Genomic DNA, 87,104 nt, shown 5'->3' on the forward strand with positions numbered 1-87,104 from the left:
TAGATGGCCAAATACATAATGTATTACATGTAGCAACTTTAATAGAGAAAATTAAAACTCAACTTGAAGAGAAACACGGCCCTCTTCATAAAGTAAGTGTTGCTGCTGCCGGTCGAGCTTTAAAAACTGAACAAGCTGCTGTCACGATAAATATAAAAAATCGGATTGCTTTCACTGAAGATGACATCAGCCGTTTAGAATTAGCTGCTGTTCAACAAGCCCAGCAACAATTATTACAAAATAAAGAAGAAAAAAATAATACTAGTCATTATTATTGTGTTGGCTATTCAGTTTTATACTACCGTTTAGACCAAGAAGAAATTGGCAGTTTAATTGACCAACAAGGCGAGGAAGCTTCAGTTGAAGTAATTGCTACCTTCTTACCAAGAGTCGTCGTAGAATCGCTGTTAGCGGCTCTTAAACGTGCAAATTTAGAGATGGAAGCATTAACCCTTGAACCAATCGCAGCCATCAATGCGTTAATTCCTCCTACAATGCGCCGTTTAAATGTCGCTCTAGTGGATATAGGTGCAGGTACGTCGGATATAGCCATTACAGATAAAAGTACAGTTGTAGCTTATGGAATGGTACCTACAGCTGGTGATGAAATTACAGAGGCGTTAAGTGACCATTACTTACTGGACTTCCCTGTTGCTGAAAAAGCAAAAAAAGAAATGGCTACGCAAGATGAGATTAATATTCAAGATATATTAGGCTTCGACCAGTTTTACCCTCGTTCTGAAATTATGGAAAAATTACGTCCAGCAGTCGTACAACTTGCTACAGCAATTGGCACTGAAATTTTACGATTAAATAATCAAATTGCGCCAAAAGCTGTTTTACTAGTAGGTGGTGGCAGTTTAACACCGGATTTACCACTGGAACTTTGCAGAGTTTTAGAGTTACCAGAAAATCGGGTAGCAGTTCGAGGAATTGATGCCATTCAACAACTCACAAGGGAGGACCATGTGCCTGCCTCTCCTGAGCTTGTAACACCAATTGGTATTGCCATTGCCGCAAAACGAGCACCAATAAAATATATGACCGTTGAAGTTAATAAACAAATTATCCGTCTATTTGAATTAAAAGAGATGACGGTGTCAGACGCATTACTTGCAGCCAATGTTTTAGCTACAAAATTATACGGTAAACCAGGTTTAGCTCTATCAATTAAAGTAAACGATCAGGACATCTTTATACCTGGCAGTCATGGCAGTCCAACTGAAATTTTCGTCAACGGTAATGAAGCAAACACCAAACACCTCATCCAAAATGGTGATATCATCGAGTTAAAAGAAGGCGAAAATGGAGCGCCTGCTCAAGCTTCGGTGAAAGATATATTAGATGATACCGGTATTAAAAAAGTATACATCCAAGATTTAACATACGAAATACAACCGAAAGTCACGGTAAACGGCCAAACGGTCTCCTCGGATACACAATTGAAAGATCGTGACATTGTTTCTATTAAAACTGCCGATACCGTAGAAGAAATTTTACATTGGACTAACAATCAAGCCCTTATAAAACGATTAACACCATTTACAATCTATATTGATAACAAGCCTGTAAGTTTATTAGAATTCACAAGTAGTTTAACACTTAACAGTATTCCGACAAAACTTCATTATGCTATGAAAAACAATGATCGCTTAACTATCAAATTGACCGAATTGCCGACAGTTGAACTAATCTCTAAGCGCCTTAACATGCAATTAGAGGACCACATAATCGTTACATTCCAAGATGAAACGTTAGAAATGATTAAAACTTGCATGGCTGTTTATATAAATGGAGAAATTGCTAATAAATCCGATGTCATACCAAATGGCGCAAAAATTCAATTTGTCACAAAAGATACTAGTAACTGGATTTACCAAGATGTATTCCGTTTTTCCAATTGGCAATTACCTACAGATTTCAAAGGCTCATTTTCAATATTACGTAATGAAAAACCTTCAAAATTCGATGCAGAAATCTTCGGTGGCGATCGACTTTCTATTACATTAAATAAAATAGAGCAAGAAATCTTATAAAAAACGAAAAAAAGCTATCTCAAATGTTCTAATAACGAACTTTGAGATAGCTTTTTACTTATTACTACATTATCAGTTTTTTGACGCTTCAGCTTTTGCTTCTTTCGTTACAGACTCGACTACTTCTACTGCTTCTTCAAGAGCCAAACTTACAGCCGTCGGCTCATTAGTTTCTGCTTCATATTCTGCAATCGTTTTTTCCATTGTTTCCATGATATCTATCGGCTCTTCACCTTCAGAAGAAGCCGTTCCATCGTCCAATGGCTGAGTTGTTTTAGATTTGATTGATTTTACTTTATCAACTAGTTGACCTGATTGTTCTTGTAGCGTTTTTGAAATTTGAGCAGATTTTTCCTTTGCAGTGGAAGAAAGCTCAATACTTTTCACTTTGATTTGGCTCGCTTGTGTTGCAACATCTTCACGCAATTCTTTACCTGTTTTAGGAGCTAAAAATAACGCTGCAGCAGCCCCAACAATACCACCTACAAATGCACCGATCACAAAATCTTTTACATTTACATTGGATTCGTCATAGAGAGATTCAGTTTTATGTTCATAAGGTTGTGGTAAGTAAGCATTCACTTCCGAACCCTCAATTCCTTGGTTCCCATAAACATCATAATTATTTCTCACATCATTGTAATTCGGTTTTTGTTCTGACATACCTAGCGCCTCCCAAAGTCTTATTTTCTTCTTTTTCGCTTACCAGTTTCATCTAGTGTATTCACCGAAACTGTTTCACTGTTTGCTTTACGCTCTTTCATCTTACCACGTATTCCCATAAAAGCGTTACTCCATTGAATAACTTGAGCGATTTGATCACTATTTTTCGAAACGTTTGAATAAATAGAAGATGTCACTTGTTGCACTGAATTATTCAATCCATTTACTGAATCGCCAAAACCTTTAACAGCTTGAACTACGGTATTCAGTTGTTGAGATTTATCCTGAATATCCTCTGCCAAACTATTTGTTTTTTCTAACAAGCTTGTTGTCTCACGTGTAATCCCTTGCATTTGACCTTCAATTCCAGCCATCGTATTCGCTACATTATTTAACGTCGTTTTCAACGAATTTAATGTCATTGTTAAACCAATACATAAAACAAGGAACCCAACAGCCGCAACTAGTGCTGCTATATACAAAATAACTATCATCTTACACCCTCCTAACTATATACATTTAAGTTCCCACAAAATGAATGTATTTAAACATTACATATTACAATACATTCAACAAAACATTGCTAAATCCTGCTAATCATCATCACTATACTACAAAAATAAAGAATTTTCCATTAAAAAAACAGCTCAGCCTCTAGAAGAGGTTAAACTGTTTTTTTATATATTTTTGCTTGTATTATGCTTTTTCTGCTAATAAAAGTGTTTCAAATGCTTCTTGGAATTTATGCACATCGCCTGCACCCATAAACAAGAATACAGAATCTTTATGCTCTATTAAAGAAGGAATATTTTCTAACTTCAATAATTCACTGCCTTCAATTAGATCTACTAAATCTTGTATAGACAGAGCACCTGATTTTTCACGCGCAGAGCTGAAAATATCACAAAGATAAACACTATCTGCTTCACTTAAACTATCCGCAAAATCTTGTAAAAAAGCTTGCGTACGTGTAAATGTATGTGGTTGGAAAATAGCTACAACTTCGCGCTTCGGGTATTTTTGTCGTGCAGATTGAATCGTCGCTCTAATCTCTGTTGGATGGTGAGCATAATCATCAATTAATGTACGTGCGCCAATTGCTGTCTCAGTAAAACGACGTTTAACACCATCATAAGTACTTAGACGAGCTTGAATCGTTTCAGCTGGAACTCCTTCATAATGACATAAAGAAATCACTGCAAGTGTATTTAAGACATTATGATCTCCAAACATTGGAATATGGAATTTACTATAGAATTCGTTGCGTACGAAAACATCGAAGGTAGAACCTTCAGTTGTTTTTTCTACATTACGCGCTTCAAAATCATTTTCAGAACCCAAACCGTAAAATACGACTGGTACATTAGCTTGAATTTTTTGTAAGTGTTCATCATCACCGCAAGCAATAATAGCTTTTTTCACTTGTAATGCCATCGATTGAAACGCATCAAACACATCTTCTATATCTTTATAATAGTCAGGGTGATCAAAATCAATATTCGTCATCACTGCATAATCTGGGTGATACGCTAAGAAATGACGGCGATATTCGCATGCTTCCATTACGAAGTTTTGAGCATCTACTGCCCCGCCACCAGTACCATCACCAATTAAAAACGAAGTCGGCTTGTCTCCTTCTAACACATGAGACATTAAACCTGTTGTTGAAGTTTTACCATGGGCTCCTGTAATAGCGACTGATGTATATTGTTCTAAATATTCCCCTAGGAATGTATGATAACGAATTACTTCTACACCGATTTCACGGGCTTTTACTAACTCTGGGTGCTCGTCCGTAAAAGCATTACCCGCAATTACAATCATTCCTGGTTGAATGTTGTTCTCATCGAAAGGCAAGATAGTAATATTGCGCTCTCTTAAAGGATCTTCTGTAAAAAAGTATGTTTCGATATCGGAACCTTGAACCGTCTCACCTGAATCAAATAGAATTTGTGCAAGTGAACTCATTCCTGATCCTTTAATTCCTGTAAAATGATAAACTGTCATGTTGAAACCTCCCGGGAAAGTTTCCTTACCCTTGATTAATCAAATCTTTAAAACATATTACATTATAGCATGGATTACTACACTTCTAAAATAAACGATAATTCCCACTCTTTCACTTTTATTATTTAGAATAATAAGACATTAGTCATAAATAATTTACATTTCATCATATCCGTTATTAAAGAGATTCTCTAAATCTTGTGTTTTCAAAAAGACATCACGTGGTTTTGTACCCTTTGACTCGGATATAAATCCTTGAGCCTCCATCATGTCTACTAATCTGGCTGCGCGATTATAACCGATATGGAATTTTCTTTGTAAAGAAGATGTCGAAACTGTACCTTGCTCACAAATATGACGGCATGCCTCTTCAAATAACTCATCTTGTTCCTCAACGGCCTCAGCTTTTCTCAACAATTCTTCTTGTTCAAAAATATATTCCGGTTCACCTAGTGATCGCATATAGTCTGTCACAGCTTCTATTTCTTCATCCGTTACGAATGTACCTTGCACACGAATAGGCCCAGACATTCCATTACCTAAGTACAGCATATCACCACGACCTAATAATCGTTCCGCACCTTGGCTATCTAATATTGTACGTGAATCAATTTGAGATGATACAGAGAAAGCAATACGCGTCGGAATATTAGACTTAATTAGCCCTGTAATAACATCGACTGATGGACGTTGAGTTGCAAGTACTAAATGAATTCCACAAGCTCTTGCTTTTTGAGCAATTCTACAAATAGCCTCTTCCACATCAGTAGGAGCCATCATCATTAAATCTGCTAATTCATCAATGACAATCACTAAATATGGCATTTTCAATGAAAATTTACGTTCTTCTTCAACCATGGCATTGTATCGAGTAATATCTCGCGCGCCAACATGTGCGAATAACTGATAACGTCTTTCCATTTCCTCTACAGCCCATTTTAAAGCTGCAGTAGCTGCCTTGACATCGGTAATCACCGGGCTCACTAAATGAGGAATATGATTAAATGCAGCCAATTCCACCATTTTAGGGTCAATTAATAGCAGTTTCACATCTTGTGGGCTAGCTTTCAATAATAGACTAACCAAAATTGAGTTAATGCAAACAGATTTACCAGATCCAGTTGCCCCTGCAATTAATCCATGAGGCATTTTACGAAGATCAAGCGTTACCGGTTTTCCTGTTAAATCTAAACCCAAAGCAGCTTCAAGAGGCGAATCTGAATCAATAAATAACTGGTCACCAACAATCTCAGAAATACGCACTGGTCGTGATTTTTGGTTTGGAATTTCAATTCCGATTGAGCTCTTACCTGGAATCGGCGCTTGAATACGTATATCCCTAGCAGCAAGAGCCAGTTTCAGATCATCTGCTAAATTACGTATTTTACTCACCTTGGTACCATGACCAACCGTAATTTCAAATTGCGTTACTGCAGGTCCTTGCACGATTTGAACAATCTCTCCTTTTACTTGAAAATAAGAGAGTGCTTCAATTAGTTTCTCACCTTGCATATCCATCCATTCAAAATCCTCTGTCTTTTCCTCTGGTGACTCTAAATATTTTAGAGATTCATCAAGGTTTTCGTTAATACGTGATGGCATAGGCTCTTCAATTTCTGGTTCGATAACTGGCTCAACTGTTGTCGCCGCAACTTCTTGATTATCAGACACCGTAAAAGATTCTAACATGGGTTGTTGTACAGGGTTCTCAGTAAAAATCGTCCCAATAGGTTGCTCTATTGCGACCAAAGGAAGTACAGTTTCTTCTACATTCATATTAAATAATTGCTTAGTCTTTGCTTCTCTCAGTACCCATTTTTCTTTATCTGTTTTTAACATGAGAACATTAAAAGGAAGTTTACTTTCTTCTTTTTTTATTGGCTCTTGGTACCCTTCCTCTTTTGAAGATGGTTCCTCTATCTGTTCTACATTATCAGATGGCTTTATAGTTGCTCCTATGATTACATCTTCTGATTTTAAAAGCTCATCTTCAGGCTCTTCTGCTCGGCGAATAAGTCCTTCGATAATGGCAGGTTTTTCTTCTATAGTAATCTCCTCTATGGAAGTTTGTGCCTGCCCAACTAATTTTACTTCTAGATTTTGTTCTACAATTTCATCCTGCTCTTTAATTGCAACAGATATTAGCTGTTGCTGGATTGGCTCTTCCACATAATGAGAAGTGGTTGGAGAGGCAATTTCTTCACAATCACTATATTGATCATTTACCTTTTCCATTCTTATAGTGGATTCAGTTATATCCTCTTCAATAGCAACTTCGAGAGGCTGTTCTTCAAATGTTTCAGTAATAACTTGAGCTTCCTCTGCTTTTGTTTCAACAACAGCTTGGACCTCTTCGGCTTCTATTTTTACAGTTGCTTGGCCTTCTTCTACTTCTCTTTCTACAGTTGCTTGAACTTCTTCTATTTCTGTTTCTACAGTTGCTTGGCCTTCTTCTACTTCTGCGTCTACAGTTGCTTGGCCTTCTTCTACTTCTGCGTCTACAGTTGCTTGGCCTTCTTCTACTTCTCTTTTTACAGTTGCTTGAACTTCCTCTACTTCTGTTTCTACAGTTGCTTGAACTTCCTCTACTTCTGTTTCTACAGTTGCTTGAACTTCTTCTACTTCTGTTTCTACAGTTGCTTGAACTTCTTCTACTTCTGTTTCTACAGTTGCTTGGCCTTCTTCTACTTCTGTTTCTACAGTTGCTTGAACTTCCTCTACTTCTGTTTCTACAGTTGCTTGAACTTCTTCTACTTCTGTTTCTACAGTTGCTTGAACTTCCTCTACTTCTGTTTCTACAGTTGCTTGAACTTCCTCTACTTCTGTTTCTACAGTTGCTTGGCCTTCTTCTACTTCTGTTTCTACAATAGCTTGGGCTGCATTCATTTCTGTTTCAGTAATAACTTGAGTTTCCTCTAGCTTTGTTTCTACAATGGCATGTTCTTCTATAGCAGCAGTGTGTAGTGACTCCATTACTTCTACAGTAGCCTGTTGCGTTACTTCTAAATGATTTTCAATCTGTTTTAGTTCATTGGATTCATGGCCCTCTAGCTGGTCATGAATAGAACGCATAGGTGGCTTTTGAAAACCATAAACGGGTGAAGGTACATTTGTAGGTTTGAACTTTTGTTTTTTTACTTGCTCTGGCTCTGTGCTAGTATCAGTTTCACTCTCAACTGATCTACGCCCAAGTGAAGAACTTGGTCGTTCCCTATAAGGAGCAGTTGTATCAAAATTTGGCTTTGGATTAAATGGATTAATACGCTCTTGTTTTGATGGTGCATCGTTATAACGATTCTTCGTTGTTGGTCTAAGCTGCTTTCGTGGTTCGAAACGAGCTGACTCCTGATATTGCTGTACCTGATTTTCAAATGGTGACCTTCTATTTTGCAATGTTGTTTGACTTTGAGAAGTTGGTTGGAAACGATCTTGTTTTTGACTTTGGCGCTGTTCTTGCCATTGCTCTGGTTGCACAGATTGTGGCTTTGGTCTAACTTTTTTATTCGATTGTAGAGGCGCTTGCTTGCTTGGAGTTTCCTTCTGTATCATTTGTGAGCGCTCCGAATCAGAAATAACCGGGAAACGGAAAGCATCTCTCTTACGTAAAAATGCGGGAATAGAATCTTCTTGTTGTACTGTTTCAAATTCTTGTTCTATATATTCTTCATATGTATCTTGTATTTCAATTCTGTCATTATGAATCTTTTTTTCATTATCATATTCTTCGATTTCGTCACCCATAATACGAGCAACTACATTTTTAAACCATTTCATTAGAATCACTCTTTTCCAAATCGTTGCATTCATTTTATCAGTAATAACGCCAAGTATGCAATGAGAAGCGATAGAATGCACTAGAAAATTACCATTTCCCTCAAATTCATTTCGTATATTAATATAATTATTTCTTTTTTGTTACAAAATTAAAAATCGACATACCTATAATACGGTATGTCGATTTAACAATATTTTATTTAAGCTTGAAAAGGTGTACCTGCAACTGCATCATCCTCAAGTACTAAAATACCTTTTACTTGAGGAGCATTTGGTATTGCTAATTCACGAGCTGAACAAATCATTCCAGAAGAAGGAACGCCACGTAGCTCAGCATCTTTGATTAACATACCTGAAGGCATCACTGCTCCCACTTTAGCTACAACCACTTTTTGACCTGCTTCAACGTTTGGAGCACCACATACGATTTGTAATGTTACATCTCCAACATTTACTTTACAAATATTTAATTTATCTGCATTTGGGTGTTTTTCTTTTTCCTCAACAAGACCCACGACAAATTTAGGTGTTAGGTCAACATCTAAATTTAATGTTGCTCCATTTTTTGCGATAGCTGCATCAATTGCTGCTACAAGCTCTTCCGTAATTTCAACGTTGCCTTGTTGTTCAATTTGCATATACTCACTTGCTTTAAAAAGGTTAAACCCTTTTACTTCGCCAGTAGATTCTTCTTTTAAAAGAACTAAATCTCCGTGCTTTTCTAAAATAGTTTTTACGATTGCTTCTGTCGATAATTGAACTAGTAAAACGTCCCCAACATGAGCTTTGTTGTATGATATGATCATTTTTTCTCTTGCTCCTTTTTCACTCTGTTTTTAGCTAATATAAAGATTGGTTCTAAATCGCCATCTTCATATATAAATGATAGTGATGTAATTGGTACAGTACCCACAGTAAAGAAATGCATAGTCATTTGTGCTAGTACATCATATCCTGCTTCATTACGAATATCACCTATGATTAGCACATCTTGATGTGGTACTGACACAGTCATATCCCCTTCAATTTTACCACGCATTTCCTTTAAAAAGGCATCATTTAAAATACGGCTTGCATCATAACCATCATTTTCATTTAAAAAATAGAAAACATTGTCCGCTACAACGTCTTTTTTAACTTTCGTATTCAGCTTTCTTATTTGAAAGCGTGCAGCTTCTGTTATTTGCTCTGCTGATACATTTAGCTTGTCCAACATATCAACATCGATTAGACGATACGTATTGCCAAGATCCAGAGCATAGTAAATACGTGTTTCTGCTGTGTGATCAGTTGTTACGAATGCATGGCCATCTTTTGATTTTTTCGGAAAGGATGTAGAGCGAATGATTGGGAAAATATTATCAAGTTTTTTAAATCCTTCTGCATGCTCTTTTTCCATTGCTGAAAATGTCTCTTGAATTGTGTAAATCACTTCATCAATTGCAAGTTCCTTTTTCGTTTCATATTTAGAAAGGATGCCTGGTAAAGATATGTCCATCCCTTTACCTAGCCCTTTATGATCTAATCTTACTTTGTTGTGTTTTTCATCAAATTGCCATTCAAAGTGAGTATCACTCAATCGTTCTTGTAGCTTTTTGACTAGCTCTTTAGATTTCAACTGCTTCAACTCCCTTTATTTTCACATAAACAAACGGTTCACTTTTTTGTGAACCGTATCAGACAGCTTTTCTTTCACTATCTCCAAAGACTTATAATGATTCTAAAAACTCTTCAATTTCAATTTGTGTTTTACGATCTTTACTTACAAAACGACTACTTTCTCCACCATTTTCGAATGCGACGAAGCTAGGTATACCAAATATATTTAAGTCTCCACATAAATCAATAAAATCATCACGATTAACTGATACAAATTGAATATCTTCGAATTTTTCTTCTATTTCCGGCATAAAAGGATCGATAAAATGACAATCTGGACACCAACCTGCTGTAAATAGAAAGACTGTTTTCCCTTGTGATTTTAAGTCTGAAAATTGTTCAATAGTTTGTAAACTTTGCATGTTCTTAACCTCACTTATTAGTAATCTTCACTGATCGTACAATTTGCATCATTTGTTCTATTAGTTCATCGATATTTTCACCATTTGTAATGGTCGTCAATTTAACACCACCACTACTTACAATGATTTCATATTGTGTGTCTTCTTTCTTTAAAACACTTACAAAGCCAAATCGGTTCTTCTTTTTAAATGTTTGTTCTTTTACTATATTAGCTTTTTTATCAGCTTTCAAAGCTTTATAAAATCTTTCACTATCATTACTTTCATTAGGATTAATAAATAGAACAAATGCATTCTCATCTTTAGATAATATAATATTTGTATCATCTGATGAAGTTTCTATAGTAAATTCTGAAGGTAGATAGAAATTGATTTTATTGGCTTGCTCTGTACTTTTCTCAGGTTTGGCGTTAAATACACTTTTGGCATTTTCCATTCCCTGATCCATCTGTTCTTCAATAGTTTGTCCGCAACCTGCCAGACTTGCTAGTACAGAAATGATTAGTAACATTACAATAGTATATCGTGACATGCCATCCTCCATCCTTGCTTGAACTCCATTCTATTTTAAAGATGTTATAGAGTCCATGCAACTTTAGTGCTCTTCCCACTAAACTGCTAATATAGAGGGAAAAGTCATGCTTTTTGGAAGAAGTATTGCCCAATTAACAATTTTATAACATGTTCAAACATTTCTTTTCGATCAATTAAATCCTGAGTGAAAATACCAATTGCTCCAGAATGTTGTCGTATATCGTTTTGTTGAGTATATTCATCCATCACAGGACCCAGCTCTCTACCACTTTTCACAGCTTTTGCAATTGTTTCTGGCAATGGAATCTGAGCCCCTGCAGCCGTAATGACATGTCCGTGTTTTAAGACAAGAGCTCCCCAATTGCAAACATACATAAGCCCATCAATTTCTTTTACTCCACCCTCTAATCCAAATGAAAAATCTGCATTGGATACATTACGCGTATTTTTTGCACGATTAATTGCGCCTTCTCTTGTTTCATCATCTGTCATCGGTTGTGCGGATACGCCTGATGCAACTTCAAAATGTTGAAATGCTAATTCTTCATTTATAAATTGTTTTACAACTGCTTCTACAGCACCTGTCTTAGCTTTATTTTTTGTTCCAATTGCTATTAGCATTTTCATACTCCTTCAGTTATTTATTTATGTACAGAAAAAGAGGGCCCATGTCGGAACCCCCTTAATAGTATAACAAATTAGCCGTTTGCACGGATTGTTTCTAACGTTGTACGGTCTGCATTTTTGACCAGCTTCACAATCAATTCCTTCGCTGCATCTAAATCATCCGTATGAATAATTGAAGCATGTGTATGAATATAACGTGAACAAATACCGATAACAGAACTTGGTACACCATCATTAGAAATATGTACATTTCCTGCATCTGTGCCACCTGGTGACACGAAATATTGATATGGAATATTATTAGATTCAGCTGTATCTAGAATGTATTCACGCATTCCTCTATGAGTAATCATTGTGCGGTCTAAAATACGAAGTAAAGGACCTTTACCTAGTTGACCGAATTGTGTTTTATCACCTGAAGTATCATTAGCTGGGCTGGCATCTAATGCAAAGAAAAGATCAGGTTTAATCAAATTAGCTGACACTTTAGCCCCGCGTAATCCAACCTCTTCCATTACATTTGCACCTGAATATAATGTATTCGGTAGTTTTTCTTCTTTTAGTTCTTTTAATAATTCAATCGCTAGCCCACAGCCATAACGATTATCCCATGCTTTTGCCATAATTTTTTTCGGGTTTGCCATCGGTGTAAATGGACAAACCGGAATAATTGATTGTCCTGGAATGATGCCCATCTTTTCTGCATCTGCTTTATCGTCAGCACCTACATCAATTAACATATTACTAATTTCCATTGGTTTTGACTGCATTTCTGGTGTTAATAAATGTTTTGGAACAGAAGCAATAACCCCTGGGATTGCACCATTTGCCGCATATACTTCAACACGTTGTGCAAGCATTACTTGATTCCACCATCCACCTAGAGGTTGGAAACGAAGCATACCATTTTCAGTAATTGAAGTTACCATAAAAGCAACTTCATCCATATGACCTGCAACTAGAATGCGTGGACCATTTTCGTCACCCTTTTTTAATCCGAAAATGCCACCTAAATTGTCTTGCACAATCTCATCAGCATACTTAGATAACTCTTGTCGCATAAAAGCGCGTACGGCACGTTCATCACCCGGCGCCCCTGGTAATTCAGTTAATGTTTTAAACATATCTAAAGTTTCTTGATTCAATTGAAAAGCCTCCTTTTATAAGCCACTATATCTTTTATTTTATCCAAAAACTGCTTTTAATACTAGCACTTTATTTCGGCAACCGAAATGTGGAAGGCGCTCGTTTAGCTACACTTCGCGTTGGAGGGCGGAAGCCAAAGTCGCTTTTTGACTTTGAGCGACCGACCGAAATGCCGAAAGTAGCTAGCGCCTGCAACTAGCCATACCGAAATTTGAAGGGCGCTCGTTTAGCTAACAGTGTGACCTCCATGTATAAAACATTCCGCAATTTGAAATAGTATTCCCAAAAGTGCTACCCTCACATTTTCACTCCATATAATGGATGTGGTACACTAGCTTCATATGAAATTTAGGGAGGCAATGATCTATGAAATTACGTGATTTCCTACTTGGTGTTGCAACAGGACTTGCTGCTGCTTATGTAATTAAAGAAGCTAGCGAAAAAATTTATCCAAACAAACCAGCTAATTCAGTATTGTCTGACATTAAAAACTTATTTAAACAAGAAGGTCCTATCGATGGGTCATGGATTTTCATGGAACCAGAAGTTTTCAAAAAAGAAAACATCGAAATCCCTGTGTATAAAGGCGGTATTTCTCGCGTTCATAATGGAGAAACGCAAAGTTTCGAATTCGCTGCTGATGCGAAAACAGGCTCGATTATTGACTTAGTACGCGTTTAATCCTTACATTCTTCTAAAACTCCTCGTATAGAGGAGTTTTTTTTATCCTTAAACCTATAAAATACAAACGTAATTTTCTCTTCCGTAGTTGACCACTCTCCTATTTCATATAAAAAAGGTATCTCATGAGCCAACCTTTCAACTCAGAGATACCTACTATAATGAGAAGGAAAAGAATTATCCTTTAGAGACAGTCTCTTCTTTCCTCTCTTCTCTTGTACGCTTCAATTCTCCAATGACTTCTTTACCTGTCTCATTCCATTTAATGAGGCGATAGTGTGCATCATGATAGAAGCTAAACCAATAGCCTTTTTCTAATGCTTCCTTCATTAACTTTTCTTTCGCGAAAACTGATGTCATTGGATAGTCATCGTACGCAAGTACCCATAGAGGATTTTGGTGAGCATGTGTTGGCATAATGTCCGCCATATGTAGAATAGTCTCACCATTTTGCGTTAGCTTGATAATACTGTGCCCATTACTATGGCCACCTGTATGAATCATTTCAACCCCAGGTAATACCTCTAACTTATCTGTAAAAGGTGCTACTAAATGTTGCACTGGCTCCCAATTTTCTTTCCAATACGTATTTGCTGAACGAATATTTGGTTCGCGCATTTCATCCCATTCAACTTGTGATACAAAGATTTTAGCATTCGGGAAAGTTGGTACTAGCTTGTCCTGTTCCCATTTTGTTAAGCCACAAGCATGGTCAAAATGTAAATGTGTCATAAGTATATAATCGATGTCTTCAGATAGTAATCCCATTTCAACTAAGCTATCATCGATAAATGATTCCTCTGTCACACCGAAATTTCGTAACTGCTTTTCAGTAAACTTGTTATTTCCAACACCCGTATCGACTAACATATTCTTGCCTTGATATTGAATAAGAATTGGATCTGTCGGTAGTTCAATTTGGTTATTTTCATTAACTGGATACTTGCGTGACCAAAGTGGCTTTGGCACTACCCCAAACATTGCTCCGCCATCTAAAAAAGTGGTTCCCCCTTTGAGCCATGTAAATGTCATATCATGAAATATAAATTGATCCATTTCCTTGTCCCCCTTGTTAATAATTAAGGTTCTAGCATTTCTATTTTTATATAAAAATGAATATTCCCTCATATAAATTGTAACATGCCCCAAAAAGTTGTTCTATTTTTTTCTATCCTTTTCCATTTTTACAAACAAAAAATGCAGAAGCTTTATATATGCTCCTGCATTTTCAAAATCCATTATTTCTCTTCTGGTAATTGGAATTGTGCCTCCACGCGATAAATCGGTTGACCTTTAGCAGAGAATTTCTCTTCGTATTCAGTCATAATATTATCTTCAGGCATTTCTTTGTGTAAGTCTAAAGAGACATAAACAAGTTTCATGCCATATTGTGACATGCTCACTAAAGAGTTTTCAAATAGACCACGGTTATCTGTTTTGAAGTGTACTTCACCGAAATCAGGTAAGATATTCTCATAAATACTTAAGAAGCCAGAGTGTGTTAATCTTCTTTTTGCATGACGTGTTTTTGGCCATGGATCAGAGAAGTTTAAGTATAAACGGTCAACATCGTTTTTCTCAAAAAACTTTTCTAAATCCGAACCGTTTACTTTTAATAATCGTAAATTAGATGGCTGACCAGCAGCTTGTACTTTTTCAACCGCCTTTACGATTACACTGTCAAAAAGCTCAATACCGATATAGTTAATCTCTGGATTAGCAATCGCCATACCAGTGATAAATTGTCCTTTACCTGTTCCTACTTCAATATGCAATGGATTGTCGTTTTGGAATACTTCATTCCATTTACCTTTTTGTTCTTCAGGATTTGGAACGACGATGTCTGGGTGACTAGCGATAAATTCTTCAGCCCATGGTTTATGTCGAAGTCTCAATTGTTTTCCTCATTTCTGTTATTTCTACTGTTCAACTTCTCATTATTAAAGAAAGCTTTCCATTCGTCAAGAAGACTTTCTTGCCAATCGCCAAGCTTGATGGTTTACGCCAAAGTGAATCGACTCATATTCCTTAGTCTTACCAGCAAATTCTCCATCTGTATGAGCCATAACCTCGTTTTGAATTTCTACTTCGAATTCTTTAGCAGAATATTGCTGAACTGCTTTTAATCCTGTATGTTTACCCAAAAAGACCGTACTAAACAGAAACAATAATTTTAAAGGAGAGATTTCATAAACAATTGTCAATTCGATATGGTGATCATCTGGGATAGAATATGGCGAGACTTTCATTCCACCACCAAAGTATGGCTGATTACTAGCTACAACTAGCCATACATTGTCAAAAATTTTTTCTTTTCCATTATGTACAACTTTAGCCGAAAATGTTTTAAAATTTAGTAATGCCTTAAGTAAAAAATAAATATATGTCAGTTTCCCTAAACGAAGTATATTAAAGTATTGTTTAAGCTTCGATTCATTCGCCTCTTTAGCTATATATGCATCGATGCCAATTCCTGCGTTATTAACAAAATAATATGTATCGCCATTTCTTTCCATAGTACCGATATCCATTAACTGACCATCACTATGTTGCTCAACATACATTTTTATTTCTGCAGCTGTTTTAAATGTTTCATATCCTCTTCCAAAGTCATTTCCAGAACCTGCTCCAATTGCTCCAATACGTACTTCTTCATTTTCTAAAATGCCTTGTACAACTTCATGAACTGTTCCATCTCCACCAATCGCTATCAATAAATACTTTTCTGATTGCACTATCGCTGAATTAGCGTATCGTTTTGCAATCTCGGTTGCATGACCCGGGTAAGCTGTAAACTCTATTTGATACGGGATTTGCAATGACTTTTCTAGTTGTCTCCATTTCCTCTTAGCAGTACCATTTCCCGCTTTTTCATTCATAATAAAAACAACTTTCACTGATTCATATCCTTTTCCTCAATCTTTCTATCCCAATTCGTACGATGGAATGATGTTGTTTGTACTGTATTTAATATCGACTGTGCAGCTTTAAACTGCATATGCTTCATGGGAGATGGGTTCTTTTTTAAATGGGAAAACCATTCTGGAAATTTGCGTTTATCGATAAACTGAATACCATATGCCGAACCTGGATAGTCGATATAGCCATTACGTGACAAGACAATTTTATGGATTGGTATATCAATTTCATCATTTGTAAACAATTGTTTCAATATAGATTCCATACGATTTAAACTAATCAATGGACTTAACACTTTTTTGTCTGTTGTACCTACTTTTTTCAACCAAAAGCGATCCCCGCTTCCGATAAATGAAGCTCGTTCTTCCTCTTCAAGAACTTGAATACAAAGACAATTTGTTGGTGTTAATAATATAATCCCCATCTCAATAGGTGCTTTCTTCAATTGTAGAATCGGATTGTAGAATAACAAATAACTATCTGGAAGGTTTTGAGTCATTGATCGTAATAACGAATCACGTTGATATCTTGGCTCAACATATGATTTTTCTCTTAAAGTTGAACTAGCCCACTTTAATTGAAATTGAAATAGCTGATCAATATACATTCGCTTTAATTCTTCAGCAGTTTGTGGTCGATAAAGAATATTTGGTTCAAAATCCAAAGTCATAATTTCCTCTGGTATGTCTTCCTCATCTGTTACGCCATGACTTAGACTAGCTTCATCTTGTAATTCGTCATTTTGTACAAACTCCTCTTGCATAAAAGCTTCATCTTTCTTTTTAAGAGAGAAAGGGAATAGCTTCTTAAAAAACAGATTACGTTGTTTTTTTTCTAATTCTTCAGACTCATGCTCCCATTGCTCTATTTCAGCACCAGTTTCCCATTCCTTTTTCATACGTTCCCATTGAATCTGTTTTAATCGTACAAATTGAGACGGATAGCGTTTTAAATCAATTTGATAGCGTGAAATGTAATCTTGTAGCTTAACTAATTGCGCCATTATAAGCTTCCCTTCTAAGATAAATTCGTTCAAAAGCAGGATTATTTTTACTGTTTTATCTATCCATTCTACATGACGTAAAGAAAAAAAAATAGAGAAGGCGTTGATTTCGCCCACTCTATCTCTATATTTTGTAAAATTATAAGGACCCTAACCGCTGTACACGTGCATCAAAAGCAGCTTGTAATTTTCTAGTCCATTCACCTGGTTTCCCATTGGCAATTATATTGTCATCAATTTGAATAATAGGCGTAATTTCAGAACTTGTTGATGACATAAAGAATTCATCCATGTCTAATGCTTGCTCTGTTGTGAATGCTTCTTCTGTAACAGATAAACCTATTTCTTCACAAAGGGACATTATCACTCTTCTTGTAATCCCATTTAAGATTAAATTGTTAGTTGGATGTGTATAGAGTACACCATCTTTTATACCATACATATTTGAAGAAGAACCTTCAGTTACAATTTCGCCACGATGTTGGATTGCTTCATAGCAACCTGCTTGTTGTGCAGCTTCTTTTGCTAACACATTACCAAGTAAGTTTAAACTTTTAATATCGCAACGTAACCAGCGAATATCTTCTACAAATTTAGCTTTTACACCTTTTTCATACTTTTCAATTGAACGCTCACCTTTCATTGTATAAGCGATGAAGACTGGTTCAGGCGTAGGTGTCGGGAATGCATGAGCACGAGGTGAAGAACCACGAGTAATTTGAAAATAGACATAGCCATTAACAATTTCGTTAGCTTCAATCAAATCATATACCATTTTATGGAGAACATCTTTTGTATACGGAATCACTATATTAATTTTTTCAGCACTTTCATAAAAACGGTCAATATGCTCAATTACTGTGAACATTGAGCCGTTATAAATTTTAATAACTTCATAGACGCCATCACCAAATTGATAGCCCCGGTCTTCTATAGAAAGTTTGATTTCTTCCTCTTTTACCAAACGGTCATTCCAAAGCATTGTTGTCATTCAAGCATCTCCTCAAGTCGTTTCTACACATATTTTACTCTTAGTTATCTGCCTCATTTTTATCACAATCATCAAAAAAGCGCAATGAATAAATATACTTCATTGCACTTTTAGGGGTTAAAATTAAATTAGAGGTATTATTTTTTTAAATATACTTTTTCTGGTTTTGAGTAATTTTTAAACTCTTCATTAGATATTCGTATAAAATCTTCTTTCATGTTATGTCCATTGTTCATAGCTAATGCTTTTTTATTCGCTTCACTTAAATCATTGAAAATAGTCTCATATTCTTCCCCTGGTCCATTATTCTGCCAAACAATAAATTGCATTGCACGGCTTACGTTAGTAAACACATTATTTTGGAAAGTAGGATTTACCGCACCACTTGCTAAAATACCACGTAAATTACCTTCATTTACATTTGTGATGGTATTATTTTCAATAACTGAGTTTGACCAGTTCATCACACGGATTGCATCTGAACGTGTATTGGAAATTTCATTATTTCGAATAATAATGCGGTCATGATATTTCCCACCAGAATACTTATGTGTTCCCACTGCTCGGTCAAGTAGATTAAATTTATTGTTTTCTATAACTACATTGAAATTTGGCTGAGCGTCAAATTTACTCCAAATTTGGCTCCAACCACTTGTTTTTGCATCTGGTGTATCAATATTGATGGCTTCTTTATTATAGCCTAGATAGTTTCTAGAGCCATCAAATGTACAGTTTTTCACAACTACGTTTTTTGAAGCATCCATTTCAATAAAATGTCCTGAGTACATATTTAAAAACGTAATATTATCTACAACTATGTTTTGGTTATGCCCCATAATAATGGAGATAGCAGCAAGATCATAATCCATATCGATAGTTACTTCACCATGACCGATTAAGGAAATATTCTTTTCCCCTTTAAATTTGCCAAACGCATCATCTTCTTTTGCTTTAGAAGGTCTCACAAATTGGAATATGGATTTAGCTGGTTTCATGCTAGAACCCGTATCTGTTCCTTTAATTATTCTAACACCATCTTCAAATTCAATCGTTACATTAGATGGTACAAAAAGTGCGTTTGTAACTGTATATGTTCCTTCATTCAAAATCAGTGTTCCGCCACCCGTACTTTCTAGTTTTTCTAGATATGAACGTAACATATAATATTGCATCGTTTCACTAGTATAAGTGGAATAGTTCATATAATTTTCATTGATTGGATCTGATAAAGGAGTAACTGTGTATACAGGCCTATCCTCCTGATCCGCTGCATTTACTGCATCTTTAGATATGTATAATAGTAAACTAAAAAACAGAACTGTTGCTCCAAATAAAATACTTATTCTCTTAACATTAAGCATTGATCTAAAATCTCCTTTATGTTGAGTATAATATATAACAAACCCCCATCCAAATATTAGAAGGGGGGTTAATAATTAGTGTACTATACTTTTACATTTCAAAAAAGGTAAATCTTATTTCGTTGCGAGTTCGACAATGGCATCTGCATAAATAGCAGCAGCCTTCACTAAGTTTTCAACTACAACAAACTCATCTGCCTGGTGCGCGATATCAGGCTCACCTGGGAATAGCATACCAAAAGCTACACCTGTTTTTAATTCACGTGCGTAAGTACCACCACCAATTGATAATAGCTCGGCTTTTTCCCCAGTATTACGCTCATAAACTTTAATGAGTTTTTGGATTAACTCTTCTTTCTCATCTACATAATGAGGAGCTGAGTTTTCTGCTATATCTAACGTAAATCCATTTTTAGCAAGCTGTTGTTGAGCCGCAGTTATTTTTTCATCATATGGATATGTGACAGAATAGCGCATACTTACTTGCACTTCTCCACCTTTCCCCGCTTCGAATGAAATTACCCCTGCATTAAGAGTAGTATCGCCAGACATATCATCATTGAAATCTAGTCCTAAAGCATGCCCACGCGTTTCTTCACCAAAAGCAGTTACTAAGAACTGTACAAATTCTTTTGAACCTAAAGTTGTTAATTGTGTATTCAAGAATGCTGCTAGTTTTACTGCTGCATTCACACCCGCATTTGGCTCCATTGCGTGAGCAGATTTCCCCTTAATAGAAACAATAATTACATCAGATACCTTTTCAATCGCACCTTGTAAGCTCTCTTGTTGCAAATATGCTTGAAATGCTTCTTCAAAATCAGCAGATACATTTTGAATTTCGGCTTTTGCATTATCAGGCACCATATTCGTACGATGACCTGCTTTGAAAGAAATTAATTGTTCGTTTTCAGCTGTTTTTTGCTGTTGGCTAAATACTAATACAGCTATTCCTTTTTCAGCATTAATAATTGGAAAATCAGCATCTGGGGCAAATCCTAAAGTTGGCATTTCTTCTTTCTCAAAATAGCGAGTTACACAACGGAATCCAGTTTCTTCATCAGAACCGATAATTAAACGTACTCGACGATCTAGTTGAACCCCTGAATCCTTCACCATTTTCATAGCGAGCCAAGCAGCCATTGTTGGACCTTTGTCATCAATTGCCCCTCGTCCAAATAATTTGCCATCCTCGACAACACCACCAAACGGAGGATGTTGCCAATCACTCCCTGCAGGTACTACATCAACATGACAAAGGATTCCAACTAGCTCTTCACCTTGCCCCATTTCAATATGCCCTGCCATATTATCGATATTCTTTGTCGATAACCCCTGCTCTTCACCTTTTTGTAATAACCAATTCATCGCTTTTAATGGTCCTTCACCAAAAGGTGCTTCTGCCGTAATTGTTGTTTCATCTAAAACACTTTCAATTTGCACTAATTCTTGCAATTCTTTAATCAATTCGTCTTGTCTTTCTTGAGCTTGTATTAACCAATTCAAATTCGTTCCTCCTTACACTTTTCATAAATCTATTTTACACTGTTCCTTACTTCGAAGATAGAAATAACATAGAGTTAGGAAATACACGAACATTCTTCCAGTTAACCCATTAAATAATTCGTGAATGACTATGAACATACTGTTACAACTTTGTAAATACAAACAAAACGTTGGAAAAGTATAAGATTTTTCGTTATAATCGAATTGTCAGACAATCATATTCTGACGATCAACTAAAAGAAGGGGATGTCTAAGGCAAAAGAAAAAAAGCCTGAAATACATCGCATATATTATCGTCCGCTAGTCTTTGCCATGAGAATTAAGATGAAGGAGTGGTTCAACTTTGAAACCAACTACTGATCGGATGCTCAATCGTATTAAAGATGTGTATATGTACATTCTTAGCAATGGGACTGTAACTACACAAGATTTAGTCGATGAATTCGGTATTACTCCTCGCACCATTCAAAGAGATTTGAATGTGTTAGCCTTTAATGACTTGGTAGAAAGCCCAAGTCGAGGTAACTGGACAACGACGCGTAAAAAAGTGAAAATGACATCATAGAACCATTCGATGAGTTAGATCTCACGCTTTTCGTTGAATAAGACGTTAACATTTGCCTTTATTTAGATTTATCATGCTGATTGCAAAAACGTCTTTTCAAAATCACTATTAAATTTATTACATGTAAAAAAGAATGACCATGCTGCGTCGCTTGGTCATTCTTTTTGTTTTAAGATTTTAAGCTATTTAATTCTTCTTCAGTTAACTCGCGGTATTCACCAAGTTCTAATTGTTCATCTAATTTTAATGACCCCATTGAAAGACGTTTTAAATACGTCACCTTTTTCCCAACCGACTCAAACATACGCTTCACCTGATGGAATTTTCCTTCTGAAATCGTCAATTCAATTTCAGAAGTAGGACCAGCATTTAAAATAACTAGCTCACCAGGTTTTGTCATATAGCCATCTTCTAGCATGACACCTCTAGAAAATGCTTCAATATCCGCATCTGTTACTTCACCATCAATTTGCGCATAATACACTTTCGGAACATGCTTTTTCGGTGACAATAAGTTATGTGTCAATCCACCGTCATTTGTGATCAACAGTAAACCTTCTGTATCTTTATCTAAACGTCCTACAGGGAACGGTTCAAAATGTGCATGAAAAGGGTCTAGTAGATCGATAACTGTCTGATCATGCAAATCTTCTGTTGCTGAAATTACACCCGGTGGCTTGTGCATCATTAAATAAATAAATTCTTGATAATGCACACGCTCTCCTAATACTGACACATTTTGTTTTACAGGATCTACATGTTTTGATACATCTTTTGCTACTTCGCCGTCAACAGTTACTGCTTTCATCTTCAGTAACTGTTTGATTTCTTTACGCGAACCGTAGCCCATATTGGATAATAATTTATCTAAGCGCATTTTTTCCTCCTACATGCCAAGCTTGCGTGAAATTCTTGTAATTCGTTCTCCTAATAATTTTTGGGCTAAGCCAACTCGTAGAGAACAATATCCGTATACAACGACTCCTACAGTTGCACAAATCGTTAAGTATAGTAGTGCTTGCCATTTTGTTTCTGCCACACCCATTAACAATAATAATTTATGGACGATGATAACAATAGCTGCCATTATGGCAGTTAAAATAGTTATCAAAATTGAACGTCTAATAACAACAAATGATCTGTAATTTAACGCTTTTTTCAGTACGACCATATTAATGACGATCGATACAGTATAGCCCATCGCTGTCGCTATGATTGCACCTTTTGTTTGAAAAGCTTCAATCAGTGGTATGTTGACGGTAAGTTTTACTAAAATCCCTGTTAATAAACTAAAAACAATCCACTTTTGATAATCGATTCCTTGTAATAAGGCTGCTGTCACTTGGAAAAAAGCAAATAAAATCGCTACTGGTGCGTATGCTGCTAAAATACTCGCACCCATTGCATCATTTGAATATAACAAATGATAAATATCTTTAGACAGTATTGAGATTCCAACTACAGCTGGTAAAGTGACAAATAATAAAATTTGATACGTTTTATCCATCGCATGAATAAGTTGTGTATGCTCTCCGCTTGTAAAATACTTTGTAATTGTTGGTACTAAAGCCATCGAAAAACCTGTTGCAAGCATGACTGGAATAATAACAATTTTATGAGTTGTAAAATTCAGCATACTTAAATATAAATCCGTTACACTCGATAAACCAATGTTCGCCATAGCTGTATTAAATGTTAGCATATCAACTAACTGGAATAGTGGGTTTGCCACCCCAACAAATACAAATGGAATGGAATAACGAATGACTTCGGAATAAATTTCTTTATACGATAACTTACCAGAAGAAACACTTTGAGAAAGCTTCAAATCAAACTCCGGTTTTAATCGTTTCCAATAATAATAGAGAACCAATAGTCCCCCAAGTGCTCCGATAAATGCAGAAAACACCGCAAATGAAATAGCTGTCTCTGCTAATCCTCCAAATACTTTCACTATTAAAAATGAACCTATTAGTAGCGCAATAATACGCACAATTTGCTCAATCAATTGTGAAATAGCAGTTGGTTTCATATGGTCATAACCTTGGAAAAAACCACGAACTAAACTCATAAAAGGTACGACAATAAGCGCGAAACTAACCCAGCGAATAACTGATGCTATTTGAGCAACAGAAAAAATTTGCTCTTCATCTTTAATAACTAAATGTGCAATCGGCGTTGCTAATAAAAAAAGAATTAAAAATGATAAAAAACCAGTGATTGTCATGATAAGTAAACCAGACTTCACAAGTTTTCGCCCTGACTCATAATCACCTATACTATTGTATTTCGATACAAATTTTGAAACTGCAATTGGCGCGCCTGAAATCGCCACCGACAGCATTATTGTATATGGAATGTAGGCATACGAATATAACGCAACATTTTCTTGCCCTATGATGGCGTAAAACGGGAATACGTAAACGAGGCCAAGTACTTTCGATAAAAACATGCCAATGGTCAAAATGGCAGTGCTTTTCATTAATGATGACATACAACCCTTCCATTCTTCGTAAATCTAATGAACCTAAATGATAGTTTACAACTCAAAGAACAATTACTCAAATAGTTTATGTAAATCATGTATAATAAATAAAAAAAGAAAGTGAGTTCACATATATGTATGACGTCATAATAATCGGTGGGGGTCCCTCTGGCCTAATGGCCGCAATCGCTGCTGGCACTGAAAGAAAGAAAGTATTACTGCTTGAAAAAGGAACAAAATTAGGTAAGAAATTAGCTATCTCAGGAGGCGGTCGCTGTAATGTCACAAATCGCCTACCTGTTGAAGAAATCGTCAAACATATTCCAGGAAATGGTCGATTCTTATACAGCCCGTTTACTGTTTATAACAACGAAGATATCATTGCCTTTTTTGAAGGCTTAGGCGTCGCTCTAAAAGAAGAAGATCATGGGCGTATGTTCCCTGTCTCCAATCGTGCGCAAGACGTTGTAGATGCTATGATTAACGAATTACATCGCTTAAAAGTAGATGTTCGAATAAGTACAACCGTTAGTAAATTATTAATGGATGAGAACAAAATTCTAGGCGTACGCTTAGCAAATGGTGAAGAAATACTTTCAAATGCAGTCGTAGTAGCAGTTGGTGGTAAAGCTGTACCACAAACAGGTTCGACAGGAGATGGCTATCCTTGGGCTGAGAAGGCCGGTCATACTGTAACAGATCTCTATCCAACAGAAGTTCCTCTACTTTCAAACGAAAACTTCATCCGCCTTCGCGAACTACAAGGATTAGCATTACGTGATGTAGCTGTTTCCGTGCTAAACAAAAAAAGCAAACCTTTAGTAACACATCAAATGGACATGCTTTTTACTCACTTCGGTTTAAGTGGACCTGCCATTTTACGCTGTAGCCAATTCGTCGTAAAAGAAATGAAGAAAAACGGTGGTAACCCAGTTACTATTCGCATTCAATCATTAATGGATTACAACGAAGAATCTGCATTCCAAATGCTCTTTAAACTGGCAAAAGATGAGCCGAAAAAAGCATTAAAAAACGTGTGGAAAGGTATTGTACTTGAGCGCTGGCTATTATTCCTACTAGAGCGTGCTGGCCTTGACGCACAATCTATCGGTGCTGACCTTGCTGCAGAGAAAACACGTTTATTTGCAAAAGAATTGGTCGCATTTGAAATGACTGTGAATGGTACACAACCATTAGAAAAAGCTTTCGTAACTGGCGGCGGCGTTTCAGTAAAAGAGATTGAGCCTAAAACAATGGCTTCTAAAAAGAAACTCGGCCTTTATTTCTGTGGTGAAATTTTAGATGTTCATGGTTATACAGGCGGATACAATATTACTTCTGCACTTGTAACTGGGCGAATTGCTGGTATGAGTGCTGCTCAATTTACAAACTAGCTCCAATTTTTAATTCTTTTATTTCATTATTAAAGCCATTATTTCGATTTCACTCGAAATAATGGCTTTTTATGTTATTTATACAAATTTTTTATAGTTCACTTTTATTATGGATAGAAATAAGTATCGACTTTATAAACCTAAATTTTTGGCAATGATTACTTTCATGATTTCATTTGTTCCTGCGTATATAGACGCGACAGGTATATCTCGGTATCTTCTAGCAATCTTATATTCTTCCATATAGCCATATCCGCCATGTAATTGCATACAATCACTGGAGATTTGCCTTGCAGATTCTGTCATCCAATACTTCGCCATTGACACTTTTGTAACAATATCTTTTCCAGCTATATGCTCTTCAATTAGAGACTCAAGGAATGTTTTTCCAAGTTCAATTTTTGTCGCAATCTCTGCGATTTTAAATTGTGTATTTTGGAAAGATGATATTGATTTTCCAAAAGCTTTGCGTGATTTTATATACTCTAACGTTGTCTCCAACATATCCTCTGCAGCTATTTGAGTTGAAATAGCAACTACTAACCTTTCTTGCTGCAGTTTTTGCATTAGATAGCTAAAGCCACGACCTTCCTCACCTAATAAGTTACTCACAGGTACTTTACAGTCTTCAAAATATAATTCAGCTGTGTCTTGTGCGTGGAGACCGACTTTATCTAATTTGCGCCCTTTAGTGAAACCAGGCATTCCATCTTCAACAACAATTAAGCTAACACCTCTATGCTTTGGTTCTGCTTGTGGATTTGTTTTAACAGCTACGACAAATAGATTGCCATTAATGCCATTTGTTATAAACGTCTTTTGACCGTTCAACACATAGTAATCACCTTCTCGAGTAGCTGTCGTTTGAATATTTGCTAAGTCTGATCCAGTTCCTGGCTCTGTCATTGCAATCGCTGTAATAGTATCGCCCGTCACACAATTCGGCAACCACCGCTTCTTCTGTTCCTTTGAAGCAAATGACTCAATATACGGAACAACAATGTCATTATGTAGGCCTACCCCTACTAGACTACTTCCTACTCGTTCTAACTCTTCTGAAATAATAACATTAAAACTAAAATCTAAACCAAGACCACCATATTCCTCTTCTACTTGGGGACATAGAAAGCCCATCTCAGCAAGACTCTTCCAAAATGCAATTGGAATTATTCGATTTTTCTCCCACGTTTCATAAAAAGGTGCAGCTTCTTTTTGTAGAAACTTTCGAAGTGATTCCCTGAACATCTCATGCTCTTCTGTTTCAAATCTATATCTCGTCATAAATATCCCTCCTTACTCTATACGTTCAATAATAGTCGCATTTGCCATGCCCATTCCTTCACAAATGGAAAGTAACCCGTAGCGACCACCTGTGCGTTCTAAACGATTCATCAAAGTTACTAAAAGCTTCGTTCCAGTAGCTCCTAATGGATGACCTAGTGCAATTGCTCCACCATCTGGATTTAGCTTTGCAGGGTTGGCACCTATCTCTTTTAGCCAAACTAATGGAACTTGCGCAAATGCTTCATTGACTTCATATGTGTCTATTTCATCTATAGTAAGACCTGCTTTTAAAAGCACTTTCTTAGTCGCCTCAATTGGTCCTGTTAACATTAGTGTTGGATCTGAACCTGTAACACTTCTAGCAACGATACGGACTTTCGGTTTCAAACCAAGCGTATCTGCTTTTTCTCGAGACATTAGAAGAACAGCTGAAGCTCCATCACTCATCTGACTTGCATTACCTGCAGTGATAGTTCCATTGTCATCAAAAACAGTCTTCAACTCACCTAAAACCTCCACAGTAGACCCTTCACGAGGTCCTTCATCAATCCCGAAGCTCATTGTATCCCCATTTTCTAATCGAACATCTACTGGGACAATTTCTTTTGTAAAATGCCCATTTTCGATTGCCTCAAATGCTTTTTTATGACTTTCTGATGAATATTGATCAAGCTCCTCACGTGTTAAATTCCACTTTTCAACCATTCGTTCCGAGGACAATCCTTGATTAATAATCTCGTATTTTGCAGTTAATTTCTCGCTTGGTTTTGCTTCTCTTATATTCGAAAACATGGGTTCTCTTGTCATACTTTCTACTCCTCCAGCAATGACGATATCCATGTCACCTGAAGCAATAGCTTGTGAAGCAAAATGGACTGCCTGCTGACTAGATCCACATTGTCTATCAATCGTGACACCAGGCACATGAATTGGGAACCCCGCAATTAGTGCTGCTGTTCGCGCAATATTACCAGCTTGTTCTCCTGATTGTGTTACACACCCTAAAATAACATCATCGACTTCAGCCTTATCTACACCTGTACGTTTCACAAGTTCATCAAGTACAACTGCTGCTAGCTCGTCTGATCTATAGCCAGAAAGCATTCCTTTTCTTCTACCTATCGCTGTCCGTACGCCATCTACAATTACAACTTCTGTCATTTTAAATCCCACCCATTCAATAAATTAATAACCAAGAAACTCAGCTTTTCGTTTCTCTACAAAAGCTGCTCTTCCTTCTCTGAAATCTCTTGTTTGAAATACAATAGATTGCCCATATGCTTCCATTTCTAAAACACTTTCCAAGGATGCGTGTGTTGCTTGGTGCATAATTCTTTTAGCAATACCTAATGACTTTGTAGGACCTTTTGCCAATGAAACTGCAAGTGCTCTACCTTTTTTCACCGCTGTTCCATCAGCAACAACTTCGTTGACCAAACCATATTCCAGCGCTTCATGGGCAGTTAATTTTTTGCCAGTGAACACCAACTCCGCAGCCTTATGCATGCCAATCTTTTGTGGAAGAAAATATAATCCCCCCATATCAGGGATTGCTCCTACTTTTGCGAAAATCTCTGAAAATATGGCACTTTCATCCGCAACAATCAAATCACAGCAAAAAGCAATATTGCACCCTGCTCCAACTGCCGGGCCATGAATTGCTGCAACAACAGGCTTTTCCATATTATAAATACCTGTAATTGCCTCATTCCCTTTTTGCAAAAACTCTTTAACTGCAACTGTATCAGTGGTGTCGATTCCAAAGTCTTTCAAATCACCACCCGCACAGAAACCCCTTCCGTTTCCAAATAGTAAGACTGCTCGTATATTCTGATCATTTTTAGCCTCCGCTACCGCCGCAGCTAAATCTGACACTAATTCATAATTTACAGCGTTTAACTGATCTGGCCGATTTAACTCAATTTCATAAACCCCATCATTAAATCTAGTAATAACTGTAGACATCAAATTGTTCCTCCTTTAACGAGGTCTAATGCTAAGAAAAATTTTCCATACTGATTCATGTTGTAGTTTGTCGATTTAAATATTCATCACGTATCACGCGCTTCAATATTTTACCTGCTCCGCTTTTTGGCAATTCCGATAGAAATTTAATCGATTTTGGTACTTTATAATTTGAAACTTTTGGACGAATGGCAATAAGAATTTCCTCTTCTGTCGCAGCAGTATCCTGTTTTAATACAACAGCAGCTTTGACAGCTTCTCCCCACTGCTCGTGAGGTACACCAAATACCGCGCATTCTAACACAGCTGGATGGGTTGAAATTGCATGCTCGACTTCCACTGAATACACATTCTCTCCACCCGTAATAATCATATCTTTTGCTCGGTCAACTACATAGAAAAATCCCTTTTCTTCTTTATATCCCATGTCTCCAGTAAAATACCATCCATCACGAAGAGCTTGCGACGTTTCCTCAGGCAAATTCCAGTAGCCCTTCATGATATTAGGACCTCTTGCGATAAATTCACCTACTTGACCGGCTGGCACATCATTGCCTTCCTCATCGACTACCTTCAATTCGATTAATTGAACCGGCTTCCCACATGAAGCAAGACGCTTCTCCTCTTCCTTCGTCCCATTAATAATATGATCTTCCGGCTTCAAAAAAGTTAGAACAGGAGATGCCTCGGTCATGCCATATGCCTGAAACAACTGAGTGTCCGGTAACATTGTCATGGTTTTCTTTAGTAGTTCCGTAGCCATAGGTGAAGCACCATATAACATTATTCGAAGTGAAGTCGTATCATATTTCTCGAAATCTGAAGAGTGAAGTAGCATATTAACCATCGTGGGCACTAACATGACAGCTGTCACCTGTTCTTTTTCGATGGCATGCAATACATCTTTCGGCTTAAACTGGCGCACCACTGTGTGTGTTCCTCCGGCTAACGTTACCGCAAAAGTAGATGCTTGATCTGCAAGATGAAACATTGGTGCAGTATGCAGATAAATATCACTTTCCTTGTATTCAAGATTCAAAGCAACATTCAGTGCATTTGTCAGCAAATTTTTATGTGTTAACATGACGCCTTTGGATCGTCCAGTTGTCCCTCCTGTATAGAACAAACCTGCTATATCCTCTTCCTTCACGTCTTCGCAGATAAGTTCTTCTACGAATTCTTCATCAAGCAGGGCCTCATACGAATGGATATCTGAGTACTCATTTAGCTCCGGAGCATCTCGATTCTCAGACAAAATTACATGTTTGATACCAGATACTCGCTTTTTCAGCTCGTCAACAATAGGTAAAAATTCTTTGTTGACGTATAAAACTTCTACACCTGCATCATTTAGCACATAGGCGTTTTCTTCTAAACTAAAACGCGTATTCAGCGGCACAACGATACCACCCATTGCTGTTATACCGTATATCAATTCGAGATAGCGAAAATCGTTCAGCAGGAGTAAGCCAATACGCTCTCCTTTTTTCACGCCCAATTTTTTTAGCGATTCTTTCAGTTTCGCAGTCCGACCCTCTAATTCCTTATAACTATATCGATGATGCCCATCGACAACAGCCAGTTTCTCCGGACAATTTCTAACCGTACTAAGCAAACTTTTTGTTAGAATCATTATCTTTCACCCCTGTATAAGATTTTTTAACGTCTAATTGTTGAAATAAAGAATCACTTCAAATTCACTCCGGCTGACCCTTGATAAGCCCCTATGCTTAATTCATATAGTTAGTTAGTAATTAATTTTTACTGTCTCTCGCAGTTGAAACTTCATCAATTTCCCAGAAGCATTGCGAGGCAATTCGTTTTCAAATAGCACTTTTCTTGGAATTTTATAGCCCGATAAATTCTTTCTGCAATAAGCTTCTAGCTCAACAAGATCTATCGTCTCTCCAGTTTTTTGTACAATAACTGCCGTCACTACTTCTCCCCACTGCGAATCAGGTGTTCCAATGATTGCGATATCTGCAATCTGTGGGTGTGCGCTTAACACGTTCTCAACCTCAACAGAGTAGACATTTTCTCCACCTGAAATAATCATGTCTTTACTTCTATCAATGATAGAAATGTATCCTTCGTCATCTTTTACGCCTAAATCCCCGGTGTATAACCAACCATCTCTTAACGTGCTTGCCGTTTCCTTAGGCTTTTTATAATATTCTTTCATAATCGTACTACCTTTAAGAATAAGTTCTCCAACTTCACCTGCCTTTGTATCAAGCCCATTAGCTGCAACGACTCTCACTTCCGTTAACAATAAGCCATCCTTACCAGCTGACCCAATTTTTGTCTTATGTTCTTCTGGAGATAAGAAAACACCTGTAGGACCTCCTTCTGTTAATCCACATAAGCTGTAAAAATTACGCGTTTTGAAAAATTTGATACATTGGTTAACTAGATCAGCAGACATTGGTGCTGCACCATAAGAAAAACGATTAATAGAAGAAACATCATATTGATCTTTATCCGTATATTCAAGCATTAGTTTATACATTGTTGGAACAGCGAAAAAGTTCGTGATTTTATATTTCTCAATGTCTCTAAATATAGCTGCAGGGTTAAATTCGCGGTGTATCACATTAAATCCACCTACGAAAAAACTACTTGTTAAACATATTACTAGCTGCGCTGCATGAAATAACGGCGCGATATGGATAAATTTATCCTGTGCGTTGTAACCAAATGTTCCAATCATACCCACATTTACACTTGTCACACGTTGATGGTCAAATAGTGCTCCCTTTGGATTCCCCGTAGTTCCAGATGTATACAAAATATGAAGGGCATCCGTACCGTTAATTTCAATAGGTGGCTCAGAAGTATCCTCAGAAAAGATAGCTTCAATTGACAAGTTTCCCTCGATGATTGGCTTTTCAACTGTAATCACTTGACGGATAGCAGGAATGCCATTTTTGGACGCTTGAATTAACTCTTCATAGTCTTGATCGCAAATGACAAGGACACTATCAGATTGATTTAAGATGTAATTCGCTTCTCTTTCTACTAACCGAAAATTCATCGGTACAATGACTGCACCTATTTTGGCGCATGCATAATAAGAAATAGCGAAAAAATCGGAGTTTTTCATCATAAGAGCAACTTTTTCTCCCTTGTTCACTCCTAAGTCAAGTAAACCGTTGGCAAAACGGTTTACAGTTTCATTAAACTCGCCATACGTATATGAACGGTCTTCATAAACAACTGCCATTTTTTCCGGGTGTCTTACTGCATTTTGCGCTAAAATATTTACAATGTTCATCCATTCATTCCTCCAATTTAATTTGATATAATTGAACATTCAGAAATTTTTAGCCATTCTGATATAAGGTAACGACTTACGCTTCGTTCCTACTGAATCATTGCTTAACGTGGAGACATCCGAATTCCACCATCAAGACGAATCACTTCACCGTTTATATACTCATTTTCTATCATGAAAAGTACCAATGATGCGTATTCAGTCGGTTTTCCAAGACGTTTTGGAAACTCGACCATGCTTTCCAATTTCTCAACCACTTTTTCTGACAAAGTTTCTGCCATTGGCGTACGGAACAAACCAGGCGCAATTGTATTAATTCGAATGCCAAAAGAAGATAAGTCGCGTGCAACTGGCAAAGTCATTCCTGCAACTCCAGCTTTACTTGCACCATAAGCTGCTTGCCCCATTTGCCCGTCAAAAGCTGCTACTGACGCCGTGTTAATGATAATTCCACGCTCGCCGGCATCTGTAAGAGGAGCATTTTTCGCCATTTCTGTCGCTGCTAATCTCAGTACATTGAACGTCCCATTCAAGTTGATATCTATCACTTGTTTAAAGTTTTCTAAAGGCATTGCTCCTGAACGGCCCAATGTCTTTTGAGGCGTTCCGACACCAGCGCAGTTAACACAAATATGCACCGCTCCAAATGACTCCATCACTTTCTCGATTCCAGCCTGTACAGATGCATCATCTGTAACATTCACAAGCGCGTAAACAACGTTTTCACCCAATTGCTCACATGCCAGTTGTGCTTTTTCTTCATTCAAATCAAAAATGACTACTTTTGCTCCTCTTTCTACTAAACTCGTAACCGTACTAAGTCCTAAACCTGAAGCTCCGCCTGTAACAATTGCTACTTTACCTTGTACATTCATGTTCTTCACTCCAATTCTTTTATTGATCAAAATTTGCGGCATTCACCGTTAGAATTCTTTTCATAGAGCAATAGTTTGAAAAACTATTGCTTGAGGTTAATATCCTTCAAAAACTGGTTTTCGTTTTTCTGTGAAAGCAGCTAATCCTTCTGCCATATCGTATGATTTTGTATGCGCCTTCAACGATAACAATTCTTGTTTCAATGCTATTTCTACAGGTTGCTCCAATCCATCCGTTACAAGTTGTTTCATCTTGCGAAGGACCAAAGGACTTTTCTCCGAAATTTTGTCGGCGATCGCTTGTACAGTCATTTCCAATTCCTCTGAACTAACTACTTCTTGGACAAATCCATATTCCTTCATTTCAGCGGCACTAATAAATTCTCCAGTGAACAGTAAGTACTTCGCACGGTTAACACCAATTTTCCGTGGCAACTTCACAGCGCCACCTGCTCCAGGTAAAACACCGAAATTAGCATGAGCATCCCCGATTTTCGCTTTTTCAGACGCAATAACAAAATCGGCCGTCATCGCAAGCTCTAAACCGCCCGCCAATGTAATACCGTTTAATGCAGCAATTAAAGGTTTACTCAACTTTTCTAACTTTCCAAAAAGCTCTTCACTTAAATCTAATAAGCCAGGTTCCTTTTGGTACTTCACCTCAAGGTCTTCCAAAAGTTCCTTTAAATTTGCTCCTGCACAAAATGCTTTCCCCTTGCCTGAAAGTACAACAACACGGACATCATTATCGTTTTCCGCTTGGACAATTGCCTCTTTCAAAGCAAGCAATAAGGCTTTTCCTATTGCGTTCATTTCGTCTGGACGGTTTAAATAAATCCATGCTGTTTGATTACGTTTTTCATAAATAATTGGTTGATTGCTCATTGTAAGTTGCCCCCTTTATTTAAATACGCCTTGTTCTTCCCATTCTCTAATTTGATGTACACTAAATCCTTGTCCTACTAAAATTTCTGCTGTATTTTCACCGACAGCTGTACCCACATGCTGATAAATTGGTTTAGCTGATGAAAATTTGATTGGAGTAGCCATTTGTTTTTGACTAGACCCTTCCGCTTTAGGAACATCTACTATCATTCCCCTTGCTTGAAGTTGCGGATGTTCGCATGCTTCGGCAAACGTTAATACCGGTTCCACGCATCCCTCTAAATCTCCATCAAACACGGCAAGCCATTCTTCATAATTCTTTGTTAAAAAAACTGCTTTAATTTCTTTCTTAAACATTTCTTGATCCGTTGCATGTTCACTCATCCCCACTTCAAATAATTCCGATTTCCCAAGAGCCTCACAAAGTATTTTTTTAAAAGGCGGCTCAATGCTACCAACGGAAAAATACCGTCCATCTTTCGTTTCATAAAAATCATAAAATGTGCCACCATTTAACTGCATTTCTTCTGGTTGTGGTTCGATTCCTCCGACGAGATATCCCGATCCATATAAAGCATTCATCGAGAAGGCAGCATCTGTCATACTTACGTCGATGTATTGCCCTTCCCCAGTCTTCTCACGATGAACAACAGCTGCCAATATGCCAATAACCGAATGCAATGACCCACCCGCAATATCCGCAATTTGGATACCCATCGCTGTCGGAGCTTCTCCTTTACGACGCGAGTAGTCCATTACACCAGCGACTGACAAATAGTTATTATCATGCCCCGGTCGATTGCGGTATGGCCCTGTTTGACCGTATCCTGTCAGCGAGCAGTAAATGAGTTTAGAATTCACCTGCTTTAGTGATTCATAATCGAGACCCAAACGCTCCATGACACCCGGCCTAAATTGTTCAATAACGATATCGTATTCGGCCACTAACGTTTTAATGATTTCCACTGATGCCGCATGCTTCAAATTCAATGTCAACGATTGTTTTGAGCGATTCAAATAACCGTGTGCAGCAGAGAAACCATCTTCGTCAAAAGGCGGTATCACTCTAACCAGATCGACTCTCGTCTGAGACTCCACCCGGATTACTTCCGCTCCCATATCAGCGAACATCATTGTGGCATACGGACCCGGTAACAAGGTTGAAAAATCTAGTATTTTCAATCCTTTTAAAATGCCCATCATCCATTCCCCCTGCTACTCTTACTTTCCAAAAATACCTCTACTAATAATCTCTTTCATAATTTCAGTGGTTCCTCCAAAAATTCTTTGAATTCTAGCATCCACGTAAGCTCTAGAAATTGGATATTCCTGCATATACCCATACCCTCCGAATAATTGTAGGCAACCATCCACGATTTTCCCTTGTGCTTCTGTGCATGTAAGCTTGGCCATACTTGCTGTTTCAGTATCAAGTTCTCCTCTTTCTATTAAATACAGACATTCATTAACAAAAGAGCGATTCACTCTTGCTTCCGTCTTCATTTCTGCAATGCGAAATTTAGTATTTTGAAATTGACTGATTGGTTTTCCAAATGCATTACGTTCATTTACATAAGCAATGGTTAAATCTAATACTCCTTCCAATGCTCCTTGGGCTCCAATTGCGATTGTTAACCTCTCCCTTGGAAGTTCTTTCATTAAAGTAATAAACCCTCTATTTAATTCTCCTAAAATTGCTTTCTCAGGAACTAATACATCTTCTAGAAACATTTCAGAAGTGTCACATGCATGTAACCCTATTTTTTGAAGATTCTTCCCTCGGCTTATACCTGATGTTGATAAATCTACAATAAATAATGTTGTCCCTTTTGATGCAGGTACTTGCAAGTCCGTTTTAGCAACAACAATCACGAAATCACAAAGTTGACCATTACTAACAAATGTTTTTGAACCATTGATAACATAAGTTGATTGATTTTCATCAAACCTGGCTGTTGTTTGAATTCCTTGAAGATCACTTCCTGCTCCGGGCTCAGTCATTGCAATTGCACCGACTAGTTCACCGGTAGCCATTTTTGGTAGATAGTAATTTTTTTGTTCTTCATTTCCTGAGCTCAATATGTAATGAGCAATAATATTAGAATGGACAGATACATTAACCGCAATTGCTGCATAACCTAGACGATTCAACTCATCGATAACTGTTACAGAATAAGAGAAAGGCGCTCCTGACCCACCGTATCTTTCTGGAATATCTATACATAGCAACCCTTCATCCCCTAGCTTTCTCCATAATTCACGAGGAATGGTCCCATTCTCTTCCCACTTACTATATTCCGGTTCAATTAATTTCTTTGCTATAGATTGAATGGATTTACGAAATAACAACAACTCATCTGCTTGATGCAACTCACTGATTGCCATATATATCTCTCCTTTACACTTTGGCGATGCCACCCTATGCTATTTCCATCTTTTCTTTCATCAATATGCATATACAGAGGATCAAATTAATATGCAAAATCCCTAATTTCTTCTTTTATTAGCTCTGATTGAAATTTTTAACTGACGACGAATTCATTTAATTTCAACAAAATCAATATCTTCCGAAAAAACTTTAGCTTCACTCTATATAAGCAAGACCCATGCCAACTTTATTTTTCATTGATTTCCCTTAACTATTAGGTGATCTTAAAATATATGTGTTCATAATCGTGAACACATTTCCGCTATTAAGTGACGACTGTTAACAAAAAAGTGTAAACTGTCCACTTGTTTGTTATAATATTTTTAATTATCAGTAATTTTAATGAGTGGAGGCATTTTATTATGCGTGTCGAGGATATCATGATGAAAGATTCACCTACTTGTACAGTACATTACACAATTCAAGATACATTAGAAATTTTCGCCAAGATAAAGTCGCAAATTATCCCAGTAGTAAATGAAGATAATAGGTTAATAGGTTTATTAACAAAAAATAAAATAATTCAAATTCTAGCAGAAGGTTATTCATTTCAATCCCCAATCAAATCCTTTATTAATATTAATCCTATTTTTTTATATCCAGATCAAGATATTAATGAGACTCGAAAATTGCTGCTTAAGCATCAAATCGGACATGCTCCTGTCGTCAATCAACAAATGCAACCTTTAGGTATTCTTTCTACATCGCAAATATTACTTGCATATGACCTCGTATATGATCGATTGCAAACCCAACAATCATTACTATTCGAAAACTTAAATTTCGGATTATTTTCTGTTGATACTCATTTGAAGGTTAACGCCATAAATCCTGTGGCAGAAAAAATCCTTCAATTATCACCCAATAAACAACATGTTTTCAATGATTTAAACGGACTCGAGGAGATTACTAATCTATTAACAGGGATATTGCATCATAAAGAACAAATAGTGAACAAGAAGATGCATTTAAATGGGCATAGCCTTGTCGTGCAGAGTTATCCATTGATAGAAAAAAATAAACTAGTTGGTTCAATGGTCATTATGGATGATTGGACTAATATCGAAAGAATGGCCAGTGAACTGCGTTTTTCTAAGGAATGGGAGGAAAAGTTAAGAAGCGTCATTGAACTAGCTTATGATGGCATTATTTTAGTTAATCAAAAGGCAAAAATAACGATGGTCAATAATGGATTTTGTGAGTTATATAATGTTCAAAGTAAGGAACTTTTAGGGCAATCCATTTTGAACAAGTACCCTGATTTAGGGTTAGATGAAGCTTTACAAACAGGTATCAGAATAACGAATGTTGCAAAATTAATTGGAAAGACACAATGTCTTATGACAATCTTACCTATAAAAACCAATGGAGAAATTATCGGTGCAATTTGTAAAATTACATACCGTGGTTTAAAGCAATTGCAAGAAGCAATTAAAAAGGTAAATAACTTGGAACAACAAGTCACTTACTATCAAAAAGAATTGAATGAACTTAAAGGAACAAAATACTCTTTTGCTAATATTATTGGGGAATCTTCCAAAATAATACGGATAAAAAAAGAGGCCCTAGCTGCTTCTCATAGTTTATCAACAGTTTTACTTTTAGGGGAAAGTGGTACCGGAAAAGAATTATTTGCACATGGTATTCATGCCTCTTCTTCTCAGACCGGTATGTTTATTCAAGTAAACTGTGCAGCAATTCCTCCAGAGTTAATGGAATCAGAGTTCTTCGGTTATGCTGAGGGCTCATTTACTGGTGCAAAAAAGGGTGGGAAAAAGGGAAAGTTTGAAATGGCTCAGAATGGAACATTATTTTTAGATGAAATCGGTGATATGCCTCTTTCCCTTCAATCAAAACTATTACGAGTTTTACAAGAAAAGGAGTTTGAACCAATTGGGAGCAATCGTATTATTAAACTCCAAACTAAAATTATTGCTGCAACAAATCAAAACCTTGAAATACTTATTAATGAGGGGAAATTTAGAGAAGATTTATACTATCGTTTAAATATAATGAGGATTAACATTCCACCTTTACGAGAACGAATTGAAGATATACCTGACATTGCAGAATCCATTATTTCTCAACTAAAACTTTCAGGATTTCATTTAGAAGGAATCACGCATTCTGCATTAACAAAGTTATTAAACTATAACTGGCCAGGTAATATTCGTGAGCTATACAATATTTTAGAAAGGGCAGCAAATCTAACAAGTGATGGATATATAGATGCTCAACACCTTCCTGAATCGTTTAATGCTAACACTAATATTCTCGCATCAACTGCAAGTATAAGAATAGATCAAACAAATAAACTTCCTGCATATTCGGAGGAACCTAATAATAAGCCATATTGGAATGCTATTGATCATAAAGAAAAGGAACTCATAATTGCTGCACTTAAAGAAACAAATGGAAACAAAGCAAAAGCAAGTAGATTATTGGGTATCAGTCGCACATGGCTTTACGAAAAGATAAAAAAGTACAATATAAGTATTTGAAAATCATTACAAAACTCCATTTCAAGCATACTACCAAAATAATAGATCCACAAAAGAGAAAGCCAGTCGTACTTTATTGGCATTAATAAAAGAGACAATAAAATATTGTTTTTATACTATTCTGAAGTCCCAAAAATAAAAAGCAAGGAGAAAACATAATGTTTTTCTCCTCGCTTTTTTATAAAAACACTTATAATTTAATAACTTACTGCTATAAACAGTTAATTCGTATTATTTTCTATAACAAAAAAGATAGAGCAAGCATTTCATCCATGCTTTCCCTATCTTTTTATCAGTTAATCTCTATCTAATATGTTTTTCAAATGGTAAATGAGTTTTAATAGTTCTGTGAATAGGTTGATAAAGTCTAAGTATAGATTTAATGCTACGAGTGGCACCTCTTCATCACTAATATGACTTCGAGCGATTTGATTCATATCGTACAACGTATAACCTACAAAAAGCAAAACACCAATTGCACTTGCAAAGACCATAACAATATCGCTAAAACCGACGAAAATCGTAATTATAGAAAAAACGATGACACCGATTAACACAATGAACAAAAATTTGCCCCAGTTACCTAAATTGCGTTTAGTATTATAGCCAATAATACCTGTTACGATAAAGATCGCTGCAGTTGTACCGAAGATAACCAGTACTATGCTTCCACCTAATGCACCGATGTAAAATTGGAGCAAGCTATATAATGTCACACCTGTTAAGAAAGCAAAAAGGATGGATATCGATTTGCTCGCTTTTCTTGCAGCACGACTAAACATAACGATTAATAGTAAGACAACTGTTGCGATACTAATAGGCATTACTAGTGATACGGGAACGAATACCCCAGCAAATAGCCCGATTGCTGTGACTATCCACAGCAATGTAAAAAACCGAAGAACTTTCGAAAATTGTGATTCCATTAAATTTATCTCTCCTATATTGTTAAGCTACTCTTAGTATAAATCTTTTTTGAAGAAAAGTTTAATAGTATGGATGTATCAAACTTTTCTCCTCTTTCAAACAATAATGAATTTCTTCCTTAGCAAAAAAATCTAAAACTATAATGAGTCCACTTATTTTGCATTCCATACTTCGATAACATTTGAAATATTCAGCATTTATACTAGCTATAGATTAGTCATTATAATATGTAAGGAGATTGAATATGAATAATTTCAAATTTATACCTTTAATACTTTTAACGACATTTTTAATGGGTTCTTCTTTTGCAGTAGTTAAAATTGGATTGCCTTATTCATCACCATTGTTATTAGCAGCATTACGTTTTACACTTGCGGGAATCATCATGGCTATTATTGTGATTGTTTTAAAAAGACCTCACCCAACCTCAAAGGAGAATTGGATAAAGTTATTGATAATTGGTAGTTTGCAAACAGCAGGTGTTATGGGTTGTATCTTTTTAAGTTTACGGACGATTACGGCTAGTGAGTCCTCAATTCTCACTTTCACTAACCCATTACTAGTCGTGGTATTTGGCACAATTTTTTCTCAAATACGCTATAAATATTATCAATGGATGGGCGTTCTTTTGGGTTTAGTTGGAGTAGGTATTACAATGGGGGCACAAATTGAATTTAAGATCGGCATTCTTTTCGGCATTCTATCTGCTGTTTTTTGGGCGATGGCCACATTATTAGCTAAAAAGTGGGGAGCATTTTTTGATAATTGGGTTTTATCCGCCTATCAGATGCTTTTTGGTGGATTACTATTATTACTTGGTAGTTTTACTCTTGAAAAATCATTTTTCATTTTGAATGGTAATTCCATACTCATTTTATTATGGCTAAGCATTATGTCATCCATTGTTCAATTTGCTGTCTGGTACTATCTTTTACAAAAAGGTGATCCAGGGAAAACGAGTGCCTTTTTATTTTTAGCACCTTTTTTTGGTGTACTGACTGGCTGGTTATTATTAGATGAACCGTTATACCCTTCTCTTTTAGTTGGTGGCTTATTTATAATTATTGGTATTTATTTGGTCAATAGTAATTTCAAGAAAAAAAACAATCTAGTTCAAAGTGCTGTAAAGGTAAATGAATAGCTTTCGTCAAATCTTAAAACCCTCGCCTTATCTATATAATTAGGCGAGGGTTTTTTCATTTCAACATTACATATTTATATTAAAATTTTGTTTGAAACCTACTTTTCCTTTGTCGGTAATTTTTACAGCACGTATAGATGGTACTCGAACTATCCATCCTAAATTAAAAAAGTGTGTCATAAGCCCATGTCCTAAAGCACCTGCAAGATGATGTTGACGCTCACTCCAGTCTAAGCATGCATGGGAAAATGAGCGGCGTTTTCTTTTAAGTATATTTAAATCAATACCGAATTCAGTAAAGAAGTGTTCTCCTTTAGGAGTAACTATAAATTCTCTCTCTTCTTTTTTTAGATAACCTGAATTCAACATCGATTCGGTTAAGTTTATGCCTAATTTACCAGCTAAATGGTCATAGCAAGTTCTAGCTTCCTGAAGTAATTTTACTTGGCTAGATTGTTTTAATGAACAAACTTCAGGAAGTGGCGAAATGGCAAGTAACGATTCCAAAATACGTGCGACTTCTCCACCCGCCAGTTGATAATAGCGATGGCGTCCCTGTTTCTCTACTTTCACCAAATTACCTTCTACTAATTTTGCAAGGTGAAAGCTAGCTGTTTGTGGTGTTACTGCAGCCATATACGCTAATTCACTGGCTGTATGAAAACGCCCATCCATTAAACTTGTAAGAATTGTTGCTCTTGAAGTTTCTCCAAGGAGAGACGCAACTTCAGCCACATTGGGGTTTATACTCATTTCTAACAACCTTTCTGCATTCCATACTTAGATTATAATCGAAGTACGAAACACTTACAATATCTACCAAATACGTTGTGACCTATTTAATCATCAACACCAATTTAGCCATTTTAATTTTCCAAATAACTTTGCTCAGTTCTAACGTTTCTTATTTAAAATCCTTAGCAGTGACAATGGAATAATCTTCAAAATTTATACTACTTATCTTTACACACTAATTTTCCCTGTCTTTAATTTTAAAATTAATTATCTTTGTAACTATTGTTGTTTTCAAACGTATATAGGGTATCATATCTAATCAGGAGGTCTTTTATATGTTTATAATCCCAACTATTATTGCTTTTTTATATGAACTATTATTAGCTATACCTATTTTAGGTGGCGCTATTATGATTGGTTCTGGATATTCAGCTTTAATGACTGCGCTTGTTATTCACTTAATCGTTCTTGTGCTGCGCTTTGTTACTGGTCACTCAAAAGTTGTACCAATTTTAGCGATTATCTTAACTTTACTGACGTGGATTCCTATTCTTGGATGGACCATTCATATTTTAATCGCAGGTGCTTATCTCATTGATTTTTTTATGGGTTTAGGCAAAAGTTCAATTCAGAAAGATTTTTAATTTAATCAATTAAAAAAACACAGTTTCAATTGTGCAAAATTGAAACTGTGTTTTTTTGTGCGAACTAAATATGAAGCCCCTGTATTGCTTGCGCTATTAAAAAAAGAAAAAACCATATCTTCTCTCCATGTTAAAGAGAAGATATGGTTAATCTGCTTAACAGCAGAAATATTAAATGATGAAGCTTAAATCGCTACAATATTCACAAGTTTCCCAGGAACAGCGATAATTTTTTTAATTTCTTTACCAGCAATTAGTTCTGCAATTTTTTCATCTGCTAATGCAATTTCTTGTAAGTCCTCGCGAGATGCGTCTTTTGCTACTAAAATTTTGGTTTTTACTTTACCATTTACTTGCACTACTACTTCGATTTCATTGTCAGTTAATTTCGACTCATCAAATGTTGGCCATACAGCGTATGTTAAAGTTTCTGCTTTTCCAAATTTCGCCCATAACTCTTCTGCAATGTGAGGAGCAATTGGCGCTAACATTTTTACGAATCCTTCAGCATAAGCTGTTGGCACAACATCTGCTTTGTAGCAATCATTGATGAATACCATCATTTGTGAAATAGCCGTGTTAAAACGGATATGCTCGTAGTTTTCAGTTACCTTTTTCACTGTTTGGTTATACACTTTTTCTAATGTAGTATCATCTGAAGCTTGGATTTTATCTGATAATGATCCGTCTTCATTGATAAATAGTCGCCATATACGATCTAAGAAGCGTCGTGCACCATCAAGGCCGTTTTCAGACCATGGAATAGATGCTTCAAGTGGTCCCATGAACATTTCGTAAAGTCGAAGTGTATCTGCACCGTGGCTCGCAATGATATCGTCAGGATTTACTACATTCCCTTTTGATTTAGACATTTTTTCATTACCTTCTCCTAAAATCATCCCTTGGTTGAATAATTTTTGGAAAGGCTCTTTAGTTGGTACAACACCTAGATCGTACAATACTTTATGCCAGAAACGAGCATATAGTAAATGCAGAACAGCGTGCTCTTGACCGCCAATGTAAATATCAACTGGTAACCAGCGTTTTAGTAATTCTGGATCCGCTAGCATTTCATCATTTGTTGGATCAATATAACGCAGGAAGTACCAACTTGAACCAGCCCATTGTGGCATAGTATTTGTTTCTCGACGACCTTTTCTACCTGTTACAGGGTCAACTACATTTACCCACTCTTCAATATTCGCAAGTGGTGATTCTCCAGTTCCACTTGGTCGGATATCATCTGTTTTAGGTAAAATAAGTGGTAGCTCTGATTCATCAAGCGTTGTTACTTCGCCATCTTCCCAATGGATAACTGGGATCGGCTCTCCCCAATAACGTTGACGGCTAAATAACCAGTCACGTAAACGATAAGAAATTTTCTTTTCTCCTACGCCTTTTTCTTCTAACCATTCAATCGCTTTAGCAATCGCTTCTTCTTTGCCTAAACCATCAAGGAATCCAGAGTTAACATGTTTACCTTCTCCAGCATATGCTTCTTTTTCGATATCTCCACCAGCTACAACTTCGACGATTGATAAATCGAATTGTTTTGCAAATTCGTAGTCACGTTCATCGTGAGCAGGAACAGCCATGATTGCACCTGTACCATATGTTGAAAGTACATAGTCAGCTATCCAAATCGGCATTTTTTCACCATTAATCGGATTGACTGCATAAGCGCCTGTGAAAACACCCGTTTTTTCTTTTGCAAGATCAGTACGTTCAAGATCAGATTTCATTTTCACTTCATCTAGGTATGCTTCAACTGATGCTTTTTGTGCATCTGCTGTAATTTCAGCTACTAGTTTATGTTCAGGAGCAAGTACTGCATAAGTAGCACCAAATAATGTGTCCGGACGTGTTGTGAATACACGGAACGATTGATTTGTTCCATCTACTGTGAATGCCACTTCTGCACCTTCCGAGCGACCAATCCAGTGACGTTGCATATCTTTAATATTTTCTGGCCAATCTACTTCTTCTAAATCGTCGACTAAACGGTCAGCATAAGCAGTAATTTTCAGCATCCATTGTTTCATAGGACGGCGTTCAACAGGGTGTCCACCACGTTCTGATTTACCGTCAATTACTTCTTCGTTAGCAAGTACTGTACCAAGTGCTGGGCACCAGTTAACAGCTACTTCATCAATATAAGCTAAGCCTTTTTTGTATAGTTGAACGAAAATCCATTGAGTCCATTTATAGTAACTAGGATCTGTTGTATTAATTTCGCGATCCCAGTCATACGAAAAGCCAAGTTCTTGAATTTGGCGTTTAAATGTCGCAATATTTTTTGCCGTAAATTCAGCAGGATCATTACCCGTATCTAAAGCGTATTGTTCAGCAGGTAGTCCGAATGCATCCCAACCGATAGGGTGAAGGACATTATAGCCTTGCATACGTTTGAATCGACTTAAAATATCTGTTGCTGTATATCCTTCAGGGTGTCCAACATGTAGACCCGATCCTGATGGATAAGGGAACATATCTAGTGCATAAAATTTTGGCTTTGATTCGTCATTGACAGTTTTAAATGTATTATGTTCTGCCCAATACGATTGCCATTTCTTTTCGATCTCTTGATGATTGAAATTCAATGATTTCTCCTCCTTAAAATAATAAAACAAGTTTCGCCATTCATATTGTCATAATATTCCTATATTTTAGACAAAATAAAAACTCCCGTCCCTAGAAAAAGGGACGAGAGCTTAAAAAGGTTCCCGCGGTACCACCCAAATTAGTGTATTACACTCAACTTGACTCCTTAACGCGGAAAACGGCTTTGGTTACACTTGTATTCACCATTGCAGACTCCAAGGCGAGTTCAATTTATCCATTTACTAGCTCACACCACCCGCTAGCTCTCTTGAAAATCAAATAAATTTACTATTCCTTATCATAGTCTTATTATATTGAATCTAATTCTAATCGAATTGAGCAAAAATAACAAGCTATTTAAAAAATATTGGAAATAAAAGGGTTAAGATACTTGAAATGAAGTGTTCTTTATAATATGTAAAGGGATCGATTTCTACCCTATTTAATGTGAGGAAAAGGTTATCAATAATACACGTTCTATTTTTTATATAGAATATACCTTATCTAACAACTATATTTTCCTGCACATTTTCTATATTTAAATCGGCCCCAGTAGCTGCAACAACTTCTTCTACTGTATACCCTTCAAATACTTCTCTTAATACCAGTCCTGCAGGTGTTACATCAATGACAGCGCGATCAGTAATGATTTTGTCGACCACAGATTTCCCTGTTAACGGTAGCTCACAAGTCTTTTTAATTTTAGCAGAGCCGTCCTTGGCTACATGCTCCATTATTACGATAATTTTCTTTGCACCATGTACTAAGTCCATTGCTCCGCCCATACCTTTAATCATTTTCCCAGGAATCATCCAATTGGCTAAGTCACCTGTTTCAGATACTTCCATTCCACCTAAAATGGCTACATCGATATGGCCTCCGCGGATCATCGCAAATGATTCAGCATTGCTAAAAAAAGCAGAGCCAGGAATAGTTGTTACTGTTTCTTTCCCTGCATTAATCAAATCAGGATCTACCTCATCCTCGGTCGGATATGGTCCTATTCCTAATAATCCATTTTCTGATTGTAAAATTACTTCTTTATTTGAAGCTATATAATTAGCCACTAATGTTGGCATACCAATTCCTAAATTGACATAATTCCCGTCAGCAATTTCCTTTTCCGCACGACGAGCTATTATTTCCCTTACATTCATATCCCAAAGTCCCCTTTCTTTAAGAACGAATCATTAAGCGTTCAATTCTTTTTTCTTGTTTCGCCTGAACTAAGCCTTGTACGTAAATACTCGGTGTCTGAACTTGGTTAGGGTCAATGTCCCCTGGCTCCACTAGTTCCTCTATTTCAGCAATCGTAAATCGTCCAGCTGCAGCCATGATTGGATTAAAGTTTTGTGCTGTTTTGTTATAAATTAAATTACCAAAACGATCTGCCTTAGCTGCTCTTATTAATGAAAAATCTGCACGTAAGGCTTCCTCTAAGACATATTCCTTACCATCGAATATGCGTGTTTCCTTCCCTACTGCAATAGGAGTCCCCACTCCCGCAGGTGTATAAAATGCTGGAATCCCTGCTCCACCTGCACGAATTTTCTCGGCTAGTGTACCTTGTGGTGTCAGTTCTACCTCAATTTCACCAGATAGTACTTGACGCTCGAATTCCTTATTTTCTCCTACATAAGAGCCGATCATTTTCTTTATTTGTTTTTTATGTAGCAGTAATCCAAGTCCCCAATCATCAATGCCACAATTGTTAGAAATGATGGTTAAGTCTTTCACTTCTTTTTCGACTAAAGCTAGAATGAGTTGCTCTGGAATACCAACTAAGCCAAATCCACCCACCATTAATGTCATACCATCTTGAATATCAGCAATCGCTTCGCTTGCAGTAGTATAAATAGGCTTCATCTTCACTACCCCTTTCTTTACTTGAAATTTCTCCCTCTTTCATTTTCTCAAACAAGTAACAAATATTCAAATTCTAGCAAAAATATAAATTTATGTAGTATTTTATGCAAATAAAAAACTGAGAATCTCAAAGACTCTCAGTTTTTTTCTCTTTTAGTGGTCGATCATACATGACGTAAGGTACTATAGCAATCGCAAGGAAAATTGTTAAAACAATAAACATAATATGCATCCCTAATTGATCGGCCAACACACCACCTATAAAGGGTCCAACCATTCTTCCTATCATCGCAGCACTATTTACAACCCCTTGATAAAATCCATCTCGTCCTTTGGGCGCTAAAGTGCTAGCAATTGTAGGAATTGCTGGCCATACGAACATTTCACCAAAAGTCAAAATGATAATTGCGACCATGAACATTTGAAATGATTCTGCAAAGCTCACTACAATAAAGGATACGATATAGATGGAAATCCCTAAAACTAGTTGCGCTTTCATAAGATGTTCCAATTTTTTTACAATCGGATTAATCAGTGGTTGCCCGATTACAATCAATAAGCCATTTACAGTCCAAAGCAAACTATATTGCTTCAATGAAATACCTAAATCTTGTGTATAAGATGAAATTGTAGTCGTCCATTGTGAATAGGCAATCCAACTGAATAGGAAACCTGATGATATTATTAAAAGTGCGATAAAAGAAGATTTATCTTTCACACGCTTACTTTCACTCACAACAGATGTAGGCCCCACTGATTGTTCACCCATGGACCTGAAACCAAAAAAGGCAATGAAAAAGAACACTATATACATTAGCAAATTCGCACTAAATAAATAGTCAAAGCTATACGACGCTACAACTCCTGCAAGAGCTGGACCAATCGCTACACCTAAGTTTTGAGCTAGGTAAATGGCATTAAATCCACGTCGCCCTCCTTCAGGCCAAGCAGTACCTACCATTGCGAACATACTTGGGAATACTACCCCACCACTAAAACCGATTAGCGTTAAAAACCACACGTAATGAGGCCATCCATGCCAAACTGTTAAACCGATTAGACCTAAAATCGTCACGACAATTCCGAACATGATTGCCTTATAGCCGCCATAACGGTCAAATAAATAACCACCTAGTAAGTTACCAACAACACCTGCTGCAGCATTTGCCATTAACACAAGCCCCGCAACAGAAAGAGATTGCCCTAGATGATCATGCATATAAATTGTATTTAAAGGCCATAAAAATGAACTGCCTGTAACATTTACAAGCATACCAATTATTAAAAGCCAAACACTTTTTGGCATCCCCTTACCCCCATTGTTTCGTATAACTAAATAATCTTATTTCATTTCCACTATTTCAACAACCCCATTAAGCTTTTTTCTATTAATTTTTTTCACTTGAAACAAAATGATTCGATGAATTGGCCATTCCCATGTTAAAATAGTTCGTTAGAGGAGTGAAAACGCATGACTGAAAATTTATTTCCGTTCCCTTCTGATGGGAAACGTTATTATACATGGAATCGATATTTACGTGATGAGTTTGGTCACAAAGTATACAAGGTAGCTTTGGATGCAGGTTTTGACTGTCCAAACCGTGACGGCACTGTAGCATTTGGTGGTTGTACATTTTGTAGTGCAGCCGGCTCAGGTGACTTTGCTGGTGATCGCGTAGATCCAATTCCAGTTCAATTCAAAAAAATTAAAAATAAAATGGAGCAAAAATGGAAAAACGGCAAAACGATGGCCTATTTCCAAGCGTATACAAATACACATGCCCCATTACCAATCTTAAAAGAGAAATTCGAGGCAGCTTTAGCTCAAGAAGGTGTTATGGGGATTAGTATTGCTACCCGACCTGATTGCTTGCCTGACGACGTTGTTGAATATTTAGCTGAACTTAACGAAAGAACTTATTTATGGGTAGAACTAGGTTTACAAACAGTCCATGAGAAAACAGCCACAATGATTAATCGTGCACATGATTTCGCGACTTATGTTGAAGGCGTCGAAAAATTACGCAAACACAATATACGAGTATGTAGTCATATCATTAACGGGTTACCTCTTGAAACAAATGAAATGATGATGGAGACTGCACGAGCTGTCGCTAAACTTGACGTACAAGGGATCAAGATTCATCTACTTCATTTATTAAAAGGTACACCGATGGTTAAACAATATGAAAAAGGCATGCTTGAATTTCTGGATAAGGATGCATATATTAAGCTAGTAGCTGACCAACTGGAAATCATTCCTCCTGACATGATTGTACATCGAATTACAGGTGATGGACCTATCGACTTAATGATTGGACCAATGTGGAGTGTTAATAAGTGGGAAGTGTTAAATGGTATTGATACTGAACTTGAAAGACGAGGTAGCTGGCAAGGAAAGCTTTATAATGCGGAAGTGACATCTAAATGAAGCTTCAGCGCGTATTACAATACACAAAGGCTTTACTAGCAGATATAGTAGTAGCTGGTGATTCTGTGGTTGATGCGACAGCTGGAAATGGACATGATACCGCTTTTCTAGCAGAGCTTGTAGGCGCTACAGGGCGTGTCTATGCTTTTGATGTTCAGCAGCAAGCAGTTGACGCGACAAAGTTACGCCTTAAGGAAAAACAATTAGACAAACAAGCTACTGTTATTTTAGATGGTCATCAAAACGTTAAACACTATGTATCAGAGCCTATTAAAGCAGCTATTTTCAATCTCGGTTATTTACCTGGCAGCGAACACTCTATTGTTACAAAGCCTGGCACAACAATCGAAGCAACCTCTGACTTATTAGACCTATTACATGTGGGCGGTATGATGATTCTCGTTGTTTACTATGGTCATGAAGGCGGCAAAGATGAACGCGATAAATTATTAGCTTATGTTAGTGACTTACCACAAAAATACGTTCATGTTTTACGTTATGAATTTATCAACCAAAAAAATGACCCTCCATTTATCATTGCTCTAGAGAAAATGAAGGACTTACCATAAACGAATTACTACCATACAAGACTTCTATTACCGTTCATACAGGTGATGGAAGTCTTTTTTTATACCTTCCACCTTATTCATCTACAAAAAATACTTGAATAAAAGCCATTGCACATAGTGATACTGATAATATTCTATTTTCATAAGGAGAATCAGTATGCCAAAAATCCATGCAGTTAGTACATATAATCCACCTTTTACATTAGTACAATCTCAGGCTGAGCATTTTGTTCGCACTCTTTTTTCGAAAAAAATAACTCAACTAGAGCGTTACTTGCGTGTTTTTGAAAATGGTGAGATTCTTAATCGCCATCTTACTATGCCAATTGATTGGTATAAACAAGATCACGATTTCGCCGAACGTAACCGACTTTATATTGAACACGCTGTCTCTTTTGGCGTTACCGCTATTGAGAGCTGTTTAGAAAAAGCTGGCGGTGTCAGTACGAAGGATATTGATGCCATTGTATTCATCTCAAGTACTGGCATTTCAACACCAAGTATTGATGCTCGAATTATGAACAAACTTCCTTTTTCTGAACATGTTGTACGGATTCCTATTTGGGGACTAGGTTGTGGCGGTGGTGCCGCAGGAATTAGTCGGGCTAATGACTACTGTATTGCCCACCCTGCTTCAAAAGTTTTAGTACTATGTGTTGAGCTTTGTAGCCTCACTTTCCAAGCGAATGATATAACTAAAAGTAACCTTATAGGCACATCGCTTTTTGGAGATGGTGTTGCTTGTGCGCTCATTTGTGGGGATGCTGTCATGGCATCTTCTCGCCAGCCATTACCTGCAATTAAAGCTACTGCTTCCAAATGGCTTCCAAACTCAGAGGATGTCATGGGATGGGCTGTTGAAAATACAGGCTTTCATGTCATATTCGCCAAAAGTATCCCTAGTGTTATCGAAAATTGGCTAGCCCCTTTTGTAGAAGAATTTTTACAAGCTAACAAAACAGGGCTTTCAAACCTCAATCATTTTGTAGCACATCCGGGTGGAAAAAAAGTATTAGCTGCTTATGAAACGGCTCTTCGAATAGATTCAAAATTACTTACACCAAGTAAAACCATACTACAAGATCATGGCAATATGTCTTCTCCTACTGTTTTATATGTATTAGCAAAGACGATGACAGAGTATGCTAATAAAGGAGATATTGGCTTAATGGCCGCTTTAGGACCTGGTTTTAGTGGAGAACTATTACTCTTAGAATGGAAGTGATGACTTGCTATTTTCTATCGTCTTCATACTAATTTGTTTACAACGCTTAGGAGAATTAATGGTTGCAAGGTCAAATGAGCGCTACCAAAAAAAACAGGGGGCTATTGAAGCTGGACAGGGGCACTATCCACTCGTCGTGATATTGCATACTCTCTTTTTATTTAGCTTACTTGTTGAATATTTATGGTTCAAACCTCCACTGAGCCCACTATGGCCTTATCTGTTAATTGCCTTCATCACGCTACAATTTGCACGTGTTTGGGCGATTCAATCACTTGGTCGTTTTTGGAATACGAAAATCATTATTTTGCCCGGAGCCAAACTAGTAAAGCGAGGGCCATATAAATGGATGCCACATCCAAATTACGCCATTGTCGCTCTCGAAATTGCTATTATACCTCTTATTTTCCAAGCATATTTCACTGCTATTATTTTTACGTTGCTTAATTTTGGGATGATGCTTATACGTATTCCGATAGAAGAAGAAGCACTTTCACAATATAGCAATCATCCTTCTAATGAACCTGATAAAATTTCCAGTTAAAATAAATAACCTCTACTTAGCTAAATTTGCTAAGTAGAGGTTATTTTTAAATTATTTCCTTTGCAATTAGTTCAAAGGATTTTAATTTGTCTTCAAAATTATAAGCAATCGTTACAAGCATCACTTCTTCTGCTTGGTATACTTCAGCTAAGTTTTCAATTTGCTCTTTTACTTGTTGAGGGTTTCCTACAACTAATCTTTTACGGAATTCCTCAATACTTTGCAAATCATAGATTGTATATGGATAATTCATAGCTGTTTCAATAGATGGTGTTCCATCTGATGGCTTACCTTGTACTAAACGGAGCATAGCCAGTTCCTTTGAAGATGCAATTTTCTTAGCATCTTCTTCAGTCTCTGCACATACAACAAAGACGGCAACTGCTTGCTTTGGCTGTTGCAAATATTGAGATGGTTTAAAGCGGTCTCTATATGCCTTGGCATAAGAAGGGCCCCCATCACCATTAATAAATTGAGCGAACATATAAGGCAAGCCTTTTTCCGCTGCTAAATATGCTGAATTAGCACTTGAACCAAGCATCCAAACAGGTGGAGCGCTATTGGTCACTGGCGTTGCTTTTAAGCCTTGGAATTGATGACCTTCTGGTACTGCATCATGCAAATACATAAGTAAATCATCAATCTGGTTAGTGAACTGATTGACATCACGAAAGTTTCCATCATGTAAAGCATGGGTTGCACGTGGCATTCCACCTGGTGCTCTTCCCATCCCTGCATCTATACGCCCTGGGTATAGGGCTTCCAATAACTTAAAATTCTCTGCAACTTTATATGCTGAGTAATGTGGTAGCATTACACCACCTGATCCAATGCGAATACTCCTAGTTGCTGATGCTAAATGAGATATTAGTATTTCAGGCGATGAACCCGCTAAAGTTGTTGTATCATGATGTTCTGAAACCCAGAATCTTGAATATCCCCATTCTTCTGCCCTCTGTGCTAAAATAGTTGTTTGTCGCAATGCCTCGACAGCATTGGAACCTTCAGAGATGGATGACTGGTCTAATATACTTAATCGAATGTCCAAAAAATCGCCTCCTAGCTAAAGAGTACCGAAACTTATAAATTTACACCAATAAAAAGTATTAAGGGTATTTGAGTTACACTTAGTACTTAAACTTTTTTGTTTTAATTGTATGTAAACTAAAAAAGCGCCCCTTATGTCATTGTCAGACTAAGAGACGCTCTATTTTATTGTAAAACTTTACTATTTTAATATGAATACAAAATTTCATTATCGTACAAATCGATTCAAATATCAGTTAAATACTTATTTTCTTTCTTTATTTCTTTGTTCCCAGAATTCAGCATTTTTGATTCCTAATTTGACTGGATCAAATTGTGGATCAATACCTTGCTTTTTCTGCATTTCATAATCTTTTAATGCAATAAGCGTTGGTTTCACCAAGAATAATAGCGCTATGATGTTTACCCAAACCATTAGTCCCAGACCAATGTCACCTAAAATCCAAGCTAAATCCGATGTTCGAACGGCACCATAGAAAGTCGTAGCAATAATAATAATTTGCACGACACGTATGCCGACTTTCTGCCGCTTCCCTTCAAACATATAAGCAATATTCGTTTCAGCAATGTAATAATAAGCCATTGTCGTTGTAAAAGCAAAAAAGAATAATGCAATAGCAACAAAACCCGATCCTATCCCAGCACTCGGGAATGCACTATCGACAGCAGCTTGAGTATAGGCTGTCCCTGCGATAATACCTGGTGCGTTTTCAACTAAATATTCACCTTTACCATCATCTAATTGGACATTATACATACCTGAGAATAGAATCATAAATGCTGTTGCCGTACAAACTAAAAATACAGCTAAGTATACAGAAGCCGTTTGTACTAGACCTTGTTTTACCGGGTGAGATACCTCAGCAGCAGCAGCTGGGTGTGGCCCCGTACCTTGTCCAGCTTCACTTGCATAAACACCACGTTTTACTCCCCACGCTATTGCTGCACCGATCATCCCACCAAAAGTAGAATCTAGACCGAACGCACTTCGAATAATTAAAGAAAATACTTCAGGTACCTTTTCAATATTAATTACAATAATAATAGCTGCGACAAGAAGATATCCTAACGCCATAAACGGTACGATAAAAGAAGCTACTGAAGCTATACGTTTTACGCCACCTAAAATAATTGCACCTAAAATAACACAAACTACTAAACCTGAAATCCAATGCTCTATGCCAAATGCAGTATACATCGAGTCAGCAATAGCATTTGATTGTACGGTTGGTTGTAAAAATGCCATTGCCACAACTGCTGCTACAGCAAAAATCATCCCTAACCAACGTTTCCCTGTACTTTTCTCGATATAAAATGCAGGACCACCTCGATAAACACCGTTTCTTTTCTCTTTATATATTTGTGCTAACGTTGATTCTACATAAGCGGTTGCAGATCCTATGAAGGCAATTACCCACATCCAGAAAATTGCACCCGGCCCTCCAAATGCAATTGCAGTAGCAGTACCTGCAATATTACCCGTCCCAACACGACCAGATAACGCCATAGATAATGCTTGGAAAGAGGATACACCTGCTTCAGATTCTTTACCACTGAAGATTTGTTTAAACATGTCTTTCAATAAACGGACTTGCACACCTTTTGTTAATATAGTAAATAATAATCCGACTAGTAAAATACCGTAGATCATCCACGGTCCCCATAAAATTTCATATACACTGGTAATAATGGCTTCCATCTATTGTCCCCCATTGATCATAATAAATTATTCCAATAATAATATATTTTGCCAGTTTCAAATAAAGGAAAAATTCATTCTATTGAAATAGCAATTGTTATGTATTATATATCAAAACCATAAAATTTGAAATATCCCTCATGTGTTATATGACAATTGAAATCGGTTACAAATAAAAAAGACGGAATTTTGTAAAATTCCGTCAAATCTTAAATAATATATCCAACTGATTTTAATGTATTAAAGATAAAACTTTCCATATATGCATAAATATCTTCGCGTTCAGGTTCTTGGAACAAATCATGATAACAGGATTTCCATTCCTTATATTGATACTCTGATAAACTTTGTTGTCCTAGCCACTTTTTACTATACGCTACATCCGCTATTTTATCGTTGCCACCAGTCATTAATAAAATCGGGATATTTGGAAATACCGTTTGTTGTGATATACCTTTCATAAAACTATGAAGTTCACGATACCAATTGACAGTAATGACATCATTATAGTAAATATCATCTTTTTCCTCTTTATAAAATTCATAGCTTCTCGTTAAGTGTTTTATGTTGATTTCATGATTGATTTTCAGATTTCCAGTCAGTTTACTTAGACCTGTTAAAGCATTTGATAATTTTGATGGTTGGTGTTTTAAATGCATCCAAGGTGACGTTAATATCACACCTGTACATTCGTACTTGAATTTTTCAACAACATGGATTCCTAAAATAGCTCCTAAACCATGTCCCACTACAAATACAGGCAAGTTATATGTTAAAGCTGCTTGCATTAGTTGTTTAACGAATGTTTCGTAACTTTTAAATGCTTCACTATGCACACGTTTATGTCTACTTTCCTCGCCATGTCCAGGTAAATCTCCTGAAATAACATGAATACCAGACGTTCTTAAATTTTCGATTAGCCATGCATAGCGACGATGATGTTCGTATGCACTATGTATAATTACAGCGACAGCTCTTGCTTGGCCATCCGTTTCCCATTTCCACATTACTCTCTCACCTCATAAATTCCTCTTTATATATTTTAACGTATTATGACTATTTCAGTTCCATTCATTGCTTCCTTTTGTTACGATAATAATACATAATAACTTGAAATGAGGCGTTTTTCGATGATTTATCCATTTAGAGACAAAAAACCATCTATTGACCCATCCGTTTTTATCGGTGATAACGTAATTATCACTGGCGATGTTACTATCGGACCTGATTCTTCTATTTTTTACAATACAGTTATTCGAGGAGATGTTTCGCCTACGATCATTGGACGTAAAGTGAATATCCAAGATTTATGTTGTTTACATCAAAGTCCTGCTTATCCACTTATTTTAGAAGACGATGTGACAATTGGACATCAAGTAACATTACATAGCTGTACTGTAAAAAAGGGCGCTCTAGTCGGGATGGCTTCAATTATTCTAGATGGTGCTGAAATTGGTGAAGGTGCATTTATAGGTGCCGGCAGTCTCGTTTCACAAGGCAAGAAAATTCCTCCAAACACATTAGCATTTGGACGCCCTGCAAAAGTTATTAGAGAGTTAACAGAGGAAGATAAAAAAGATATGGATCGTATTGTCAACGAGTATTACGAAAAAGGACAATATTATAAATCACTTCAAAAATAATTCGATCAAGATGCCTGAGTATCGTTTTTCAAACGATTACTCAGGTTTTTTTAATCTCTAACTATGAGTTTCTTCTATAATAAAACAAAAAATATCCCGAACTACAATGATTACTTAAATAATCAACATGTAACTCGGGATATTTTATGTTATTGCGATTTTCTAGGTTGAATTAAAGTCCCGCTTTTTCTTTTAAAACGGCAGCTTTATCAGTAGCTTCCCAAGGAACATTCAAATCTGTACGGCCGAAGTGACCATAAGCAGCTGTTTGTTTATAGATTGGACGACGTAGATCAAGCATTTTAATAATACCAGCTGGGCGTAAATCAAATAATTCACGAACCCATTCAACTAAATCTGCTTCGTTTACTTTACCAGTACCGAAAGTATCAATTGCAATTGAAACTGGTTGTGCAACACCAATTGCATAAGCCAGTTGTACTTCACAACGCTCAGCAAGTTCAGCTGCTACGATATTTTTTGCAACATATCGCGCTGCATAAGCTGCAGAACGGTCAACCTTAGTCGCATCCTTACCAGAGAAAGCACCGCCACCATGACGAGCATATCCACCATAAGTATCTACGATAATTTTGCGTCCCGTTAAGCCTGCATCACCTTTTGGTCCACCAATTACAAAACGACCAGTTGGGTTGATGAAGTATTTTGTTTTTTCATCTAGTAATTCAGTAGGTACAACTGGAGCAATTACACGTGCTTGTAAATCCTCTTTAATTTGCTCTAATGTTACTTCTGGATCATGTTGAGTTGAAATAACAATTGTATCCACACGAACTGGACGATTATTTTCATCATATTCGATTGTTACTTGTGTTTTACCATCTGGACGTAAATAATCTAACTCTTTTGTTTTACGAACTTCAGTTAAACGTCGTGCTAATTTATGTGCCAAGCTAATAGGTAAAGGCATTAACTCAGGTGTCTCGTTACATGCGTATCCGAACATTAAACCTTGGTCACCTGCACCAATTGCTTCAATATCTTCATCTGTCATTGAACCTTCACGTGCTTCAAGTGCTTGGTCAACGCCCAATGCGATATCAGCTGATTGCTCACCGATTGCCGTTAAAACAGCTACGTTTTCGCCATCAAAGCCATATTTACCACGTGTATAGCCGATTTCCTTTACCGTTTCACGAACGATTTTAGGAATATCAACATAAGTTGATGTTGTAATTTCTCCAGCTACTAATACAAGACCAGTTGTTACTGTAGTTTCACATGCTACACGTGCATTCGGGTCTTTTGAAACGATTTCATCTAAAATGGCATCCGAAATTTGATCACAAATTTTATCTGGATGTCCTTCTGTTACACTCTCTGATGTAAACAGTCGACGGTTTGTCATTTGGTTTCCTCCTATTATCTGCGAGATTGCCTCGGAAATGATACGGTACTCATTACCCATGTTAGTTCTTTCCAGTAGGATTGAACGCCAAGCCGTTGCTGCTTTTAACACGAGGATTCTAGAAAGTGCCACTATATATAAATAGAACCGCATAAATTACATATACTAATCAAAAATTTAGGAATTGGTCTATTTTAAATAAAAAAACCCTTCCCCCATTATTACTAATGAGTGGAAGGGAATAATTCATAAGCACCTTTCACTCTTATCGTTCAAGGATTAAATCCTTGCATCAGATTAAGCACCAGCGCATCACATAAAATCACAATGCAGGTTGCCGGGTTTCATAGGGCCTGACCCTCCACCAGCTCGGGATAAGAGTATCCGTTCAATTTCCCATATTAGAACATTATAACTTAGTTGTCAACCTCTTTTTCATTTCTAAAAAAAAGTACAACTTTCATAAAAATTATATGGTAATTAGTATAGATTAATTAACTAAATGTGTTATACTAATTTCCGAAATGAATTATAAATCCCCTCTAATAGAGGAATAATATAAAAAGGATGGTACGTAAAACGATGAATTCAGTAGAAATTACGAATGAACTGAAGGAATTATTGAAAGGTGAAAATATTCTTGAACAACTTTCAGTACCACAATTAACAGAAAAAGCTACTTCACGCGGTGAGGCAATCCTAACTGTTGATGGTGCAGTAAGAGCAGTCACAGGAAAATATACAGGTCGTTCTCCTAAAGATAAATATATGGTTGAAGAAGACAGTTCGAAAGACAAAATTGATTGGGGTAAAGTAAACAAACCAATTTCTTCGGATATCTTCGACTCATTATACACTAAAGTAGTAAACTACTTAAAAGAAAAAGAAGAATTATTTGTATTTAAAGGTTTTGCAGGTGCAGACCCATCATCTCGTTTAGCTATTCGTGTAGTAAATGAATACGCTTGGCATAACCTATTTGCACATCAATTATTCATTCGTCCTACTGAAGAGGAATTAGAAACTCATGAAGCTGACTTCACAATCGTTTCTGCTCCAACTTTCAAAGCGGACCCAGCAGTAGACGGTACTGATTCAGAAACTTTCATTATCGTTTCCCTTGAAAAACGTATCATCCTTATTGGCGGAACTGAATACGCTGGAGAAATGAAAAAATCGATTTTCAGTATCATGAATTACTTATTACCACAACAAGGTATTCTTCCAATGCACTGTTCAGCAAACGTTGGTGAAGCAGGCGATGTAGCATTATTCTTCGGTTTATCTGGAACTGGTAAAACAACTTTATCTGCAGATGCAGATCGTAAACTAATTGGTGATGATGAACATGGTTGGTCTGACAACGGTGTCTTCAATATCGAAGGTGGTTGCTACGCTAAGACTATCAACCTGTCTAAAGAGAAGGAACCGGAAATCTACAATGCTATCAGTTTTGGTACGGTATTAGAAAACGTAGTAGTAGATGAAGAAACACGCATTCCTAACTACGATGATGTTTCGCTAACAGAAAATACTCGTGTTGCTTACCCAATCCAAAATATCGAAAACATTGTTGATCCATCTGTTGCAGGCCATCCTAAAACAATCATCTTCTTAACTGCAGATGCATTTGGCGTATTGCCTCCAATCAGTAAATTATCAAAAGAGCAAGCAATGTATCACTTCTTAAGTGGTTTCACATCTAAACTAGCAGGTACTGAACGTGGTGTTACTTCACCTGAACCAGTATTCTCAACATGCTTCGGTTCTCCATTCCTACCACTTCCAGCAACAGTTTACGCTGAGATGTTAGGTAACCAAATCGACGAACACGAAGTAAACGTTTTCTTAGTAAACACTGGTTGGACTGGCGGCGAGTACGGTGTTGGTAACCGTATGAAACTTTCTTACACTCGTACAATGATTCGCGCTGCAATCGACGGTAAACTAAATAACGTCTTTACTGAAAAAGATGCAATCTTCGGTTTAGAAATGCCTGTAGCTATTGAAGGTGTTCCAACTGAAGTATTAAATCCACGTAACGCTTGGGAAGATAAAGAAGCTTATGATCAAAAAGCTTACGCACTTGCTGGCATGTTCCGCGAAAACTTTAAAAAATTCGGTGTTGTTTCAGAAGATATCGTGAACAACGGCGGTCCTATCGCTTAATTCAATCGAGCAAATTAGAAAAGACCACTCTCTGAGTGGTCTTTTTATTTTAAATATATATAAATTGATAAAACCGTTGATTGTTTTCCTTTACACTTTTTGCGGGAGGGCGTTTCGCCACCTCCGCTCCAATCAACTTATTCAACGTCATCATCATAAAATACCGCTTCTGTATGAGGGTTAGAAAATTGTTTTATCAATTCTTCAGAATGTGCTCCTGTGACTTTATTAAACCGTAGCTCAAGGCCGTAATCCCTAACCTCTATTCTGCCATTCCCATTTTCGTCATAATAGCGCATAGAGAACCATTTTAACTTTCCCTCTTTAGTAGCTGCATGATTTTTGAAAAATGCACGATTATCATCTATTAGAGGGATTTTTTGAATTTTTATAAGACCTTCATCTTTGGAGATATCGGATATTTTTTCTAATTCTTCAATAACGTCATGTTCTTCTTGCCAACTTTGAATCTCTACCTCTACACACTCTTTTGTGAATTCATCGCAAAGAGTTGACCAAAATGCATATGTCTCCTCAAAACTTGCGCTTACTTTCACTTTTTCCGGGTCGACTGTTATTTTCACATAACCTAACATAAGTTCACCCCTTTTGGAGTTTCATCCAATTACATGCGCTCTTAACTATTTTGTGATTGACTGCACTAGGGAAAAAATGCGTATAGTCATTAAAATACCATGTTTCTACATGCTTATTAAATACCTTTAAGCTTTCTTCAAGTAATAATGCATGATGCAATCCAACGTTCTCATCCTTTTTACCATGAATAATTAATACAGGCACATTTAATTTATTTATCTCCGCAATTGGTGAACGCTCTTCATAAGCCTCAGGCACCTTAGTAGGTGATCCACCTATTACCCTTTTCATCATTCTGCGCATATCTATACGTTCTTCATACGTAAATTTAGGATTAGAAACGCCTGCCCAAGTCACAATCGAGGTAATATCATCTCGCAAAACCCCAGTCCAAAGGGCCATCAAACCACCTCTAGAAAATGCGAATATATGAATACGATGTGTACGACAAAATTGTTTTAATACATCGACACCACTTACTGCATCATAACGGTCATTTCCACCAAATTCATCTCGACCTTCTCCCCCACGATTTCCGCGGTAATACGGCGCAAAAACAACTAATCCTTGCGATGCAAATTGTGCAATACGAGCAGGTCGTACCATACCAATGCCTTGCATACCACCACGTAAATAAAGTAGACCTTCATAAATACCCTTTGCGACTGGCTCTGCAAGTAATCCCTTCACTCGTAATCCTTTTGACCAATATGTAATTTCAGTTAGACGAACTTTTGGATTTGGAGACGGATAATCACGACGACTTTCAACGAAGCCACTTATCTTCACGTTCACTCACCTTCTCCAGCATTTTTTTCATCCCTGCATCTTTCATGTAGAAGCTTAGTCGATCACTATTATGTAACTCTTCATCCGATAGCAACACAACTCCATTCGTTTCAAATTGTTGCTGAATGTCATCGATTTTCAATACATTTGCCACATATACGGCTTTACTAAAAGGACACTCATCATGAACATAGTATGTTGCTAACCATTCTATCTCATGAATGATAGCACCTGTTTCTTCATATACTTCCCTTTCAGCAGCTTGTTCTAACGTCTCTTCTCCTTCTACTTTACCACCCGGAAATTCAAGGCCCCGTTTTGGATGATCTGTTAATAACCACTGTTTATGATATTTAGCCAAGACTAATACATGCTTTGGCTCCATTTTAAAAGCATTTTTTTTAAAAGATAATTCAACACCATTACCTTTTAAATCCGTAAATGTAAACATACCTTCGATCACTCCCTATTGCTCTAAGTGTAACGAAGGTATGTTTTTCAATCAACTATAATATGGCATTTGTTCGATTAGTTGCTTCGTTTCTGTATCGCCAAATTCATGAACAAGTGCATACAATTTCTTTAAACGTAAATCAACTTCATCGTTTTCCTGATCTAAATGGTATGGAATGTAAGGTAATTGAGCTCTCCATATACTCTTCCCATCAAAATACTCTGCTTGATTAAATAGTTGGTCAAAAACTTTTATATACTGAGGTTCGATCTGAAGTTTAAATTCCCATGGTGATTCGTCAGGAGAAGTATAGTAACGCTGATTTGCAATCGAAACGTAAAGAGTAATGGGTTTATTCATCATATCATCCTTTTTTAAAATATAGGATAACCCAATCTATATCAATTATACTTTGAAGTTCAGCATACTTAGCAATATCCACTTGTTGATCAATAATAACTGGTTGTTTATATTAGGTATCTAAAACTAATATGTTCAATATTTCATAAACATAAAAGCATATTCACTTGAATTTTTTTCCAAAATTTTCAAATGACTATAGTAATTTCCATCCTAATTTTACGACTGCCTTTACCAATAGCGCTTCGGATAATGGTGTTTCTTAAAAATGTTCTTCACTTATAAACGTAGCATGAATAAAATGTAAAAACCCGCCTCTACGAATCTTTAAGTAAAGGCGGATTCAAAATTTTTATTTTTGATATTATTTAGATAAACCATATTAATATGCCACATTTTATTCATCTTATTAAAGCTTGGACAATACTACGAAAATTTTATATCCAACACCAAGTATATTAAGCTTCTTCACCCTCATGGCTAAATTGCCATTCGATACCAAACTTGTCCTTTAAACTTCCATAGCATTTGCTCCAAAATGTTTCTTGTAGCTCCATAGTAACTTTTCCTCCAACTTTTAGTGCTCCAAAAGCAGATTTAAGTTGTTCCTCATTGTCACTAACAACGGCTAAGCTAACATTATTCCCTACTATAAAAGGAGAACCAGGGAAAACATCAGAAAACATAACATTACTTCCAAGAATGTTTAGTCGAGTATGCATGACTAAATCTTTTGCTTCCTCTGGTAAAGTATATTCAGGATTTTGTGGCGAATCACCAAAAGTCATAATTTCTGGTTTCTCTGTGTTAAAAACCTCTGCATAAAACTCCGCTGCTTCGCGACAATTTCCATTAAAATTAAGATACACATTAATAGCCATTTTGCACACTCCTCTTTCACTTCATATTGGTTCAAACATAATTACATTCTAATTTTATATTTCCAACATATAGTAGTCAAATTTTTCAGTTATATGACTCGTAATTAGAATTTTTTCACCCCAATAAAAAAACCACGTACTACAAAGTTGAAGTACGCGGCATAAGCAAATCAGGCTTGGACGTCAATAGTTGCCCCTTTATAAGGGTGAGCCGCTTGAGCAGGCTCTGGCATTGCTTCTAATAGCTGTACAGCTGCTGTCGCTTGCATATTCATCGAATTTTGCAAAACGCTCATTTGTACTGTCTGTTGAAGCTGTGCAAGATCCATTGACATCATAGAGTTAATATCCATTAGTATCACTCCCTTATCTTTAATAGTATCGGAAATCCCAAGATATTATTAAATGCTTGCAAAAAATCCCTTGTAATATTTACATATCCAAGGGAACTATCTTTTATCTTAATTCATAGAAAGCTCTGAACTTACAATTGTAACCGTGCAGTCCGTTTCACCATATTTGCCATAAGCCGCATGATAAGTAGGACCTACACCTTGTTTAAAACCAAATGAATGGCGGATGCCTGCTGAGATGAACTTTTTCGCCTCAATAACAGCTTCTGGTACAGCTTGACCTTTTGCTAAACCCGCTGTGATTGCTGCTGAGTATGTACAGCCCGCACCATTTGTATGGATTGTATCGAATCGTGGCGCCTCCAACAAATAGAATTGTTCACCGTCATATAATACATCAATTGCAGGGCCTTCTAATCGCCCGCCTTTTACAAGTACATATCGTGGTCCTAATTCGTGTAATTTCTTTGCCGCTACTTTTAAATCTTCTACAGAGTTTAACTCCATGCCGCCTAGTAAATAAGAAGCTTCTGGCATATTCGGTGTGATAATCGTTGCTAGAGGGATTAGTTGCGTACGCATCGCTTCCATCGCATCTTCTTTTAATAATGCGGAACCAATTTTCCCAATCATTACAGGGTCTACAACAATTTTTTTCACACCGGATCGTTGAATCCACTTCACCACATTTATTATTATTTCGTGTGTGAAAAGCATACCTGTTTTAATTGCATCTGCACCGATATCTTCTAAAATCGTGTGAATTTGTGCCTCAATCGCTTCAACTGATTGCGGGAAAATCCCTTGTCCTGTGTGAGGATTTTTTGCCACAATAGCCGTAATAGCTGATGTACCAAACACATCTAGCTCCTGAAAAGTTTTGATATCTGCTTGAATCCCTGCTCCACCGCGCGCTGCTGATCCTGCGATTGTTAATGCTCTGGAAACTGTCATATTGATTCTATCCCTTCATTTATCTTTCAATTAATTGTGCTTTACTAGTACCTTTAACTCTCTCTGTAATTGTCATCATGATTATTCTTATGACAAAGATTCCAACTAATACCCAAAGTGTGTGTCCTAGAGGAATTGGATACTTTAATGTAGCATGGTAAACTACTACACCTGCTAACCAAAGAAGTGAACTTTGCCAAGACCATTTCTTTTGTGGATCTATATGTCGACGCTTTAATAAATAATAATCAGCAAACAAAATACCATATAGCGGTGCAAAGACAGAACCTATGAAATACAAAAAGTCCTCATATGCAGATACACTTGCGGCAATTGCAATTACCACTGCTAGAACCGTGAATAGAACCGAAACATAACGCTCATTGGCTCTTGGAACAAAATTTTTAAAATTAACACCTGCAGAATACGAATCTAAAAATGTTGTTAAGACAGTAGATAATAACACAATCAATAATGCGACTACACCTAGACCGCTCGCCATCAAAATCTCACTAATATCAGATGAACCAACGTAAAGACTACCACCAAGTCCGATGATAAACATAAATGTACTTCCTAGACTGTAACCTAGTACGCTCATTATTGTACCCATTTTCGGATGTTTCACATGGCGTGTATAGTCTCCAATCAAAGGTAACCATGAGAGAGACATAACTGCACTCAACTCTACAGCTGTACTGAATTTCATCGTTGCATCGGGTACTGTCCCAACTCCTCCTCCACCAAAAATAACGGAAGTTAAAATAATCGTAAAACCAAATAATATCGTCACTGCAACAATATTCAGCCTTGAAATTTTCTTCAAACCAAATAATACCCACATCACAAGAATAGTACCGATTAAAATACTCCACAGTGCTTGAAAATCAAATGCAAATAACTCTTTAGAAATACCATTTAATGCAATTGAACCCGTTGCAATCATTACCGAAGCCCAGCCAACAAGTTGTAGCATATTCAAAATCGTTAAACCATAAGAGCCATATGTACCAAAGGAAATACGCGTTGCTTGTAAAGCTGTTACACGACTATTCGCACTAATCCACGCGGATAAAAATAATATAGTTGCCCCGATTACATGACCCAGAATAATTGCCTGAATCCCTCTCGTTAATCCTAGTGGGGCTAATAGTGAGCCTGTAACAATTTCTGCAATCGATACAGAAGCTCCAACCCAAAGAAAGAATTGGCTAATGGTCGTTGTATTATATGTATTATTCATGTTAGCCTCTATTCTTTTCACAAATATTTTCAGAATTATTCGCTATTGTACCTTAATATATGATTATATTAAAAGGACCAATATTGGATAAAATGATAAGGTCAGTTTACTTCTTTGTGAAAAGAAAAATGATTTCTCCTAACATTAATAAAAGTACGAATTAGCTCCCACCATTTCGGAGGGCACTGAAAAAGTCCATAAAATGAATTTTAGCCATGGCGGAGACGATTAATCGTTTCTGCCATGGCTTTTTCTTCGATGCCGTTAATTTCCGTTCCGGCGAAGTGGTCGCCGCCTGCACTCCAATCAACTAGTTTGATCGCTTTTCTGTGTTTTCCATTCTTTCCGATTCACACCTAACTCTTTAAATGAAAAGTATACCTGGGCTGGTCTTTTATCGTACCTCTTTGACGAGGTCATGTTTAGTTGAATGAACAGCTGAAGAATCCTATACTTGGCGCGATTTTTTAGAGTCCACGTTACAATTCGTCCTTGTCTAGTTCTGCCTGCGTATTGAATCATTATTCTGTGCACACTACTTTATCCACGTCCAGCTTGGAAAGATGGGTATAAAGTCATACCACCATCAGCAAATAATGTAATACCTGTTACATAGCTCGCTTGGGAAGAGGCAAGCCATGCTGCTGCCGCTGCAATTTCTTCCGGTTTTCCAATATACCCCATCGGAATCATACTTTCAACATCAGCACGTTTTTCTGGGTCCGCAAATTTTTCAGCATTAATTGGCGTATTGATAGCTCCTGGACCAATATTATTTACACGAATTCCCTTTGGGGCATATTCTAAAGCTAATGTTTCTGTCATTAATTTAATACCACCTTTACTAGCAGCATAGTGCACAAACAATGGCCAAGGAATTTTCTCATGAACACTAGACATATTGATAACGGTACCTTTAATATCATGCTCGACAAAATATTTGATTGCTTCTCGGCTTCCTAAAAATGCACCTGTTAAATTCGTATTGATTACTTTATTCCAATCATTTAAGGGCATCTCATGTGAAGCTACTGGATTTTCTATACCTGCATTATTAATCATCACATCGAGCGTACCAAACTCTTTCACAGCTGACTGAATTAAATTTATAACATCCGATTCAACTGTAACATCACCTTTTATCGCAATGGCTTCTCCATCTGCTTTTTTTATCTCTTCCACTACAGAATTTACATCTGCTTCATTGGAGTGATAATTAATCACAACTTTCGCTTTTTCTTCTCCAAAGCGAATTGCCATCGCTTTTCCCAGTCCCGTTGAGGCACCTGTAATGACAACAACTTTTCCTTTTAAATCTGGATACATAACTTAGCTCTCCTGTCCTTTTGAAATTCCTAAAATAATTCCAGCCGCGATAATTAAAATAATCCCAATGATAATCGCAATGAATTGACGTTTTGTTTTCTTCTCACCTAATATAAATATTCCACCTAACGTCGAAATTACAATTCCCATTTGAGAAAGGGAAAAACTTGTTGCTACACCTACGCGGGGTTGAGAAATAAATAAAAACATATTTCCAGCTGCCCAGATTAAACCTGGGATAATATTGCGAATTGCATATTTGTTAAATGGTTTATGCTTAAATGTCAATAAAATACCACCTAGAACCATTCCAATTGCTTGAGGAAATAAAGCAGACCATCCATTTATATCAAATAAGCGTATCACTACTACATAAACTAAATAACCAAAGGTTGAAACAAGTAAAATCAATATTCCCTTTTTAAAATTCCCAGCTTCTGCTTTTTGTTTCTCTTCCTCGCTTTGAAGTGATGTGAGAACGACTCCAGCAATGATACAAATAAGTGCAAGAACACCTAATACAATCGACATCGTAGTGGACCATTCATGAAACACAATTACTCCAAACAAAGTAGTGGAAACTAATTGCAACCCTGTAGAAATGGGCATTGTTTTAGAAACGCCCATTATATCAATACTTTTTAATTGATTTACTTGTCCTAATGCCCAAAATAAACCTGATACAATTCCTACACCGATAACTACCGGCGTTAACACCGGTTTCACAAAAATATAAATACCTATGGAGAAAAGAAGTGCACCTAAGGTTGTCCCTAGTACTTGACTATAAGGTCCTCCGCCGAGTTTAACATTAAATAACACAATGCTTCCCCAAAATAGAGCAGGTAAAATTGCTAGAAAGATATCCATTTTTTAAGCCTTTCTATATTAAATTTCATATTGATGGGAGCAAAATTTTAGTACAAAAATCTAAATCCTTCTCCAACAAAATGTTGAATTTTTGGTTCAACGCCCTTTTTGATTTTCTTTCTTTACCCATTCTGCAACTGTTACTGTATGCTTTGCTTGAATACACTGCTGTTTGCACCTTCTTCAGCTCATCGCTAGTTAGTGCCATCCATACTGTAATAAATTACTGCTAATTTTATATCTTGCATTTTTTTGTCTCCTTTATTGATGAATTTCATTCCACCTTCCTATTCTTTCACTTTTTTCGATTTCTAATCCTTTTATCTTATTGAACCTATTTTTTATAAACTCATAATGGATTAACTGCATCAAAAAAAATTCATAGCGTTTTTATAGAACAGTAAAATGGAAGTCGGTAATATATGCAAATAAAGGACATACACGTAGAAACTTTGCCTTTGCTAATTTAGATGGAAATAAATTTGATGTGTGGAATGAATTGAATCCGAAATTTATAATAAACAAAAACTTGAAAAGCAATTAGATAATAACCATATGCATAAGTTTATAGTTAATCACTGGAGAAACCCCTAAACGAACTAAAAAAGAGCATGTTATGAACGTCGATTGTTCAAAACATGCTCTTATTAGTCTTCAAAAAGGTATTTAAAATAGTTACTTCAGGATTAAACTCGAGAAAGGTTGCTTTTGATTTTTAGCAATAGTAAGTTCAGTTTCTAATTATCTTTTACGAAAAAGAACTTATCCAAAATTAATTATTAACAAGACGTCATTTAAATACTGTAACTAACTTTCATGACAAGTTAAGAACGAATATGCTTGAAGCTCCAAAGCAACCACAAATACCGTTCACTTTGTTGATCACATATTCAGCATCTGCTGGTTCAGCGATTGGTCCACCATGGTAAATAACTAAAATATCTGAATTTGATAATACGACCAGCTTCAATTATTTTTTGAATTCGTTCCTCACAATCATCCAATGTTAATGAGGTATGTGCACCAATTGTTCTTTTTGTCTTCAACCCCATGTGGGCAACTAAGATTTATTGTTTAGTTGTTAGCATAGCTTCCCAATCAATCGTACCATCTTTCACTTTTTGACGATTTTCTTTATCCATAATATCTTTTGGTCGATTACCTTTTGGCCAGTCTTTATCATGATTAGCCCAAACTGGACGGTCTTGAGATAAGATGAATGCTGCTAAGTCTGATGCATCTTGATCAGTTAGAGTTCCTTCTCCACCAGCTGGCATATTATTTTTTACATATCCTGCAAGTTTTGAAAGACGTGCTAAACCCGCTCCATCATTAAAAGAATCTTCTCCCCATAATGCAGGGCCAGTATTTGGACCAGTGCCAGCTCCATCTGCAGCATGACATGTAATACATGATTTTTGATAGATTTCTTCACCATTATCAATATTTGGAACAGGTACATTTTCCATTGAATTGTTCATACGCCAAGGCATATCTGCACCTACTGGAATATCTTTAGAAATATATTTAAAATAAGATACAATCGCTTCAAGTTCATCACTATTTGCTTCAAACTTCTTCCCATTCATACTTCTGACCATGCAACCATTAATACGTTCTTCTATCGTTACAATACCTCCAGAACGTTCGATATACTGCGGATAAACAGCAGTCATTCCAACTAATGAAGAAGAGTTCTCATCTAATCCCGCTCCACCATGACAACTTGAACAAGTTAAATTGTTTCCTACATATTGCTCTGCTTTGTTGTTAGTATCATTTACTAATTCATATCCAAAGAGAATGGACTCACCCATCTCTCCCTCTGGTACATCGTCTAAACTTGGAGGATTATAAGAAAGTTCGTTATCATTTGAACTTTTCGCACTCGCTGTTACCATTTCTGTTGCATCTAAACCTTCAACAAAGAATGTTTTTGTAAGCCATACTCCCCCAAGTATTGCTCCAATAAACAAAAGGCCAACTGCTATTCCTGTGCCGGATTTCATAAAATCATCTCCATTCCGTTTGTTACCCCTATATTAACTTAAATAGAAAATGTAATCAGTAATTACCAGTAAATAAAATGGGTATTTTTAGTAAATGTCAGTTATTCGACACAATATATGTTATTTCGTTTTTTTGGCAATAGAAAAAGCCAATAGTAAAAACTACTGACTACACTTTAATATTATTTAGATTAACCTAAGAATGCTTTTAACATCCAAACATGTTTATCAAGACTTTGATAGGTAGCATTTAATAAATCTTCCGTCATATCATCCTCTTCTTTTGCCGCTTCATCCATTCCAGATTTTAAGGATTTCATCACGATTTCAAAATCGCTAATAACAGCTTCAACCATTTCATTTGTTGATTCGTTACCAGTCGCTTCTTTTACATTGGAAATTTCCAAATGTTCTTTTAATGTCGCTACAGGTTGTCCACCTAAAGTTAATATACGTTCTGCAATTTCATCTAAATGCGTTGCTGCTTCATTGTATAATTCCTCAAATTTCTCATGTAACGTAAAGAAAGACGGACCTTTCACATACCAATGGTAGTTATGTAATTTTGTATAAAGCACTGACCATGAAGCTACTAGTTGGTTTAATTCATTTTGTAAAGCTGACATAAAACTTTCACACTCCTCATTCTATTTTAAGCACTATACTGTTAATATACCGCTATTTTAAGTAAAATAAACATGAAGAAATCATTGAGGTGAAAGAAATGTCGATTGCTTGGATTGCCATAATGCCTGTTGTTATTTTGACAGTAGTTTTAGCAAGTTATTTAATTTACTATATCGCAAAAAACAACAAAAAAGATTCTCATAAAACGATTGATCCTAAACCAACGCAGCCTTTTTATACTGCCGAGAAAGAAGATTAGTAAATGAAGTATATTTTCAAATTCCTTATTCGCATTTATCAAAAAGTGATTTCTCCTTTGACTCCACCATCATGTCGATTTTACCCAACATGCTCAAATTACGGGTTGGAGGCGATTGAAAAACACGGTGCTTTTAAGGGTGCTTACTTAGCAATCCGTCGTATTTTACGTTGTAATCCGCTACATCCAGGTGGATATGACCCTGTACCAGAAGAATGGCCTCCGAAAAAAGATTAGTTTCGGGGCTTTTTTTATTGTGTTTTTTTATAAACTCTTGTATTATAAAACATGTTAAAAAACAAATCGTAATGATTACTATTTAAGAGGTGCTTATATGAAAAAGGCTCTATCTATATTTTTAATTGCTATACTCGCTTTATTTACTGTTGCCTGTAATGCAGAAGACCAAGTAAATCAGGATAAAAGTAAAAAAGACGTACTTTCTATTTACACTACTGTTTATCCTTTAACTTACTTCGCAGAACGTATTGGTGGTAAGCATGTTGAAGTTAATTCGATTTACCCTCCTGGATCAAATGAACATTCATTTGACCCAACGCAAAAAGATATGATGAATTTAGCAGATGCGGATTTATTTTTCTATGTTGGTTTAGGTCTTGAAGGCTTTGTTAACAATGCCCAAAAAACATTAAAAAATGAGAATGTAGAATTTATTGAAACTGCCGCTAATGTATCTGAGGAAAAACTAGACGTTAGCACAAGTGTTGCGCATGAACATGAAGCTGTAGAAGAAGATCATGATCATGCACATGGTAATATTGACCCCCATGTATGGCTTTCACCTATCATCAGCCAAGATTTAGCACTTTCTATTAAAGATGCTTTAGTAAAAACTCAACCAAATCATAAAGAAGAATTTGAGCAAAATTACAAATCATTAATCTCAGAACTTCAAGATTTAGATAAAGAGTTCAAAGAAATGGCAGATAATGCCCCTTCTAAAACATTCTTTGTATCTCATTCTGCATTTGGCTACATTGCTGGGACATACGGATTAACTCAAGTTTCAGTAGCCGGGTTGAATTCACAAGACGAACCAACTCAAAAAGAATTAACGAAGATTGTCGACCAAGCAAAAGAGAATCATATACACTATATCCTGTTTGAACAAAATGTTTCTTCTAAATTAGCAAAGGTCATCCAAAAAGAAGTAGGTGCAGAACCACTTACTCTTCACAATTTAAGTATTCTTACAGATGAAGACATTAAAAACGAAGAAACATACTTTAGTTTAATGAAAAAAGATATCGAGACATTAAAAAAGGCTTTGAATGAGTCAAAATAATATGAGCTAAAGAAAAAATTAAACCCGTACAAAGAGTCTGTATATCTGCTCTATGCACGGGTTTTTCTTATACTAATAAATGTAGAAACCTATTAATTAAGTTGTATTCTAAATTTTTCCGTATTCATTCTGATATTCATTTACTTTTCTTTCTCTATTTCTTCCGTAAAGCGCCTTTAGTTTGCAACAATTTCTTTTGATTTCGTATGATGTAAATAATTTGGAGATTAATCCATCATTCGTTTTTTAAAGGTAACCACTGTAGGTATAGCTGCCACTATAATCCATCCACTAATCACTGCAAATGGCTTAATTAAATCGCTTAAAGCAAAACTTTTTTCAAGTAGCTCTCCCAAAAGAATAATTTGAACACTTGGTAGCCATTCGACAACTTTCAATATAGGGTAATTTTCAATGAACGCCATCCCCATAGGTCCTATTGAAAATATAGCTAGTACGGGTAATACGATAACAGACGATTCCATTACAGACTTAGCGAAAAGCCCTAAAAATGTCCCTACTGCTATATAAAATACCGCAGATAACATTAGTGCTAATGCCATCACTGCTAAATTACCTGGCATATACCCTGAGAAATACATACATCCCCCTACAATAAGCATAGTTGATATAAATGTTAATGTACTTTTACCAATTAGAATTTCAGAAGTCGATGCTGGAGATAACATTAAACTCCTCAATGTATTCTTCTCTTTCTCTTCAGCAATCAAGCAACATTGGACGTAGGTAGCTACCATCGAAAATGTAATGTTAATCGACATAAAGTATCCTTGAATCGTATCGACACCCATTCGAGCATAAATAGCTGCTAAAATAAGCGGTAAAAAGATCATTGATGATACCGCTATATTACGTGAAAACTCCTTGTAGTCTTTCACTAAAATTGCTTGAATTCTTCTAACTGATGTATTCATAGTAGTTCCCTCCCCGTTACTTGTACGAAAATATCCCCTAAACTCGGTTCATTAGTCGATATACGTTCTACTTGATTATTTTGCATCCATTCAAACATTTGTTTAGCATCTTCCGCACCTTTACCAATTATTTCCTTTCTACCATCTAATAGTTCAACTGTTAATGAGTCATCTCCAAATTGGCGTTTTAAGTCGGTTGGTGATCCAATTGCACGTATTGTCCCTTTATCAAGAAAAGCTACACGATTACAAAGTACCTCAGCTTCTGCCATATCATGAGTCGTTAAGAAAATTGTAGTTCCCATCTCATTTAATTTTCGTAATCCAGCATAAATATGATTAGTGTTCACTGGATCCAGCGCAGAAGTCGGCTCATCTAAAAATAACAATTCTGGTTTGTGTAAAATAGCACGTGCCAATGTAACGCGTTGGATCATTCCTTTTGATAAAGTATTAACACGTTTCTTACGATCTTCATATAAGTTAACAAACTTGAGCGCCTCTTCAACTGATGAATCAGGCAAATTATATAATCTACTATATAGTATGAGGTTTTCTTCAATTGAAATCCTCGTATATAAACCACTGTTATCTGTTAAGATGCCAAATCGACTACGTGCTGCAGGTTGTTGCAATGCTCTCGCATCACTATTAAAGACGCGTACATCTCCACCAGATGCAGTAAGTTGCCCAGTTAAAATTTTTATTGTCGTTGTTTTCCCCGATCCACTTGGTCCAAGGAAACCGAATATTTCCCCCTTTTTAATTTCAAAAGAAACATCTCGGATTGCCTTCTCCTTTTGAAAACTCTTTTCCAAATGGCTTACTTTAATTATTGTTTCCATTAGTATTCCCCCCGTATTCGAACTTGACCTAAGAATACAAGAGGCTTCATGATTGTGCATTATATATCGGGTGAATGGCGCTATATGGTGGTGAATGATATCAAATTATGTGTGAATGGAGGTCGATTATTTCCTGAGAAATAATTTATATTCCGACTATTTTCTTCAATTCAACTAACTTACTTTTAGATAAAGGAACATGTGTTCTTTCGTTTCCAGATAAAATTAAGCTGTAGCTGTTTTTAGTCCATGTCACAATTTCTCTAACCTTTTGTAAGTTAACAATATAAGAGCGATGGCAACGGAAGAAACCGAATGGAACTAGACGTAGTTCGAGATCATTAAGTGTTAAAGTACACGGAAATGCATCTCCACTGACATATACATTCACTAATCCATCGACACTCTCAATATAATCAATTTCAGGTGGATTAAATAATATAAACTTGTCATTTAGCTTGGTAGGAATTTTCTCTAATTTAATCAGCTGACTTTCTGTTTCAAGTGTTTTCTCAGATTCTTTTCTCTCTTCTTGTAAATCCAATGGTTCTAAACCCGCCGAATCCAGGCGATATAGTTGATTTGATGAGCTCAACAAATCTTCTAAATTATTCGCCAAAAGATATACAATATATCCTTTCTCCTTTAACGTCATAATGACAATATCAACAATACGTTTAGTTTCAACATCTAGATTTTGAAAAGGCTCTTCTAAAATATGTATAGGTTGTTCATGCATTAATAATTTGGCAAACCGTACTCTTTGAACTTGTACATCATTTAAATCCTTGATTTTCACAGTTTTTTTATCCATTAACCCAGTAATTTTAAGAATATCCTCGATTACTTCATTAGAATTATATAAAGCCCTTTCAAACTTCAGACTTTCCATTACTGTTAATCGTTCATAGCACCCTTCTTTTCTAAAGTGAAGGTTTATTTGATTGTTGTATTGGAGTTGTTGTACAATATACCCTATTTGTTCTACATCAGAGTATATACCGGTTACAGCACCCTCATTAAATGGCAATTCGAATGAAGGACAAATTGTGACACCACCAATAACTGACTCAGGAATAACAATTTGCTGAAAATCTCTTGTCATGATTTTTATCTTCCTCTCACAAATAATAAAATTATACAACATTATGGAAATTAATTCATTTAAACCAATTTACATACATATTTAAAGAACTACTAAATTTGTATTAACGTCAATGCTGTAAATACAAAATTAAACCACCTATGATATTAATCATCATAGATGGTTTAATTAATTTAATTAACTTGATTTTATTCTTTGTTTAATAACTCTTTTAATTTTCTTCGCAATAACTTATTTGAGCCGTTGCGAGGTAATTCACTGACGCTATAAATTTGATGTGGTACTTTATAATTGGCTAAATGTTCCTTGCAAAATGCCAACAATTCATCTACATTTACTCTTTCTTTTAAAACAACAAATGCGTTAGGTACTTGCCCCCATTTTTCATCCTCTACTCCACATACACCAGCTTCACGCACAGCTTCATGTGAGACAAGCACATTTTCAATCTCCGCAGGATAAATATTTTCACCACCGGAAATGATTAAATCTGAACGACGATCAACGACATACAAATAATCTTCATCATCGAGATAGCCAATATCTCCTGAATGTAACCAGCCATTTTCCTGAGAAGGCTTATCTGCAAACCGCCCTATATACCCAGGCGTTACATGCGGTCCACGGATTAAAACCTCGCCTTGATCGAAAGCTTTCTCTGCTCCATCGATACGGATTTGATTGAAAAAGAGTGCTTTACCCGCAGACCCTAATTTACGTATTGCATCTGTACTTGATAATGTTGCTGTTTGAGAGGATGTTTCTGTCATACCATATGTTTGGGAAACTTTAAGCCCAAGCTGTTCCGCTCGCTTCAAATAATCGATTGGAACAGGACCGCCTCCTGCAAGCATTGTTAAAAACTTCGGAGAAACTTTAGCATTTCTAGCTTCCAACTCCGATAAAATTCTTTCTAAAGTGACAGATACAACTGACATTCTTGTTACAGTACCTGCTACTAACTCATTTGCTATTTCTTTGACATTAAATTTAGGATAGAGTTTAATTTCAACACCGTGCAACAATGATTTAGCTAGCATGGAAAATCCACTAATATGAAATAATGGCATTGTACAAAGCCAACAATCATCTTCTACTAAGCCCATATTATAAACGGAGGAAGTAGCACTTGAAACGTGATTCCCTACCGTTTGGCGAACTCCTTTTGGATAGCCAGTGGTACCAGATGTATACATGATTGTCATCGTTTGATTATCATCCCACTCTATTGCAAGATCGAAGTCCCGTTGATGACTTGTATAAATTTCAGTAAAAGTCAATGTTGGCACTTGATTAACCGGCAATTTCTCCACTAGTAAGTCCTCTACTAAAATAAAATCCACTGCCGCATCATCAATTTGATATGCTAGCTCTTTTTCTGTTAATCGTAAATTTAAAAGTACCATCTCACATTGCAAATGCATACAAGCATACATCATCCAAATAATCTCGGGATGGGATGGTGCATAAATAGCTACTCTGGATCTCTGCTTTACGCCACTTGCAGTTAATTTTTTCGATAGCAATAGTGCTTTTTCATTCGCTTCTTTAAACGTCCACTGTTCCTCTTCAAAGCTAAGTGCAATCCGCTCTGGTGTTAATAGGCTACGCTGTAAAAGCCAGTTTGGTATCATTTTTTCACCCCCTGGTTAAATATGTTGATAAAAAAAGCTGCCCTTGGAGGACAGCTTAAAATGACAACTTTTTTGAGCTGTCTTTTGTTGAAGATTACTTGAAGTATTTATTCGACAGTTCCAGCTTCAGGCGATAACTGCTCACAGCTGGACGAGCATTTTGGACCAACAGGATGTTGGTCTTGCAACCGTTACGACAAACTTAAGTTGTCTTCCTTAGCTATTAAGGGAAACGTGGGAACTGGCCAAAGTCTGGTTCGCGTTTTTCTTTGAATGCGTCGCGACCTTCTTTTGCTTCGTCTGTTGTATAGTAAAGTAAAGTTGCGTCTCCAGCAAATTGTTGAAGACCTGCTAAACCATCTGTGTCTGCATTGAATGATGCTTTTAGGAAGCGTAATGCAGTAGGTGATTTAGAAAGCATTTCTTCACACCATTGAACAGTTTCATCTTCTAATCGTTCTAGAGGAACAACTGTATTTACTAAGCCCATATCCAATGCTTCTTGTGCATCGTATTGACGGCATAGGTACCAAATTTCACGCGCTTTTTTATGGCCAACGATTCGTGCTAAGTAACCTGCACCGTAACCAGCGTCAAATGAACCTACTTTAGGTCCAGTTTGTCCGAAGCGAGCGTTTTCTGCTGCGATTGTTAAATCACAGACGATGTGTAACACATGTCCGCCACCAATTGCGTAACCAGCAACCATTGCTACTACAGGTTTTGGTGTGATACGGATTAAATGTTGTAAGTCTAATACATTTAGACGAGGAATGTTGTCATCTCCAACATAGCCACCATTTCCACGTACTTTTTGGTCTCCGCCTGCGCAGAATGCTTGATCGCCTTCACCAGTTAAAATAATTACACCGATATTTGCATTATCACGTGCACGTGTAAATGCGTCGATTAATTCTGAAGTTGTTTTTGGACGGAATGCATTACGCACTTCCGGACGATTAATTGTAATTTTCGCGATACCATTATAAGATTCATACTTAATATCTTCGTATGTACGCTCTGTTACCCATTGACGAGTCATATATATGATCCTCCTACTTGTAATTTTTAAATGTGTTCCTCTATTATTGTAGCAAAAGTTTTAGGATTTTCCACATGAATTGCATGTCCAGCTTTTAGTACGACTTCATGTTTACAATTTTGGAATAAATTTTTCATGTCGACAGCTTTTTGATAAAACTTCTTATCTAACTCTCCTGTTACTAAAACAACTGGTTTAGTAAAGCATGTCAACTCATCCCAATATGAATTCTGTTGTCCTGTACCTACGCCTCTTAAACTATTTGCTAAACCTCTTTCATTTTGCAATAATCTCTCTGCACGAATTTCCTCTTGAATGTCTAGAGATAAGTTTTTTTGAGATTCGAATAGGGATATGTTCTCCCAATAATCCACAAATGCTTGTATACCCTTTTCTTCAAGAAGCTCTGCTAGAATATTATCAGCTTTTACTCTAACAGTGCGTTCTTCAATCGTTCGCAAACCCGGTGAAGCACTTTCCAAAATAAGTTGCTCAATTGTTTCAGGATATTGCAAAGCATAAGCTAATGCAACGCGCCCTCCCATAGAATAACCTACTAACGTGAATTTATTGATACCACGTTGTACCAACATTTCATGTAAGACTGCAACTTGCCTCTCCATAGAATAATGTTCTACGTTTTTCGGGCTATCTGTGTAACCATGACCAATCAAATCAATTGCAATGATACGTACTTGATCACTCATTGAACTTATTACTTTATCCCAAGTTGTAGAGCTACCAGTAAAGCCATGTAAGAATACAACGGTTTTTTCGACACGCGGATTAATAATTTCATAATGCACATTTAAGCCGTTTACTGTCATTATTACGCTTGCCATTTTGCATCTAACTCCTCACCAATCGCTCTCCATAATTTACGGTGTGTCTCAACATTTACTTGGCGATTTGTAAATACTTCTATCAAACGTAGCGGTTTTTGTTTTGGTGTTTGTAACACGTCTACAAATGCATCTTTTGTTTCTACAGTCTGATATTCTGCACCGTACATTATCGCGATTTCTTTAAAGTTAAGTCCTGAAGGCGTTCCGAATAATTCTTCATAATGGGCTTCTTCTGTAGCTTGTGCTAAATATGAGAAAATACCACCGCCATCATTATTCATCACAACGATCGTCATATCACACCCTTGATATCGTGTCGTGATTAATCCATTTACATCATGTAAAAACGCTAAATCACCAATCAATAAATACGTTTCACGCTGTCTTGCAAGTTGCACACCAAAAGCAGTAGATACAACACCGTCAATGCCATTTGCACCTCGATTGGCAAAAACTTTTACATCCTTTACCATTTTATTAAAAAATGTATCTACATCTCGGATTGGCATACTACTACTAACAAATAAATCACTTGCTTCAGGTAAATTTGTAAATAGTGTCGCTGCCATTGCACCCTCATCAGATTGCTCTTCTAAATACTGCTCAATATGCTTTGTTGCAATTTCATTTGCAACAATCCATTTAGATTTATAAATAGTATCGATTATTGACTTAACAGTGACATCTTCTAACCAGTCACTGACACTAGCATGTATGTGGTGTGTTGCAATTGCTAAAGAATCACGGAACATCGGATCTTCATCTATTACTATAAATGTATCTGGTTTAACAAAAGTTAAAAATAATGAAAGAGGTTTTGATACTAGCTGTGCACCAAAGCGAATAACAGTATCAGGTGCCATCGAATTTTTAAAAGCCTCGTTTTTCAAAATAGCATCATACTGATCAATGATATAATCCATACAATCTTCAGGAATATTCGAGCGTAAATGAGATAGGCTCTCTACAAGAACTGGCCATTTCACCTTTCGAATAAAACCCCAAACAGCTTCTAAGTCCGTTCCTGGATTCATCTCACCAAAGATTAATAATCCTTTTTCAGCTTTGTTAATTGCAACCTCTAATGTATTAAATGCCTTTTTCGAAGGCCGTAATTCAGCTCCGTAACTTTCCACAAAGGTTCCGATTGGTAATGTCTCTTGGAAATTGATGAGTAGTGGTTCACGGAAAGGTACATTAATTTGTACAGGGCCAGCAGGTGCAGTCGTCGCAATCGACATCGCACGTGCTATATGGCGTTCGATAAATGCCATTGTCCCTGTTGATGTATCTGGTAGTGGAAAGTCCACTGACCATTTTACATGCGTACCATATAAATTTACTTGATCGATAGCTTGTGGTGCTCCAACTTCACGTAATTCATGTGGACGATCCGCCGTTAATATGATTAAAGGTACACGAGCATAGCTCGCTTCTACAATTGCAGGGAAGTAGTTTGCTGCCGCTGTTCCTGATGTACAAACTAGCACAACTGGTCTCACACTTGCCTTTGCAATACCTAATGCCAAAAATGCTGCAGAACGCTCATCTACTTGACGGTATAAATTAAATTCCTTTGAAGAAGCAAAAGCATAAGCAAGTGGAGTTGAGCGTGAGCCTGGACTCACAACTACATCTCGTGCACCTGCCTCATATAATGACGCAACGAGCTTATAAACATAGCTCGTTAAAGTATCTTTCTCACTCATGTAATTGTCCTCCTAAAGCTCGTAACATCGGACGGAATTTCACTAAAGTTTCATCATATTCACTGCTTGGTTGTGAATCAGCCACAATGCCACCACCAGCATATAAAAATGCTTGATCTTTAGCTAATAGAGCCGAACGAATAGCTACTGCAAATTCCCCGTTACCTTGAGTATCTAACCACCCAATTGGAGCTGCATAGAGACCTCGATTCATTGGCTCATATTCTCGTATTACTTCCATAGCCTTCATACGGGGGACGCCCCCTAAAGCCGGTGTTGGGTGCAATGTTTTTACTAATTGTAAAACGGTCGCTTCTTCTTTCAATGGACCTTCAACTGGTGTAAACAAATGTTGTATATCTCTAATTTTCAATAGCTGAGGCGCATTTGGAATTTGATAACTTGCACAGTTTTCTTTAAATGTCTGCAAGATCATATCCACTACATATTGATGCTCGGAAAGATTTTTCGTATCATTTAATAAGCTTTGTCCTAGCAAGTCATCTTCTTCAGCCGTTTTCCCGCGTTTGATAGAACCTGCAATACATGAAGAGTAAGCATACTTATTCGAAACTTTTACTAAACGCTCTGGTGATGCTCCGAAAAACAATTTACCTTGTTCTTCTAGGCCAAATAGATAACTATCTGGCTGCTCCATCATTACTTGTGACAACACATTAGGAGATGTTACTTGTTCTTCAAATTGTAAAGCGAGCGATCGTGCAATAACAACTTTATCTGCTTCTTTTTGGCGTATTAAAGACGTCACCTTGTTGATTGATTCCAAGTATTCTTCTTTATAAGGCTCATAACTACCCTTAATTTGTGGCTTGGCATATGTTTTTAACGCCTTTACTTGCGCTGTATGAATCAATTCATCACGCTCTTTGCGTAAGGCATTAAGAGCTTCTGTCATATTCACTTCATCAGTGATCAAATGAATACTCACATAAGCTTGATCATTTTTCACTACAAGTTGATATGTTGCAACAGCAAAAAAAGCTTCAGGGAAACCTGTCCATTCACCTGACACTTCATTTTCCGTATCAAATGTAAAGCCCCCAAACAAAATTGGTTGAATACTATTTTCATCATTCACAACATTTTGCGTTAGCTTTTTCCATTGTTGTTCAACGTCATCAAATCTATGTTCTTTTGCATCGCTTGAAATTGTATGAGCATGACCCAAACCTGCAAGCGTAAATGTTTTTTCACGATTTTGCCAAAAAAATCGTTGCCCAGCAAATGATTGCTCACCCGCTTCAAAAAAGGCGAGCGCTGACAATCGACTTACTTCTATTGTTTCTGTATGAAAATATAATGTCGATTGCTCCGTTTCAATTCGGTCGCCGGTTGTTGCTAACAACTTCCGATTCATGAAAATTCCCTCCGTCAACGGATTCCACCAATTAATGGAATCCACTCGTACATACTTAAATATCCTATACTATCATACATCTTTATTGGCAATTCGGCACTTCATTTGCAAAGTTCAATTGCATTTTCTATGTATTTTCGTCAGTAATTTACTAAAAAGTTCTAATACAGCTAAAATATAAACGTCGTGATAGATTATGTCATGAGGTTTTATCTACTAACATATATTACATATGAACATTCGGATTTACATGCAGGTTTGAAATCAATATTACAAAATGAATAAAAACTGAAGATGAGGAGTTGTCACTACGAGAAAACAATTAGATGCCAAGCAACAAAAGACAGCACTTATAAAAGTAAAACGAAATCTATTGAAGAAGTCGCATTTCTTTGTAAGCCTTGCAATTGCTTTCTTATGCCTTTTTGTAAGTAATACCACTATTTCTCCTGTAATGGCTAGTAATGAAAAGAAGTTAGCTCCCATTATTTTAGATATGGGTGGGACTTCGGTGGCGCGGGAAATTTTTGATACTTTAAACAGCGCAGAATATGAAATTATAAGTGTCGGAGTAATACCATATCCTCATACCATAACTATTTCTCTCCATCTAACCAATGAAGAATTGGAAAAAGAAAAACCAATAGTGACAAAGAAAGTTGAAGAAATTTTGGCAGCCCACTATATTGACGATTATAAAATCAAAATTGAAAAATTCGAAAACGTTCCTCCTAATGATTTGCCATCTGAAAGTGAAGAAATCAGTAAAGAAATGATGAATCTCTTCCCTATCATTTTAAAAACCATGAAAAAATTTGGTTATAATACAACACCTAGCATAGGATATAACGGAAAAAAATCTGGAGTCCTCATTATAGAATTACCTAATACTGAAAAAAGAAAAAAGACTATAAAGCAAGCTGTAGAAAAGGCTTTAAAGAAGGAAAAGGCTAAATTTAAAAAAGTTGAATTTAAACTGTATAACAAATCTAAAAGACTTCAAGATTATAGATGGAGTCCAATCATTAACACTATTTCTGATAATATTGTTGGGAAAAGTGATTACATGCTGAAAGGTATAAGTTATCAAATAAAGAATGGAAAGACCTTTATTTCTTTAAATACGGGGTTAGACAAATCTAAGACTGAAAATGTCACTTATTTAAAAGAGACTCTAAAGAAATTTTTCTCATTAGAATCAACTAAAGCCCGGATAAAGAATGATAATTATGATTTAATTATTTACGGCAAAAATAAGCAAGTGCTAGTGAAAATAACAAAGAATTAACTTCACTGCAGAAAAATGATTTTTTATTTTTTTTTATAAAAAAACGTCATGACAGCTGCGTCATGACGTTTTATAATATTTATTTTTATATTTTTTTCACATAAGATAAGAAGTTATTACGCGCGATACCTTTCACTTCATCCTCAGAAAAATGTACTTGCAATTTCTCTACCAAATTTTGAGTTTGAGATGCATTATGTAAATTCTCTACAAACTGGGGAATGCCGTCAAAATCTGATCCTAGCCCTAAATTCTTTACACCAACTACATTCGCTAAATGCACAAAATGTTGAATCAATGCCTCCATCGTAGCTGATTCAGTATGATTGACAATGAACCCTGGATAATAAACTAGATGAATATGACCACCATGTTCTACAAGAGCCTTTGCCTGCTCATCCGTTAAATTACGAGGATGATCACATAATGAACGTGCATTCGAATGACTAGCAATAATATGTTTAGCTATCGGTATCACATCCCAAAATCCTTGCATATTCAAATGTGATACATCTATGAGAATGTCACGTTCATTTAATAATGCAACAACCTCTTTTGCAAAATCCTTCAAACCTAAATCAGGGTCATTTTGTGCACCGTAAGCAACCGCATTCTCATTATTCCAAGTGAGGCCTACTAATTTCACTCCTGCGTCTAATATAGCCTGTAATTTGAATAGATCGGCTCCGATGGCATCACAACCTTCTAAAGTTAAAACAGCTCCAATTTCACCTTCTTGTAGCGTTTCTAGTTGATGCCAATCTGTAATATGTACCATTTCCGGATTTGGAGCAAGCACTTGTGTTTGGAATAATTCAATTTGGCGGAGTGCCTCTAAGTATTTTCTTCCTTGAGGTACATCTTCATCTACGAAAATCGCAAAAAATTGTACCTTCACATTTCCTTGCTCTAAGCGTTCTAAATTTGCTTGTAATTGTGGTGCATTTCTAAAATTAAGTGGTTCTTCGGCTATGGACAATTTCCATAACACATCACAATGCAAATCGATAATATTCATATGTCGTACCCCCATTAGCTATCTTACTGCACATATTATACATGGTTACGATGTTTCAGCATAATATCGATTTTTTGGTTTTTGAAATACTTGTGTGCACAATATGATTGACAGTAGCACTGCTATTGCCGAAAATCCTATAGCCACCATTTGTAAAGAAAACCATTCAGCTAGAGCTCCGATAATAAAAGTAAATGAAATTTGTAATATACTTAAGAACATTGCTGTAACACTACCAAACCGCCCCATAATTTCTGTTGGCACATTTTTTTGATAGAACGTATCATATCCTGAGTTGGCGAATGACATAAAGAACCCTAAAAAGATAAATGCTGCAGTTGCTGTCCAAAACCCTACAGAGCTGTAAAATAATAAATAGCCAACTGTTGTCATCAACATACCTATGGCAAAGTACGTTTGTAATGATATTTTTTTCACCAACATTGCTGATATAGATGCCCCAATAATCGAGCCTATGCCCGTAATGCTAACGATTATCCCATACATTTGATTAGATAATCCTAAGTTCTGCTTTATAAATGTCACCTCTTGTGAATCTAGAGAAAAAGCAATCATTAAAGCAACTTGGAATAATAAATATACTTTTATAAAATAATGATCTTGTGTGATATACGACTTAACAACTTGCCAATCTGCTAACATCACTTTTAATGTAATTGGTTCACGCTTTAATATTGTTTCGTCTTCGATATTTGGTAACAGGTAAATACAAATCGCACAACATAAGAATGTAACTGCGTTAATCACGACACATATCGTTGTCCCAACTGTTGCGATTAGTATACCCGCAAGCGCTGGGCCGATTAAAAAAGAACCTGAATTCATCATACTCATGATTGAATTAAATCGTCGTCGATCGGTTTCCTTTACATACTTCGTAATATAAAAAGTAGAGCTGGGTCCAAAAAAAGAACCTGCCATATTTGCAACAAATATTATGGTATAAATAATCCAAATCGATCCCATAAAAGGCACAAGAAGCACAAGTATACCTCTTATCACATCAGACAATATCATTAATCTTCTCTTATTCTGCCTATCAATTATGGAGCCAGCAAAGAAATTCGTTAGTAACTTTGCAACAGGACCTACAATATAGATACCTGCAACTGCTGCTGCTGATTTGGTCATATCAAGAACCAATACATTCAACGCGATTATGTAAATCCAATTTCCAAAAAACGAAACGCCAATTCCACTAAGTAATAAAGAATATTTTTTCCACATTTCTATTTTCACCCCTTATTTAACAATTGGTTGATGAAACTGTAATTAAACCTCCCCTACACACAATAAAATCTATATATTCCCATTTTACAATTATGTACACTTAATATATATGAAATTTTCTGAATAATTCAATAAAGAAATTTCTAATTTCATATAATTGTCATTAATTTTGCGCACAACAAAAATGGAACTGTATCTTCACAGTCCCATTTTTGCATTACTCTATTTGATCGCTAGGTGAATCAGAAGAACCGTATGCTTCTACTTCTAGAAAACTGTCCTCATTATCAACAATCGATCTTACATCCTGTATAGGTCTCTCTGTTGAAGCGTTTAATAGTTCCTCCTCAACAGGTCTGTCAGTAGGTACCTTATTATCTGGTACATGTTCAACACATGTAAGTGCTGTTGGAATCGCCTCTAATCGACCAAATGGAATGTCTTCTCCACATTCGCTACATTTTCCATAAGTACCATCATCAATTGCCCGCAACGCAGTCTCAAGTTTTTCAATTTGCTGTTCATTGTGTTCGCCTATTGCCATTTCTGTTACTTGATCTGTTAAATCAGTTGCTTGATCTGCAGGATGGTTGTCATAATTGGATAACTCTGTTGACTCTGGCGGTTCATGTGTAAATTTTCTTCCCTGCAATACAAATAATTCTTGTATCATTTGATTTTTTAAAGTTTGATATTTTGTGTTCGTCATTTTATTCCTCCATTAATATAACCTATTTATTATTATTTCCTATATTTTTTAAATCAAACATAAAAAAGAGTACTGCTTTTGCAGTACTCTAATTGTTCATTCCAGTATAGATTAAGATAGCCTCTCTTAAAAGTTGCGCGGTACCAGTTTGCTCTTTGTCATAATAGCTCGTGAAACGTTCATCTGCTAGATACATTTCTGCAAGTCCTGCATGTGCTTCTTTACTATACTTTGGCCAATAATACATCAACCATCGCTTATGTGTTTCAGCAGCACGCTGAGCAACATCACTATCAGCTTGACCAGTTTCCATTGCTCTCTTTAATAAACTCATCACTTCTTGCTCTAATGCTTGCACTTCTTCATATTGCTGTTCGGTCATTTTTCGCACTTTATTATTTGAAGTATCAACTGTAGCATCTCCGTAATTTTGTCGTATCTCTTGGCCATATTGTTTTTCATTATCTAAAATCAATTTTTCCTTTAAACCTTCAAACTTTTCTTCGTTTGACATTTGAATTCCTCCATTCAAAGCACTGATCGTTTTAGTTACTGTTGTTATCATGACATCTAATTGTTGGCGTTTCTCCATTAATGCCTTATAATGCTCCATTAGGGCATTCTTATAGTCAAAATTCTCGACTGTTATGATTTCTTTAATGACTTCTAACTTAAAACCTAATTCACGATAAAATAAAATCTGCTGTAACAAATCAATTTCTTCTTGACCATAAATACGATAACCTGAAGAATTTACACGTGCAGGCTTTAACAATCCAATATCATCATAATAACGCAAAGTTCTTGAACTAACTCCTGACAGCTGAGCAAGTTTTTGAATCGTCATTTCCATTTCTTTTCACCTCCATATTTCTACTATATAGTTTGACGTAACGTTAAGGTCAAACTTAAATAAAATAAAAAATCTCAGTATCGGCAAACAGCCATTACTTAGTATGTCACTTCATATATTTGTGTAGATTTTCATCTTGCCTAGTGATTAACAACAACTAAATTTTAACGATTTTATATACTGTTACAGTCTTTTCGTAATCTGCAAAAATTGTTTTATCTCATTTAAATAGTACATAAATATCACCTTTTCAAATTACTTTCTAAACGCAAAAAAACCATTAGAATCAAATACGATTCTAATGGTTTTTTAAGTATGACCCCTACGGGATTCGAACCCGTGTTACCGCCGTGAAAGGGCGGTGTCTTAACCGCTTGACCAAGGGGCCTATATGGCGGAGAAGGAGGGATTTGAACCCTCGCGCCGCTTACGCGACCTACACCCTTAGCAGGGGCGCCTCTTCAGCCACTTGAGTACTTCCCCATATATGGCTCCGAAGGTAGGACTCGAACCTACGACCGTCCGGTTAACAGCCGGATGCTCTACCACTGAGCTACTTCGGAAAAATTTTAATGGTGGGCCTAAATGGACTCGAACCATCGACCTCACGCTTATCAGGCGTGCGCTCTAACCAGCTGAGCTATAGGCCCATAAAATTGGAGCGGGTGAAGAGAATCGAACTCTCGACAACAGCTTGGAAGGCTGTGGTTTTACCACTAAACTACACCCGCATCATGGTGGGTCAGGACGGAATCGAACCGCCGACACTTAGAGCTTCAATCTAATGCTCTACCAACTGAGCTACTGACCCATGATGATTAATACAATATTTTTAAAAAATGGCGGTCCGGACGGGACTCGAACCCGCGACCTCCTGCGTGACAGGCAGGCATTCTAACCAACTGAACTACCGGACCATTTGGTTGCGG

General features: G+C 36.5%; 79 protein-coding genes, 7 tRNA genes, 1 pseudogene, 1 riboswitch and 1 other annotated feature (1 of these 89 cut by a window edge). Of the genes and pseudogenes, 17 read left to right on the forward strand and 70 right to left on the reverse strand.

What is annotated here, in order from left to right; genetic code table 11:
• A protein-coding gene (locus ACQKM9_RS06565; RefSeq protein WP_427733586.1) for a cell division protein FtsA crosses the window boundary here: on the forward strand, positions 1–2,036 show its 3' portion. Its footprint begins 127 nt before the window's first position; 2,036 of the gene's 2,163 nt are visible here — the last part of the coding sequence; its start codon lies beyond the left edge, outside the window; it ends in the stop codon at positions 2,034–2,036.
• 72 nt (positions 2,037–2,108) lie between these two features.
• On the opposite strand, the gene ACQKM9_RS06570 is transcribed toward ACQKM9_RS06565, so the two are convergent.
• The 10 genes from ACQKM9_RS06570 to ACQKM9_RS06615 form a co-directional block, all read right to left on the reverse strand.
• Positions 2,109–2,699, reverse strand: a complete 591-nt coding sequence (locus ACQKM9_RS06570) for a YtxH domain-containing protein (RefSeq protein ID WP_427733587.1) — start codon at positions 2,697–2,699, stop codon at positions 2,109–2,111.
• A gap of 20 nt (positions 2,700–2,719) precedes the next feature.
• Positions 2,720–3,193, reverse strand: coding sequence for a DUF948 domain-containing protein (locus ACQKM9_RS06575; RefSeq protein WP_427733588.1), 474 nt, complete (start codon positions 3,191–3,193; stop codon positions 2,720–2,722).
• Positions 3,194–3,395: 202 nt separating this feature from the next.
• Positions 3,396–4,706 carry a UDP-N-acetylmuramate--L-alanine ligase gene (murC, locus tag ACQKM9_RS06580; protein WP_427733589.1) on the reverse strand — a complete coding sequence of 437 codons (1,311 nt, stop codon included), beginning with the start codon at positions 4,704–4,706 and terminating at the stop codon, positions 3,396–3,398.
• Positions 4,707–4,862: 156 nt separating this feature from the next.
• Positions 4,863–8,480, reverse strand: a complete 3,618-nt coding sequence (locus tag ACQKM9_RS06585) for a DNA translocase FtsK (RefSeq protein WP_427733590.1) — start codon at positions 8,478–8,480, stop codon at positions 4,863–4,865.
• A gap of 200 nt (positions 8,481–8,680) precedes the next feature.
• Positions 8,681–9,286 (reverse strand): YtpR family tRNA-binding protein, encoded by a 606-nt coding sequence (gene ytpR, locus ACQKM9_RS06590; RefSeq protein ID WP_427733591.1) that lies wholly within the window; start codon positions 9,284–9,286, stop codon positions 8,681–8,683.
• Positions 9,283–10,098 carry a DUF1444 domain-containing protein gene (locus tag ACQKM9_RS06595; RefSeq protein WP_427733592.1) on the reverse strand — a complete coding sequence of 272 codons (816 nt, stop codon included), beginning with the start codon at positions 10,096–10,098 and terminating at the stop codon, positions 9,283–9,285. The genes ytpR and ACQKM9_RS06595 overlap by 4 nt, the downstream gene beginning before the upstream one ends.
• Before the next feature lie 91 nt (positions 10,099–10,189).
• On the reverse strand, positions 10,190–10,501 hold the full coding sequence (locus ACQKM9_RS06600; RefSeq protein WP_427733593.1) for a thioredoxin family protein: 312 nt from the start codon (positions 10,499–10,501) through the stop codon (positions 10,190–10,192).
• 10 nt (positions 10,502–10,511) lie between these two features.
• Positions 10,512–11,033 carry a hypothetical protein gene (locus ACQKM9_RS06605; RefSeq protein WP_427733594.1) on the reverse strand — a complete coding sequence of 174 codons (522 nt, stop codon included), beginning with the start codon at positions 11,031–11,033 and terminating at the stop codon, positions 10,512–10,514.
• 104 nt (positions 11,034–11,137) lie between these two features.
• Positions 11,138–11,656 carry a DUF84 family protein gene (locus tag ACQKM9_RS06610; RefSeq protein WP_427733595.1) on the reverse strand — a complete coding sequence of 173 codons (519 nt, stop codon included), beginning with the start codon at positions 11,654–11,656 and terminating at the stop codon, positions 11,138–11,140.
• 77 nt (positions 11,657–11,733) lie between these two features.
• Positions 11,734–12,807 carry a M42 family metallopeptidase gene (locus ACQKM9_RS06615; protein ID WP_427733596.1) on the reverse strand — a complete coding sequence of 358 codons (1,074 nt, stop codon included), beginning with the start codon at positions 12,805–12,807 and terminating at the stop codon, positions 11,734–11,736.
• 367 nt (positions 12,808–13,174) lie between these two features.
• Here ACQKM9_RS06615 and ACQKM9_RS06620 point away from each other — a divergent pair, with 367 nt between their 5' ends.
• Positions 13,175–13,489, forward strand: coding sequence for a peptidase M4 (locus ACQKM9_RS06620; RefSeq protein WP_038187927.1), 315 nt, complete (start codon positions 13,175–13,177; stop codon positions 13,487–13,489).
• Positions 13,490–13,666: 177 nt separating this feature from the next.
• Here the strand turns inward: ACQKM9_RS06620 and ACQKM9_RS06625 are convergent, their stop codons facing one another.
• From ACQKM9_RS06625 to pepV, 7 genes are all read right to left on the reverse strand, one after another.
• Positions 13,667–14,545: a YtnP family quorum-quenching lactonase gene (locus tag ACQKM9_RS06625; RefSeq protein ID WP_427733597.1), complete on the reverse strand. Its 879-nt coding sequence runs from the start codon at positions 14,543–14,545 to the stop codon at positions 13,667–13,669.
• Positions 14,546–14,727: 182 nt separating this feature from the next.
• Entirely contained in the window at positions 14,728–15,384 is a 657-nt protein-coding gene (gene trmB, locus ACQKM9_RS06630; protein ID WP_427733598.1) for a tRNA (guanosine(46)-N7)-methyltransferase TrmB, read from the reverse strand.
• A gap of 66 nt (positions 15,385–15,450) precedes the next feature.
• The gene (locus tag ACQKM9_RS06635) at positions 15,451–16,386 is read right to left on the reverse strand and encodes a diacylglycerol/lipid kinase family protein (protein ID WP_427733599.1); all 936 of its coding nucleotides are present in this window, start codon (positions 16,384–16,386) and stop codon (positions 15,451–15,453) included.
• Entirely contained in the window at positions 16,383–17,411 is a 1,029-nt protein-coding gene (locus ACQKM9_RS06640) for a nuclease-related domain-containing protein (RefSeq protein ID WP_427733600.1), read from the reverse strand. Before ACQKM9_RS06640 ends, ACQKM9_RS06635 begins: the two co-directional genes overlap by 4 nt.
• A 139-nt stretch (positions 17,412–17,550) precedes the next feature.
• Positions 17,551–18,402, reverse strand: coding sequence for a D-amino-acid transaminase (dat, locus tag ACQKM9_RS06645; protein WP_427733601.1), 852 nt, complete (start codon positions 18,400–18,402; stop codon positions 17,551–17,553).
• A gap of 137 nt (positions 18,403–18,539) precedes the next feature.
• Positions 18,540–19,763, reverse strand: a complete 1,224-nt coding sequence (locus ACQKM9_RS06650) for a right-handed parallel beta-helix repeat-containing protein (protein ID WP_427733602.1) — start codon at positions 19,761–19,763, stop codon at positions 18,540–18,542.
• A gap of 114 nt (positions 19,764–19,877) precedes the next feature.
• The gene (gene pepV / locus ACQKM9_RS06655; RefSeq protein WP_427733603.1) at positions 19,878–21,269 is read right to left on the reverse strand and encodes a dipeptidase PepV; all 1,392 of its coding nucleotides are present in this window, start codon (positions 21,267–21,269) and stop codon (positions 19,878–19,880) included.
• A gap of 343 nt (positions 21,270–21,612) precedes the next feature.
• On the opposite strand from pepV, the gene ACQKM9_RS06660 reads away from it, so the two are divergent.
• A complete protein-coding gene (locus ACQKM9_RS06660) occupies positions 21,613–21,834 on the forward strand; it encodes a DeoR family transcriptional regulator (protein ID WP_038187960.1) in 222 nt (73 codons plus the stop codon).
• Positions 21,835–22,003: 169 nt separating this feature from the next.
• On the opposite strand, the gene ACQKM9_RS06665 is transcribed toward ACQKM9_RS06660, so the two are convergent.
• Positions 22,004–22,711 carry a pseudouridine synthase gene (locus ACQKM9_RS06665; protein ID WP_427733604.1) on the reverse strand — a complete coding sequence of 236 codons (708 nt, stop codon included), beginning with the start codon at positions 22,709–22,711 and terminating at the stop codon, positions 22,004–22,006.
• Between the two features lie 9 nt (positions 22,712–22,720).
• Positions 22,721–24,328, reverse strand: coding sequence for a putative polysaccharide biosynthesis protein (locus tag ACQKM9_RS06670; protein WP_427733605.1), 1,608 nt, complete (start codon positions 24,326–24,328; stop codon positions 22,721–22,723).
• Positions 24,329–24,453: 125 nt separating this feature from the next.
• Here ACQKM9_RS06670 and ACQKM9_RS06675 point away from each other — a divergent pair, with 125 nt between their 5' ends.
• Positions 24,454–25,713: an NAD(P)/FAD-dependent oxidoreductase gene (locus tag ACQKM9_RS06675; RefSeq protein WP_427733606.1), complete on the forward strand. Its 1,260-nt coding sequence runs from the start codon at positions 24,454–24,456 to the stop codon at positions 25,711–25,713.
• Between the two features lie 132 nt (positions 25,714–25,845).
• On the opposite strand, the gene ACQKM9_RS06680 is transcribed toward ACQKM9_RS06675, so the two are convergent.
• The 9 genes from ACQKM9_RS06680 to ACQKM9_RS06720 all read right to left on the reverse strand — a co-directional run bounded on the left by ACQKM9_RS06680 (position 25,846) and on the right by ACQKM9_RS06720 (position 36,381).
• Positions 25,846–26,994 (reverse strand): acyl-CoA dehydrogenase family protein, encoded by a 1,149-nt coding sequence (locus tag ACQKM9_RS06680; protein WP_427733607.1) that lies wholly within the window; start codon positions 26,992–26,994, stop codon positions 25,846–25,848.
• Between the two features lie 12 nt (positions 26,995–27,006).
• On the reverse strand, positions 27,007–28,158 hold the full coding sequence (locus tag ACQKM9_RS06685; protein ID WP_427733608.1) for a thiolase family protein: 1,152 nt from the start codon (positions 28,156–28,158) through the stop codon (positions 27,007–27,009).
• 24 nt (positions 28,159–28,182) lie between these two features.
• On the reverse strand, positions 28,183–28,962 hold the full coding sequence (locus ACQKM9_RS06690) for an enoyl-CoA hydratase/isomerase family protein (RefSeq protein WP_427733609.1): 780 nt from the start codon (positions 28,960–28,962) through the stop codon (positions 28,183–28,185).
• A gap of 55 nt (positions 28,963–29,017) precedes the next feature.
• The gene (locus tag ACQKM9_RS06695; protein WP_427733610.1) at positions 29,018–30,595 is read right to left on the reverse strand and encodes a long-chain-fatty-acid--CoA ligase; all 1,578 of its coding nucleotides are present in this window, start codon (positions 30,593–30,595) and stop codon (positions 29,018–29,020) included.
• A gap of 114 nt (positions 30,596–30,709) precedes the next feature.
• Positions 30,710–32,236, reverse strand: a complete 1,527-nt coding sequence (locus ACQKM9_RS06700) for a long-chain-fatty-acid--CoA ligase (RefSeq protein WP_427733611.1) — start codon at positions 32,234–32,236, stop codon at positions 30,710–30,712.
• A gap of 104 nt (positions 32,237–32,340) precedes the next feature.
• Positions 32,341–33,111 (reverse strand): 3-hydroxyacyl-CoA dehydrogenase, encoded by a 771-nt coding sequence (locus ACQKM9_RS06705; RefSeq protein WP_427733666.1) that lies wholly within the window; start codon positions 33,109–33,111, stop codon positions 32,341–32,343.
• A 96-nt stretch (positions 33,112–33,207) separates the two neighbouring features.
• Positions 33,208–33,996: an enoyl-CoA hydratase/isomerase family protein gene (locus ACQKM9_RS06710; RefSeq protein ID WP_427733612.1), complete on the reverse strand. Its 789-nt coding sequence runs from the start codon at positions 33,994–33,996 to the stop codon at positions 33,208–33,210.
• A 15-nt stretch (positions 33,997–34,011) separates the two neighbouring features.
• A complete protein-coding gene (locus ACQKM9_RS06715; RefSeq protein ID WP_427733613.1) occupies positions 34,012–35,196 on the reverse strand; it encodes a CaiB/BaiF CoA transferase family protein in 1,185 nt (394 codons plus the stop codon).
• A gap of 21 nt (positions 35,197–35,217) precedes the next feature.
• Positions 35,218–36,381, reverse strand: a complete 1,164-nt coding sequence (locus ACQKM9_RS06720; protein ID WP_427733614.1) for an acyl-CoA dehydrogenase family protein — start codon at positions 36,379–36,381, stop codon at positions 35,218–35,220.
• Between the two features lie 405 nt (positions 36,382–36,786).
• Here ACQKM9_RS06720 and ACQKM9_RS06725 point away from each other — a divergent pair, with 405 nt between their 5' ends.
• Complete coding sequence (locus ACQKM9_RS06725; protein ID WP_427733615.1) at positions 36,787–38,925, forward strand: sigma 54-interacting transcriptional regulator; 2,139 nt, start codon at positions 36,787–36,789, stop codon at positions 38,923–38,925.
• A gap of 296 nt (positions 38,926–39,221) precedes the next feature.
• On the opposite strand, the gene ACQKM9_RS06730 is transcribed toward ACQKM9_RS06725, so the two are convergent.
• Positions 39,222–39,851 carry a Bax inhibitor-1/YccA family protein gene (locus ACQKM9_RS06730; RefSeq protein ID WP_427733616.1) on the reverse strand — a complete coding sequence of 210 codons (630 nt, stop codon included), beginning with the start codon at positions 39,849–39,851 and terminating at the stop codon, positions 39,222–39,224.
• 245 nt (positions 39,852–40,096) lie between these two features.
• Between ACQKM9_RS06730 and ACQKM9_RS06735 the strand changes: the two genes are divergently transcribed.
• Positions 40,097–40,993, forward strand: a complete 897-nt coding sequence (locus ACQKM9_RS06735; protein ID WP_427733617.1) for a DMT family transporter — start codon at positions 40,097–40,099, stop codon at positions 40,991–40,993.
• A 66-nt stretch (positions 40,994–41,059) separates the two neighbouring features.
• Here the strand turns inward: ACQKM9_RS06735 and ACQKM9_RS06740 are convergent, their stop codons facing one another.
• On the reverse strand, positions 41,060–41,746 hold the full coding sequence (locus ACQKM9_RS06740; RefSeq protein WP_427733618.1) for an ArsR/SmtB family transcription factor: 687 nt from the start codon (positions 41,744–41,746) through the stop codon (positions 41,060–41,062).
• A gap of 317 nt (positions 41,747–42,063) precedes the next feature.
• On the opposite strand from ACQKM9_RS06740, the gene ACQKM9_RS06745 reads away from it, so the two are divergent.
• Positions 42,064–42,372 carry a hypothetical protein gene (locus tag ACQKM9_RS06745; RefSeq protein ID WP_427733619.1) on the forward strand — a complete coding sequence of 103 codons (309 nt, stop codon included), beginning with the start codon at positions 42,064–42,066 and terminating at the stop codon, positions 42,370–42,372.
• Positions 42,373–42,557: 185 nt separating this feature from the next.
• Here ACQKM9_RS06745 and leuS read toward each other — a convergent pair whose 3' ends face one another.
• From leuS to ACQKM9_RS06765, 4 genes are all read right to left on the reverse strand, one after another.
• Entirely contained in the window at positions 42,558–44,972 is a 2,415-nt protein-coding gene (gene leuS / locus ACQKM9_RS06750) for a leucine--tRNA ligase (RefSeq protein WP_427733620.1), read from the reverse strand.
• A gap of 96 nt (positions 44,973–45,068) precedes the next feature.
• Positions 45,069–45,284 (reverse strand) — a binding site (T-box leader).
• Between the two features lie 189 nt (positions 45,285–45,473).
• Positions 45,474–46,130 carry a 3-oxoacid CoA-transferase subunit B gene (locus ACQKM9_RS06755; RefSeq protein WP_427733621.1) on the reverse strand — a complete coding sequence of 219 codons (657 nt, stop codon included), beginning with the start codon at positions 46,128–46,130 and terminating at the stop codon, positions 45,474–45,476.
• Between the two features lie 19 nt (positions 46,131–46,149).
• On the reverse strand, positions 46,150–46,839 hold the full coding sequence (locus ACQKM9_RS06760; RefSeq protein ID WP_427733622.1) for a CoA transferase subunit A: 690 nt from the start codon (positions 46,837–46,839) through the stop codon (positions 46,150–46,152).
• A 127-nt stretch (positions 46,840–46,966) separates the two neighbouring features.
• On the reverse strand, positions 46,967–48,145 hold the full coding sequence (locus ACQKM9_RS06765) for an MDR family MFS transporter (RefSeq protein ID WP_427733623.1): 1,179 nt from the start codon (positions 48,143–48,145) through the stop codon (positions 46,967–46,969).
• Positions 48,146–48,310: 165 nt separating this feature from the next.
• Between ACQKM9_RS06765 and ACQKM9_RS06770 the strand changes: the two genes are divergently transcribed.
• The 4 genes from ACQKM9_RS06770 (at position 48,311) to ACQKM9_RS06785 (ending at position 51,608) form a co-directional block, all read left to right on the forward strand.
• A complete protein-coding gene (locus tag ACQKM9_RS06770; RefSeq protein WP_427733624.1) occupies positions 48,311–49,270 on the forward strand; it encodes a TIGR01212 family radical SAM protein in 960 nt (319 codons plus the stop codon).
• The gene (locus tag ACQKM9_RS06775; RefSeq protein WP_427733625.1) at positions 49,267–49,839 is read left to right on the forward strand and encodes a class I SAM-dependent methyltransferase; all 573 of its coding nucleotides are present in this window, start codon (positions 49,267–49,269) and stop codon (positions 49,837–49,839) included. Before ACQKM9_RS06770 ends, ACQKM9_RS06775 begins: the two co-directional genes overlap by 4 nt.
• A 157-nt stretch (positions 49,840–49,996) precedes the next feature.
• Entirely contained in the window at positions 49,997–51,064 is a 1,068-nt protein-coding gene (locus ACQKM9_RS06780) for a type III polyketide synthase (RefSeq protein ID WP_427733626.1), read from the forward strand.
• Positions 51,065–51,122: 58 nt separating this feature from the next.
• Positions 51,123–51,608, forward strand: coding sequence for an isoprenylcysteine carboxyl methyltransferase family protein (locus tag ACQKM9_RS06785; RefSeq protein WP_427733627.1), 486 nt, complete (start codon positions 51,123–51,125; stop codon positions 51,606–51,608).
• A 46-nt stretch (positions 51,609–51,654) separates the two neighbouring features.
• On the opposite strand, the gene ACQKM9_RS06790 is transcribed toward ACQKM9_RS06785, so the two are convergent.
• The 3 genes from ACQKM9_RS06790 to ACQKM9_RS06800 form a co-directional block, all read right to left on the reverse strand.
• A complete protein-coding gene (locus ACQKM9_RS06790; protein WP_427733628.1) occupies positions 51,655–52,656 on the reverse strand; it encodes an LLM class flavin-dependent oxidoreductase in 1,002 nt (333 codons plus the stop codon).
• Between the two features lie 243 nt (positions 52,657–52,899).
• Complete coding sequence (locus tag ACQKM9_RS06795; RefSeq protein WP_427733629.1) at positions 52,900–54,354, reverse strand: alanine/glycine:cation symporter family protein; 1,455 nt, start codon at positions 54,352–54,354, stop codon at positions 52,900–52,902.
• A 209-nt stretch (positions 54,355–54,563) separates the two neighbouring features.
• The gene (locus tag ACQKM9_RS06800; protein WP_427733630.1) at positions 54,564–55,361 is read right to left on the reverse strand and encodes an alpha/beta hydrolase; all 798 of its coding nucleotides are present in this window, start codon (positions 55,359–55,361) and stop codon (positions 54,564–54,566) included.
• 123 nt (positions 55,362–55,484) lie between these two features.
• Here ACQKM9_RS06800 and ACQKM9_RS06805 point away from each other — a divergent pair, with 123 nt between their 5' ends.
• Positions 55,485–55,997 carry a gamma carbonic anhydrase family protein gene (locus ACQKM9_RS06805; RefSeq protein ID WP_427733631.1) on the forward strand — a complete coding sequence of 171 codons (513 nt, stop codon included), beginning with the start codon at positions 55,485–55,487 and terminating at the stop codon, positions 55,995–55,997.
• 172 nt (positions 55,998–56,169) lie between these two features.
• Here the strand turns inward: ACQKM9_RS06805 and metK are convergent, their stop codons facing one another.
• Positions 56,170–57,366, reverse strand: coding sequence for a methionine adenosyltransferase (metK, locus tag ACQKM9_RS06810; RefSeq protein WP_427733632.1), 1,197 nt, complete (start codon positions 57,364–57,366; stop codon positions 56,170–56,172).
• 262 nt (positions 57,367–57,628) lie between these two features.
• A riboswitch (SAM riboswitch) is annotated at positions 57,629–57,747 on the reverse strand.
• Positions 57,748–57,948: 201 nt separating this feature from the next.
• Here metK and pckA point away from each other — a divergent pair.
• Positions 57,949–59,535, forward strand: a complete 1,587-nt coding sequence (pckA, locus tag ACQKM9_RS06815; protein WP_427733633.1) for a phosphoenolpyruvate carboxykinase (ATP) — start codon at positions 57,949–57,951, stop codon at positions 59,533–59,535.
• Positions 59,536–59,672: 137 nt separating this feature from the next.
• On the opposite strand, the gene ACQKM9_RS06820 is transcribed toward pckA, so the two are convergent.
• The 13 genes and pseudogenes from ACQKM9_RS06820 to ACQKM9_RS06880 all read right to left on the reverse strand — a co-directional run bounded on the left by ACQKM9_RS06820 (position 59,673) and on the right by ACQKM9_RS06880 (position 69,997).
• Positions 59,673–60,131: a hypothetical protein gene (locus tag ACQKM9_RS06820; RefSeq protein ID WP_427733634.1), complete on the reverse strand. Its 459-nt coding sequence runs from the start codon at positions 60,129–60,131 to the stop codon at positions 59,673–59,675.
• Between the two features lie 4 nt (positions 60,132–60,135).
• Positions 60,136–60,921 carry an alpha/beta hydrolase family protein gene (locus ACQKM9_RS06825; RefSeq protein WP_427733667.1) on the reverse strand — a complete coding sequence of 262 codons (786 nt, stop codon included), beginning with the start codon at positions 60,919–60,921 and terminating at the stop codon, positions 60,136–60,138.
• Positions 60,899–61,372: an RNA deprotection pyrophosphohydrolase gene (gene ytkD, locus ACQKM9_RS06830; protein WP_427733635.1), complete on the reverse strand. Its 474-nt coding sequence runs from the start codon at positions 61,370–61,372 to the stop codon at positions 60,899–60,901. The genes ACQKM9_RS06825 and ytkD overlap by 23 nt, the downstream gene beginning before the upstream one ends.
• A gap of 51 nt (positions 61,373–61,423) precedes the next feature.
• Positions 61,424–61,735, reverse strand: a complete 312-nt coding sequence (locus ACQKM9_RS06835) for a hypothetical protein (RefSeq protein ID WP_038188093.1) — start codon at positions 61,733–61,735, stop codon at positions 61,424–61,426.
• 458 nt (positions 61,736–62,193) lie between these two features.
• A complete protein-coding gene (locus ACQKM9_RS06840) occupies positions 62,194–62,616 on the reverse strand; it encodes a VOC family protein (RefSeq protein ID WP_427733636.1) in 423 nt (140 codons plus the stop codon).
• Between the two features lie 170 nt (positions 62,617–62,786).
• On the reverse strand, positions 62,787–62,969 hold the full coding sequence (locus tag ACQKM9_RS06845; protein WP_427733637.1) for a YjfB family protein: 183 nt from the start codon (positions 62,967–62,969) through the stop codon (positions 62,787–62,789).
• Positions 62,970–63,077: 108 nt separating this feature from the next.
• On the reverse strand, positions 63,078–63,923 hold the full coding sequence (thiD, locus tag ACQKM9_RS06850; RefSeq protein WP_427733638.1) for a bifunctional hydroxymethylpyrimidine kinase/phosphomethylpyrimidine kinase: 846 nt from the start codon (positions 63,921–63,923) through the stop codon (positions 63,078–63,080).
• Positions 63,924–63,942: 19 nt separating this feature from the next.
• Positions 63,943–65,166: a putative hydroxymethylpyrimidine transporter CytX gene (cytX, locus tag ACQKM9_RS06855; RefSeq protein ID WP_427733639.1), complete on the reverse strand. Its 1,224-nt coding sequence runs from the start codon at positions 65,164–65,166 to the stop codon at positions 63,943–63,945.
• 540 nt (positions 65,167–65,706) lie between these two features.
• Positions 65,707–66,492, reverse strand: coding sequence for a glucose 1-dehydrogenase (gene gdh, locus ACQKM9_RS06860; protein WP_427733640.1), 786 nt, complete (start codon positions 66,490–66,492; stop codon positions 65,707–65,709).
• Positions 66,493–66,495: 3 nt separating this feature from the next.
• On the reverse strand, positions 66,496–67,362 hold the full coding sequence (locus ACQKM9_RS06865; RefSeq protein WP_427733641.1) for a RhaT/GlcU family sugar-proton symporter: 867 nt from the start codon (positions 67,360–67,362) through the stop codon (positions 66,496–66,498).
• 835 nt (positions 67,363–68,197) lie between these two features.
• Positions 68,198–68,429, reverse strand: a pseudogene (locus ACQKM9_RS06870) (phosphoenolpyruvate hydrolase family protein); the annotation flags it as partial.
• Positions 68,430–69,371 carry a c-type cytochrome gene (locus ACQKM9_RS06875; RefSeq protein ID WP_427733642.1) on the reverse strand — a complete coding sequence of 314 codons (942 nt, stop codon included), beginning with the start codon at positions 69,369–69,371 and terminating at the stop codon, positions 68,430–68,432. It lies immediately after the preceding pseudogene.
• 191 nt (positions 69,372–69,562) lie between these two features.
• Positions 69,563–69,997 carry a Dps family protein gene (locus ACQKM9_RS06880; RefSeq protein WP_427733643.1) on the reverse strand — a complete coding sequence of 145 codons (435 nt, stop codon included), beginning with the start codon at positions 69,995–69,997 and terminating at the stop codon, positions 69,563–69,565.
• 98 nt (positions 69,998–70,095) lie between these two features.
• Between ACQKM9_RS06880 and ACQKM9_RS06885 the strand changes: the two genes are divergently transcribed.
• From ACQKM9_RS06885 to ACQKM9_RS06895, 3 genes are all read left to right on the forward strand, one after another.
• Entirely contained in the window at positions 70,096–70,257 is a 162-nt protein-coding gene (locus tag ACQKM9_RS06885; protein ID WP_427733644.1) for a hypothetical protein, read from the forward strand.
• A gap of 3 nt (positions 70,258–70,260) precedes the next feature.
• A complete protein-coding gene (yidD, locus tag ACQKM9_RS06890; RefSeq protein WP_427733645.1) occupies positions 70,261–70,494 on the forward strand; it encodes a membrane protein insertion efficiency factor YidD in 234 nt (77 codons plus the stop codon).
• A 97-nt stretch (positions 70,495–70,591) separates the two neighbouring features.
• Complete coding sequence (locus tag ACQKM9_RS06895) at positions 70,592–71,563, forward strand: metal ABC transporter solute-binding protein, Zn/Mn family (protein WP_427733646.1); 972 nt, start codon at positions 70,592–70,594, stop codon at positions 71,561–71,563.
• Between the two features lie 227 nt (positions 71,564–71,790).
• Here the strand turns inward: ACQKM9_RS06895 and ACQKM9_RS06900 are convergent, their stop codons facing one another.
• The 8 genes from ACQKM9_RS06900 to ACQKM9_RS06935 form a co-directional block, all read right to left on the reverse strand.
• Positions 71,791–72,498: an ABC transporter permease gene (locus tag ACQKM9_RS06900; RefSeq protein WP_427733647.1), complete on the reverse strand. Its 708-nt coding sequence runs from the start codon at positions 72,496–72,498 to the stop codon at positions 71,791–71,793.
• Complete coding sequence (locus tag ACQKM9_RS06905) at positions 72,495–73,343, reverse strand: ATP-binding cassette domain-containing protein (RefSeq protein ID WP_427733648.1); 849 nt, start codon at positions 73,341–73,343, stop codon at positions 72,495–72,497. Before ACQKM9_RS06905 ends, ACQKM9_RS06900 begins: the two co-directional genes overlap by 4 nt.
• A 145-nt stretch (positions 73,344–73,488) precedes the next feature.
• Positions 73,489–74,448 (reverse strand): LytTR family transcriptional regulator DNA-binding domain-containing protein, encoded by a 960-nt coding sequence (locus tag ACQKM9_RS06910; protein WP_427733649.1) that lies wholly within the window; start codon positions 74,446–74,448, stop codon positions 73,489–73,491.
• Between the two features lie 188 nt (positions 74,449–74,636).
• Positions 74,637–76,082, reverse strand: a complete 1,446-nt coding sequence (locus ACQKM9_RS06915) for an o-succinylbenzoate--CoA ligase (protein ID WP_427733650.1) — start codon at positions 76,080–76,082, stop codon at positions 74,637–74,639.
• Between the two features lie 223 nt (positions 76,083–76,305).
• A complete protein-coding gene (gene menB, locus ACQKM9_RS06920; RefSeq protein ID WP_038188163.1) occupies positions 76,306–77,124 on the reverse strand; it encodes a 1,4-dihydroxy-2-naphthoyl-CoA synthase in 819 nt (272 codons plus the stop codon).
• Positions 77,125–77,150: 26 nt separating this feature from the next.
• Entirely contained in the window at positions 77,151–77,966 is an 816-nt protein-coding gene (gene menH / locus ACQKM9_RS06925; RefSeq protein ID WP_427733651.1) for a 2-succinyl-6-hydroxy-2,4-cyclohexadiene-1-carboxylate synthase, read from the reverse strand.
• A complete protein-coding gene (gene menD / locus ACQKM9_RS06930; protein WP_427733652.1) occupies positions 77,954–79,678 on the reverse strand; it encodes a 2-succinyl-5-enolpyruvyl-6-hydroxy-3-cyclohexene-1-carboxylic-acid synthase in 1,725 nt (574 codons plus the stop codon). Before menD ends, menH begins: the two co-directional genes overlap by 13 nt.
• A complete protein-coding gene (locus ACQKM9_RS06935; RefSeq protein ID WP_427733653.1) occupies positions 79,671–81,056 on the reverse strand; it encodes an isochorismate synthase in 1,386 nt (461 codons plus the stop codon). Before ACQKM9_RS06935 ends, menD begins: the two co-directional genes overlap by 8 nt.
• A 454-nt stretch (positions 81,057–81,510) precedes the next feature.
• Here ACQKM9_RS06935 and ACQKM9_RS06940 point away from each other — a divergent pair, with 454 nt between their 5' ends.
• Complete coding sequence (locus ACQKM9_RS06940; protein WP_427733654.1) at positions 81,511–82,344, forward strand: hypothetical protein; 834 nt, start codon at positions 81,511–81,513, stop codon at positions 82,342–82,344.
• Positions 82,345–82,429: 85 nt separating this feature from the next.
• On the opposite strand, the gene ACQKM9_RS06945 is transcribed toward ACQKM9_RS06940, so the two are convergent.
• The 11 genes from ACQKM9_RS06945 to ACQKM9_RS06995 form a co-directional block, all read right to left on the reverse strand.
• Positions 82,430–83,362 carry a dipeptidase gene (locus tag ACQKM9_RS06945; RefSeq protein ID WP_427733655.1) on the reverse strand — a complete coding sequence of 311 codons (933 nt, stop codon included), beginning with the start codon at positions 83,360–83,362 and terminating at the stop codon, positions 82,430–82,432.
• 45 nt (positions 83,363–83,407) lie between these two features.
• Positions 83,408–84,610: an MFS transporter gene (locus ACQKM9_RS06950; protein WP_427733656.1), complete on the reverse strand. Its 1,203-nt coding sequence runs from the start codon at positions 84,608–84,610 to the stop codon at positions 83,408–83,410.
• A 220-nt stretch (positions 84,611–84,830) separates the two neighbouring features.
• Complete coding sequence (locus ACQKM9_RS06955) at positions 84,831–85,322, reverse strand: TraR/DksA C4-type zinc finger protein (protein WP_427733657.1); 492 nt, start codon at positions 85,320–85,322, stop codon at positions 84,831–84,833.
• Between the two features lie 88 nt (positions 85,323–85,410).
• On the reverse strand, positions 85,411–86,175 hold the full coding sequence (locus ACQKM9_RS06960) for a MerR family transcriptional regulator (RefSeq protein WP_427733658.1): 765 nt from the start codon (positions 86,173–86,175) through the stop codon (positions 85,411–85,413).
• Positions 86,176–86,491: 316 nt separating this feature from the next.
• Positions 86,492–86,563: transfer RNA gene (locus ACQKM9_RS06965), tRNA-Glu, on the reverse strand.
• Between the two features lie 4 nt (positions 86,564–86,567).
• Positions 86,568–86,658: transfer RNA gene (locus ACQKM9_RS06970), tRNA-Ser, on the reverse strand.
• A gap of 5 nt (positions 86,659–86,663) precedes the next feature.
• Positions 86,664–86,738, reverse strand: a tRNA-Asn gene (locus tag ACQKM9_RS06975).
• Between the two features lie 10 nt (positions 86,739–86,748).
• Positions 86,749–86,825, reverse strand: a tRNA-Ile gene (locus ACQKM9_RS06980).
• A gap of 7 nt (positions 86,826–86,832) precedes the next feature.
• Positions 86,833–86,906: transfer RNA gene (locus tag ACQKM9_RS06985), tRNA-Gly, on the reverse strand.
• A gap of 4 nt (positions 86,907–86,910) precedes the next feature.
• Positions 86,911–86,986: transfer RNA gene (locus ACQKM9_RS06990), tRNA-Phe, on the reverse strand.
• 29 nt (positions 86,987–87,015) lie between these two features.
• A tRNA-Asp gene (locus tag ACQKM9_RS06995) sits at positions 87,016–87,092 on the reverse strand.
• Between the last annotated feature and the right edge of the window lie 12 nt (positions 87,093–87,104).

The organism is Viridibacillus sp. NPDC093762, assembly GCF_050279675.1.
Classification (GTDB): domain Bacteria; phylum Bacillota; class Bacilli; order Bacillales_A; family Planococcaceae; genus Viridibacillus.

Excerpts from the sequence above, each read along its gene's own strand:
- ACQKM9_RS06610 (WP_427733595.1), bottom strand. The coding sequence starts at position 11,656 with ATGCTAATAGCAATTGGAACAAAAAATAAAGCTAAGACAGGTGCTGTA.
- ACQKM9_RS06690 (WP_427733609.1), bottom strand. The coding sequence starts at position 28,962 with ATGTCTACAGTTATTACTAGATTTAATGATGGGGTTTATGAAATTGAG.
- ACQKM9_RS06960 (WP_427733658.1), bottom strand. The coding sequence starts at position 86,175 with ATGGAAATGACGATTCAAAAACTTGCTCAGCTGTCAGGAGTTAGTTCA.
- ACQKM9_RS06805 (WP_427733631.1), top strand. The coding sequence starts at position 55,485 with ATGATTTATCCATTTAGAGACAAAAAACCATCTATTGACCCATCCGTT.
- ACQKM9_RS06765 (WP_427733623.1), bottom strand. The coding sequence starts at position 48,145 with ATGCCAAAAAGTGTTTGGCTTTTAATAATTGGTATGCTTGTAAATGTT.
- ACQKM9_RS06905 (WP_427733648.1), bottom strand. The coding sequence starts at position 73,343 with ATGGAAACAATAATTAAAGTAAGCCATTTGGAAAAGAGTTTTCAAAAG.
- ACQKM9_RS06820 (WP_427733634.1), bottom strand. The coding sequence starts at position 60,131 with ATGTTAGGTTATGTGAAAATAACAGTCGACCCGGAAAAAGTGAAAGTA.
- ACQKM9_RS06625 (WP_427733597.1), bottom strand. The coding sequence starts at position 14,545 with ATGGATCAATTTATATTTCATGATATGACATTTACATGGCTCAAAGGG.
- ACQKM9_RS06780 (WP_427733626.1), top strand. The coding sequence starts at position 49,997 with ATGCCAAAAATCCATGCAGTTAGTACATATAATCCACCTTTTACATTA.
- ACQKM9_RS06665 (WP_427733604.1), bottom strand. The coding sequence starts at position 22,711 with ATGCGCTTAGATAAATTATTATCCAATATGGGCTACGGTTCGCGTAAA.
- gdh (WP_427733640.1), bottom strand. The coding sequence starts at position 66,492 with ATGTATCCAGATTTAAAAGGAAAAGTTGTTGTCATTACAGGTGCCTCA.
- ACQKM9_RS06710 (WP_427733612.1), bottom strand. The coding sequence starts at position 33,996 with ATGAGCAATCAACCAATTATTTATGAAAAACGTAATCAAACAGCATGG.
- ACQKM9_RS06705 (WP_427733666.1), bottom strand. The coding sequence starts at position 33,111 with ATGAATGTACAAGGTAAAGTAGCAATTGTTACAGGCGGAGCTTCAGGT.
- ACQKM9_RS06955 (WP_427733657.1), bottom strand. The coding sequence starts at position 85,322 with ATGACGAACACAAAATATCAAACTTTAAAAAATCAAATGATACAAGAA.
- dat (WP_427733601.1), bottom strand. The coding sequence starts at position 18,402 with ATGACAACAATGCTTTGGAATGACCGTTTGGTAAAAGAGGAAGAAATC.
- menD (WP_427733652.1), bottom strand. The coding sequence starts at position 79,678 with ATGAGTGAGAAAGATACTTTAACGAGCTATGTTTATAAGCTCGTTGCG.
- ACQKM9_RS06700 (WP_427733611.1), bottom strand. The coding sequence starts at position 32,236 with ATGAACATTGTAAATATTTTAGCGCAAAATGCAGTAAGACACCCGGAA.
- ACQKM9_RS06725 (WP_427733615.1), top strand. The coding sequence starts at position 36,787 with ATGCGTGTCGAGGATATCATGATGAAAGATTCACCTACTTGTACAGTA.
- ACQKM9_RS06740 (WP_427733618.1), bottom strand. The coding sequence starts at position 41,746 with ATGAGTATAAACCCCAATGTGGCTGAAGTTGCGTCTCTCCTTGGAGAA.
- ACQKM9_RS06935 (WP_427733653.1), bottom strand. The coding sequence starts at position 81,056 with ATGAATCGGAAGTTGTTAGCAACAACCGGCGACCGAATTGAAACGGAG.
- ACQKM9_RS06730 (WP_427733616.1), bottom strand. The coding sequence starts at position 39,851 with ATGGAATCACAATTTTCGAAAGTTCTTCGGTTTTTTACATTGCTGTGG.
- ACQKM9_RS06900 (WP_427733647.1), bottom strand. The coding sequence starts at position 72,498 with ATGAATACATCAGTTAGAAGAATTCAAGCAATTTTAGTGAAAGACTAC.
- ACQKM9_RS06670 (WP_427733605.1), bottom strand. The coding sequence starts at position 24,328 with ATGTCATCATTAATGAAAAGCACTGCCATTTTGACCATTGGCATGTTT.
- ACQKM9_RS06720 (WP_427733614.1), bottom strand. The coding sequence starts at position 36,381 with ATGGCAATCAGTGAGTTGCATCAAGCAGATGAGTTGTTGTTATTTCGT.
- pckA (WP_427733633.1), top strand. The coding sequence starts at position 57,949 with ATGAATTCAGTAGAAATTACGAATGAACTGAAGGAATTATTGAAAGGT.
- ACQKM9_RS06760 (WP_427733622.1), bottom strand. The coding sequence starts at position 46,839 with ATGAAGCCTATTTATACTACTGCAAGCGAAGCGATTGCTGATATTCAA.
- ytkD (WP_427733635.1), bottom strand. The coding sequence starts at position 61,372 with ATGTTTACATTTACGGATTTAAAAGGTAATGGTGTTGAATTATCTTTT.
- cytX (WP_427733639.1), bottom strand. The coding sequence starts at position 65,166 with ATGAATAATACATATAATACAACGACCATTAGCCAATTCTTTCTTTGG.
- ACQKM9_RS06880 (WP_427733643.1), bottom strand. The coding sequence starts at position 69,997 with ATGTCAGCTTTACAAAATGAATTAAACCAACTAGTAGCTTCATGGTCA.
- ACQKM9_RS06915 (WP_427733650.1), bottom strand. The coding sequence starts at position 76,082 with ATGATACCAAACTGGCTTTTACAGCGTAGCCTATTAACACCAGAGCGG.
- ACQKM9_RS06755 (WP_427733621.1), bottom strand. The coding sequence starts at position 46,130 with ATGAATGTAAGGGAAATAATAGCTCGTCGTGCGGAAAAGGAAATTGCT.
- thiD (WP_427733638.1), bottom strand. The coding sequence starts at position 63,923 with ATGACAGTTTCCAGAGCATTAACAATCGCAGGATCAGCAGCGCGCGGT.
- ACQKM9_RS06685 (WP_427733608.1), bottom strand. The coding sequence starts at position 28,158 with ATGACAGAAGTTGTAATTGTAGATGGCGTACGGACAGCGATAGGTAGA.
- ACQKM9_RS06910 (WP_427733649.1), bottom strand. The coding sequence starts at position 74,448 with ATGACAAGAGATTTTCAGCAAATTGTTATTCCTGAGTCAGTTATTGGT.
- menB (WP_038188163.1), bottom strand. The coding sequence starts at position 77,124 with ATGACTCGTCAATGGGTAACAGAGCGTACATACGAAGATATTAAGTAT.
- menH (WP_427733651.1), bottom strand. The coding sequence starts at position 77,966 with ATGGCAAGCGTAATAATGACAGTAAACGGCTTAAATGTGCATTATGAA.
- ACQKM9_RS06735 (WP_427733617.1), top strand. The coding sequence starts at position 40,097 with ATGAATAATTTCAAATTTATACCTTTAATACTTTTAACGACATTTTTA.
- ACQKM9_RS06715 (WP_427733613.1), bottom strand. The coding sequence starts at position 35,196 with ATGGGCATTTTAAAAGGATTGAAAATACTAGATTTTTCAACCTTGTTA.
- ACQKM9_RS06675 (WP_427733606.1), top strand. The coding sequence starts at position 24,454 with ATGTATGACGTCATAATAATCGGTGGGGGTCCCTCTGGCCTAATGGCC.
- ACQKM9_RS06895 (WP_427733646.1), top strand. The coding sequence starts at position 70,592 with ATGAAAAAGGCTCTATCTATATTTTTAATTGCTATACTCGCTTTATTT.
- ACQKM9_RS06585 (WP_427733590.1), bottom strand. The coding sequence starts at position 8,480 with ATGAAATGGTTTAAAAATGTAGTTGCTCGTATTATGGGTGACGAAATC.
- ACQKM9_RS06865 (WP_427733641.1), bottom strand. The coding sequence starts at position 67,362 with ATGGATATCTTTCTAGCAATTTTACCTGCTCTATTTTGGGGAAGCATT.
- ACQKM9_RS06695 (WP_427733610.1), bottom strand. The coding sequence starts at position 30,595 with ATGATTCTAACAAAAAGTTTGCTTAGTACGGTTAGAAATTGTCCGGAG.
- ACQKM9_RS06745 (WP_427733619.1), top strand. The coding sequence starts at position 42,064 with ATGTTTATAATCCCAACTATTATTGCTTTTTTATATGAACTATTATTA.
- murC (WP_427733589.1), bottom strand. The coding sequence starts at position 4,706 with ATGACAGTTTATCATTTTACAGGAATTAAAGGATCAGGAATGAGTTCA.
- metK (WP_427733632.1), bottom strand. The coding sequence starts at position 57,366 with ATGACAAACCGTCGACTGTTTACATCAGAGAGTGTAACAGAAGGACAT.
- ACQKM9_RS06785 (WP_427733627.1), top strand. The coding sequence starts at position 51,123 with ATGGTTGCAAGGTCAAATGAGCGCTACCAAAAAAAACAGGGGGCTATT.
- ACQKM9_RS06795 (WP_427733629.1), bottom strand. The coding sequence starts at position 54,354 with ATGGAAGCCATTATTACCAGTGTATATGAAATTTTATGGGGACCGTGG.
- ACQKM9_RS06620 (WP_038187927.1), top strand. The coding sequence starts at position 13,175 with ATGAAATTACGTGATTTCCTACTTGGTGTTGCAACAGGACTTGCTGCT.
- ACQKM9_RS06770 (WP_427733624.1), top strand. The coding sequence starts at position 48,311 with ATGACTGAAAATTTATTTCCGTTCCCTTCTGATGGGAAACGTTATTAT.
- ACQKM9_RS06575 (WP_427733588.1), bottom strand. The coding sequence starts at position 3,193 with ATGATAGTTATTTTGTATATAGCAGCACTAGTTGCGGCTGTTGGGTTC.
- ACQKM9_RS06845 (WP_427733637.1), bottom strand. The coding sequence starts at position 62,969 with ATGGATATTAACTCTATGATGTCAATGGATCTTGCACAGCTTCAACAG.
- ACQKM9_RS06775 (WP_427733625.1), top strand. The coding sequence starts at position 49,267 with ATGAAGCTTCAGCGCGTATTACAATACACAAAGGCTTTACTAGCAGAT.
- ytpR (WP_427733591.1), bottom strand. The coding sequence starts at position 9,286 with ATGATCATATCATACAACAAAGCTCATGTTGGGGACGTTTTACTAGTT.
- ACQKM9_RS06650 (WP_427733602.1), bottom strand. The coding sequence starts at position 19,763 with ATGCTTAATGTTAAGAGAATAAGTATTTTATTTGGAGCAACAGTTCTG.
- ACQKM9_RS06950 (WP_427733656.1), bottom strand. The coding sequence starts at position 84,610 with ATGTGGAAAAAATATTCTTTATTACTTAGTGGAATTGGCGTTTCGTTT.
- ACQKM9_RS06640 (WP_427733600.1), bottom strand. The coding sequence starts at position 17,411 with ATGGCGCAATTAGTTAAGCTACAAGATTACATTTCACGCTATCAAATT.
- ACQKM9_RS06800 (WP_427733630.1), bottom strand. The coding sequence starts at position 55,361 with ATGTGGAAATGGGAAACGGATGGCCAAGCAAGAGCTGTCGCTGTAATT.
- ACQKM9_RS06680 (WP_427733607.1), bottom strand. The coding sequence starts at position 26,994 with ATGACGAGATATAGATTTGAAACAGAAGAGCATGAGATGTTCAGGGAA.
- ACQKM9_RS06840 (WP_427733636.1), bottom strand. The coding sequence starts at position 62,616 with ATGGCTATTAATGTGTATCTTAATTTTAATGGAAATTGTCGCGAAGCA.
- ACQKM9_RS06570 (WP_427733587.1), bottom strand. The coding sequence starts at position 2,699 with ATGTCAGAACAAAAACCGAATTACAATGATGTGAGAAATAATTATGAT.
- ACQKM9_RS06600 (WP_427733593.1), bottom strand. The coding sequence starts at position 10,501 with ATGCAAAGTTTACAAACTATTGAACAATTTTCAGACTTAAAATCACAA.
- ACQKM9_RS06835 (WP_038188093.1), bottom strand. The coding sequence starts at position 61,735 with ATGAATAAACCCATTACTCTTTACGTTTCGATTGCAAATCAGCGTTAC.
- ACQKM9_RS06885 (WP_427733644.1), top strand. The coding sequence starts at position 70,096 with ATGTCGATTGCTTGGATTGCCATAATGCCTGTTGTTATTTTGACAGTA.
- ACQKM9_RS06875 (WP_427733642.1), bottom strand. The coding sequence starts at position 69,371 with ATGAAATCCGGCACAGGAATAGCAGTTGGCCTTTTGTTTATTGGAGCA.
- ACQKM9_RS06940 (WP_427733654.1), top strand. The coding sequence starts at position 81,511 with ATGGCTAGTAATGAAAAGAAGTTAGCTCCCATTATTTTAGATATGGGT.
- ACQKM9_RS06945 (WP_427733655.1), bottom strand. The coding sequence starts at position 83,362 with ATGAATATTATCGATTTGCATTGTGATGTGTTATGGAAATTGTCCATA.
- ACQKM9_RS06605 (WP_427733594.1), bottom strand. The coding sequence starts at position 11,033 with ATGTCACGATATACTATTGTAATGTTACTAATCATTTCTGTACTAGCA.
- yidD (WP_427733645.1), top strand. The coding sequence starts at position 70,261 with ATGAAGTATATTTTCAAATTCCTTATTCGCATTTATCAAAAAGTGATT.